The organism is Lentzea sp. NPDC051208, assembly GCF_040682435.1.
GTDB lineage: Bacteria > Actinomycetota > Actinomycetes > Mycobacteriales > Pseudonocardiaceae > Lentzea > Lentzea kristufekii.
Map to the genome: position 1 here is coordinate 257,608 of NZ_JBFBAW010000002.1, position 114,082 is coordinate 371,689.

General features: G+C 69.5%; 108 protein-coding genes and 1 pseudogene (1 of these 109 cut by a window edge). 65 read left to right on the top strand and 44 right to left on the bottom strand.

The window, feature by feature from the left end:
* Positions 1-441: 441 nt before the first annotated feature.
* From AB0M48_RS05580 to AB0M48_RS05600, 5 genes are all read left to right on the top strand, one after another.
* Positions 442-3,261 (top strand): BTAD domain-containing putative transcriptional regulator, encoded by a 2,820-nt coding sequence (locus tag AB0M48_RS05580; protein ID WP_363836160.1) that lies wholly within the window; start codon positions 442-444, stop codon positions 3,259-3,261.
* 197 nt (positions 3,262-3,458) lie between these two features.
* On the top strand, positions 3,459-3,830 hold the full coding sequence (locus tag AB0M48_RS05585) for a hypothetical protein (protein WP_363836161.1): 372 nt from the start codon (positions 3,459-3,461) through the stop codon (positions 3,828-3,830).
* A 352-nt stretch (positions 3,831-4,182) separates the two neighbouring features.
* The gene (locus AB0M48_RS05590) at positions 4,183-4,605 is read left to right on the top strand and encodes a peptidase inhibitor family I36 protein (RefSeq protein WP_363836162.1); all 423 of its coding nucleotides are present in this window, start codon (positions 4,183-4,185) and stop codon (positions 4,603-4,605) included.
* Positions 4,606-5,971: 1,366 nt separating this feature from the next.
* Complete coding sequence (locus tag AB0M48_RS05595) at positions 5,972-7,153, top strand: zinc-dependent alcohol dehydrogenase (protein ID WP_363836163.1); 1,182 nt, start codon at positions 5,972-5,974, stop codon at positions 7,151-7,153.
* Between the two features lie 14 nt (positions 7,154-7,167).
* Entirely contained in the window at positions 7,168-7,737 is a 570-nt protein-coding gene (locus AB0M48_RS05600; RefSeq protein WP_363836164.1) for a hypothetical protein, read from the top strand.
* Positions 7,738-8,600: 863 nt separating this feature from the next.
* Here the strand turns inward: AB0M48_RS05600 and AB0M48_RS05605 are convergent.
* Entirely contained in the window at positions 8,601-8,840 is a 240-nt protein-coding gene (locus AB0M48_RS05605) for a hypothetical protein (protein WP_363836165.1), read from the bottom strand.
* 497 nt (positions 8,841-9,337) lie between these two features.
* On the opposite strand from AB0M48_RS05605, the gene AB0M48_RS05610 reads away from it, so the two are divergent.
* Entirely contained in the window at positions 9,338-9,856 is a 519-nt protein-coding gene (locus AB0M48_RS05610; protein ID WP_363836166.1) for a hypothetical protein, read from the top strand.
* Between the two features lie 42 nt (positions 9,857-9,898).
* On the opposite strand, the pseudogene AB0M48_RS05615 reads toward AB0M48_RS05610, so the two are convergent.
* Positions 9,899-11,048, bottom strand: a pseudogene (locus tag AB0M48_RS05615) (IS3 family transposase).
* An 889-nt stretch (positions 11,049-11,937) separates the two neighbouring features.
* On the opposite strand from AB0M48_RS05615, the gene AB0M48_RS05620 reads away from it, so the two are divergent.
* Genes AB0M48_RS05620 through AB0M48_RS05635 form a run of 4 tightly spaced genes read left to right on the top strand, consistent with a single transcriptional unit; the run spans position 11,938 to position 20,029 of the window.
* The gene (locus AB0M48_RS05620; RefSeq protein WP_363836167.1) at positions 11,938-13,158 is read left to right on the top strand and encodes a TIGR02679 family protein; all 1,221 of its coding nucleotides are present in this window, start codon (positions 11,938-11,940) and stop codon (positions 13,156-13,158) included.
* 36 nt (positions 13,159-13,194) lie between these two features.
* The gene (locus AB0M48_RS05625) at positions 13,195-14,733 is read left to right on the top strand and encodes a TIGR02677 family protein (RefSeq protein ID WP_363836168.1); all 1,539 of its coding nucleotides are present in this window, start codon (positions 13,195-13,197) and stop codon (positions 14,731-14,733) included.
* Positions 14,730-15,962 carry a TIGR02678 family protein gene (locus AB0M48_RS05630; protein WP_363836169.1) on the top strand — a complete coding sequence of 411 codons (1,233 nt, stop codon included), beginning with the start codon at positions 14,730-14,732 and terminating at the stop codon, positions 15,960-15,962. Before AB0M48_RS05625 ends, AB0M48_RS05630 begins: the two co-directional genes overlap by 4 nt.
* Positions 15,959-20,029, top strand: coding sequence for a TIGR02680 family protein (locus AB0M48_RS05635; RefSeq protein WP_363836170.1), 4,071 nt, complete (start codon positions 15,959-15,961; stop codon positions 20,027-20,029). The genes AB0M48_RS05630 and AB0M48_RS05635 overlap by 4 nt, the downstream gene beginning before the upstream one ends.
* A 680-nt stretch (positions 20,030-20,709) precedes the next feature.
* Here AB0M48_RS05635 and AB0M48_RS05640 read toward each other — a convergent pair.
* On the bottom strand, positions 20,710-21,618 hold the full coding sequence (locus tag AB0M48_RS05640) for a helix-turn-helix transcriptional regulator (protein ID WP_363836171.1): 909 nt from the start codon (positions 21,616-21,618) through the stop codon (positions 20,710-20,712).
* A gap of 138 nt (positions 21,619-21,756) precedes the next feature.
* Here AB0M48_RS05640 and AB0M48_RS05645 point away from each other — a divergent pair, with 138 nt between their 5' ends.
* Both AB0M48_RS05645 and AB0M48_RS05650 read left to right on the top strand, forming a co-directional pair.
* Entirely contained in the window at positions 21,757-22,536 is a 780-nt protein-coding gene (locus tag AB0M48_RS05645; RefSeq protein ID WP_363836172.1) for an NAD(P)H-dependent oxidoreductase, read from the top strand.
* Positions 22,537-22,717: 181 nt separating this feature from the next.
* Entirely contained in the window at positions 22,718-23,761 is a 1,044-nt protein-coding gene (locus AB0M48_RS05650; protein ID WP_363836173.1) for a DUF2330 domain-containing protein, read from the top strand.
* A 13-nt stretch (positions 23,762-23,774) separates the two neighbouring features.
* On the opposite strand, the gene AB0M48_RS05655 is transcribed toward AB0M48_RS05650, so the two are convergent.
* Entirely contained in the window at positions 23,775-23,906 is a 132-nt protein-coding gene (locus AB0M48_RS05655) for a hypothetical protein (protein WP_363836175.1), read from the bottom strand.
* 340 nt (positions 23,907-24,246) lie between these two features.
* On the opposite strand from AB0M48_RS05655, the gene AB0M48_RS05660 reads away from it, so the two are divergent.
* The gene (locus AB0M48_RS05660; RefSeq protein WP_363836176.1) at positions 24,247-24,714 is read left to right on the top strand and encodes a hypothetical protein; all 468 of its coding nucleotides are present in this window, start codon (positions 24,247-24,249) and stop codon (positions 24,712-24,714) included.
* 226 nt (positions 24,715-24,940) lie between these two features.
* Here the strand turns inward: AB0M48_RS05660 and AB0M48_RS05665 are convergent, their stop codons facing one another.
* The gene (locus tag AB0M48_RS05665) at positions 24,941-25,711 is read right to left on the bottom strand and encodes a FadR/GntR family transcriptional regulator (RefSeq protein ID WP_363836177.1); all 771 of its coding nucleotides are present in this window, start codon (positions 25,709-25,711) and stop codon (positions 24,941-24,943) included.
* A gap of 146 nt (positions 25,712-25,857) precedes the next feature.
* Here AB0M48_RS05665 and AB0M48_RS05670 point away from each other — a divergent pair, with 146 nt between their 5' ends.
* Genes AB0M48_RS05670 through AB0M48_RS05695 form a run of 6 tightly spaced genes read left to right on the top strand, consistent with a single transcriptional unit; the run spans position 25,858 to position 31,212 of the window.
* Positions 25,858-27,123 (top strand): extracellular solute-binding protein, encoded by a 1,266-nt coding sequence (locus AB0M48_RS05670; protein ID WP_363836178.1) that lies wholly within the window; start codon positions 25,858-25,860, stop codon positions 27,121-27,123.
* Positions 27,124-27,128: 5 nt separating this feature from the next.
* Positions 27,129-28,103 carry a sugar ABC transporter permease gene (locus AB0M48_RS05675; protein WP_363836179.1) on the top strand — a complete coding sequence of 325 codons (975 nt, stop codon included), beginning with the start codon at positions 27,129-27,131 and terminating at the stop codon, positions 28,101-28,103.
* On the top strand, positions 28,103-28,930 hold the full coding sequence (locus AB0M48_RS05680) for a carbohydrate ABC transporter permease (protein WP_363836180.1): 828 nt from the start codon (positions 28,103-28,105) through the stop codon (positions 28,928-28,930). The genes AB0M48_RS05675 and AB0M48_RS05680 overlap by 1 nt, the downstream gene beginning before the upstream one ends.
* A gap of 1 nt (position 28,931) precedes the next feature.
* A complete protein-coding gene (locus tag AB0M48_RS05685; RefSeq protein WP_363836181.1) occupies positions 28,932-30,107 on the top strand; it encodes a mandelate racemase/muconate lactonizing enzyme family protein in 1,176 nt (391 codons plus the stop codon).
* 44 nt (positions 30,108-30,151) lie between these two features.
* The gene (locus AB0M48_RS05690) at positions 30,152-30,424 is read left to right on the top strand and encodes an L-rhamnose mutarotase (protein WP_363836621.1); all 273 of its coding nucleotides are present in this window, start codon (positions 30,152-30,154) and stop codon (positions 30,422-30,424) included.
* Positions 30,425-30,453: 29 nt separating this feature from the next.
* Positions 30,454-31,212, top strand: coding sequence for an FCD domain-containing protein (locus tag AB0M48_RS05695; RefSeq protein WP_363836182.1), 759 nt, complete (start codon positions 30,454-30,456; stop codon positions 31,210-31,212).
* Between the two features lie 398 nt (positions 31,213-31,610).
* On the opposite strand, the gene AB0M48_RS05700 is transcribed toward AB0M48_RS05695, so the two are convergent.
* Positions 31,611-32,015 carry a nuclear transport factor 2 family protein gene (locus AB0M48_RS05700; protein WP_363836183.1) on the bottom strand — a complete coding sequence of 135 codons (405 nt, stop codon included), beginning with the start codon at positions 32,013-32,015 and terminating at the stop codon, positions 31,611-31,613.
* A gap of 100 nt (positions 32,016-32,115) precedes the next feature.
* Complete coding sequence (locus AB0M48_RS05705; protein WP_363836184.1) at positions 32,116-32,487, bottom strand: helix-turn-helix domain-containing protein; 372 nt, start codon at positions 32,485-32,487, stop codon at positions 32,116-32,118.
* Between the two features lie 151 nt (positions 32,488-32,638).
* Between AB0M48_RS05705 and AB0M48_RS05710 the strand changes: the two genes are divergently transcribed.
* From AB0M48_RS05710 to AB0M48_RS05720, 3 genes are all read left to right on the top strand, one after another.
* Entirely contained in the window at positions 32,639-33,007 is a 369-nt protein-coding gene (locus AB0M48_RS05710; RefSeq protein WP_363836186.1) for a helix-turn-helix domain-containing protein, read from the top strand.
* 200 nt (positions 33,008-33,207) lie between these two features.
* A complete protein-coding gene (locus AB0M48_RS05715; protein WP_363836187.1) occupies positions 33,208-33,588 on the top strand; it encodes a hypothetical protein in 381 nt (126 codons plus the stop codon).
* Positions 33,589-34,067: 479 nt separating this feature from the next.
* Positions 34,068-34,640 (top strand): hypothetical protein, encoded by a 573-nt coding sequence (locus tag AB0M48_RS05720; RefSeq protein WP_363836189.1) that lies wholly within the window; start codon positions 34,068-34,070, stop codon positions 34,638-34,640.
* A 133-nt stretch (positions 34,641-34,773) separates the two neighbouring features.
* Here the strand turns inward: AB0M48_RS05720 and AB0M48_RS05725 are convergent, their stop codons facing one another.
* A complete protein-coding gene (locus AB0M48_RS05725; RefSeq protein ID WP_363836190.1) occupies positions 34,774-36,054 on the bottom strand; it encodes an MFS transporter in 1,281 nt (426 codons plus the stop codon).
* A gap of 83 nt (positions 36,055-36,137) precedes the next feature.
* Positions 36,138-38,132: an AAA family ATPase gene (locus tag AB0M48_RS05730; protein WP_363836191.1), complete on the bottom strand. Its 1,995-nt coding sequence runs from the start codon at positions 38,130-38,132 to the stop codon at positions 36,138-36,140.
* 209 nt (positions 38,133-38,341) lie between these two features.
* Here AB0M48_RS05730 and AB0M48_RS05735 point away from each other — a divergent pair, with 209 nt between their 5' ends.
* The 6 genes from AB0M48_RS05735 (at position 38,342) to AB0M48_RS05760 (ending at position 45,314) form a co-directional block, all read left to right on the top strand.
* Complete coding sequence (locus AB0M48_RS05735; RefSeq protein WP_363836192.1) at positions 38,342-38,650, top strand: hypothetical protein; 309 nt, start codon at positions 38,342-38,344, stop codon at positions 38,648-38,650.
* A 50-nt stretch (positions 38,651-38,700) separates the two neighbouring features.
* Positions 38,701-39,399 carry a hypothetical protein gene (locus tag AB0M48_RS05740; protein WP_363836193.1) on the top strand — a complete coding sequence of 233 codons (699 nt, stop codon included), beginning with the start codon at positions 38,701-38,703 and terminating at the stop codon, positions 39,397-39,399.
* A 32-nt stretch (positions 39,400-39,431) separates the two neighbouring features.
* Positions 39,432-39,773 carry a PadR family transcriptional regulator gene (locus AB0M48_RS05745; RefSeq protein WP_363836194.1) on the top strand — a complete coding sequence of 114 codons (342 nt, stop codon included), beginning with the start codon at positions 39,432-39,434 and terminating at the stop codon, positions 39,771-39,773.
* Positions 39,770-40,438: a hypothetical protein gene (locus AB0M48_RS05750; protein WP_363836195.1), complete on the top strand. Its 669-nt coding sequence runs from the start codon at positions 39,770-39,772 to the stop codon at positions 40,436-40,438. Before AB0M48_RS05745 ends, AB0M48_RS05750 begins: the two co-directional genes overlap by 4 nt.
* A gap of 154 nt (positions 40,439-40,592) precedes the next feature.
* The gene (locus tag AB0M48_RS05755; protein ID WP_363836196.1) at positions 40,593-40,889 is read left to right on the top strand and encodes a WXG100 family type VII secretion target; all 297 of its coding nucleotides are present in this window, start codon (positions 40,593-40,595) and stop codon (positions 40,887-40,889) included.
* Between the two features lie 87 nt (positions 40,890-40,976).
* A complete protein-coding gene (locus tag AB0M48_RS05760) occupies positions 40,977-45,314 on the top strand; it encodes an FtsK/SpoIIIE domain-containing protein (RefSeq protein ID WP_363836197.1) in 4,338 nt (1,445 codons plus the stop codon).
* Between the two features lie 59 nt (positions 45,315-45,373).
* Here AB0M48_RS05760 and AB0M48_RS05765 read toward each other — a convergent pair whose 3' ends face one another.
* On the bottom strand, positions 45,374-45,946 hold the full coding sequence (locus AB0M48_RS05765) for a hypothetical protein (protein ID WP_363836198.1): 573 nt from the start codon (positions 45,944-45,946) through the stop codon (positions 45,374-45,376).
* On the bottom strand, positions 45,946-46,245 hold the full coding sequence (locus AB0M48_RS05770) for a hypothetical protein (RefSeq protein ID WP_363836199.1): 300 nt from the start codon (positions 46,243-46,245) through the stop codon (positions 45,946-45,948). The genes AB0M48_RS05765 and AB0M48_RS05770 overlap by 1 nt, the downstream gene beginning before the upstream one ends.
* Before the next feature lie 139 nt (positions 46,246-46,384).
* On the opposite strand from AB0M48_RS05770, the gene AB0M48_RS05775 reads away from it, so the two are divergent.
* Together AB0M48_RS05775 and AB0M48_RS05780 are read left to right on the top strand one after the other, a co-directional pair.
* Entirely contained in the window at positions 46,385-51,463 is a 5,079-nt protein-coding gene (locus AB0M48_RS05775; RefSeq protein ID WP_363836200.1) for an RHS repeat-associated core domain-containing protein, read from the top strand.
* Between the two features lie 75 nt (positions 51,464-51,538).
* Positions 51,539-52,771 (top strand): hypothetical protein, encoded by a 1,233-nt coding sequence (locus AB0M48_RS05780; RefSeq protein ID WP_363836201.1) that lies wholly within the window; start codon positions 51,539-51,541, stop codon positions 52,769-52,771.
* Between the two features lie 68 nt (positions 52,772-52,839).
* On the opposite strand, the gene AB0M48_RS05785 is transcribed toward AB0M48_RS05780, so the two are convergent.
* Complete coding sequence (locus AB0M48_RS05785; RefSeq protein WP_363836202.1) at positions 52,840-53,847, bottom strand: alcohol dehydrogenase catalytic domain-containing protein; 1,008 nt, start codon at positions 53,845-53,847, stop codon at positions 52,840-52,842.
* Positions 53,848-54,019: 172 nt separating this feature from the next.
* On the opposite strand from AB0M48_RS05785, the gene AB0M48_RS05790 reads away from it, so the two are divergent.
* The gene (locus tag AB0M48_RS05790; RefSeq protein WP_363836203.1) at positions 54,020-54,490 is read left to right on the top strand and encodes a cupin domain-containing protein; all 471 of its coding nucleotides are present in this window, start codon (positions 54,020-54,022) and stop codon (positions 54,488-54,490) included.
* Between the two features lie 17 nt (positions 54,491-54,507).
* On the opposite strand, the gene AB0M48_RS05795 is transcribed toward AB0M48_RS05790, so the two are convergent.
* Positions 54,508-55,020 (bottom strand): MarR family transcriptional regulator, encoded by a 513-nt coding sequence (locus AB0M48_RS05795; protein WP_363836205.1) that lies wholly within the window; start codon positions 55,018-55,020, stop codon positions 54,508-54,510.
* A gap of 127 nt (positions 55,021-55,147) precedes the next feature.
* Positions 55,148-55,819 (bottom strand): helix-turn-helix transcriptional regulator, encoded by a 672-nt coding sequence (locus AB0M48_RS05800; protein WP_363836206.1) that lies wholly within the window; start codon positions 55,817-55,819, stop codon positions 55,148-55,150.
* Between the two features lie 34 nt (positions 55,820-55,853).
* On the opposite strand from AB0M48_RS05800, the gene AB0M48_RS05805 reads away from it, so the two are divergent.
* Both AB0M48_RS05805 and AB0M48_RS05810 read left to right on the top strand, forming a co-directional pair.
* Positions 55,854-56,297: a hypothetical protein gene (locus tag AB0M48_RS05805; protein WP_363836207.1), complete on the top strand. Its 444-nt coding sequence runs from the start codon at positions 55,854-55,856 to the stop codon at positions 56,295-56,297.
* A 181-nt stretch (positions 56,298-56,478) separates the two neighbouring features.
* Positions 56,479-56,961 carry a DoxX family protein gene (locus AB0M48_RS05810; protein WP_363836208.1) on the top strand — a complete coding sequence of 161 codons (483 nt, stop codon included), beginning with the start codon at positions 56,479-56,481 and terminating at the stop codon, positions 56,959-56,961.
* Positions 56,962-57,301: 340 nt separating this feature from the next.
* Here AB0M48_RS05810 and AB0M48_RS05815 read toward each other — a convergent pair whose 3' ends face one another.
* From AB0M48_RS05815 to AB0M48_RS05825, 3 genes are all read right to left on the bottom strand, one after another.
* The gene (locus tag AB0M48_RS05815; protein ID WP_363836209.1) at positions 57,302-58,336 is read right to left on the bottom strand and encodes an aldo/keto reductase; all 1,035 of its coding nucleotides are present in this window, start codon (positions 58,334-58,336) and stop codon (positions 57,302-57,304) included.
* A gap of 183 nt (positions 58,337-58,519) precedes the next feature.
* Positions 58,520-58,795, bottom strand: coding sequence for a hypothetical protein (locus tag AB0M48_RS05820; protein WP_363836210.1), 276 nt, complete (start codon positions 58,793-58,795; stop codon positions 58,520-58,522).
* Between the two features lies 1 nt (position 58,796).
* Positions 58,797-59,717 (bottom strand): AraC family transcriptional regulator, encoded by a 921-nt coding sequence (locus AB0M48_RS05825; protein WP_363836211.1) that lies wholly within the window; start codon positions 59,715-59,717, stop codon positions 58,797-58,799.
* Between the two features lie 128 nt (positions 59,718-59,845).
* Here AB0M48_RS05825 and AB0M48_RS05830 point away from each other — a divergent pair, with 128 nt between their 5' ends.
* Positions 59,846-60,133, top strand: a complete 288-nt coding sequence (locus AB0M48_RS05830; RefSeq protein ID WP_363836213.1) for a DUF1330 domain-containing protein — start codon at positions 59,846-59,848, stop codon at positions 60,131-60,133.
* A gap of 22 nt (positions 60,134-60,155) precedes the next feature.
* On the opposite strand, the gene AB0M48_RS05835 is transcribed toward AB0M48_RS05830, so the two are convergent.
* Positions 60,156-60,965 carry a helix-turn-helix transcriptional regulator gene (locus tag AB0M48_RS05835; protein WP_363836214.1) on the bottom strand — a complete coding sequence of 270 codons (810 nt, stop codon included), beginning with the start codon at positions 60,963-60,965 and terminating at the stop codon, positions 60,156-60,158.
* Positions 60,966-61,066: 101 nt separating this feature from the next.
* On the opposite strand from AB0M48_RS05835, the gene AB0M48_RS05840 reads away from it, so the two are divergent.
* The 6 genes from AB0M48_RS05840 to AB0M48_RS05865 all read left to right on the top strand — a co-directional run bounded on the left by AB0M48_RS05840 (position 61,067) and on the right by AB0M48_RS05865 (position 66,506).
* Positions 61,067-61,912 (top strand): helix-turn-helix transcriptional regulator, encoded by an 846-nt coding sequence (locus AB0M48_RS05840; RefSeq protein WP_363836216.1) that lies wholly within the window; start codon positions 61,067-61,069, stop codon positions 61,910-61,912.
* A gap of 139 nt (positions 61,913-62,051) precedes the next feature.
* Positions 62,052-62,897: an SDR family NAD(P)-dependent oxidoreductase gene (locus AB0M48_RS05845; RefSeq protein ID WP_363836217.1), complete on the top strand. Its 846-nt coding sequence runs from the start codon at positions 62,052-62,054 to the stop codon at positions 62,895-62,897.
* Positions 62,898-62,919: 22 nt separating this feature from the next.
* A complete protein-coding gene (locus AB0M48_RS05850) occupies positions 62,920-64,296 on the top strand; it encodes an amidohydrolase family protein (protein WP_363836218.1) in 1,377 nt (458 codons plus the stop codon).
* Positions 64,297-64,327: 31 nt separating this feature from the next.
* Positions 64,328-64,576, top strand: a complete 249-nt coding sequence (locus AB0M48_RS05855) for an Atu4866 domain-containing protein (protein WP_363836219.1) — start codon at positions 64,328-64,330, stop codon at positions 64,574-64,576.
* 35 nt (positions 64,577-64,611) lie between these two features.
* A complete protein-coding gene (locus tag AB0M48_RS05860) occupies positions 64,612-65,400 on the top strand; it encodes a DUF1990 family protein (RefSeq protein WP_363836220.1) in 789 nt (262 codons plus the stop codon).
* A gap of 5 nt (positions 65,401-65,405) precedes the next feature.
* Complete coding sequence (locus AB0M48_RS05865) at positions 65,406-66,506, top strand: NAD-dependent epimerase/dehydratase family protein (protein ID WP_363836221.1); 1,101 nt, start codon at positions 65,406-65,408, stop codon at positions 66,504-66,506.
* A gap of 3 nt (positions 66,507-66,509) precedes the next feature.
* Here the strand turns inward: AB0M48_RS05865 and AB0M48_RS05870 are convergent, their stop codons facing one another.
* Positions 66,510-66,878, bottom strand: coding sequence for a VOC family protein (locus AB0M48_RS05870; RefSeq protein WP_363836222.1), 369 nt, complete (start codon positions 66,876-66,878; stop codon positions 66,510-66,512).
* Between the two features lie 60 nt (positions 66,879-66,938).
* Between AB0M48_RS05870 and AB0M48_RS05875 the strand changes: the two genes are divergently transcribed.
* Entirely contained in the window at positions 66,939-67,397 is a 459-nt protein-coding gene (locus AB0M48_RS05875) for a MarR family transcriptional regulator (RefSeq protein ID WP_363836223.1), read from the top strand.
* A 4-nt stretch (positions 67,398-67,401) separates the two neighbouring features.
* Here AB0M48_RS05875 and AB0M48_RS05880 read toward each other — a convergent pair whose 3' ends face one another.
* The 4 genes from AB0M48_RS05880 to AB0M48_RS05895 are packed head-to-tail and all read right to left on the bottom strand — an operon-like array spanning position 67,402 to position 70,951.
* Positions 67,402-68,583 (bottom strand): glycosyltransferase, encoded by a 1,182-nt coding sequence (locus AB0M48_RS05880; protein ID WP_363836224.1) that lies wholly within the window; start codon positions 68,581-68,583, stop codon positions 67,402-67,404.
* A complete protein-coding gene (locus AB0M48_RS05885; RefSeq protein WP_363836225.1) occupies positions 68,580-69,470 on the bottom strand; it encodes a DUF3152 domain-containing protein in 891 nt (296 codons plus the stop codon). The genes AB0M48_RS05880 and AB0M48_RS05885 overlap by 4 nt, the downstream gene beginning before the upstream one ends.
* A 15-nt stretch (positions 69,471-69,485) precedes the next feature.
* A complete protein-coding gene (locus AB0M48_RS05890) occupies positions 69,486-70,196 on the bottom strand; it encodes a hypothetical protein (RefSeq protein WP_363836226.1) in 711 nt (236 codons plus the stop codon).
* Complete coding sequence (locus AB0M48_RS05895; RefSeq protein ID WP_363836227.1) at positions 70,193-70,951, bottom strand: hypothetical protein; 759 nt, start codon at positions 70,949-70,951, stop codon at positions 70,193-70,195. The genes AB0M48_RS05890 and AB0M48_RS05895 overlap by 4 nt, the downstream gene beginning before the upstream one ends.
* Before the next feature lie 162 nt (positions 70,952-71,113).
* Between AB0M48_RS05895 and AB0M48_RS05900 the strand changes: the two genes are divergently transcribed.
* Positions 71,114-71,482 (top strand): hypothetical protein, encoded by a 369-nt coding sequence (locus tag AB0M48_RS05900; protein ID WP_363836228.1) that lies wholly within the window; start codon positions 71,114-71,116, stop codon positions 71,480-71,482.
* 44 nt (positions 71,483-71,526) lie between these two features.
* Here the strand turns inward: AB0M48_RS05900 and AB0M48_RS05905 are convergent, their stop codons facing one another.
* The 3 genes from AB0M48_RS05905 to AB0M48_RS05915 form a co-directional block, all read right to left on the bottom strand.
* Positions 71,527-72,051, bottom strand: a complete 525-nt coding sequence (locus AB0M48_RS05905) for a hypothetical protein (RefSeq protein ID WP_363836229.1) — start codon at positions 72,049-72,051, stop codon at positions 71,527-71,529.
* A gap of 123 nt (positions 72,052-72,174) precedes the next feature.
* Positions 72,175-72,576 (bottom strand): hypothetical protein, encoded by a 402-nt coding sequence (locus AB0M48_RS05910; RefSeq protein ID WP_363836230.1) that lies wholly within the window; start codon positions 72,574-72,576, stop codon positions 72,175-72,177.
* 3 nt (positions 72,577-72,579) lie between these two features.
* Positions 72,580-73,317, bottom strand: coding sequence for a lysozyme (locus AB0M48_RS05915; RefSeq protein ID WP_363836231.1), 738 nt, complete (start codon positions 73,315-73,317; stop codon positions 72,580-72,582).
* Between the two features lie 296 nt (positions 73,318-73,613).
* Here AB0M48_RS05915 and AB0M48_RS05920 point away from each other — a divergent pair, with 296 nt between their 5' ends.
* A complete protein-coding gene (locus AB0M48_RS05920; protein WP_363836232.1) occupies positions 73,614-75,929 on the top strand; it encodes a transglycosylase domain-containing protein in 2,316 nt (771 codons plus the stop codon).
* 164 nt (positions 75,930-76,093) lie between these two features.
* On the opposite strand, the gene ligD is transcribed toward AB0M48_RS05920, so the two are convergent.
* Positions 76,094-77,041, bottom strand: coding sequence for a non-homologous end-joining DNA ligase (gene ligD / locus AB0M48_RS05925; protein ID WP_363836233.1), 948 nt, complete (start codon positions 77,039-77,041; stop codon positions 76,094-76,096).
* A 235-nt stretch (positions 77,042-77,276) separates the two neighbouring features.
* Here ligD and AB0M48_RS05930 point away from each other — a divergent pair, with 235 nt between their 5' ends.
* Positions 77,277-77,684: an ATP-binding protein gene (locus AB0M48_RS05930; protein ID WP_363836234.1), complete on the top strand. Its 408-nt coding sequence runs from the start codon at positions 77,277-77,279 to the stop codon at positions 77,682-77,684.
* Between the two features lie 5 nt (positions 77,685-77,689).
* Here the strand turns inward: AB0M48_RS05930 and AB0M48_RS05935 are convergent, their stop codons facing one another.
* From AB0M48_RS05935 to AB0M48_RS05945, 3 genes are read right to left on the bottom strand one after another with little or no spacing between them, the layout of a single operon-like run.
* On the bottom strand, positions 77,690-78,043 hold the full coding sequence (locus AB0M48_RS05935; protein ID WP_363836235.1) for an STAS domain-containing protein: 354 nt from the start codon (positions 78,041-78,043) through the stop codon (positions 77,690-77,692).
* Positions 78,040-79,287, bottom strand: a complete 1,248-nt coding sequence (locus AB0M48_RS05940) for a SpoIIE family protein phosphatase (protein ID WP_363836236.1) — start codon at positions 79,285-79,287, stop codon at positions 78,040-78,042. The genes AB0M48_RS05935 and AB0M48_RS05940 overlap by 4 nt, the downstream gene beginning before the upstream one ends.
* Positions 79,287-80,087: an alpha/beta hydrolase gene (locus AB0M48_RS05945; protein ID WP_363836624.1), complete on the bottom strand. Its 801-nt coding sequence runs from the start codon at positions 80,085-80,087 to the stop codon at positions 79,287-79,289. Before AB0M48_RS05945 ends, AB0M48_RS05940 begins: the two co-directional genes overlap by 1 nt.
* Before the next feature lie 143 nt (positions 80,088-80,230).
* Here AB0M48_RS05945 and AB0M48_RS05950 point away from each other — a divergent pair, with 143 nt between their 5' ends.
* Together AB0M48_RS05950 and AB0M48_RS05955 are read left to right on the top strand one after the other, a co-directional pair.
* Positions 80,231-80,977, top strand: coding sequence for a GAF and ANTAR domain-containing protein (locus AB0M48_RS05950; RefSeq protein WP_363836237.1), 747 nt, complete (start codon positions 80,231-80,233; stop codon positions 80,975-80,977).
* A gap of 97 nt (positions 80,978-81,074) precedes the next feature.
* Complete coding sequence (locus tag AB0M48_RS05955; protein ID WP_363836238.1) at positions 81,075-81,479, top strand: ATP-binding protein; 405 nt, start codon at positions 81,075-81,077, stop codon at positions 81,477-81,479.
* 158 nt (positions 81,480-81,637) lie between these two features.
* Here the strand turns inward: AB0M48_RS05955 and AB0M48_RS05960 are convergent, their stop codons facing one another.
* The 4 genes from AB0M48_RS05960 to AB0M48_RS05975 form a co-directional block, all read right to left on the bottom strand.
* A complete protein-coding gene (locus AB0M48_RS05960; RefSeq protein WP_363836239.1) occupies positions 81,638-82,363 on the bottom strand; it encodes a GAF domain-containing protein in 726 nt (241 codons plus the stop codon).
* A 36-nt stretch (positions 82,364-82,399) separates the two neighbouring features.
* Positions 82,400-83,092, bottom strand: a complete 693-nt coding sequence (locus AB0M48_RS05965) for a GAF and ANTAR domain-containing protein (RefSeq protein ID WP_363836240.1) — start codon at positions 83,090-83,092, stop codon at positions 82,400-82,402.
* Positions 83,093-83,290: 198 nt separating this feature from the next.
* Complete coding sequence (locus AB0M48_RS05970) at positions 83,291-83,854, bottom strand: DUF1360 domain-containing protein (protein WP_363836241.1); 564 nt, start codon at positions 83,852-83,854, stop codon at positions 83,291-83,293.
* Positions 83,851-85,464: a RecQ family ATP-dependent DNA helicase gene (locus AB0M48_RS05975; RefSeq protein ID WP_363836242.1), complete on the bottom strand. Its 1,614-nt coding sequence runs from the start codon at positions 85,462-85,464 to the stop codon at positions 83,851-83,853. The genes AB0M48_RS05970 and AB0M48_RS05975 overlap by 4 nt, the downstream gene beginning before the upstream one ends.
* A gap of 152 nt (positions 85,465-85,616) precedes the next feature.
* On the opposite strand from AB0M48_RS05975, the gene AB0M48_RS05980 reads away from it, so the two are divergent.
* From AB0M48_RS05980 to AB0M48_RS06010, 7 genes are all read left to right on the top strand, one after another.
* Positions 85,617-85,871 (top strand): hypothetical protein, encoded by a 255-nt coding sequence (locus AB0M48_RS05980; RefSeq protein WP_363836243.1) that lies wholly within the window; start codon positions 85,617-85,619, stop codon positions 85,869-85,871.
* Between the two features lie 224 nt (positions 85,872-86,095).
* Positions 86,096-87,076, top strand: a complete 981-nt coding sequence (locus AB0M48_RS05985; protein ID WP_363836244.1) for a transcriptional regulator — start codon at positions 86,096-86,098, stop codon at positions 87,074-87,076.
* 278 nt (positions 87,077-87,354) lie between these two features.
* Positions 87,355-88,083 carry a GAF and ANTAR domain-containing protein gene (locus tag AB0M48_RS05990; protein ID WP_363836245.1) on the top strand — a complete coding sequence of 243 codons (729 nt, stop codon included), beginning with the start codon at positions 87,355-87,357 and terminating at the stop codon, positions 88,081-88,083.
* A gap of 33 nt (positions 88,084-88,116) precedes the next feature.
* Complete coding sequence (locus AB0M48_RS05995) at positions 88,117-88,848, top strand: GAF and ANTAR domain-containing protein (protein WP_363836246.1); 732 nt, start codon at positions 88,117-88,119, stop codon at positions 88,846-88,848.
* Between the two features lie 263 nt (positions 88,849-89,111).
* Complete coding sequence (locus tag AB0M48_RS06000) at positions 89,112-89,804, top strand: GAF and ANTAR domain-containing protein (RefSeq protein ID WP_363836247.1); 693 nt, start codon at positions 89,112-89,114, stop codon at positions 89,802-89,804.
* A gap of 178 nt (positions 89,805-89,982) precedes the next feature.
* Complete coding sequence (locus AB0M48_RS06005; RefSeq protein WP_363836248.1) at positions 89,983-90,579, top strand: NAD(P)H-dependent oxidoreductase; 597 nt, start codon at positions 89,983-89,985, stop codon at positions 90,577-90,579.
* A gap of 756 nt (positions 90,580-91,335) precedes the next feature.
* On the top strand, positions 91,336-92,160 hold the full coding sequence (locus tag AB0M48_RS06010; RefSeq protein WP_363836249.1) for an AfsR/SARP family transcriptional regulator: 825 nt from the start codon (positions 91,336-91,338) through the stop codon (positions 92,158-92,160).
* Here AB0M48_RS06010 and AB0M48_RS06015 read toward each other — a convergent pair.
* From AB0M48_RS06015 to AB0M48_RS06025, 3 genes are read right to left on the bottom strand one after another with little or no spacing between them, the layout of a single operon-like run.
* Entirely contained in the window at positions 92,121-92,633 is a 513-nt protein-coding gene (locus tag AB0M48_RS06015; RefSeq protein ID WP_363836250.1) for a YceI family protein, read from the bottom strand. The two genes, AB0M48_RS06010 and AB0M48_RS06015, sit on opposite strands and share 40 nt — an antisense overlap.
* Before the next feature lie 25 nt (positions 92,634-92,658).
* Positions 92,659-94,491 (bottom strand): asparagine synthase (glutamine-hydrolyzing), encoded by a 1,833-nt coding sequence (gene asnB / locus AB0M48_RS06020; protein WP_363836251.1) that lies wholly within the window; start codon positions 94,489-94,491, stop codon positions 92,659-92,661.
* A 10-nt stretch (positions 94,492-94,501) separates the two neighbouring features.
* Entirely contained in the window at positions 94,502-95,635 is a 1,134-nt protein-coding gene (locus AB0M48_RS06025) for a glycosyltransferase (protein ID WP_363836252.1), read from the bottom strand.
* Between the two features lie 191 nt (positions 95,636-95,826).
* Here AB0M48_RS06025 and AB0M48_RS06030 point away from each other — a divergent pair, with 191 nt between their 5' ends.
* Positions 95,827-97,293 carry an MFS transporter gene (locus AB0M48_RS06030; protein ID WP_363836253.1) on the top strand — a complete coding sequence of 489 codons (1,467 nt, stop codon included), beginning with the start codon at positions 95,827-95,829 and terminating at the stop codon, positions 97,291-97,293.
* Positions 97,294-97,339: 46 nt separating this feature from the next.
* On the opposite strand, the gene AB0M48_RS06035 is transcribed toward AB0M48_RS06030, so the two are convergent.
* Positions 97,340-97,729: a VOC family protein gene (locus AB0M48_RS06035; RefSeq protein WP_363836254.1), complete on the bottom strand. Its 390-nt coding sequence runs from the start codon at positions 97,727-97,729 to the stop codon at positions 97,340-97,342.
* Between the two features lie 150 nt (positions 97,730-97,879).
* On the opposite strand from AB0M48_RS06035, the gene AB0M48_RS06040 reads away from it, so the two are divergent.
* Positions 97,880-99,280 (top strand): MFS transporter, encoded by a 1,401-nt coding sequence (locus tag AB0M48_RS06040; RefSeq protein WP_363836255.1) that lies wholly within the window; start codon positions 97,880-97,882, stop codon positions 99,278-99,280.
* Here AB0M48_RS06040 and AB0M48_RS06045 read toward each other — a convergent pair.
* The 5 genes from AB0M48_RS06045 to AB0M48_RS06065 are packed head-to-tail and all read right to left on the bottom strand — an operon-like array spanning position 99,270 to position 103,161.
* Entirely contained in the window at positions 99,270-99,776 is a 507-nt protein-coding gene (locus AB0M48_RS06045; RefSeq protein ID WP_363836256.1) for a GNAT family N-acetyltransferase, read from the bottom strand. The genes AB0M48_RS06040 and AB0M48_RS06045 overlap by 11 nt on opposite strands.
* Before the next feature lie 13 nt (positions 99,777-99,789).
* Positions 99,790-100,278: a DUF3224 domain-containing protein gene (locus AB0M48_RS06050; protein WP_363836257.1), complete on the bottom strand. Its 489-nt coding sequence runs from the start codon at positions 100,276-100,278 to the stop codon at positions 99,790-99,792.
* Entirely contained in the window at positions 100,278-101,189 is a 912-nt protein-coding gene (locus AB0M48_RS06055; RefSeq protein WP_363836258.1) for an LLM class flavin-dependent oxidoreductase, read from the bottom strand. The genes AB0M48_RS06050 and AB0M48_RS06055 overlap by 1 nt, the downstream gene beginning before the upstream one ends.
* Entirely contained in the window at positions 101,186-101,815 is a 630-nt protein-coding gene (locus tag AB0M48_RS06060) for an antibiotic biosynthesis monooxygenase (RefSeq protein WP_363836259.1), read from the bottom strand. Before AB0M48_RS06060 ends, AB0M48_RS06055 begins: the two co-directional genes overlap by 4 nt.
* A 20-nt stretch (positions 101,816-101,835) precedes the next feature.
* Entirely contained in the window at positions 101,836-103,161 is a 1,326-nt protein-coding gene (locus AB0M48_RS06065) for an NDP-hexose 2,3-dehydratase family protein (protein ID WP_363836260.1), read from the bottom strand.
* A 408-nt stretch (positions 103,162-103,569) separates the two neighbouring features.
* On the opposite strand from AB0M48_RS06065, the gene AB0M48_RS06070 reads away from it, so the two are divergent.
* From AB0M48_RS06070 to AB0M48_RS06105, 8 genes are read left to right on the top strand one after another with little or no spacing between them, the layout of a single operon-like run.
* Complete coding sequence (locus AB0M48_RS06070; protein WP_363836261.1) at positions 103,570-104,628, top strand: glucose-1-phosphate thymidylyltransferase; 1,059 nt, start codon at positions 103,570-103,572, stop codon at positions 104,626-104,628.
* The gene (gene rfbB / locus AB0M48_RS06075) at positions 104,628-105,602 is read left to right on the top strand and encodes a dTDP-glucose 4,6-dehydratase (protein WP_363836262.1); all 975 of its coding nucleotides are present in this window, start codon (positions 104,628-104,630) and stop codon (positions 105,600-105,602) included. Before AB0M48_RS06070 ends, rfbB begins: the two co-directional genes overlap by 1 nt.
* Before the next feature lie 4 nt (positions 105,603-105,606).
* Positions 105,607-106,758, top strand: a complete 1,152-nt coding sequence (locus tag AB0M48_RS06080; RefSeq protein ID WP_363836263.1) for a 3-deoxy-7-phosphoheptulonate synthase — start codon at positions 105,607-105,609, stop codon at positions 106,756-106,758.
* A gap of 9 nt (positions 106,759-106,767) precedes the next feature.
* Positions 106,768-107,547, top strand: a complete 780-nt coding sequence (locus AB0M48_RS06085) for a 2,3-dihydro-2,3-dihydroxybenzoate dehydrogenase (RefSeq protein WP_363836264.1) — start codon at positions 106,768-106,770, stop codon at positions 107,545-107,547.
* Positions 107,548-107,567: 20 nt separating this feature from the next.
* Complete coding sequence (locus AB0M48_RS06090; RefSeq protein WP_363836265.1) at positions 107,568-108,221, top strand: isochorismatase family protein; 654 nt, start codon at positions 107,568-107,570, stop codon at positions 108,219-108,221.
* Positions 108,218-110,059 carry an anthranilate synthase family protein gene (locus AB0M48_RS06095; RefSeq protein ID WP_363836266.1) on the top strand — a complete coding sequence of 614 codons (1,842 nt, stop codon included), beginning with the start codon at positions 108,218-108,220 and terminating at the stop codon, positions 110,057-110,059. The genes AB0M48_RS06090 and AB0M48_RS06095 overlap by 4 nt, the downstream gene beginning before the upstream one ends.
* Positions 110,060-110,070: 11 nt before the next feature.
* A complete protein-coding gene (locus AB0M48_RS06100) occupies positions 110,071-111,285 on the top strand; it encodes a 3-hydroxybenzoate 6-monooxygenase (RefSeq protein ID WP_363836267.1) in 1,215 nt (404 codons plus the stop codon).
* Positions 111,282-112,391 carry a DegT/DnrJ/EryC1/StrS family aminotransferase gene (locus tag AB0M48_RS06105; protein ID WP_363836268.1) on the top strand — a complete coding sequence of 370 codons (1,110 nt, stop codon included), beginning with the start codon at positions 111,282-111,284 and terminating at the stop codon, positions 112,389-112,391. The genes AB0M48_RS06100 and AB0M48_RS06105 overlap by 4 nt, the downstream gene beginning before the upstream one ends.
* Here AB0M48_RS06105 and soxR read toward each other — a convergent pair.
* On the bottom strand, positions 112,388-112,828 hold the full coding sequence (gene soxR, locus AB0M48_RS06110; protein ID WP_319986906.1) for a redox-sensitive transcriptional activator SoxR: 441 nt from the start codon (positions 112,826-112,828) through the stop codon (positions 112,388-112,390). The two genes, AB0M48_RS06105 and soxR, sit on opposite strands and share 4 nt — an antisense overlap.
* 124 nt (positions 112,829-112,952) lie before the next feature.
* Between soxR and AB0M48_RS06115 the strand changes: the two genes are divergently transcribed.
* On the top strand, positions 112,953-113,474 hold the full coding sequence (locus AB0M48_RS06115; RefSeq protein ID WP_363836269.1) for a hypothetical protein: 522 nt from the start codon (positions 112,953-112,955) through the stop codon (positions 113,472-113,474).
* A gap of 37 nt (positions 113,475-113,511) precedes the next feature.
* Positions 113,512-114,082, top strand: the start of a protein-coding gene (locus AB0M48_RS06120; RefSeq protein ID WP_363836270.1) for a multicopper oxidase domain-containing protein. It continues 860 nt past the right edge of the window; 571 of the gene's 1,431 nt are visible here — the first part of the coding sequence; the start codon lies at positions 113,512-113,514; the stop codon falls past the right edge of the window.

Here is a 114,082-nt window from a genome sequence, read left to right on the forward strand (position 1 = left end):
TCACAACGATCTCGCGCAGGTTGGTGCCCTGCCCAAAGTCCGGCCCTGCGCGCACAACGATCTCGCGCAGGTTGGTGCCCTGCCCAAAGTCCGGCCCTGCGCGCACAACGATCTCGCGCAGGTTGGTGCCCTGCCCAAAGTCCGGCCAGGGCGGCGGCACGTGTCGGGATCATCAGCCGGCAGAAGGAACGCCGCCGCCACTGGCCTCCAGATGAGGCTGCACTTCCGCACTCTCTCTCAATGGACCTGAACGGACCCGCGCCGACCCCCACAGGAGTCATGTTTCCGCAGTTCAACGCGGTAGTCGTTGGTGACCAGGTTGCCCAGCACCTCGCTCTCCGGTCCTCAGACGGGGGTCGCGGTGGTGATGCACGACCGATCGGGTGAACCGGCTCCAAGGTTTCCTGTATCGCGCTGTTCAAGCTATACCCGTTGTCTCGAATGCGTTCGAAGAGAGCGGTGGGTGTGGCGGTCAAGGTCGTGGTGCGTGTGTTGGGCGAGGTCGGTGCCGAGATCGACGGGCGTTCAGTAGACCTAGGCACCCCCAGGCAGCGATGTGTGCTGGCGGCTTTGGCGGTCGACGCCGGGCAGGTCGTGCCGGTGGACAGGCTGGTCGAGCGGGTCTGGGGCGTGGACGCAGTGCCGCGGGCGCGGGCGACGCTGCACAACTACATCTCTCGTTCGCGGCGGGCCCTGGCCTCCGCGAATGGCGTTGCCATCGTGCACCGTGCAGGCGGTTACGCCTTGGTGGCGGACACCGTTGAGCCGGTGGTGGACCTGCACCGGTTCCGCGACCTGCGAGGCACTGCCGCCGCGGAAGCCGACGACGAGCGGACCGCACGGCTGCTGACCGACGCACTGCTGTTATGGCGCGGACACGCGTTGACCGGCGTGGACTGTGCATGGGCCCAGCTCGAACGAGATCGACTCGCACTGGAACGCCTGGCCGTGCAGCACGACCTGACCGACGTCCGGCTGCGCCTGGGCGGGGGCAGCGAGCTGGTGGCCGAGCTGACCGCACTGGCCGCCGAACACCCGTTGGACGAGCGGATCGCCGGCCAGTGCGCGCTGGCCCTGCACCAAGCCGGGCGCACCGGCGACGCGCTGGAGCACTACCGGCGGTTGCGGGACCGGCTCGTGGAGGAGCTGGGCACCGATCCTGGCGCCGCGCTGCAGGACCTGCACCGGCGGATTCTGACCGCTGATCCCGTCCTTCCCACCGCCACCGCTGGCAGACCATGGGTCGCGCCTGCCCAGCTGCCGACCGCACCGCGGTCGTTCACCGGTCGAGTGGCCCAGCTGGCCGCACTCGACCGCGCTTTGCCGACCCCCGACGGCTCCTCGTCGCGGGAGGACGGGCAGCGGAAGACGACGGTAGTGATCTCCGGTGCCGGTGGCATCGGCAAGACCTGGCTCGCGCTGAGCTGGGCGCACCGCAACCTGCACCACTTTCCCGACGGGCACCTGTCGGTGGATCTGCGCGGCTTCGGTGTGGGCGAACCCCGGCAGGCCCTCGACGTGCTGGCCGACTTCCTGTCCGCCCTCGGCGTCGACCGCGATCACCAACCTCAGAACCTCGATGCCCGCGCCGCGCTCTTCCGCACGCGCACGGCCGGCAAGCGGATGCTGGTGCTGCTGGACAACGCCGTCACCGCTGACCAGGTCGTGCCGCTGCTGCCCGGCGGTACCGGCTGCACCGTCGTGATCACCAGCCGGGACCGGCTCCCCGCGCTGCTCACCCGCTACGGCGCCGAGCCGGTCCAGGTCGACGTGCTGACCGACGCCGAAGCCCGCACCGTGATCGACGCGGCACTCGACGACGTCCACGGCGGCACTGCTGCCGCGCAGGTCACCGAGCTGGTCACCCGGTGCGGCGGATTCCCGCTCGTGGTCGGTTTGGTCGCCGCCCGCATCCGCACGGACGCCCACCTCTTCGATGACATCGTGACCGACCTGCGCGAACTCGGCCTGGACGCCTTGGACTCCGACGACCCCAGCACCAGCCTGCCCACGGTGCTGTCCTGGTCTCTGCGTCACCTCACCGACCGGGAACGCACCGCGTTCGCGTTGCTCGGAATCGCCCCTGGACCGGACATCGATCTTCCCGCTGCGGCCAGCCTCACCGGGCTGCCCGTGTGCGACACCCGCACTCTGCTCCGCCGGCTGGCCGACGCCTCCCTCGTCATCCCCGCACCCGGCAGGCGCTACCTGATGCACGACCTGATCCGCGCCTACGCCGTACTCACGGCGCGCAACGACCTGCCGGAGCCTGCGCGGCGGGCGGCGCTGCAGCGGGCGGTGGACTTCTACCTGCACACTGCCTACACCGCAGATCGCGTCCTGAACCCCCGTCGAGCGCCCATCGCGCTCGACCAACCCAGCTCCGATGCCCACTTCCAGGCGCTACCCGACGCCTCGGCCGCCCTGGCTTGGCTGGATATCCACCACCTGATCGCTGCCCAACACACGGCTACCGCCCAGGACCGCCCGCAAGCCGTGTGGCACCTGGCCTGGACGCTAAGCACCTACCACCCCCGACGCGGGCACCGCCACGCCGAGCTGGCCATGTGGCAAGCCGCCGCACACGTCATTGAGCACCTACCCGACCCCAACACCCGTGAGCGCATCCACCGACGACTCGGTCTCGCCCACGCCGAGCTGGGACAGCACAGGCAGGCCATCGACCACTTGAGCCAGGCTCTCGCTTTGGCCGAAGACGACCCCGACCCCATCCAGCGGGCCTACAGCCACGAGGCGCTGTCCCAGGCCTGGGCACAGTCGGGGGACAACGGACGGGCCATGGAGCACGCCCGCCGCGCCTTGGAGCTCTACCGCGCCCTCGATGAGCCACTGCACGAGGCCGACACGCTCAACAGAGTGGGCTGGTACGCCGCCCTGCTGGGCGATTACGACACCGGCCGCGATCACTGCCGAGCCGCCCTCGTTCTGCACCGCCACCACGCCAATCGCGAAGGCGAGGCCGACGCACTGGACAGCCTCGGATGGATCGACCACCACACCGGCCACCATCAGCAGGCAATCCATCAGTACGAGGGGGCTCTCATCCTGTTCCGCGCGATGGGCAACAGCGTGCAGGTCGCCAGCACGCTCGAGCACCTCGGCCACCCTCACTCCGCCCTCGGCCAGCACGAGCAGGCCGCCACAGCCTGGCAGGAGGCACTCGAACTCTTCTGGGAACAGGGCCGCGACAACGACGCCGAACGCATGCAGCAACAACTCGACCCGCGACTCATCGATTGACTGGTGAGCCAGCACTGACCTGACAGAGCAGAGGCACCGCGACCGACACGCGCCTCGCCTCCGTTTCGAAGCCGCCCTGCCACCGGACACAGCGGCTCAACCAGCGCCGTACAGAACACCTGTGAGAAGTCTTCACGGTCGGGCCTGCACAGTCGAGAACGGCAACGGCCACTCTTCGATGCTCCAGGGGAGAACAAATGAAGGTAATACGGTCACTTGCAGTTGGACTGGCTGTGCTCGGGTGCGCGGTCGTCGCCCCGGGAACCGGCGTTGCCGACCAGTCTGCTGGCGCGTCGTCACCCGTGACCGTCGCCGCGAGCTGCTCCGACTTCCCGCCTCCTATCGGATACTCGTACGAGAAGCGCGAGGAAGAGACGCCGGGCGTGTACGCCTACTACATGTACTACAAGAACTGCGAGCGAATTCCCATGCGATCGCAGAAGATCAAGATCGATTTTAGGAACGCTCCTGATCAGCATCCGTGCGTGGCTCCCGGGCAGACGATCTTCGGAGGGAAGACGACCGGGTTCGTAGCTGTCCGCAGCATGACGTACGAAGGCCGCTGCTGAGCCGACGCGAACGGTCTGCGCCCAGTCGCCTCCGAGCGTGGGCCAACCGTTTCTCCGCAGCCGCACCTGATCAAGTGGGATCTCGGAGAGCCGGTCGACCTCGCCGTGCTCCTGAAAGTCGCGAACCAGCGTTGCGCTGTCAAGAGGGTTGAGCAGGCAGTGGTTGCGCTACCAACACCGCGATGATCGGAACCCCTGCAGGAGATCGAGTTCGGCAGCGGGTTCAGACGTCCAAGCAAGTTGATGTCCGGCGCCCAGCCCTCGGCGTCGGACAACGCCACATCACTACTACACCTGGGAATCGCGGCCAACGAGCCGCAGAACGACACCACGATCAGCACGAGGAGTCACGATGCAGAAATTGAAGTACGGACTGGTAATGGCGGTATGTGTTGCTGGAGCTCTCGGCGTGGCGATGCCCGTCACGGCGGCAGCCGCGCCCACCGCACTGCCAGGTAACTCCGGCTACATCACGTTCTGGGACGACAATGGCTACCGCGACCGGTTCATCGATTTCACCAACGGCGAGGGCAGCGACGACCTCGACGACCTGGGTTTTGAGGACAAGGCGAGCAGCTTTGTGAACAAGACGAGCACGTACTGGGTCATCTACGAGAACAAAAACCGCTTGGGGAGGAAGCTGTGTGTGCGACCCAACTCGCACCTGACCAACATGAACGACGTCTCCTTCGGGGACAAGATGTCGTCGCTGCGCCAGGCTCGCAGCGCAATCTCAAGCTGCGACGGCGCGACAGCAATCGGCCAACCGAACTGAACTGAGTACTTCCAGGTGCTTGGCGCTGTCGCCTCAAGCGAACCCGTGACCGTCGAGCACGTGGAGCACGTGGAGCACGCTTCGGGCTACGTCCTGCCGAGATCGAGCCTGACGCAGGGTGCATCGCGTTCGTGTTCCTTCCTGGAGGCGGGGGCGCGATGGCCTTCGACTTTCGCTACTACCGCGACCGCGCGGTAGAGATATTTGAAAGGGCGTCGGGATTCATCTCGACCGCGCGGGAAGACGTTGGCTGTCGGACGGCTCGGTCCTGGCCCTGCGAGACGCACCGCCAGTCGAGCAGCACGTAGGCGGTGGACGGCTCGTTACGCTCCGCCCACCGCCTAGGTCCACTCACTCCGACGACTGGAGCTCGAACCGGCACTCGACCACCAGGCTGCCGCTATAAATCCGCTGGTCAGCCCTGTTCCCATCCTTTGGCACTCCCGCCGAGGATTCGAACCTGCGCAGTTACTGTCGAACCTTCAAATCCGGCCGACACGGCGATGACCCCACAGCGCTACGCCACTCGCGGGCGAAGCATGCCCGTCCAACCTCGCTGACCCTGTCCCGACGCACACTGGAACACCACCACAGACGACCGCAGCCCGATCAGTGATTGTCACGGCACCAGCACCACCCAGTGCACCAGGTGTCAGCGCGCACGATCTACGAGATCGCCAGGCAGTGCCGCTTGGACAAATCCGCCGCACGCCGATCACGGCCTGGAAGAACACCCGAACGGAGGACACGATTCGCTTTAGGCAACGCGACCCCATTTCGCCCCGCGCGAACCGATTCTCCCAAAATCGTCCCAAACACCGGGTTACCGACCAGTACAGACCACTGTGGACAGTCACTTCAAGATCGAAAAGAGCGCATGAAAAAACCCGCTGACCTGGGCTTTCACCCAGAATCAGCGGGCTGATTCAGACCGTCGGGACGACAGGATTTGAACCTGCGACCCCTTGACCCCCAGGGTGGACCGGATCACAGATTGACCTGCGAATACCTCGAACCGGCAGGTCACGACGGCGCAGTTGGACGCACTTGAGCGCAGCTCGATCCTGTTGTCATGCCTTGACTTCTCCCAATTTCCTCCCAACTTACTCCCACGGCAGATATGCGTCAGCTGCTGCATGCATCGAACGCCTGTGCGTGAACCAAGTGACCAAAATCGTCTCCGCGCAACACGGCCGCAGCACTCGACACGCCGCGTCAGCAGGCCGGGCCGACGCATGTCGGAGCGAACCACTCCGGAAGGTCTCCATCATCGACCGCGGTCGACGTTTGCCTGCGCGCAGCGGGTTATGCACTGAGACAGCGGGTACCTGCCGGTTTGGCGAGTGGCCCGCCGTTGCATCGGTCGGTGCCCACCGAAGTGACGGTCGAAGGAGACGCCGTGCGTGCGATGGTCTACCGAGGTCCCTACAAGGTCCGTGTGGAGGAGAAGGCCCCGCCGGTCGTCGAGCACCCGAACGACGCGATCGTCCGGGTCACGATGGCTGCGATCTGCGGCTCCGACCTGCACCTCTACCACGGCATGATGCCCGACACTCGCGTGGGCATGACGTTCGGGCACGAGTTCATAGGCGTGGTCGAGGAGGTCGGGCCCGCGGTGCGCAACCTCGTTCCCGGCGACCGCGTGATGGTGCCGTTCAACATCTTCTGCGGAACGTGCTGGTTCTGCGCACGTGGCCTGTACGCCAACTGCCACAACGTCAATCCCAACGCCACGGCCGTCGGCGGCATCTACGGCTACTCCCACACCTGCGGCGGCTACGACGGCGGCCAGGCCGAGTACGTCCGGGTGCCGTTCGCCGACGTGGGGCCAACCGTCATTCCGGAGTGGATGGACGACGAGGACGCCGTCCTGCTCACCGACGCGCTGGCCACCGGTTACTTCGGAGCGCAGCTCGGCGACATCGTCGAGGGTGACGTGGTGGTGGTCTTCGGCGCCGGGCCGGTCGGCCTGTTCGCGGCGAAGTCGGCCTGGCTGATGGGCGCCGGCCGCGTCGTCGTCGTCGACCACCTCGAGTACCGCCTGGCCAAGGCCCGCACGTTCGCCCACGCCGAGACCGTGAACTTCACCGAGTGCGACGACATCGTGGTGCACATGAAGAAGATCACCGACCATCTCGGCGCGGACGTCGCGATCGACGCCGTGGGCGCGGAGGCGGACGGCAACTTCACCCAGCACGTCACCGCGGCCAAGCTGAAGCTCCAGGGCGGCTCCCCGGTAGCGCTCAACTGGGCCATCGACTCGGTCCGCAAGGGCGGCACGATCTCGGTGATGGGCGCCTACGGCCCGATGTTCAGCGCGGTGAAGTTCGGCGACGCCATGAACAAGGGCTTGACGCTGCGGATGAACCAGTGCCACGTCAAGCGGCAGTGGCCGCGACTGTTCGAGCACATCCGCAACGGCTACCTCAAGCCCAGCGACATCGTCACCCACCGCATCCCGCTGGAGCACATCGCCGAGGGCTACCACATGTTCTCGGCCAAGTTGGACGGCTGCATCAAGCCGCTGATCGTGCCCAACGCCGCCTGAAGGAGACGACCGCCATGACCTACACGTCGGACAAGCCGCCGCTGCCCGAGTCCACCGACCAGCTGCGGGCCCGGATACCGGGCTGGGGCGCGGACCTGGATCCGAAGGACCGCCCGTCGGTGCCGAAGCTGCAGTGGCAGGAGGACCGGACCGGCGCGCACTGGGACTTCCCGGACCGCCAACCGGAGAAGTGGCCGCGGGAACGCTCGATCGAGCACAAGTTCCTCACCCCCGTCTTCGGCACCTCCTGCCCGCCCAAAGGGGCGTCCGGAATGATCCGCCGACTCGCCTACCGGAAGTTCAGCGAGGGACGGGCCGCGCACTGGCTGCTGCTGCTGGCAGCCGACCGGGTGGACGCGTGGGAGAGCCACCTGAGCTCGTTCCTGACGGCCCGGCCGGACAACCCGGTCACCGAGACGGGGGTGCTGAGCGAGTTCTCCCGACACGGCATCTCCTCCCGCGTCGGCCAGAAGCGGTCCGACGTCAAGCACCAGGTCCTGGACCCGGTCATCGTGGCCGGCCCGTGGGTGCTGGCCGTCGCGGTCGCGGTCACCGTGGTGCGGAAACTGCTCCGCCGCTCGTAGATGAGCACGTCCTCGGTGCCGGCCCGAGCGAAGTGGTTCGGGGCCGCGATGGCGCCTGTCACCGGCGCGGCCTCAGTTTCTTGAACGGCTTCCATCGGGGGACCCTGGGGTAGTGATCACCGCGGTGGAGGGTGCCGAGCGGGCTCGTGTGCGAGCGCACGCGGCGTGCGTCCGTGTACGCGAACTGGCCACCCGTCGTGCAGCTCTGGCCAGGGGGAACTGCAGTGAGCCGGGCCAGGTCGCCGCACGCCGCGCCGTCCGGCAGGTTCAGGTGGCGCAGGAGCGTTGTGCCTGCCGAGAACCTCATCCATACAGTTGGAAGGCCTACATAGCCCAAGTGCCTGAAGCTCTCACGGGCTACGGTTGCCATCCGCGTGATGTCGTCCAGCACGGCATGATGACCGGCTGTGCTGCTCCGACTGGCCTACCTCGGTGTGACCAACGCGTTCGCCTTGCTGCGCCTGCTGCCCATGAGCGACTGGGACAAGGACACGGAAATCCTGGCGTTACGGCACCAGATCACGGTTTGGAACGCCAACTGGGTAACGCCCGTCCACGGTTCTCCCCCGACGACCGAGCGTTCCTCGCGGCACTGCTGCACCGACTTCCGGTCGATGCGCTTCATCGGCTCCGTCTGCTGGTGCGCCCGGAGACAGTGCTTCAATGGCACCAGGACTTCATCACACGCCGCCACGCGATCAGATCCCGCCCCAACCGGCTCGGCCGTCCACGGACCATCCGCTCGATCCGGCTCCTGGTGCTGCGCCTGGCACGGGAGAATCCCGCCTGGGGCTACCGCCGGATCCACGGCGAACTCCTCGTGCTCGGCATCAAGGTCGCAGCCTCCACCGTCTGGCAGATCCTCAAAGACGCCGGAATCGACCCGGCGCCCCAGCGCACCACGACGACCTGGTCGGCTTGTCGGTCTCCTCGCCGCGCAGGACGCGCCTGGCGTGGGCGATCTTGGCGGGGTCGGTGAGCCGGATGACGAACTTGTCCCTGCTGTAGTCGGTGAACTCGAACTCGGCCACCTCCGCCACGGCGGCCCGCGGCGCGGCCGACTGGTCGTCGGCGTGCGCGGGCGCCGCGATCAGGACGGGCAACAGGTATCGCCGCGGTCGCGGCCAGCGCTACCGAGAGAGCTCCCGATCTTCATTGTTGTAGGACCCGCGTTGGTCCGGGCGTCCAAGCGCCAGCAGGGTGACCGGCGATCCGCTCAGCTTCACCGATGCCGACCGCACGTCATCCAGGCGGTGCTGCGCGCTTGACTGCTCTGGCCCCGTACCAGCTCCGGCCAGCTCATCTGGCCAGGGCGCTTCGGCGGTCGAACCGTGCGCCGCGCCGAGAGCCATTCCCACTAAGCCACCCCAGACAACCGCACCGCTGACGACCGGCTCGGTGAGAAGCGCGGTGTCCTCGTGTGGCGCATACACGCCAGTGCCCTCAGCAGCATCACAATCGCAGAATTGACCCGCCGGAAGATCTGGAACAAGGCGTTTCCAAGCGACTTCAGCGGGTACATGACGGCGTGCTGACCACTGTGTTCCGCTGGCTCGCCCGCGCACGCCACGCCCGTGCTGTTCATCCGCGAGGTGTGCATATGACTGGTAAGATCCGCGGTGCCCCGCCATTTCCCGCCTCGGCGACCGTCCTCGCCCGGCTGTCCAAAGGCGTCGGCACCGGCCGAGGCCGACCGGACGTGCTCGGCCTCGCACTACGTATACCGACCGAGTCGGGTGCCTGGGACCTGCTGTTGTCTACAACGGGCACAGGCAAGTGGACACGGTTCATACCGATGATCGCGCGGCGCTGGCGTGACGCCAGGCTCAGTACGCTGACGCCCTACCGCTACGACGGGGAGCTGGTGTGGTTCATGGCACTTCCCGGCGCGGGCGAGCCACCTGCGCAGTTCACCCTCCACGCATCCGGCAGGGACGCCGCGTGGCACGAGGTCGCCGAAGTCGTACTTCACTCCCACGACAGCGACATGACAACGGCCTTTGACCCAGTGCACAACCTGCCGCCTGAGTTGCGACTCGCGCCTGACTGGCTCGCGAAGCTGCGCCAGCAGGCATACGTGGGCAGCCGGCGCGGCCGCGGCGAGTCACGACTCGGCTAAAGCTGATCCTCACCCCGTTTGACGGAGTCGGGTTACTGGAGTTCACGCTACTGGAGCGATCCTGGCGTGTTGCAGTTCGTACTCGATCGGGGTGAGCATCCCGAGTGCGGTATGGCGTCGGCGTCGGTTGTGGAACATCTCGAGGTACTCGAACAGGGCGTTGGCCAACTCGATACGGGTGCGCCAACGCCGGCGGTCGAGCAGTTCGGTCCGCACAAGTCCCCAGAACGATTCGATCATGGCATTGTCATAGCAGTCGCCGATCGATCCCATCGACGGTAGCAGTCCGGATTCCCTGGCACGCTTGGTGAAAGTCCATGACGTGAACTGGACTCCGTGGTCGGAGTGGATCACCGTGTTCGACAGCGGGGACCGGTTCAAGACCGCCATGCCGAGCGCGTTGGTCGCCAGGGCGGCGGTCTGGCTGGAGTCGATCGACCATCCCACGACGCGTCGGGAGTGCACGTCGAGCACGACCGCGCAGTACACCTTGCCTTCGCGAGTGGGGTGTTCGGTGGTGTCGGTGACCCACAGTTGATTCGGTGCGCTGCGGGCGAAGTCGCGGTCGACCAGGTCCACCGCGGTGGGTGTGTCGTGTCGCGGGGGCGGCCTGCGGCGGTTGGGCAGTCCCTTGATTCCGTTGCGGCGCATGAGAAGCCCGACGGTGTTGTGCCGATGACGATCCCTCTGCCGAGGGTGAGTTCGGCGTGCACCCGCGGGGCGCCGTAGACCTGGAACGACTCGACGTGGATCTCGCGGATCAGATCGGTCAACCATGCCTGACGAATCGCCCGCGGTGAGGGCGCGCGGTCTCGCCAGTCGTAGTAGCCGGACGCGGACACCCCGAGGACGCGGCAGGCCACCTGGACCGATCCTCCTTCCGAGGCGATCACCGTGACCGCCTCGTACCGTCTTTTGGGGTGCTGCTCTTCTTGAGGAGCTCGGCAGCTCGGCGGTGGACGGCGACTTCGGCCTCGAGTTCGGCGATCCGTCGACGTGCGGAGAGCAGTTCGGCGTTGTCGGCGCTGGTCGTCCCGGACAGCTGCCCGGTGTCAACGAGCTCCTGGCGGCGCCAGGTGTAAATGGTCTGATCGCTGATATCGAGATCCGCCGCGACCTGGGCGACACGGCGACCGGACGCGACCAGGTCGAGCACCTTGCGCCGAAACTCAGGTGCGTACCTCTTGGGCATCGTGGGCTGTCCTCCGAGCTACTGAGATGAACGATCATCCAGTAACCCGACTCCGAACAACCAGGTGAGGATCAACCAAGGAAATTCCAGGTGAGCCACCCACGGCACAACGTCCGCTCATATCGCTGAGCACGCGGGCCGACCACAGCCAAGACACCACTGGCGCCCCTGGGGAGCACGGAGTGGGAGCAGATTGGGAGCAACTCCGTGCGTTCAACGTGCCGAAACGGTCCTCAATGGACCTGAACGGAACCGCGCCAACCTGCAGGAGTATTGTTTCCGCAGGTCAGCGCGGTCTCAGAGCCATAGTTCACACCGAAGAGGTCACTGGTTCGATCCCAGTATCGCCCACAGTGTGTTTTACCAGGTCAAATAGCCTGCCGACGATCTTCGTTGGCAGGCTATTTGCGTTGCGTGGGAGCAATTGGGGAGCAGGAGTCCTCCCCCAACTCGCGAGATCTATGAAAAGTCTCGTGACCTAGATTCGCGAATCCCCAGGTCAACGAGTCGCGGCCCACTGAGTCGCCGGTGACCTCTTCACCACCACCTAAGCGCTCATTGCAAGCAGCGGTCGCTCGATGTGCGCCTTCGCCTCAATCGTCGAGGTGGACCCTTCCTGCTGAACCGCCTCCGGCTGCCGCCCAGCCCGGATGCCGCCGGTGCGCGCTTCGGGGTGTAGCTGATGCACGTTCATCACCTCGCGTGAGCTGATCGCCCTACCAACAGCTCTCTGACCATCTCCGCCAATGCTGGACTCTTGCCGTTGGTGGAGAGCTTCTGGAGCCGCTTTTGCCGAACCTCGTCGTTGGTTGCTCCGGCGGCTCGTGTCACTCGAGGCGGCGGTCTCGCGCTTGCGTTGACGATGAGCGGTTCTGCCAAGGTTGGCATCATGCGTGCGTTGGACCGGCTGGGGTCGCCTGCCCTGATGCCCTTGTGGAAGGCCGTGCACGACCGGATGTCGTCTGGACGTCAGGTCAGCCGGGTGAAGGCCGGCCCTCTCGACGACGAGCAGCGGTCGGCTGTGGCCGATCTGCTGGGAACTGATCGCCTGCCGGGCGAGTACGCGACGGTGTCGATGGCCGCGCTCGACGAGTTGCTGATGTCCGCAGTGGGTGCCGGCGCGCGCGAGGTTGTCGTGGCCCTGCTGGGACCGCTGGACGACCGGGCCGGCCAGCGGGCGCTGGCCGATGCCTCCCGCTCCGAGCTGTGGGCGTGGCTGGACAGCCATGTCGTGGTCACCAGCCAACCGGCCTTGAAGGGGTGGGTGGACTCCGTTCGGCGGGCAGGGCTCATCGCCGGTTCTGTCGAGCGCACCAGGAGGGAACTCGATCGTGCCTTGAGAATCCTCGCCGCATTGCCCGCGGCGGGCGTGCCTCTGCCAGTGCTTGCGGAGAACCTGCTCGGTGATCCGCACGCCCTGGACGAGGGAACGCGGGGCGCGGGGCTGGTGTTGCGGGCGCTGGCGGAGTTGCACGACGTGGAGCTGCCGAAGAACGCTCAGGAGCGTCGGGCGCTGTGGGAGAGCGCCGGGGTGGTCGAGGACGAACTGTCGTCGGTCGTCTTGGCCGCCGGACTGCGGTTGAGCGGTGTCGGCGGCCAAGTCCTGCGGGTGTGCGCGGACGAGGGGCACGTCGCGGCCCTGACGTTGGCACAGGTGCGGGCCACCTCGTTCGTCGGCTCGCCACAGGAGGTGTGGGTCTTCGAGAACCCGAGCGTGCTCGCGGTGGCGGTCGCCCGGCTCGGGCCCTCGTGCCCGCCGATGGTGTGCACGTCGGGGTGGCCCAACAGCGCGGTGATCGCCCTGCTGCGCGGGCTGGCCACGGAAGGATCCACGCTGCGCTACCACGGTGACTTCGACGGTGAGGGCGTGCGGATCGCCGCGCACGTGATCGCCCGCACGGGCGCCACGCCCTGGCGCATGGCAACTGAGGACTACCTGCGGGCGTTGGGTGACGGCACGCCGGTGGGACGGATCACCGAGGCGCCCTGGGACGACGGGCTGGCCAACGCGATGCGCGAGCACGGGTCGGCGGTTCCGGAGGAACGGGTCACTGGTCGCTTGCTGGACGAGATCCAGGAACGCGGGCGGGTTGTCGGTGGTCTGCCGTAACGTGCTCGACTGAGGGGAGGGAAAGCCTTGGCTGCCATGCGCGTGCCATCGGAGATGTTCCGGTTCACCACGGGCGAGCGGGCGGAGCTGTACGTCGCGATCCTGCACGCGTTCGGCGAGGCCAACGAACGGCTTGAGACCGCTCTCGGGCTGGACGACGTGCGGTCGAGACTTCGCTCTGTCGGTTGGCTCGACCCCCTCGACGATCAGGACCTCGTCGACGCTCTGGGCAGCCTGCGCGGCTGGGGGCTGCTCGACGTCACCCAGAACCACGCCGAGAACTATCGAACCGCCGACGAGTACGAGCGGCGCAACATCCAGTACTCGCTGACCAGACGAGGTGAGGCCGCACTGGCCGGGGTGGTGCACGCGATGGGCGTGCTGGCCTCGACCGGAGCACTCCAGACCGCCGTGCTCGACGCGATCGCGGACCGGCTCGCTGAACTGGCCGCGCACCTCAGTGATCCCGCCTCGCCGGATCGCCGGGTCTTCAGCACGCTGGTCGAACTCGAAGGTCATCTGGAAGCCCTGCGGGGCAATACAAAGCAGTTCAACGGCGAACTCCAGCGCCTGCTGCGCACCGAGGGCGCGGACCAGGACACCTTCCGCGAGGTCAAAGCGGCGACCGTGGCCTACCTCCAGGAGTTCACCACGAACCTGGAGCAGCGCACGCACGCGATCGCCAATCGGATCGCCGTGGTCGAGGGCTACGGCTTGCCTCTGCTGCACCACCGGGCGTTGCTCGGCGCCGAGCTCCCGCCCACCCAGAGCGAAGGCGCGGACGTGGCGTGGCTTGAGCTGCGCCGGGCCAGGTGGGAGGGGTTGCGGGCGTGGTTCCTCCCGGTGGACGACAGCACACCGCGTGCCGAGCAGCTGTTCGCGGTCGCTCGACGCGCGATCATCGCGTTGTTGCAGGTCCTGGATCGGATCACCGAGTCCCGGCGCCGGTCGACCAGTGCGGCGGCAGACTTCCGCGAGCTGGCCCGCTGGTTCGCCGCGGCGCCGTCGGAGGAAGACCTGCACCTGTTGTGGGCCACGGCTTTCGGCCTCGGTTCGGCCCGGCACGCCCACCTCGCGCACGCCGATCCCGAACTGGTCAGCTCGTCCGCCGGCTGGTCCGAGGCACCGCCCGTGGAGGTGTCCGCGCTCCTGCGCAGTGCGGGCCGGACGGAGCGGTTCAGCCGCACAGGGCGAGTGCGCGACGTGGCGGAGGTCAAGGCGGTGCGTGCCGAACGGGCTCGCGCTGAGCGGGCCGCGCTGAAAGCCGCCTGGGACCGGCTGGACACCGGCGGCGGCATCCGGCTCTCCCGTTTCGAGCAACTGGAGCACGAGGTGCTCGAACGACTGCTGGAGTTGCTCGGGCGAGCCTTGGCCACAGCACCGGACCAGCACGGGGTTCACCGTGCCACCACAGGCGACGGACGGGTGGAGATTTTACTGACTCCACCGCGGGAGCACCGGGAGCACGCCGTGATCGAGAGCCCGCGCGGGGTGTTCATCAGCCCGGACTACGACGTCGAGATCCGCACACCGGGTGGCCGCACGACACGGCCCCGGGAAGCTGAGGCCGGATGAGCAACCTGGCGAACCAACTGGTCATCGCCGAGCGCGACGAGGTCGCGCGGGCGATCCGCCTGCTCCTCGCGGCACCGCTGATCAGCGCCAGGACCGCACCGGAGACCTTCGACCTCGTGCGCAGGCGGCGGGACCCGGTCGAGAAGTGGTTCGACTACTACTGCGGGTGGTCGCTCGTGGTCGAGCCACGCCTGGGATACGCGCGGCTGGCCAAGGTCGGGCTCGCCACCGATCCCACCCGTCCGGCACGACGGCACCGTGCTGGACGTGCCCCGTTCGACCGCCGCCGGTACACGCTGATGTGCGTGGTGGCCGCCGAACTGCTGGCGATTCCGGTCACCACCATCGGGCTGTTGGCGGACCGCGTCGCACAGGCCTGTGCTGCGGACCCGGCCGTGCCGCGGTTCGACACGTCCAGTCGTGCCGAGCGGATGGCGTTCGTCGACGCGCTGCGCCTGCTGGAATCGTTCGGCGCGGTCGAGGTGGTGGACGGCGCCACCGACGCGTACGTGGACTCCGCCGCGGCGAAGGTTCTCTACCGGGTGGATGCCACGCTGCTCATGCGCCTGCCGGCGGCCCCGGTCGGCGCCTCGCAGGTGGCGGTGCCCGCCGACGAGATCCCGTTGCGCTTTCCGGAGCTGCTGACCAGGCTGTCCCGCGAACGGCGTTACGGCGACACCGACGACGAGGTGTCCGACGTGCGGCGCAACCTGCGGCTGCGGCACTCGGTGTTCCGCAGGCTGGTCGAGGATCCGGTCGTGCACCGCGACGAGCTGACGCCCGCGGAACTCGCCTACCTGGAATCTCCGACCGGTGGCCAGCTCCTGCGCCGGGCCGCGGACCAGGCGGGCTTCCTGGTGGAGGAACGTGCCGAGGGTTTCATGCTGGTCGATCCGGACGGTCTGGCCACCGACAGCCGGTTCCCGGACGACTCGAGCAACGCCAAGGTCGCCGCCCTGCTGCTCCTGGACGGGATCGCGTCCGCGCCCGGACCGGTCGCCGTTGAACAACTGCGCGGCGAGGCCGACGCGCTGCTGAGCCGATTTTCGAAGTGGGCCAAGGGTTATCGCGGCGAGAACGGTTCCGGCCGACTGGTCACCGACGCACTGGACGTGCTGGTCGCGTTCGGTCTCGTCCGGGTCAGCGGTGGAGTCGTGCGAGCCCGTCCCGCAGCCGCCCGCTACGCGGTGACCCGAACCAGCGCCGACGACGTCGAGGACGAGCCATGACGGTGACCGAACTGCCGAGCGCCATTGCCGTCTCAAGCACGGAGCGCGGGGCGGTGGCCAGGTGGACACCGGAACGCGCCGGGATCCTGAACGTGTGGCGCTACTACGACGAGGTCTTCACGTTCCACAAAGGACGGTTGCTGCTACGCGGTCCCAACGGCACCGGCAAGTCGAAGGCGCTGGAACTGCTCCTGCCATTCTTGTTCGACGCGAACCTGCGCGCCAACCGGCTCTCCACGTTCGGCACGTCCGAGCGCACCATGCACTGGAACCTGATGGGAGACGGCGCCTCCGGTACCACCAGGGTCGGCTACGTGTGGCTCGAGTTCCGCTTCCCCGGTGCGAGTGGCTCGCCGGACAGGTGGTTCTCCTGCGGCGCACGGCTGGCCGCGACCAAGCACACCACCACCGTGCACCCGGACTACTTCACCACCGACCTCCGCATCGGCGTACCGAATGGCCTCTCGCTCACCGACCAGCACGGCGCACCCCTCACCACCAAGGCGCTGGAAACCGCGCTCGGCGAGCAGGGGGTCCTCCACCAGAACGCCGCGGACTATCGCGCCACCGTGCGCTCGACCCTGTTCCCCGGTTTGAGCGAACAGCGCTACGACGCACTCATCACAGCCCTGCTCCAGCTCCGCACGCCCAAGCTCTCGCAGCGGCTCGACCCCGTGCTGCTGTCCACGCTGCTGTCCAAGGCTCTGCCGCCGCTCGGCGAGGCGGAGATCAGCGATCTGGCCGAAGGCTTCGAACGCCTGGACCGGCAACGTGAACAGCTCAACCGCATGGACGCGGAAGTGGAAGCAGCGCAGCGCCTCAGTGCAAGGCAACGCGCGTACGCCCAGCGAGTGCTGCGCGCCGCCGCGGCGAAGCTGATTTCCGCGACGACCGAGCTCGGGAACCTGGCGGAGGCCGCGAAACTCTCGGCCGAGGAGCACGAACGTGCGGCGCGGCGCAAGGAAGAAGCCGAAGAGCTCGAGGATCAGCTGGAACGGCGGATCATCGAAACCGACGGCCGTGTCCAAGGCCTGATCGGCAGTGAGGCGTACCGCAAGGGTGAACAGCTCGACCGGCTGCGAACCCAGGTCCGCCAGGCGCGTGCGGCCGCCACGACGAGGCGCGCCGACGCGACCCGCCATCGCGAGGCCGCCCAGGCCGATGTGGAGGCTGCGGACACCGCCGCCAGACACGCGGAGACACGGGCCGGAACCACAGCGGCGCTGGCCGAAGTCGCCTCGGCCGACGCCGGCCGCGTCGGGCTGGGTTCCGTCCACACGGAGATCACCCGAACCCTCGCCGATCCCTCGCGGTCGCGGGCCTTGCTGCGCGCCGCGGTGCAGGCACGGGGCGAACAGGTGGAAGCCGTGCGGGCCGCGTTGAGCGAGCACGGGGTCGCCGTCGCAGGCAGGGAGGAGGCGGAGCAGGCACTCGACGAGGCCAGGGAAGCACTCGCTGAGGCCGCCGAACGGCGCGCAGAGCTGAGCGACCGCCGGGACGTCGCGCTCACGGCGCTGCAAGCCGCCATCGTGACCTGGGCGGAGGGCTGCCGCGAGCTCACCTTCCCCGAGCCCGGCGCGCTGGCTGGCCACGCCGCGTCGGAGACCGCTTTGCTGACCCAGGTCGACGCCGTCGCGAGCCGCGTGCTGGACGCCGTCACCAGGGAGGAGACCCTGGTCGAAACGGCGCGGGACGACGCCGAACGTGAACGTGGCGCACTGCGCGAGGAGGTCCGCCGGCTACTGGCCGAACAGGACCTGCCTCCCCTGCCGCCACACACCCGCACCACCGACCGCGCGACGATGAACGGCGCGCCGCTGTGGCGGCTGGTCCGCTTCGCCGACGCGGTGCCCGAAGACGTCCGTGCGTCGGTGGAGGCCGCACTCCACGCGTCAGGCCTGTTGGACGCCTGGGTCGGCCACGACGGCGCGATCACCGGGCACGACACGTTCGCCGTGCCCGGCTCCGTACCCGCGGCGGCGGGCCGGTCGCTCGCCGAAGTCCTCGTGCCCGAGTCGGACACGCCCGTGGCCACCGACGTCGTCACCCGCCTGCTGGGCGAGGTGGCCTACGGGGACCACCCACCAGAGGGGCACCCTGCGGCGATCGGCGCCGATGGCGGCTGGCGCCTGGGCACCCTGCGCGGCACGTGGCAGAAGGACGAGGCCGCGCACATCGGCGCGCTCGCCCGGCAGCGTGCCAGGGAGCGCCGGTTGGCCGAACTGCGCGAGCGGATCACCACGTCGGAGGAGCTGATCGAGGCGCACACCGCCGCGCTCCGTTGGCTTGCGTCACGCAGGTCGGCCGTCCAAGCGGACCGTGACGCGCGGCCCAGCCACGCCGACGCGGACGCGGCCCTGGAAGCACTCACCAGGGCGGAGGCGGCGGTCTCCACGGCCGACGGTGTGGTCCGGCGCTCGCTGGAAACGCTGTCGAAGCGCGAGCAGCGCGTGGACCGCGCCCTGCGCGAGCTGACTGCGGCCGCGGCCGAACACGGCCTGCCCACGGAGCGAAAGGCGCTCAACGCCGTTGCGGATGCCGTGAACGCCTTCCGCGCCGCCGCTGACGCGTGGATCGACGAGCACGCCAGCCTGGTCGCGACGCGTCGCGAAGCCGACCGAACCGCCGAGCAGGCACAGCGCTCCCGGCTCGCCGCCGAGCAGCGAGAGGACGAGGCAGATGAAGCCGAAGCCGTCGCCAGCAGACTCGACAGTGAGCTGGACGCCGTCGAGGGCACGATCGGCGTCGACTACCGGAGCGTGCTCGACGAGCTCAGTGCGCTGCGGGTCGAGCTCGACGGCCTCAAGCAGCGAGCGAGCAGGACACGCAAGGAGATCAACGGCCTGGCCGAGCGGCTGGGCGAGCTGACCACCCGGCGCGCCACCGACGCGGAGGTTCGCGACAGCGCCATCGGCGTTCGCGACCAGGCGGCAGCTCGCTTCCGCCACCTGGCGAACGGCAGCTTCCCCGCGGACAGCGGCTTGCCCGACCTTGCCGCGTTCACCGAGGCACTCACGACGTCCACCGGTGTCAGGGCGACTCTCGACGCGGCGAGGACGGTCGCGGCCTCGTGGCCGACGCTCCCCCACTCACCGAAGAACATCGGCGATGCCGCACACCGGCTGGCCGAGGAGGTGCACGCGTCCCGCGAGGTGCTCGGCGGTCGCGCCGACCTCGAACTCGACTCGGACGAGGACGTCCAGGTCTTCTCCGCAATGGTGGACGGGATGCGCATCGGTGCGTCGGCGCTGTTCGACCGGCTCCGATCCGACGCCGAGCGCAGCCGGGAGGACATCACCGCACAAGAACGCGAACTGTTCGACCGAACCCTCACCGGCGACACCCGCCGTCACCTCGCCGCCCGAATTCGGCAGGCGCACGAGCTGGTCGACGGCATGAACGCCCGGTTGGAACGCGTGCGCACGGCGTCCAAGGTGGCGGTGCGGCTGGTGTGGGAAGTCTCGCCGGACCTGCCGGCCGGCACGAAGGCGGCACGCGACCTCCTGCTCAAGGATCCGGTGCGGTTGAGCGAGGCCGATCGCGAGTCGCTGCACCGATTCTTCCGCGAGCGCGTCGAGCAGGCCAAGGCCGATGAGTCCGCCGCAGGCTGGGAACAGCAACTGGGTCAGGTGTTCGACTACACCGCCTGGCACCGGTTCGTGGTGAAACTCGACCGCATGAACGGCACGGGCTGGCAGCCGTTGACCAAGAAACTTCACGGAGCGCTGTCCGGAGGTGAGAAGGCGATCGCGCTGCACCTACCCCTGTTCGCCGCCGTGGCAGCCCACTATCAGGCAGTCGCCCGCGCACCGCGGGTCATCCTGCTGGACGAGGTCTTCGTCGGCGTCGACACGGTCAACCGCGGCCAGGTCTTCGAGTTGCTGTCCGCACTGGACCTGGACCTCGTGCTCACCTCCGACCACGAGTGGTGCACCTACCGTGAACTGGACGGCATCGCGATCCACCAGCTGATCACGGGTGGCGACGGAGAAGAGGCCGTGACCACCGCCCGCTTCGTGTGGAACGGGACCGAGATACTCGACGAGAAGGAAGAGGAAGACGGCTGAAGTCCCCAGGTCGACTCTTCCTCTTGCGTCAGAACGGTCCTCAACGAACCTGAACGGAACCACGCCAGCCCGCAGAAGTCGCGTTTCTGCAGGTCAGCGCGATCTCATCGCCATAGTTCACACCGAAGAGGTCACTGGTTCGATCCCAGTATCGCCCATATAACCGGGGCCTCGGTGCAAAAAGTAGTGCTAAACCGGCGTCGTTCCACGTCAGACCAGCATGTGCGTGCTGAAAACTGCATCCGCGCAGGTTGAGCGGCATGACGGTACTCGTGGATGACTCCGCCGAGACGGTCCTGTCGATCTATGGCGAGGCGTTCGATCTCGTCGGGGTACGAGAGGCTGGCGACGGGCTCTCAAGGGTGCTGCGGCGGCGAGTGATCGGTGGGTCTGGTTCCAGATCAGCGTGCGGTCCAGCAGTTCGGCGCGGAGTGTCTTGACCCAGCGTTCGATGATGGAGTTCATGCGGGGCATCCGAACACCGGTCAGTACCGAGCACGGCCGCGATCATGCCGGACGAAGACCGGCGACACCTCGATGCCTACTTAACTGCACGGACGTACTTCTCGGCACGTACAAAGTCTGGTTCCGTGGCGCAGCTCGTGGTCACTTTGAGGGAACGTCAGCACTCGGAAGCCTGGGCGGTGAGGTCGCTGAGTCGGCTGACGGCCTCGGCGAGTTCATAACCGATCTTCAGTCGGGTCCACAGATGTTGCAGAGCGAGGGACAGGTCCGAGGCCGCGTGATGCCTTCCGATCGTCCATTGTGGAGTGAACGTCGCCGCTGTGCGCGCCCAGGCTCGCGAGCAGGTGCAGCGCGTCCTCGGCGGGGCTGCCGGGGGCCGCGGACAGCACCAGCAGCTCCATGCCTGACTCGTCCGGTAGCGCGAAGTTCTCCTGGTGCAGTTCCAGCAGTCCGGCCAGCGGGTGCCGATACGCCTTGCGTCCATGTGCCCTGGCGCGCACGTCCGCGCGGGCCCAGAGGCGGCGGAAGCGCTCGCTGCCCATCGCCAGCTCGCCGATGAGCGAGGCCAGGCGGGGGTCCTCCGGATACTTGCCCGCGGCCAGGCGCAGGTGTCCGACCACGTCGAGGGTGCAGTTCTCCCAGTCCGCGTAGAGGCCGCGCTCGGCCTCCTCGAGGAAGATGTGCCTGGCGGTGTTCAGGCCAGGTATCGGCCGGCCGTAGAGGAGTCCGGCGAGACGGTTCCCGGCGAGCACGTCCAGGCGGTGATCCATGATCAGCGCGGGTGCGTCGGTGACCAGGTCGAGGACGCGCAGCAGCTCCGGCCGGACCCGCCCGCCCGGCGCCTTCGCTCTGCGGCGCCGCTGCCGGGAGAGCCGGTAGAGGTGCCCGCGTTCGGTCTCGTCGAGGCCGAGGACGCGGGCGAGAGCATCGAGGACCTGTTCGGAGGGCTGGGTCGCGCGGCCCTGCTCCAGGCGTACGTAGTAGTCGACGCTGACTCCGGACAGATGTGCGACCTCTTCGCGGCGTAGCCCTTCGACGCGGCGGTGCCTGTCGGTGGGAATGCCGACGGCCGCCGGGTCGACCCGGGAACGCCTGGTTCGCAGGAAGCCCGCAAGATCGTCCACACCCTCAGTATGGCCTCGGTGGTGCCGGTGAAGGTGGTCCTGCCGGTACCAGGAAGTCCCGTCCGATGGAAGAAGCGCCCCTGAACGCCGGGCGGCGCGGCACCCAGGATCGAGGGCACCCGATCCGAAGGAGTTCCCATGAAGACGCTGATCGTCTACGCCCATCCGGAGCCGAAGTCGCTCAACGGCTCGCTGAAGGATCTCGCGGTGTCCACATTGGAGATCGCCGGGCACGAGGTGCGGGTGAGCGATCTGTACGCGATGAACTGGAAGGCGGTCGTGGACGCCGCGGACTACGGTCCCGATGCCTCAAGTCCGCTGAAGGTCGCCCTGGACTCCGGCCGGGCGTTCGACGCGGGGACGCTCACCCCGGACGTCCTCGCCGAGCAGCAGAAGCTGCTGTGGGCCGACACGATCATCTTCCAGTTCCCGCTGTGGTGGTACACGATGCCCGCGATCCTGAAAGGCTGGGTCGACCGGGTGTTCACCTACCACTTCGCGTACGGCGTCGGCGAGCACAGCGACACCAGCTACGGCGAGCGCTTCGGCGAGGGCACCCTCGCGGGCAGGAAGGCTCTGCTGTCGGTGACCGCCGGTGGTCCGGAGTCGCATTACGCCGCTCGCGGGATCAACGGCCCCATCGACGATCTGCTGTTCCCGATCCACCACGGCATCCTCTACTACCCCGGCATCGAGGCGCTGCCGCCGTTCGTGCTGTACGGAGCCGACCGGATGACCGGCGAGGACTACGCGGACGTCGCCAAGGCCTGGGAGCAGCGCCTGCTCACCCTCGAGTCGACCGAGCCGATCGCATTCCGGCGGCAGAACTTCGGTGACTACGAGATCCCCTCGCTGCAGCTCAAGGAGGGACTGGAGCCCGCGGGTCGCACGGGTTTCGGGCTACACGTGCGCGGCTGACCGCTGGCCACGTAGCGAGAGTTCCGAACCCCGGATCGGCGTCGGGTCACGATGCGCGATGAGGGTCGCCAGGGACAACGTGCGCGCCCACCTCCCCGACGCACTCGACCTCGCCGCCTGACTGTCACAACGGGTTGGTCACGGCGTGAACCGCAAGCGTATTGGTGCACTCTGAGCAACCATGCGACTTTTCGTGCTGGCACGCTGGCTGCTCACCGTGCTCACCCTGCTCGGGGCGGTGTTGGTCGGGCCGGGCGTGGCGAACGCCTGTGCGTGCGGAGCGGCGATCGCCGACGATTTGACGCCGGTGCGGGAGACCGCGCTGGTCGAGCTGGACGGCCCGACCGAGCACGTCACGGTGAACATCACCGCCGACACCACGTCGGACTCGGTGGCGTTCCTCATGCCGGTGCCGAGCCGCGCCGAGTTCGCCATCGCCGACGCTGCGTTGTTCACCGAATTGGACGAAGTGAGCCGGCCCAGGGTCGAGTACCGCGAGAAAAAGATCGACGGCAACGGAGCCGGTGGTGTCGAGGCACCGGGCGGCGAGGTCACGGTCGTCGACCACGTCGAGGTCGGGCCCTACGAACTGGCCCAGCTGACCGGCACCGACGACCGCGCGGTCAGCGACTGGCTCACCGCCAAGGACTTCGTCCTGCCCCCTGACCTCGCCACGCACCTCGGCCCGTACCTGGCCGAGGGCTGGCTGGTCATCGCGGTGCACCTGCGGCCGGAGGCGGCGGAGGAGACCTTCGACGACGGGTTGCCGCCGATGCGGATCAGCTTCGCCACCGACGAGCCGGTCTACCCGATGCGGTTGTCGGCCGCCGCCAAGCGCAGCCAACCGCTGCGGCTGTACGTGCTCGCCGACCACAGGATGGACGTCACCGACCCCACCCCCGGCGACAGCGAGCCCGACCTGACCTTCGCCGGCTGGCTGACGCCCGACGAACTCGACGAGCATCCGGAGCTGGCGAAGCTGGTGACCGAGCGCCGGTTCCTGACCCGCTACGACGCGCGGGTCGACCCGGAGGAGGTCACCGACGACATCCACCTCACCCAGGCGGCCGGGGACGAGACGTACCGGGCGGTGGTGGTCCAGACGCGGTACGTCCGAGGCCCGTCCACCGCCGAGGTGACACTGGTGGTGCTGGGCGGCGTTGTGCTGGCCGGGCTCGCGGCCGGGGCGGTCATCCTGGTTCGGCGGCGTCGACAACGCCGGTGAGGCCCCCGGTAGCTCACAGGTGACCGAGAGGCACGGGCACACTACGCCGGAACTTGGCGTCGTGGCGGCTCTCGGTCTTCTTACCCGCGTCGTAACCGAGGCTCGCGGTGGGAACGGTGTCGGCGCCGCGCACTGTGTGGGCCACGATCGCGGCGGTGGGTAGTGGATCCCGTCCGGCGTGGAGGCGGACCAGGTCACGCAGTACGTCGTGAACCTGTTGCCACACATCAGCTTTCGCCCAGCGGCGAAAGATGCCGCAGGGTCGTCGACCCGTTGGGGGCGAACGGTTCCGGCGAGGGATCGTCCTGACCGGACAGCTGGGGCCGAACCAGCACACCGAGACGCACCGCACTATGGCCGCCCTGACCTTGATCATGGGTCAACATCCTGATGTTCTAATGGCTCTCTTGCCCGCCGGGCAAGCCGCCGCCGATGCCAAGAGGCGCATCCTGGCCCCTGGACCGGGGACCACCAACGAGGCCTGCATGTACATCTACGGCAACAACACCTGGGTCGACAAGGTCGAGGTGTGGCTGTCGGCTACCCATGTCATGCCCCCGATCATCTACCCGGCGGACATCTGCCGGAGCAAGCTGGACGTCTGGGGTCGGTCCAATGCCTCGGGGCACTGGGAGCAGACGTTCACCCACCAGGGCTGCCACACGGGCACGCAGGGGGCGCTGTTCACCGCGGAGAAGAACCAGGCGAGGGGTTCCTTCGTGTGCAGCCGGACAACCTGGGACGGCAAGGCTCCGACGCCAACTGCATCCAGATCTGACTGCAACTACCAAGATGGCGAGCACGTCCGGAAAACTCGTCCGCGCACTCCGGGTTCGGGTCTGAAAGTGGCAGCGCGGCTTCAGTCGCGCCGCCCTCGCCACCGGCATGATTTATTCGCCCATGACCCACACCCACAGCGACTGGGTCCTGATCATCTGATCCCGTTGACCTGAACAGTGCGACGGGTAATTTTTCTATGCGGTCGGACGAGTCGGGAAGTCAATTGTGCTGCCCGGCTCGTCCGGTCTCTTGTGCCAATCAAGTGCACCAGCGGTTGTTCTGGTGTTGCCACACATCGGCGCGGCGCACCGATCCGGGTCAGAGGACGGCGAGCCGCAGGGCTCGATCTCGCAGAGGTGCTTTGTCCGCGTGCAGAAACGCGCTGCCGGCGCGAGCGGACTACCGTTCCAGGCGGTGCGGGTCTCCCGCGTCGCTGCGACGCACCAACCAGGCCTCGGTGATGTGGGCGAACATGGCCTCGGCGGCACCGTCCGGGTCCTGCGCCGCGATCCGCTCGTAGATGCGACGGTGTCCCCGGTTCGAGGCCACGCAGAGCTCGCGATCCGTTCTGCCCATGTAGCTGGCGGTGTTGACGACCTGGCTCTCCAGCGCGCGCACGACTCCCCTGGCGATCCGGTTGCCGGACGTCCGCATGATCGTGTCGTGGAAGATCCTGTCCTGCTCGCGATAGGCGATGGGGTCGTCCACCAGCTGGTCCATCAGCTCCACGAGAGCGTGCAGCTCGTCGATGGTGGTCTGGTCCGCGGTGCGCGCGGTGATCAGGACCATGTCCGACTCGAGCAGCCGGCGGGTCGCCACCAGGTCGTCGAGGACGCCCAGCGTTCCGTCTTCGGCGACGACGGCCCCGAGGACGAGTTCGTCGAGCACGTTCCACGTCGACGACGGCGTCACCAGGGTGCCCGCGCCCTGACGGACCTGCACCAAACCCTTCTCCTGGAGGACTTTCACCGCTTCGCGGATGACGGTCCTGCTCACCGAGAAGATCTCGCACAACACCGGTTCGGGCGGTAGCGACGTGCCGGAAGGATGATCGCCGCGCACGATCCGCCCGACGAGCTCGGCGGTGATCGCCCTGGCCAGGTTCGCCGGTCGGCGCACCCATGCCGGGGCGGCGAGCCCGCTCGCCGGTCGCTGGCCTGATGCCGTCATCGTTCCTCCGGTTGCGCCCCTGCCGACGCGGTGGAGCGTGCGGCGAGTGTACTGAGACATTGACGTTATACGTCATACGACTTATGTTCAGCACACTTCGTCGGGCCGCTCGCCTGCCCGGCCACCGTCTCTAGAAGTGAGCAGCAATGAAGCAGCGCACACTCTGGTCCGCCGCCCTGGTGGTGGGACTGACGCTGACAGCGGGTTGCGGGAGCGCGGCCGGGCCGGGCACCTCGTCCGGCGGTTCCACGGACGAGCTCGTGGTCTGGGACTGGAAGTCCGGTGACGCGAAAGCGGCCGCCTACGTGGAGAAGGCCAGGGCCGACTTCGCCAAGAAGCATCCCGGCGTGAAGGTCGAGTTCGTGGCTCAGCCGTTCGACCAGTACTACACGTTGCTCGGCGCGGCCATCCAGTCCGGCAAAGGGCCTGACGTCATCATGTTCAACGGTGGCGGGCAGATCCGCGACCGGGCCGACGCGCTCGCGCCGCTGGACGACCACGTCGCGGACGACAGGAAGCGGCTGGCCGGCTGGGACGCGTTCACCAAGGGCGGCAAGGTCTACGCGGCGCCGGTGACCCTGCAGGGGCATCCGATCTACTACAACAAGGACCTCTACCAGAAGGCCGGCCTCGACGCTCCCGCCAAGACCTGGGACGGCTTCGTCAAGGACTGCGGCGTCATCTCCCAGAAGACCGGCGCGAAGTGCTTCGCGCTGGGCAACAAGGAGGGCATCGGCATCCAGTTCTTCCTGTCCGCCACGGGATCGGCGGTGCTGACCCCGCAGGAGTACGACGACTGGATCACCGGCAAGCGGAACTGGTCCTCACCGGACGTCAAGCGGATCTTCGAACTGTGGAAGCAGGCCGGGGACTCAGGTCTGAACACCGACGGCGCCAACTCCACCCCGATGTTCAACGACGCGTTCGCGGCCTTCAACTCCGGCAAGGCGGCCAACGTCATCGGCCTGATGTCGGACGTGGGGCACTGGAAGGACTTCGCCGAGTTCCTCACCCCGGAGAAGGTCGGTGTCGTGGTGGCACCCTCGGTCAACTCGGCGGCGAATCCGAGCCTGCCCTTCGACGGCGGCATCGGCTACGCGATCGCCAAGTGGACGAAGGATCCGAAGGTGGCCTCGGACCTGGTGCGTTCCTTGACCTCGACCGACGCGCTCAAGGCGTTCTACGACAACGGCGGCGCGATCGCGTCCGACACCACGATCGACACCGCCGCCGGAGGTCCGGCCGTCAAGACGATCGTGTCCGAGGTCAAGAACGGCAAGCCCGCCCTGCACGTCGCGCTGTCGTCCAAGACGATCGACCTCATGGGACGCCTCTCCCAGCAGTTGCTCAGCGGCTCGATCACGGTGGACGAGGTGCTGCAGCAACTGGCCGCCTCCGACAAGACGGGCTGACACGGGTGTCCGCACACTCTCTGTCCTCGGTGGACCGGGCCGGGTCCACCGAGGGGTCCGTCGGCAGTCCGCCGGCGCCCCGGCCTGCCACCGCTGCGGCGCGGCGCAACCGGAGGGGCTCACGAGCGGAGCGCCTGGCACCACTGGTCTTCCTGGCACCGGCGGTACTGATCCTCGTCGGCCTGCGCCTGTGGCCGCTGGTGCTCGGCATCAACTTCTCCTTCACCGGTGACGGCGACCGCAACGGCCTGGTGGTCGGCTTCGACAACTACCTGACCCTGCTCGGCGATCCGCTCTTCCGCACCGCGTTGCGCAACGTCGGCCTGCTGGTCCTGCTGCTCCCGGTCGCGGTGGCGATCCCCGGCCTGCTCGCGACCTTCATCTACCTGAAGGTGCCGGGACACCGCGTGTACCGCGGCGTCTACTTCTTCCCGGCCGTGCTCTCCCCCGTGATCGTCGGCGCGATCTTCACACTGCTGCTGGCCTTCGACGGTCCGCTCAACGTGCTGCTCGGCGGCTTGGGCATCGGGCCGGTCGACTGGCTCGGCGATCCCGACGTGGCGATCTTCGCGGTCGTCGGGGTGCACGTCTGGGCGACGTTCGGCATGGCGCTGGTCGTTTTCCTGGCCGGGTTCGCCACGCTCGACTCCTCGTTGCTGGACGCGGCCGAAGTGGACGGAGCGTCGCTGCCGCAGACCATCTGGCACGTCATCGTTCCCAGCCTGACGCGCACCATCCAGTTCGTGTTCGTCACCACGATGATCGGCATGCTGACGTCGATGTTCGGCCTCGTGTACGTGATGACCAGCGGCGGGCCGGAGGGGTCGACCTACCTGCCCGAGTACTACGTCTGGATCCAGCAGGGACAGATGAACCGACCGGCGCTCGCCTCCGCGGCGTCCACGATGCTGTTCCTGATCATGCTTGTGGTGGGACTGGCCCAGATCGCCGTCCTGCGACGCACGGGCAAGGAGGACTGATGTCCGGCACCCGGCAGACCAGATGGGTCGTCGCGATCCCCATGGCCGCCCTCGCGCTGGCCACGATCTACCCCCTGGTGTTCACCATCAACGTGGCCATGAAGACCCGGCGCGAGTACGTCCTCGACCGGTTCTCCCTGGCCGATTCCCTGAGCCTCGACAACGTCGTCAAGGCGTGGACGAGTGTCGGGATGTCGCGGTACTTCCTGAACTCGGTGGTCGTCGTGGCGTGCTCGGTCGCGCTGCTGCTGTTCCTCGGGTCGATGGCGGGCTTCGCGCTCGCCCGGCTGCGCTTCCGCGGTTCGTCCACGTTGTTCCTGGCGATCCTCGCCGCGTTGTTCGTCCCGTTCCAGGTGATCATGGTGCCGCTGGCCCGGGTCATGGCCGGCACCGGTCTCGTCGACACCTATCCCGGGCTGGTCCTCGCGTACGTGGCGCAGTTCCTGCCGTTCACGATCTTCCTGCTGACGAGCTACTACTCGACCGTGCCTCCGGAGATCATCGAAGCCGCGCGCATCGACGGGAACTCGGTGTACGGGGTCTACTGGCGGATCATGCTCCCGATCGGCGCGCCCGCGCTGTTGTCGGTCGGCGTGCTCAACGCGTTGTTCTGCTGGAACGACGTGCTCATGTCGTTGCTGATGATGCCGTCCGCGGAGCACCGCACGCTCATGGTGGGCGTCACTTCGTTGCGCGGCCAGTACTCCGACGACATCCCCACGTTCGCCTCGGGTGTGCTGATCGCCGCGGTCCCCGTCCTGGTCGTCTACCTGTTCCTGCAACGCCAGATCGCCGACGGTGTCACCGCCGGGTCCACGAAGGGCTGACATGCGCATCACTGGATACCGGACTCTCACGACGGTCCAGGACTGGGGTCGGCCGGTCGGCGACGCCAACGGCGTCTACGCCGACGGCCTCGTCCGGGTTCCGCTCGTCGTCGTGGAGACCGACGAGGGCATCACCGGCGTCGGGCTCGGCCCTCACATGGAGATCGAGAACATCTTCGCCGCCATCGAGGGCGAGGACCCGCGTTCCATCACCGCCCTCTACGACCGGATGCTGCGCCGCACGTTCAAGCCGGGCCACGCCGGCGCGGTGTTCGGCACCATCGGCGCCCTCGACACCGCGCTGTGGGACATCAAGGCCCAGGCGGCGGGAGAACCCCTGTGGCGGCTGCTCGGCGGACGCGACCGCCTCGTGCCCGCCTACGCCTCAGGACTGGACATCGCCCTGGACGACAGCGAGTTCGTCGCGGTGTACCAGGCCTACGCCGACCTCGGGCTGCGCGCGGCGAAGATCAAGGGCGGCCTCGACGTCGAGCACGACGGCTACCGGCTCGGCCTCGTGCGCGACGTCCTCGGCAAGGCCTGCCGGGGAACGCGGCCGAGCCTGATGCTCGACGTCAACGAGACCTGGACGCGCAAGCAGGCGGTCCGGTACGTGAGCGAGCTCGAACGCACCCTCGACCTGACGTGGATCGAGGAACCGGTCCGGCGCTGGGACGCGGAAGGGCACGCGGCGGTCGGCCGCGGCGTGCGTGCCTCGGTCGCCTCGGGCGAGAACCTCACCGGGCTCGAACAGCACAGGCCGCTCATCACGGCCGGAGCAGTCGACATCGTGCAGACGGCCGCGGTCTGGGGCATCACCCACTTCCTGCGCGTCGCCACCCTCGCGCACGCGCACGACCTGCCCGTCAGCCCCATCGGCACCACACCGGTCGGCCTGCTGCACGCCGCCACGTCGATCCCCAACCACCTGGTCAGCGAACTGCAGGACCTCCGGCCGCCAGTGGGCGTCCGCCCCGATCTGCACGTGGAGAACGGTGCGTTCGTGCTCGGGGACAGCCCCGGCCTGGGCGTGCGCATCGACGAAGAGGCGATCGCCGCCGCGGCGCATCTGCTCCCCCACCCGGCTTCCGGCGGCGCGCACATACGGCCGGAACGGGCAGGGCACCGCCTGCACGTGGCTGAGGTGGGCACGCAAAGCGCCAACGTCACCGCCTAGACATGTCACAGGAAACCACAATGGACAGTCCACAGCGCTACGGCATGGTGATCCGGCTGCGCCCGGAACGACGCGAGGAGTACCTGCGCCCGCACTCAGCCGTGTGGCCCGCCGTCGAACGAACGCTGCTCGACGCCAACATGCGCAACTTCACCGTCTTCCGTGAAGTGCCTGGTGCGGCGCGCGCATCATCAAGACGAGCGCACGCTGTGAGACGACGAAGATCACCGTGTCGGCGGGATCGATGCCGGGCCGTCGCAAGTGCCGGAACCGTAAGTCGTCATACGACTTCATGTCAACAGTCGTATGATGATTAGCAAGTGCTGGTTACCGGTAGTGTGTGCCCATGACCAGGGCACGAGGGAAGAACACCGGCCCACCCGGCCAGCTGCCCTCTCTTCCACGGCGGCCGGCCAGGCTCGCCCTTGCGGTGATCGAAGCCCTCACCGACCAGATCGTCTCCGGACAGTTCCCGGCAGGGTCGCAGCTGCCGCCGGAGCCCACCCTGTGCGAGATCTTCGGCGTCAGCCGGATCACCGTGCGCGAGGCCGTCAAGAGCCTGGAGGAGAAGGGGCTCGTCCTCGCCCGCCAGGGCTCGGGGACCACGGTGACCGAGCAGGACGGGTGGACGCTGCTCGACCCGATCGTGCTCGCGGCGGTCGTGCGGCACGACTCCCAGCTGACGTTGCTCGATCAACTGGTCGATGTGCGTGCCCGCCTCGAGGCACCCATGGCCGCTCAGGCGGCCCGTAACGCGAGCGCCACCGACATCGCCGAGATAGCCGCTCTCCTCGCGTTGCTCGACAGCCAGGTGGAGGAGCAGGGAAGTTTCCTCGAGACCGATGTCGCCTTCCACGACCGCATCATGCGGGCCTCCGCCAACCGGCTGTCGAGGTCGATCGTGCGCACCGTCCACGCCGAGGCGCGCAAGAGCTACCGCTACTCCGGTGCTCCGACGTCGACCGAGTGCAGGGTCACCAACGACGAACACCGCGCCGTCTTCGAGTGCATCAGGAACAGGGACGAGGCCGGCGCAGAACAGTCGATGGCACAACACATCCTGTCGGCCTGGGAGCGTCGCCGGCCGACGCACCGCTCCGACTGACCGGTTCAAGGGTGCTCGACGCGACGACGGGACGCGTCACCGTGCTGCCACGGGTCCTCCCGGCCGAGGCCGCCGACCAGGTCCTCTCGCGACGCGCGACCGGATCGTGCCGATCGGACAACCCCGCCGGGAACGCCTGCCGCGCCTCGCCCGCGGCGCTAGCCGGGTCTTGCCGACTCCGATGTTCGACACCCGACAACGCGTGCGGCCGTCCGGGCGGGGCGAGCACGGAGGTCGGCAGATCACTCATCCCAGCACCTCCCGTGTGCCGAACACCGCGGCACAGCAGCGGCCGCACACGTGGCGGGCGAGGTCTGCCCGGGCAGCGTCCGCCTCCAACGGAGAAGGACTCATGCCGGCCGACAGGCTTCCATCGTCGACCGGCATCTCCGCACAACTCAGGCAGCGCCCCAGAAGGCGTCCTCGGACTCGGGGTCGGTGGAGAACAGCCACACTTCGGCGATCCGGTCGCCCTCGACGCGCAGCAGGTCGACGCCGTCCTGGCCCATCGTCGCGTCCTCACGCTTCCCGCTGAAGTGGATCGGCACCGCGACCACCGCGCCGTTGACCATCAGTGGCCCGATCACCGAGAGCTCGAACGTCCCTTCGCTGGCGGTCATCATGCCGCCGATCAGCTGACCGACCGCGGCGCTGCCGCGGTGCGTGCCGGAGAACCGGTGGGCACCCGGCTGGTGCCACACGACGTCCTCGGCGAACAGGCTGGCAACCGTGGGGAAGTCCTTGGCGGCCAACGCCTCGAAGTACCTGGTCGCAACAGCCAGCGGTCCGGTGGGCTCAGTCATCGAAGTTCCTTTCAGGAGTTCGTTGCTATGGCCCGATAGTCACCATTGGTGTCCAGTTACCTCAACGTAACTGAGGCTCCCTTGTGACGCACGCCACAGGTCAGCGGGTGGCGTCGAACGCCTCGCGTGCCGCGAGCACCTCTTCGGCGTACCGCTCCGCCCAGTCGCCCAGCTCCCGCATCGGCGCGTGCAGCGTGCAGCCGAGCTCGGTCAGTTCGTACACGACCCGGGGCGGCACCTCGGCGTACGCGTGGCGGGCGACGAGTCCGTCGCGTTCCAGGTCGCGCAACGTCTCGGTGAGCACCTTCGCGCTGACGCCCTCGACCAGCGTCCGCAGGTCACCGAACCGCAGGCCGCTGCCGCGGCCGAGCGCGATCACCACCAGCGCCGACCACTTGTTGTCCAAGCGCGCCAACGAGGTGCGCGTCGACCAGATCGCCGCGGACGCGGTCCACTCGGAGTTCTGCGACATGGGCCCCATCCGCTCGTCGGTTGCGTTGCAGCGACCAGCCGCTGCGGTGAGCATGGACGCCCCTACTCCGCACCTTGCTGGAATTCGCTCTACGAACCTATAGTTCATTGCGGTAACTTGCTATCCGAACGCAACCGAGAAGGGGGCGGCCGTGCCACAGCACCCCGCGTTCAACGTGCTCACGGCGACCTGCCCGTCACGGACCTCGCTGGCCCGAATCGCGAACAAGTGGACCGCGATGATCGTCTCCGCGCTGGGCGACGGCAAGCTCAGGTTCTCCGACCTACGCTCCACTGTGGACGGTATCAGCGGCAAGGTGCTCACGGACACGCTGCGGGACCTGGAACGCGACGGACTCGTCAGCCGCCACGTGTACGCCGAGGTACCGCCCAGGGTTGAGTACGAACTGACCCCGTTGGGGCGCACCTTGCGCACTCCGCTGCGAGCGTTGAACCGCTGGGCGGAGGAGCACATCGAGCAGGTGCTCGCGGCACGTGAGGCCTACGACGCCAGGAGCTGACCTGTCGCCAGTCAGGCCGAGGGGCCGCCCGGTGCGGGCAACTGGCAGATCCGAGCTACGCGGGGGAACCAGTGGTCCCTCGATCTAAGAATGGGCAATTTCGTCAGATAAACGTGGCCCTCCCGCGGACAATTTAGATATTTGAGGGACCATTGAGAAGGACGTGGAAACACACCTGCTACAGCTGCTAGCGTGGCGTCGTGTCGAAACACCGATCGCCCGAAACCGTCCTCGCGGTGGAACACCATCGAGCCCTGCAATCCTGGCTGAACGATTCCGGCGAGGACGCGCTCCGTCGTTTCAAGGCAGCGCACGACCCGGATTTCACGCTCGTCGATGTCGAGGGCGCCCGGCGGGACCTCAGCCAGTTGGAAGATCTACTCGACGGTGTCGGCGGATCGATGCCCGGCCTGGTCATCGACATCACCGAGGTGACCCTCCTGGCGGAGTCCGGAGACCTGAAGCTGGTGCGGTGGACGGAAACCCACCAAGGCGTGGGCGAACCGAGAATCCGCATCGCCACTGCGGCATTGCGCAACGATCGGTGGCTTTCGGTTCACGAAACGTTCACTCAGGCCTGAACATGCGCGACGCCGAACTCGTGATCCTCGAGCCAAGTTCTTCCGCGGTCGCGGCCCAGCCCTATCTCCTCTCCACCATCACTCCCCCGGAGGTGTCGGCGGCGGAATTGTACGAGGATCCGGCCGATTTGTTCTGCCATCCGACAGAACTGGCGCAGATCAAGAATGCAGTCCTGAGCGGCAGAAGGAATACATTTCGGTCATGCACTGCGCACGAGTCGCGCTCGCCGTCCTGGGGCACGGAGAAGCGAAGATCCTGAAGGGCGCGCCGACGGGGCACCCGTCTGGCCGCCAACGTGGTGGGATCTCTCACCCACTGCGAGGCCTTCCGCGGAGCTGTCGTCGCACCACTCGAGCGAATGCGCGCGATCGGCATCGACGCGGAACCCACATCGCACACCACGACGAGTACGCGATGGCTTAGCTCAGGTGCGTAAAACCTGATGAGCAGGCGACGGTCGACGGGATAGCTTGTCCCAATGCCCGACGAAGAACTGCTGCGCCGATGGGAGGAACGCTGGCCGAACTGCCCGCCCATCGGCCACGAACTGCGCTGTGAGCGGGATCGGTGGGTGCGTTTCCACAGCCTGCCGGAGTCCAAGCGCTACCCGGACACCGAGGACGAGTGGGCGATCGTGCTGGACCGCTACAACACGGTCCTCGACGAACTGTTCGCGGGCCTTGACGTCTACGTCGCCACATCGGACTGGTCTGACACCGCTGTGCCACCCGAACGCCCGCACGAACGCACGCAGTGGCACCCCGGGGCCCATCACTGGACCTCGATCCTCACAGATCCGGATCCGGACGATCCGATTTACACGCACGTGTACGTCAGCCGGATCCCGTGGGAGCGCGGCCGCATCGACACGCTGCTGCGCGCCGTCGCCGACGACGCCACCGCGGGAGTGCTGATCACCGATGCCGGTCTGCAACGGGTCTACCACCCGTACGACGGTGGCGCCGACGTCATCCTCACCACGAGCGCCGAACGCGATCAAGTGCGCGAGCGGCACGCCGACTGGCTCTCCGCGCACCCGTTGGGGCTGTAGAACCTCAGCGGTTCGATCGCCCCTAATTAGAACCTGTATCGCCCAAGGATGTGGGCGCAGCTCACCGTGAATTCGTCGGCGACCTGAGCGCTGAGTGTCGGCCGCCAGGATCGCGCCGGGGGCCGATCTCGGATCAGAGGTTCCGGTACGGCCGGCTGAAGAACCCGACCGAGAAGGCCGCGGACACGCCCAGTCCGGCGACGGCGATCACGACCTCCGGGTCGACCGTGCTCAGTGCGGTCCCGGCGAGCAACGCGGAGGCCGGGTAGGCGAGACCGGCGCACGTGGCCAGCAGGCTCATGACTCTGCCCAGCGCTCGGGCAGGCACTGTCTGCTGGAGCATCGTCATGTAGAAGACGTTCACCGTGGCCTGCAAGGACGCGGCGGTGAACATCGCCGCGGTCGCCACCACCAGTGAAGAGCCCACCGGGACACCCGTCAGAGCGAGTCCCTCGGCGATGCCGAGGCAGAGCGCGATCAGCCCGCGGCGGCGCAGCCGAAGGAGTGCCGGGCCCAGCAGTGCTCCGATGACCGAGCCGGCACCGAGGCCGGCCATCATGACCCCGAACCCCAGGGCTCCTCGGCCCAGCGAGCCCTGGGCGAAGATCGGCAGTGCGACCTCGATCAAGCCGACAGCGGCGAGGTTGAACACGAGCGTGGTCAGCAGGGTCATCCTCACCAGGGGCGAACTGACGGCGTACCTCAGCACCGATCGCCAGGTCCGCAGCCGGTCGCTGTCCTGGACGTTGTCGTCGGCGTGCCGCGCCGCCGTGTCATCGGCTGGTTCGACCGCCGGCCTGGACGGTCGGATCGCCATCAGGGTCAGGCTGGACACCAGGAAGGTGATCGCGTCGATCAGCAGGCCCACGCCGCTCTTGAGCGACGCGACGAGCATTCCACCCAGCGCGGGCCCGGCGATCCTCGACGTGCTCTGCATGATCCGGATCAGGGAGTTGCCCGCGGCGAGCGACTCGGGACGCACGATCTGCGGTAGTACGGCGAACGACGCCGGCATGAAGATCCCGCCGAGGGCGCCGAACGGAACCGCAACCGTGATCATGGCCCATAGGGGAATCTGAGCGTTGGTGGCGAGCACGACGAAACCGAGCACGACGAGGGCACGGAGCGCGTCCGCCGCGAGCATCACCGGCCGGGCGCCCACGCGGTCGGCGAGCGCTCCGCCGACCGGGAGGAAGGCCAGCCTGGCCGTTCCGTAGCAGGCCAGCACCACGCCTAGGTTCGCGGGACCGCCACCCTGGTGGAGCATGACGAACGGCAGCGTGATGAGGTAGATGCCGTCGCCGATATGGGAGAGCAGCTGGCCGACGAGGTACAGCGCGAAGCGTCGTTCCCGGAGTGGAGCCAGCAGGCGGACGCCAAGCCCTCCGGAGGTCACGGCCGTCGGTTTCGGCATCTTCTCACCTGTGGGGTGCTGAAACGCGGTCAGAGTCGCGGAGGGGGCACGGGCACCGCTGGCTGCCGGAGTGGCCGTCGCTCCTACTGGTCCGGATGGGTCAGGGCGCGCCACGTGATGTCGCCGAAGCGCTCCAGCCCTGTTCTGAGGTGCCTGCGGTAGCTGCTGAGCGGGACGTTCAGCCGCCGGGACGCCGCCTCCTGCGTCATGTTGCCCACCAGGTAGGTGGCGGTCAGGGCCGCGTGTGCCTTGGCGCCCTGTCGTTCGGCGCGCAGGGTTTCCAGGTGGCGGCGCAGCGCGTCGCGCAGGGCGGTGGCGCGGTCGTCGGTGTCGGGTGGCACGAGAGTGCTGTGCGCCAACGGGTTTGCGGCCAGGGCGTCCGCGTCGGACCAGTTGCGCAGCGCGTTGCGCAAGGCCTCGTCGAACGTGCTGCGGGACAGGACGTCGTCCTGCCTGCGCGCGGGGTTGGTGGTCTGCTCCAGCCACGGCTCTACCGGCACTTGGCGCCAGTCGTGGGCGTAGAGGTGGTAGGCGTGGTCTCCCACTGTGGCGGTGCCGATGTCGTGCATGTCCCAGAAGGCCAGGTGCGCGGTCCAGAAGTCGCGGTCGCGCATGACGATGTAGGAGTTCACCAGCGAGGTCGTCCGGAAGATCTCGGCCATGGCCCGTCGCTGGATCAGGTCCAGGACCGGCGAGGTCCGCTGGTAGCAGCGGGGTTCCACGGAGAACCTGGCGATGCCGATGTGCTCGCCGGCGCGTGGTGCGGCCGTGCCGCGGCTGTGTTCCCAGGCCGCGGCCACCACGGGGTCGGCGACGATGTCCTCGACCACCGGTTCGGACAGGGCCAGCCATGCCGAGAAACCGATCACCGGGCCGTCCTCGGTGTCCCGGTAGACGCGGAACGCCTCGGGGTAGCGGCGGATCCAGTGTGCGGCGGCGGCCGCGGACCGGGGGCCTTCGGCCTCCTCGGCCAGGCGCAGCACGTGCGGGACGTCCTCGGGGGTCAGGTCGTCGTCCAGGACGGCCGTGGGGTGCGCCCACACGTAGAACTTGTCCATCCGGCCCTCGGTGCGGTGCACGTAGACCAGGTCGCCTGCGGTCGCCATGAGCGCGGCGTCGGAGGCTGTGCGGACCTTGCGGAGGAGTTCGGTCGCCAAGCTTGCCCGGACGCGGTGGAACGCGGCCTGGTCGCGCCACACGAGGTCCGCGGTCAGCGACCTGCGGACGACGTCGTGCGGGTACAGGCCGCGGGGTCCGGACTCGATGAACGGCAGGCCGCGCAGCCAGGCGAACATCGCGGGCGCGTCCTCGCCGGGCAGCGCCACCGACAGCAGGTCCTCGGTGGTGGCCATGAGCAGCGCGGAGACCTCCAGCGCATGTCGCCGCTCGGGCGTGCGCACCTCCCCCACCAGGCGGCTGAGCAGCGCGTCGACCACGTCCGCGGAGGGCTTCCAGGCCCGCTCGAAGCCGAGGTCCACCGCGGCGGCCAGGGACAGTGCCAACGGGTTGCCTCCCGCGAAGGCCATCACGGCCTCCTGCCGCGCCGGCTCGACACCCTTGGCGGACAACAGTTCGGCGGACGTTGTGGGTGGGAGGGCCCGCAACTCCAGGACGCGCAGGAGCTCGGCCCAGCCGGGATCGGCGCGCCACTCGGCGTCGGGTGCGTGACGGCCGGCGAACACCACGACCGCGTGTTCGGCGATTCGCGGCAGGAAGCGCTCCCGCAGCCACACCTCCAGCCACTGCACGTGCTCGAGGCCGTCCACCAGCAGCACGACGCCGGGGACGTCCAGCACGGGCCTCGCCACGTCCTCGAAGTCGCGCGGGGAACCGTCGAGGAACCGGCAGTCCACCTCGACCACCTCCCGGCCCGAGACCGCGGCCAGCCGGCCGAACTCGCGCAGCAGGGAGGACTTGCCGATGCCGCCGGGGCCGTGGACGTAGAAGACGGGGTGTGCCGCGGCGGTGGTGTCCAGCGCGGCCCGCAGCGCGGCCAGTTCGTCGTGCCGGCCGACGAACGCGTTCGCCCGCACCTCGCGCAGCCGATCCGCCAGCGTGCGCGGCGCCGTGTCCGCCATTCCCTTCCTCCTGCCGTCCGCCTGCGACCACCCGGCCGCACACCACGGGCACCGTACTGGGAGGCGCCCGCGGCCAGGTCCCCCAGGTGATCACAAGTGGACGCAAGTGAGCGCCTGGTGGACTTCAGTACGGACGGGGCCGGCGGACAAGCTGTGGCGTGACCATCGCACCAACCGTCGCAGGGCCGTGCCGTCGCACCGGGACTCGCGTGGCAGCGGCACCCTCTGGCCGGGGCGCGCGGGAGCAGCGCCACCCCCACGACACCGCCGACGAAGCACTGGTTCGCGCGGTGTTCAACGAGCACGGGCGGGCGATGCTGGCCTACGCCACGGTGCTCACCGGTGATCGTCCGGCCGCCGAGGACGTGCTGCACCAGGCCTTGATCCACGCCTGGCGCCACCCCGCCTGCCTCGCCGGTGACCGGACCGCGGTCCGGTGGCGGCTGCTGAGAGTGGTCCGCGACCTCGCGTCGGAACGCTCACCCGCCACGTCCCGCCTGAACCTCGCCGCGCGTTGACCCGCCTCGAACCGATTCCACCGCTCACCGCCAGTTCAAGGAGCTCCACCGTGTCACTGCCCACGCTCCCATCCCCGGTTCCGGGCCACTTCGTGCTCGACGCCCTGTACCTCGGAGCGCACCCGGCGATCATCCGCCACCTGCTGCACAGCGGTCCGCCCGATCACACCGGGTTGCGCAGGTCGATCGCCGAGGCGTTCACCGGGCACCGCGTCGAGCACCTGGAGTCGCGGGTCCGCCAGATCGCCGACGAGCTGCTGGACCACATCGAGCTGAAGTCCGATGTGGACCTGGTGGCCGAGTTCGCGGCACCGCTGTCGATCGCGGTGGTGTGCGAACTGCTCGACGTGCCGCTCGACGACCACGACGAGTTCCGCCGGTGCGCGGAGGCACTGCTCGCCGGTGAGGACGCCGAAGCGGTCCGCAGCTCGGGTGACGTGGTGGTGCGCCACCTGGTCGGCCTGGTGGCGGACCGGCGCGCACACCCCGGGGACGACTTCTTCTCCGCGCTCGTGCACGCCGACGACCAGCTCGACGACCTGGTGTCGTCGGCGTTGCTGCTGCTCGTCGCTTGTCACGAGACCACGGTCGATCTGATCACCGACGGTGTTCGCGCGTTGCTACCTGCCGACAAGCTCGACGAGCACCCGCTGTTCGACCGGGGCGTCCACGACGACGTCGCCGCGCCACTGGCCGGAGTCGCGGCACGGATCGCGATCGGTTCGTTGCTCGAACGCCGAACTAGGTAGTCAGTCTAGCTAGTTAGAGCTACTATCTAGTCATGACCGATAGTTGGCCCTCGCCGTGGACGCGAGGGGTGCTCGAACTGGCCGTGCTGGGCGCCGTGGGCGCGGACCGCGCCTACGGCTACCTGATCGCCCAGCGCATCGCCGAGTCCGGCCTCGGCACCATCAAGGGCGGCACCCTCTACCCCCTGCTGCAACGCCTGGAGCAGGAAGGTGTCGTCACGTCCCAATGGGAAGCCGGTGAGCGCGGACCCGGACGCAAGTACTTCACCCTCACCGCGTCCGGGATCGAACGCCTGCACGACCAGCGCGAGCAGTGGCTGCGGTTCACCGCCTCTGTCGGCAACCTCATCGAGAACAGGACGGCGACGCCATGACCGAGACCACCCACGACTACCTGACCCGCTTCGCCTCGGTGGCCAGGGGCAACGGCGTGCCGGCCGACGTGATCGGGGACAAGGTCGCCGAGATCGAGGCCCACGTGGCCGACTCCGGCGAACACCCGCGCGACGCCTTCGGCGACCCGGTCCAGTACGCGGCCACGCTTCAGGACCAGAAGTGGCTGCCCGCGGTGGAGATCGGCGCGTTCGTGGCGGCCGATCTCGGACTGCTCGGCGTGGCACAGGGCGTGCTCGCGCTGCGCGGCTCACCGTTTCCGCTCGGACCCGCCGTGCTGTCGGCCGTCGCGGGCGGAGCACTGGCGGCCCTGCTGTTCTCGTGGCTCACCCGGGCCGGCAGCGCCCGGCAGCTGTGGCCGGTGATCGGGTTGGTGGCCTCCATGGCGCTGTTCCAGATCGTCGAGCCCTGGCGGCACATCGGCGTCCAACCGCCGGGCTGGGCCTCCCTGGCGGTGGGTGCGGTACTGGCCACGGGCGCCCTGGCCTTCCTCGTGCACCGGCAGACACCGGGCGGGGCCGTCACCGAGCCCACCGGCCGCAACCGCGACGACCTTCTCGCGCACCAGCCCGGCAACCGCGTCCTGCTCGCGGTGATCCTCGTCGTCGCGACGATCGCTTCCGGGCTGGTGCTGATCCTGGCCTGACAACGACTGTCGCGAGCCAGCCAAGTCCTAAAAGGACTTTCGGGGCCGATGGATGTGACTCAGGACACCCTCGATCACCGTGAACCGATCCGGGCGCGGGCTCGTGTGTCCAATGCAAACGGAACGGCCTCGAAAACCTTGAAGGAGAACAACAATGGCTACTTACCACGTCGTCAGCGAGGACATCCAGGAGTCCGCCGGCTGGCTGAAGCAGAACATGCAGACGCTGCTGGACGGGATGACGCAGGCCAAGAGCAAGATCGACGCGCTGATCCAGGGCGGGTACAACACCCCGCAGGCGCAGGCGAAGTTCGGCCCGTACTTCGAGGAGTACAAGACGAGCGTCGACCAGACGCTGCAGGGCATGGAGGGCATCAGCCAGTACCTGGAGCAGGTCGGCACCGCCTTCGAGGACACCGACACCCAGACCGCGAACGCCCTCCAGCGTTGATCTAGGTCGCTCAGGGCCACGTGGCGACCTCCGCCACGTGGCCCTTGTCGTTCCCGCCCACTTCCTCCCGACCGCAGGGACTTCGCCATGCGCTTCGTTCTGACCACAGTGGACACCGCGGCCACCGTCACCGACCACGTGCTCGACGCGGAACCGGACAGCACGGTCGGTGAGCTGGCCCAGGTCCTGGCCCAAGGCGGCAGGCGGCCCGTGCTGTACGTCGCCGGCGCGCCGCTCGACCCGCAGCTCACCCTGCGCGACTCCCCCGTGCGGCAGGGATCCGTGGTCGGGCTCGACCGGCCCGTCACCGCGGTCGGCATGGAGCTCCCCGGCCTGGTGGAGGTGCGCGTGGTGAGCGGGCCCGGCGCGGGGACCGTGCACCGGCTCGACATCGGTGAGCACCTGATCGGACCGGCCGGCAACTGCCGGGTGCGCATCGCCGGGGACCCGGCCGATCCGCCCGCCGGCGCACGGCTGAGGGTGTTCCCCGACGGGCGGTGCGAGCTGCTTCCCGTTGGCGCACAACGGATCATGCTCGAACGCGACGAGGTCACCGATGCGGTGCCGTGGGTGCCGAACGCCCAGCTCGCCATCGGCAGGGTGTTGCTCTCGCTGTCCCGGCCGGTGCCCCCGGACGCCGCGGTGCAGCCGTCCGAGGACGGCACGGGCCTCGACTACAACCGGCCGCCGAGGTTGCTGCCACCACCGCGCGTCACGCAGTTCCTGCTGCCCGGCAAGCCCAGGCCGCCGGAGCGCCGGGCGCTGCCGCTGATCGCCGCGGCGTCGCCGATCGTGATGTCCGGCGCGATGTTCGCGTTCACGGGCAACCCGTTGACGCTGCTGTTCGCGATCCTGTCGCCGTTGATCATCATCGGCAACCAGATCAGCAACAAGCGCCAGGGGCAGATGTCCTACCGCGAGCAGCTCGCCGAGTACGAGACGAAGAAGGAGCGGATCACCGCCGACGCGCAGGAGGCGCTGGTCCTCGAGCGCACCGCGCGCAGGCACAACTTCCCCGACCCCGCCGACGTGGTGCTGACCGCGACCGGACCGCGCAGGCGGCTGTGGGAGCGCCGGCGCTCGGACCCCGACTACCTGGAGCTCCGCGCGGGCACGGCGGACCTGCCGTCCGAGGTCGTGCTGCGCGACCCCGAGCAGGACGAGCACAAGCGGGAGGTCCGCTGGGACGCCCTGGACGTCCCGGTGACGGTTCCCCTGCGGGAGCACGGGGTTCTCGGCGTCGCGGGCGGGCAGGTCGCGTACGCGGTGTCGCGGTGGCTGGTGGCGCAGGCCGCCGCGCTGCACAGCCCGGAGGACCTCCAGATCTACCTGCTGACCGGGCCGCAGGGCGAGGCGCAGTGGGCGTGGACCCGCTGGCTGCCGCACCTGGCACCACGCGTCGGCCAGGACACCATGGCCACCATCGGCACGAACGCGACGACGGTCGCCCGTCGCATCGCCGAGCTGAGCCAGCTCATCTCGTCCCGGGCCGGCTCGAAGACCGTGCCGCGTGACGTGCTCGTGGTGCTCGACGGCGCGCGCAGGTTGCGGTCGTTGCCGGGAATCCCGCAGATCCTGCGGGACGGCCCCGCGGTCGGCGTGTACGCGATCTGCGTCGACAGCGAGGAAAGGCTGCTGCCCGAGGAGTGCCAGGCGGTCGTCGTCGAACAACCGGACGGCCGGATCCGCGTCGGCCGCACCAGGTCGGCGCCGGTGCCGGACGTGCGACCGGATCTCGTTCCCTACGACTGGTGCCGCACGGTCTCGCGGGCTTTGGCGCCGGTGCGGGACGTCGGTGGCAAGGAGGACGCGGGCGCACTGCCCGATTCGAGCCGCCTGCTCGACGTGCTGTCGCTCGAACCCCCGACGGCGGACGGGGTCGCGGCGCGCTGGGCCACCGGCGGCCGCACCACCACCGCCGTGATGGGTGAGTCGCTCGACGGCGCGTTCGCGCTCGACCTCAAGCGGGACGGGCCGCACGCGCTGGTCGCCGGCACCACCGGTTCCGGCAAGTCCGAGCTGCTGCAGACACTCGTGGCCTCGCTCGCGGTCGCGAACCGGCCGGACGCCATGACGTTCGTGCTCGTCGACTACAAGGGCGGCAGCGCGTTCAAGGACTGCGTCTCCCTGCCGCACACCGTCGGCATGGTCACCGACCTCGACACGCACCTGGTGAGCCGGGCCCTGACGTCGCTGTCCGCGGAGTTGAAGCGACGCGAGCACATCCTGGCCGACGCCGGGGCGAAGGACGTCGACGACTACGTGCTCCAGTTGGACCGCGACCCCGCGCTGCCGGCCATGCCGCGGCTGCTGATCGTGATCGACGAGTTCGCCTCGATGGTCCGCGACCTGCCCGACTTCGTGACCGGCCTGGTGAACATCGCGCAGCGGGGCCGATCGCTCGGCATCCACCTGGTGCTCGCCACGCAGCGGCCCGGCGGCGTCGTCTCGCCGGAGATCCGCGCCAACACGAACCTGCGGATCGCCCTGCGCGTCACGGACTCCAGCGAGAGCCAGGACGTGCTGAACGGTCCCGACGCCGCGTCGATCTCCAAGTCGACGCCGGGTCGCGCCTACGTCCGTTTGGGACAGTCGTCGCTGGTTCCCTTCCAGGCTGGCCGGGTGGGAGGCTTCCGGCCCGGTGCCCGTACGACGCAACGCGTGCTGCCGTGGCTGCACCCGCTCGGCTGGCCCGACCTCGCTCTGCCCGTGCCGGCGAGGCCGCGCGCGCAAGTCGCGGAGAACACCGAGGCCACCGACCTCTCGGTGCTGGTGGGGGCGGTGCGCGAGGCGGCGGAGCAGCTGGGGCTGCCACCACAGGCCAGCCCGTGGCTGCCCGCGCTGCCGTCGACGCTCACCGTCGGCGACCTGCCCCCGGTGGCTCCCGGCGACTACCTCGCCCCGGTGCCGTACGGCATCGTCGACCTGCCCGCCGACCAGCGGCAGGAACCGCTGGTGCTGGACTTCGCGACACTGGGCCACCTGCACGTCGCCGGGTCTGCCCGAAGTGGACGGTCGCAGGTGCTGCGGACCATGGCCGGAGCCCTGGCGCGTGAGCACTCTCCGGCGGACGTGCACATCTACGGCATCGACTGCGGCAACGGCGCTTTGCTCGCGTTGACGAACTTCCCCCACTGCGGAGCGGTGGTGCAGCGGGCCGAGGCGGAGAGGCTGAGCCGGTTGCTGGCGCGGCTGTCCGCCGAGTCGGCACGGCGGCAGCAGCTGCTGGCGTCGACCGGGTCCGCGAACCTCGTGGAGTACCGCAACGGCCGGCCGGACGACCGTCCGCCGCACGTCGTGGTGATGGTCGACCGCTGGGAGGTCTTCGACAAGACCTACGCCGACTACGACGGCGGGGCGTTGATGAACTCCGTGCTGGCGTTGCTGCGCGACGGCGCGAGCGTCGGCATCCACCTGGTCCTCGCCGGTGACCGCGCGCTGTTCTCCAGCCGGGTGTCGTCGACGACGGAGGACAAGCTGGTGCTGCGCCTCAACGAACGCGCCGACTACAGCGTGATCGGGCTCAACCACCGCACCCTCCCCGAGGAGATCGCACCCGGCAGGGCGTTCCGGGCGGCCGACAGCGCCGAGGCGCAGATCGCCCTGCTCACCACCGACGCGTCCGGGCAGGCGCAGGCACGGGCGCTGATGGCCATCGCCGCGGAGAACCGGGAGCGGTGGGCCGGCGTGCCCGTGGCCGCGCTGCCGTTCCGCGTCGACGTGCTGCCCGAGCAGCTGACCTACGTGCAGGCACGGGACATCGCGCCCGCCGCGCAGGAGCTGCGGCCGTTCATCGGGGTGGGCGGGGACGAGCTCGCCGGCCTCGTGCCGGACCTCACCGTGACGCCGACGTTCGTGATCGGCGGACCGGCGCGGTCCGGCCGGAGCACCGCTTTGCTGACCGTGGTCGCGGGTTTGCTGCGTGCGGGCACCCCGGTGGTGATCGCGGCACCGCGCCGCTCGCCGTTGCGCGAGCTCGCCGGGGCCGACGGCGTGCTGGACGTCGCGGACGACGGCGAGTTCAGCACGGGACAGCTGGTCAGCGCACTGGACAAGGCAGAGGGCGCCGCCGCCGTGGTGATCGACGACGCGGAGCTGTTGCTCAAGTGCGACGCGGGCAGCGAGCTGGGCGTGATCGCGCGGGCCGGTGCCGAGCAGGGCCGGGCCCTGGTCATGGCCGGGACGACGGAAGGGCTGGTGGCCGGGTTCGGCGGCTGGCACGTCGACGCACGGCGCAACCGGCAGGGGATGCTGATCAGCCCGCAGGGGCTCGGGGACGGCGAGTTGTTCGGCGCCAAGCTCACCCGCGGTCAGCTGGGTGCGGGCAGGCCGGGTCGTGCGCTGGCGCACTTCGGCGACGGCAGGATCCAGGTCGTCCAGGTGCCCGAGACCACGACGGACGACGTGCTCGCCGCACTCCGGTGACGACAACGCGAAAATCCCGGCCGGTCCACTGGGGACCGACCGGGATTGCTGGTTCGCCGCTACCGGAAGGCGACGGTCGCGGTGATCGAGCCGAAGAGCTCGAACAGCGTGTCGGACTCGGCGATGTTGGGGCTGGTGCCGGTGATCACCAGCACCTCGGTGCGTCCCGGGATGCGGATCAGCGTGTGCATGACGGCGCAGCGCAGGGTGGTGTCGTCCATGACGACGTCCTGAACTCCGTGCACGCGGGCGGCGGTGCCCACGCCTTCGAGGCGCACCGTGCTCACCCGCGTCCAGGTGTCCACAGCGGACTTGCTCTCGGTGAGAGCGCTCAGCAGGTCGGCGTTGCCGGGCGGCGTGACGAGGGCCGCGACGACGGTCGCGATCAGCGGACCGTCCTCGTAGATCTCGAACGTGCCCGCGGCGTGCAGCACCCCGTTGCGCCGGGCGTGGCGGATCGAGCGCCGCACCGACTCGGTGAACCGCCCCGCGTGCTCCTCGTCGACACCCGCTTCGACGCAGCCGTCCCACAACCGCCGCGCGATCGTGTTCTCGGCGGACTCGTCCGCGACCGACAGGTCGTACCAGTTCTCCGGGATCGTCAGCCGGAGCGAGCCGGTCGTCGTGGTCATCACTGTCCTCCATTGCCTTCCGTCAAAGCGTTCGCCGTCTGCTCGTCGGTGCCGCGGAACGCGTCCGCCGCCGTCCTGCTGGCGTCGCGCAACGCGACCAGGTCCCTGCCCAGCACGAAACGGCCGTCGCCCCAGGACTTCTCGAAGTCCCTCGCGGCGTCCTGCACCCTCCTGTCCCCCATCGCGTCGACCATGCCGCCCATCGACCTGACCAGGCTGTCGCCCATGAGCTGCTCGGTCCGCGACAGCAGATCCGCCACTCTGGTCAGTTCGTCGACGGGCACCCGGATCTCGCTCATCGCGCTCCCCACTCGTCGGACTTCCTCCTGTGAACGCACGGATTCGCGCGCGTTCCGGTTCAGTTCGAAGTGGACTGAACCGGGGAGCCCGCGCGCACGTGTCGTCATCGGTCGCAGAAAAGACTTGAGGGAGAACGAGATGACCCGCCCCGCTGCCGGCGAATGGTCCGTTTTGGATGAAGACGACGATCCGATCCCCGGTGATCCGGCCGCGCTGGTCGCCCTGCGCGACGCCTACCGCGAGCTCGGATCGGTGACGCAGGAGGCCTTCCAGCTGCTCAACGGCAGCGGGGACATCGACGGTGGCATCGGTAGGGCCATGGACGCCTACCGCGCGCTCTACGGCGAGGTTCCGAAGCGGCTCAACGACATGGCGTACGCCTACGGTCAGGCGGCGGACGCGTACGCCCGGTACATGCCCTCGCTGGAGGAGGCGCAGGCGATGTCGCTGAACGCGCTGAACCAGGCGCGGACGGCGGTCCAGGAGCAGAACTCGGCGAACAGCACGGTCGCCGGCCTGACCGAGGCCATCGAACGGGTCGCGGCCGCCGGACTCGGGGTCGCGCCGCCCGAGGACTCGCAGACGGACCTGAGGACGGCGCAGAACCGCCAGGCCGAGGCCTCGCAGGAGCTCGACCGGGCCAAGTCGTTGCTGGGACAGGCGATCGCGCTGCGCGACCAGGCCGCGGCCACCACGTCACAGGTGCTGCACCAGATGGGCGACCTCGCGCCGCAGCGGTCGATCTGGGAGAAGATCGGCGACGCGTTCAAGGACTTCTTCGACTTCCTGGTCGACGTCGTGGCGGACATCCTCACGATCGTGCTCGACGTGTTGTCCGTCATCGCCGGGTTCATCTTCCCGCCGCTGGGCTGGGCGCTTGGCGTGCTGTCGTCGAGCATCGAGATCTTCGTCGCGGTGCTGAAGGACGACATGGTCGCGCTGGGCATCGCGCTCGGTGGCCTGGCGCTCAGCTTCGTGCCCGGCGGCAAGATCATGAAGAACGTGGTCAAGCTCAGCAACAAGGTGGGCGACACGGTCAAGTCCGGTATCCAGAAGATCAGCACGAGCTTCTCCGGTGGCGCGGGCCGCACCATCGACGTCGCCATCCCGCCGCCCAGGACCATCACGCCGCCGGACGGGACCCGCGGTCTCAACACGCCGCCGCGGCCGAACGCGCAACCCAACCCGGACAAGGTCGTCGCGGGTGACCCCATCGACGTCTCCAGCGGCCGGATGCTGTTGCCGCAGACCGATCTGGTGATCGATGGAGCGCTTCCACTGGTGCTCGCCCGCATCCACGTGTCGACCTACCGGTCCGGGCGCTGGTTCGGGCCGTCCTGGGCGTCCACCGCGGACCAGCGGCTGGAGATCGACGCGCAGGGGATCACGTTCCTCGCCGAGGACGGCACGTTGCTCGCGTACCCGCACCCCGGGGACGGCGAGGTGCTGCCGGAGGAGGGCCCGAGATGGCCGCTGAGCGCGGATGCCGACGGCGGTTACGTCGTACGGCAGCCCAGCCGGCAGTTGCGGTTCCTGCCGGTGGCCGACGACCGGGTGCTGCCCATCGCGGAGGTGGTCGACCAGGAGGGCAACGGGGCCGTGTTCTCCTACGACGACGAGGGCACGCTCACCGAGGTGGCGCACTCCAGCGGGTCGCGCGTGCAGGTGACGACCGAGGACGGCCGGATCACCGCGCTGGACGTGGCGGGAGTGCGGATCTCCTACCGCTACGAGAGCGGCAACCTCGCCGAGGTCGTCGACTCCTCCGGCGGCACCACGAGGTTCCGGTACGGCAGTGACAACCGGATCGTGCGCTGGGACGACAGCAACGGGATGTGGTACGAGTACTTCTACGACGACCGGAACCGCTGCGTGCGCACTCGCGGCGCCGAAGGGTTCCTCAGCTACCGGCTGGAGTACGGCAACGGCCGCACCACGGTCACGGACTCCCTGGGCCGCACCACCGTCTACGACGTCAACGAAGCCTTCCAGGTGGTCCGCGAGACCAACGCCGCCGGTGTCGTGGAGTCGACGTGGGACCGCTACGACCGGCTCCTCACGCGCACCGACCCGCTCGGCAACACCACTCGGTACGACTACGACACCGATGGCAACCTCGTCCGTGTCACGGGTCCCGACGGCGCGCAGACCAGCGCGGAGTACCTCGCGCCCGGCCTGCCCAGCCGGTACGTGCTTCCCGACGGCGCGCAGTGGAACTACGAGTACGACGAGGAAGGCCGCCTGACCGCGGAGGTCGACCCGGCCGGTGCCCGCACGACGTTCTCCCACGACGGCTACGTGACGACGGTCGTGGACCCGCTGAGGCGGCACACCAGCACCGAGTACAACTTCGCCGGACTGCCCGTGCGGGTGACCGACGCGCTCGGCGCGCAGACGCTGGTCGAGTACGACGCGTTCGGCCGGGCCAGCGAGGTGACCGAGGCCACCGGCGAGACGACCCGGATCACCTGGGGATCAAGCGGCAAGCCCGTCGAGGTCGTGCTCCCGAACGGCGCGCGGGAGGAATTCTCCTATGACGGCGAAGGAAACCTCGTCCGTGCGGTCTCGGCCCAGGGCGCGGTGACGAACGCGACCTACGGCCACTTCGACGTGCCGGTGAGCGTCGAGACGCCGGCCGACGGGCGGATCGAGCTCAGCTACGACACGGAGTCGCGGCTGACCGGCGTGACCAACGCGCTGGGGCAGCGGTGGCTCTACGAGTACGGCCCGGCGGGCACGGTGGTGCGCGAGGTCGACTTCGACGGACGGGAGCAGCGGTTCGTCTCCGACGCGATGGGCCGGGTGACGGAGCTGCACAACGCGTCCGGGCAGAGCGCGCACCTCGAGTGGGACGCACACGGCCGGCCCGTGTCGCGGCGCACGGACGAGGGCGTCACGACGTTCGAACACGACAAGGCGGGCCGGGTCGTCAGAGCGGTCTGGCCCGGCGGCGAGCTTTCCCGGACGTACGACGCGCTCGGGCGGCTGCTGACCGAGACGGTCAACGGCCGCACGCTGACCAACTCCTACGACGCGGCGGGCCGCAGGACCGGGCGGATCACACCGTCCGGTGCCACAAGTGCGTGGCGGTACGGCTTCGGCGACCAGCCGGAGGTGGTGGAGATCGCGGGACGGACCACCGAGCTCGTGCACAACGTGCTGGGGCAGGAGACGCGGCGGGCGACCGGCGCCGTCGAGGTGACCCAGCAGTGGGCGTCAGGCCGGTTGCGCGCGCAGCACGTCAACGGGACGAGCCGCGACTACCGCTACCGGCCGGACGGCGCGCTGGTCGGGATCGCGGACTCGGAGCGCGGCGTCCGCGAGTACGAAGTGGACGGTGCGGGACGGGTCGTCGCTGTTCGCGGTGACGTCGACGAGCGCTACTCCTACGACGAGAGCGGGCTGCTGACCGAGTCCGTGCTGGGCGCGCACCACTACGACGGCATGAACGTGCGTCAGGCGGGCGGAATCCGTTACGACCACGACGCGGACGGCCGGATCGTGCGGCGTGAGCAGGACGGCCGCGTCTGGCGGTTCCGCTGGGACGTGCTCGACCAGCTGATCGCGGTCGTCACGCCGGACGGGGAGCACTGGCGCTACCGCTACGACCCGTTCGGCCGGCGGGTCGCCAAGCACCGCGTCACTCCGGACGGTGCCGAGGTGCTCGATCGCGTCGAGTTCACCTGGGACGCCGACGAGCTGGCCGAACAGCGCCACGACGACGCCGTGATGGTGTGGGACGGGTACCACCAGGTCGAACGCTCCGGCGACCAGTCGTGGTCCGAGGCGCGGTTCCGCGTGGTGGTGACCGACTTCGCCGGTACGCCGGCGGAGCTGCTGGAGGAGGACGGCACGGTGTCGTGGCGCGCCGAGCACACCCTGTGGGGTCTGGGCGCTCCCGGTGACACGCCGCTGCGCTTCCCCGGCCAGTACCACGACGCGGAAACCGGTCTGCACCACAACCGCTACCGCTACTACGACCCGGCGTCCGGCCGGTACGCGAGCAAGGACCCGCTGGGCCTCACGCCCGCCGCGGACCCGCGTTCGTACGTGCTGAACCCGACGGGATGGGTGGACCCGCTCGGCCTCGCGCCGTGCCCGATCGCGGAGTTCAACAAGATCCACAACACGCCCGACGGCCCGTCGCTCATCATCCGCGGACCCGACCACCACCGGAAGCTCGACTTCCTCGGCAAGAGCAAGACCTCCGACACGGTGCGCAACAAGATTCCCGTTCTGGGGCCGGGGGTCAACAAGATCACCGATCCGGCGGAGTTCAACAAGATCACCGGACCGCACCTCCCGCCCGCCCGCAACGGCAAGATCGTCTTCAACCAGGACGCCCAGACCTTGACGGATTTCCACAGCAACGAGCTCGGACCGCACGCCCGGAACCTGGCGAAGCGTCAGGACATCTTCTTCTCGAAAGGCTCGGAGGCGCTCGAGCAGCTGGGCCGCAACGACCCGAGGACCAAGAAGTTCTACGAGGCGCAGGACCTGCGCGACAAGCTGGTCGCGAAGCAGTCCGCCGAGCGGAACGCGAAGTTCGACCCCGGCGCACTCGACACCGGCGCCGTGGACGACGTGCTCAAGAACACCGCCGGCCGGATGGGGAACGTCAACGGGCTGCTGGGCAGGTTCGACGGCGTCGCGATCGGTGGCAGCCACGGGACGGAGCACCCGGTGTTCGACGTGCTGAAGAACAACATGGCGGAGCTGAAGGCCAACGGTGTCAACAAGATCTACATGGAAAGCCTGCGCAACGACGCCCACGGCGCGATGGTGAAGGACTTCCTGAGGACCGGCCAGATGGATCCGAGGCTGGACCACTACCTCAAACGGAGCCCCAACCTCGAAGAGGTGCGGCAGGTGCTGGAACAGGCGCGCCGGCACGACGTCGACGTGATCGGCATCGGCGGCAACCCGGCCCGCACTCCGAGCGGCCCGGACGCACTGCACCAGCGGCACGCCATGCTCAACGCGCTCGGCGCCGACTCGGTGGAGTTCCACCAGAAGCAGAACCCCGGCAAGTTCGTCATGGAGCTGGGCGCGAAGCACCTCGAGACGGTGGAGCGGGCGGGTCCGCCGGTCAACGTCGGAGGGGTCGACCTGCCGAACAGGTCTATCGGGATCGGTGACCTCGTCAAGGTGCCGAGCCTGGTCGACGACGGCGCGGGCGGGTTCCGCCGGGTGCCCTCGGCCGACGACGTCCGCTGAGTGCTCCGCGTCCACTCGAAATCCATTGGAAGGCTTCCGTTGCCCACCTCGAACCTGCTCCGCCGAGCACTCGTCGTGCTCGCTCTTCTGTTCCTGATCGCCCCGGCGTCCGCGCTGGCACAGCCCGACGAACCGGTGCTGTACTACGAGGTGCCGACCGACAGGTCCGTGACGCTGCAGGACGTCGCGCGCACGACGCTGGGGAACGCCCAGCGCTGGCAGGAGATCGTCGCCCTCAACCCGGACCTGGTGCGACCGGACGGCAAGGCTCCGGCCGCGAACGACCGGTTGCCCGCGGGCGCCGCCATCCTGCTGCCGGCGGACGCCCGGTCCGGAGCGCCGGGGGTCGGCACGCGACCCGGCCCGCCGGACCGCGCTCCGGCGACGATCGTGCAACCGCAGGCGGAGAACACCTTCCTGGGCCTGCCGGTGCTCGTCGCGATCTCGGCAGGCGGTGGCGTGCTGCTGCTCGCCGCCGGCGGTGTCACCTGGTTCCTGTTGCGCCGCAAGCGCCGCAAGCCGAAGCCCGCCACCGCCCCGGTGTCGGCGTCCGGCCCCAAGCCCCGCCTCGTGCTCGACCGCGCGCTGCGGCACCTGCGCGTCAGCGGCAGCCCGTTGCCGCAGATCTACGCCGCCGTGGTGGGACCGGACCGGGTGTCGCTGCGGCTCACCCCGCCGCAGCAGCAGGCGGCACACCCGTGGCGGACCCGTGAGGACGGCGCGGTGTGGGAGGCCCCGACGTGGCAGCTCGACCCGACCACGCCGAACGTGCCGCACCCGTTCCCGCTGCTGGTGTCCATGGGCACGATCGGCGGCGAGTGGACCGCGGTGAACCTCGGCCGCGCACCCGGTCTCGTGGCGCTCACCGGCGAGCCGGGTGACACGGCGCAGGCCGCGGCCGCCCTGCTGGAACAGGTCGCGGCCGACCCCGGCGTGGCGATCATCGTGATCGGCCGGATGCCGAAGGCGCGGATCGCCCCCGGTCGCGTCCAGGTGCTGTCGTCGACGGCCGGCCTGCTCGACGCGCGGCAGGAGAGGAATGCCGACGTGACGGGCATGCTGGGCCGGGACTGGGTGGCGGCTCCGAGCCGGCTGGCCCGGCATTTCGTGCTGGTCAACGGACCGGTGCCGATCGATCACCTGGAACGCCTCGGTGCCGTGGCGGCGTCACCGGACCCGAGTGGCGCGGTGCTCGTGGTCGGAGACGTGCCCACCGCCGCGTGGCGGTTCGGTGTGGGTGCGGACGGCGTGCTGGACATCGGGGTTCTGGGGCTGGAGCTCGACTCGGCGGCCAAGAGCGAGGCATGAACTGTCCACTGTGGATGACTTCGTGCACTGTGGACGGTGACGGCCGGAGCCGGCCGTCACCGTCCTTCTCACCCGTGCGTCACCAGCGGCTTCTCCGGCAACAGCGCCAGGCTGCTCGGCAGCGAGTCGAACGTGAGGTGGTCGCTGAAGACCGGCATCGGATCCACCAGCCCGCGCGCCACCAGGTCGAGCACCGCGGGCAGGTGCGGCGTGATGTCGGGACGGCCCGTCGTGAAGGTGACGGCGTTCATGTACATGACTCCCGTGGGCACCTTCACCCCGGCGAAGTAGATGCCCGCGCTGTGGCAGTGGCCGCCGGGCGCGGTCGCGGCGAGCGCCGCCGTCAGCCCGTCCGGGTGGCCGGCGGCGTCGAAGGTGAGCGGGAACTCCGGACGGTCGAGCTCGGAGATCGAGGCCGCCACGTCCGCCCCGTACCCGGCCGCGATGCCGCGGCGGCGTTCGTCCGCGTCGAGGTAGACCACTTGTGGCACACCCATCGCCCGTGCGAACGCGCAGGCGTACAGCCCGATGCTGGTCCCGCCGAAGATCAGCAACGGCGCCCCCGGCACGTGCGACTGCCCCGCCAGCACACTGCGGTAGGCGTCCGTCAGGTTGTCCGAGGCGGACGCCAGCGCGGCCGGGTCGACCCCCGCGGGAACCCGGACGAGGTTCGCCGCCGCCCAGGGCACCCGGACCAACTCGGAGAACAACCCGCCCCACACGCCACCGGTCGGCAGGCCGAACATGGCGTAACGCGGCACCTCCTCGCACCTGCTGGGAGCTTCGGCCGCGCAGGAACGGCAAGTGCCACAAGAGATGTGCCACGGCACCACGACGACGTCGCCCACCGTCAGACCGGTGACGTCGGCTCCGATCTCGACCACCTCCGCCACACACTCGTGCCCGAGCGCGACAGGGCCCTGGAACGGCGTTCTGCCGGCGATCACGGCCCGGTCGAGATCACAGGTCGTCGCCGCCACCGGCCGCACCACGGCATCGGTCGGCTGATCGACCCGCGCGTGCGGCGCATCGCGCCAGATGAGCTCCCGTACCCCGTTGAACTCCAGTACGCGCACTGCGCCTCCTTCTCACGGCTCAGATAACTGTTCGAGCAACTTATCGTGGAAAAGATGCTAACGCGAGGGTGCTGAACAGCGGTGACACCTGTCACCCCCGTCGCGATGAAGGAACAGGAGGACCTATTTACCTGTTCGAACAGGTGTCGCGTCGGATGAGGAGAGCAGATCGATGAGCATCACGTACCTGGCACAGCCCGAGCAGCAGCAGAAGCTGGAGTGGATCGACGGCAGCACGTTCTCCGTCCTCCTCGACAGCGCGGCCACCGAGGGACAGCTCACCGTCGGCCGTTTCGCGGTGGAGAAAGGGGAAGCGCCGCCGTTCCACCTGCACACCAGGGAGGACGAGGTCTTCCTGTTGATCTCCGGCACCGCCCTGGTCTGGTCGGGTGACGAGGAGGCGGTGGAACTGGAGGAGGGCGGCATCATCTACCTGCCGCGCAACGTGCCCCACGGCTACCGCATCACCTCGGAGCGCGCCGACCTGCTGATGATCGCCACTCCCGGCGGCATCGAGGGCATGTTCCGGAAGGCCGGACGGGACAGGTCCACCCCGAGGCCGGACGGTTTCGAGCTGTCACGGGAGTTGATGGCCGCGGCGGCCGACGAGTTCGGCCAGGTCGTCCTCGGCCCGCCGCGCTGAGCGGGACGACTTCGCGTTCACCGCGGACCGACGTCCTCGGCCCGGATCCGGCCGAGGTTCTTCTCCAGCCGCTCGAGCACCTGGCGCGCCTCGGCCCGTTCGTCGTCGTCCAGCCCGCGCAGCGTCATCTCCTCGAGCCTGCGCCAGGTCAGCTCGACCTCCTGGCGCAGGGCCTGGCTCGCCGCCGTCGGCTCGACGACCACGACCCGCCGGTCGGACTCGCTGCGGCCGCGCCGGACGAACCCGGCCCGCTCCAGCCGCTGGATCATCCTGGTCATCGTCGCCGAGTCCGAGTCGAGGGCGACGACCAGATCGGACTGGCTCTGCGGTCCCATGTCCCAGAGCTGCATCATCAGCAGCTCCTGGTTCGGGTGCAGCCCGATGCGCCGCAACAGCTGACCGGCCACCATGCGGTGGATGCGGGCGAGCCGGAAGATGGCATGGCTGACGGGGCCGCCTCGTGCGGCGGCCGGCGTCGGCACGGTCGCGGCGACGGCGTCCGCCGCCGCCTCGCTTCCCGGCTCAGGCACGCACGAACCCCCTCGCTCCGCGCCGACCCGCTGCCGAGCGCCGACAGCATCGTATTCGGAGTGAGTGCGACGTGCGTCCGGACGTGACCTGCGCCGGGTCACGCGGTGGAAGGTGGGGTCCGCCGCGCTACCAGGGGGTCTGACCGGCACCGAGCCGGGCCAGCAGGTCGGTGGGGTCCGGGCCGCTGTGGGTGTCGGGCCAGCACCGGACCTGCTGTTCGGCCCAGTCCGCCCACTGCCGGGTCATCTGCGCCAGCCCGACCCGGTATGCCTGGGTCAGGCCGACGATGTGCGCCCGGCCGGGGTAGGGCTCGTCGCCGGTCGCGTGGTCGTGCGTGATCGTGGCCGCGCCCGCCTGGGTTCGATCGGCCCAGGCACGCATCGCCTCGATGGCGCCGAGCAGGTCGTCCTTGTCGCCGAGGTCGGAGAACAGGATCTTCATCATCGCGTCGAACTGGAACTGCGGTTCGGCGGCGGGGTCGGCCAGCCAGCGACGCAGCTCCGCACGCCCGGCCGGGGTGATGGAATAACGGGTGCGGCGGCGCCCGCCGCTGGTCTCGGCGGCCGCTGAGGCCAGGCCGTGGGCCACCAGCGCCTTGGGCTCGTTGTAGACCACGCTCTCGGCCGTCGCCCAGAACGTGCCGCTGCGCCTGAACTGCTGCGCCAGCTCGTAGGGGGTGTGCGGACGCAGCCCGAGCAGACCCAGGATGCCGTAGGACACCGAGGTGAGTTTCTTGGTCCTGCCAGGCAAATACGCCTCCGCCGCCTTGTCGCGTACTCCGTTTCGGAGTATAGACATACTCTGAAACGGAGCATCCACTGCGAGGTGTCCCATGGCTCAGACACCACCTGCCCGCGCCACCGAATGGCCTTCCTCGGGCCGGCCCGCCCTGATCCTGTCGATGATCGCCGCCGCGGTGTTCGGCCTCCTGGCCGGCTGCGGTGCGAGGCTGGACGGGTCCTGGCTCTCCGAACACCTCGAGTTCGGTTGGGCGTACACCGCTCTGGCCTGGGCATCGGTCACGCTCGCTCCCGCACTGGCCTGGACCTTCGTCGGCCTTGCCGTGCTCGTGGGCGGTATCGCCTTGCGGACCAAGGGGTTCCGGTCGGGCCCTTGGCCCCCGGAGACCGTCCTCACGGCCGTTGTGATGATCCCGATCTACGCGCTGATCCTCGTCGCACTGCTGTTCCTCGGGCCGTTCGCGTGGGAGCTGCTGACCTTGGTCGCGTCGGTGTTGGACAACTGTCCCCCTGGCGAGTACTGCCCCACCTTCTGAGACGGCCGGAACCACGGCATGCCCTGGCCCGCGAATCGCCCCTCTGTCCGGAGAGTGCGGCGACCTGCTCCATGCCGACGAACGAGGCGCCGCTGCTCGGCCGTCGCAATCCGACATCGGGACGCGATACCGTCGTCCGGCATCGACGGGCGTGATCGGCGTGTTCAAGGGGTGACTCCCGATGAACCAGACAGTCGGGCTGCTGAAGGCCGACGGACCTCCGGCGGCGATCCTGGTGCGGCTTGCAGTGGGGGCCGTGTTCCTGTCCGAAGGCATCGGCAAGTTCCTGTATCCGGACGAGCAGGCCGCCGGGCGGTTCGCCAGGATCGGGATCCCGGCGCCGGAGTTCTTCGGCGGGCTGTCGGCCGTGGCCGAGACGGTCTGCGGAGCTTTGTTGCTGGTAGGCCTGCTCACTCGTCTGGCCGCGCTGCCGATGCTGGTCAACATGGTGCTGGCACTGGCGTTGACGAAGGTCCCGATTCTGTGGGGTGGCTCGGCCGACAAGCCGAAGGCGGATGGCCTGTGGGACATGGCACACGAGTCGCGCACGGACTGGGCGATGCTTCTGGGCTTGCTGTTCCTGCTGGTCGTCGGGCCTGGCCGTTGGTCGCTGGACGCCCTGCTGGCGCGGCGGCGGGCTGCGGCGGCTCACGCGAGCACCTGACCCAGGCGGCTGGGTCAGCCCTGTTCCACCTGGGTTCTCCTGGTGGGATCACCTCTGCCGCGCCACGCGTGTTGGACGACCGCCAACCCAAAGAGTCAGTCGGCATCGGCGCTGGTCCGGCTCGGTGATCAAGTGGGGGTGCCGCTCCGAGCCAAGACCTCAGGCTGGGCAACCCACAACGGTGTTGCGGACCGGTTCGAACCCGACTGCGACGGCGAGACCGCCTCGATGCTCGGCGTTGACGCGGTGCGGGCGCAGCTGCGGCTTAGTGCGTCGACGTGAACCAATTGAGGACAAGCCCAGGTCTGCGCCTCAGGCTCAGAACGGCAGGACACGGCGATCACACGGCGGCGCGCTCGTCGGACGGGCGGCGCCGCAACGCCGGGTTCGCCACGGCCGGTGGGACGTAGGCGATGTCGAGTGCGCCGACGTCGGTGCCGGGCGGCACGATCTCGTCGATCCGGTCGAGCACGTCGTCGTCCAGCACGATGCCCGCCCCGGCGATCAGGTCGTCGAGGTGTGCCTCGGTGCGCGGTCCGATGATCGCCGAGGTGACAGCGGGATGCGCGACCGTGAACGCCATTGCCATGTGCGTCAACGACATTCCGGCCTGCTCGGCTACCGCGATCAGCTGTTCCACGGCGTCGAGCTTGTGGTCGTCGGTCATGTGCTCTGGCAGCCAGCGCATGCGGGCGGGGTGACCGTCCGACGGGCGGCCCTTGCGGTAGCGGCCGGTGAGCAGTCCTCCCGCCAGCGGGCTCCAGACCAGCGTGCCCATGCCGTACCGCTCGCACACGGGCAGCACGTCGCGCTCGACGCCCCGGTTCAGGATCGAGTAGTGCGGCTGCTCGGTGCGGAACCGCTCCAGCCCACGGCGTTCCGATGCCCAGTGCGCCTCGACGATCTCCGCCGCGGGCAGGTTGGAACAGCCGATGGCGCGGACCTTGCCCGCCCTGACCAGATCGGTCAGCGCCGACAGCGTCTCCTCGACGTCCGTGCGCGGATCCGGGTGGTGCACCTGGTAGAGGTCAATGTGGTCGGTGCGCAGGCGGCGCAGCGAGTGCTCCACCTCGGCGAGGATCCAGCGCCGTGAGCTGCCGGACCTGTTGTGGCCCTTGCCCATCACGCCGTTGACCTTCGTCGCGAGCACCACGTCGTCGCGCCTGCCGCGCAGCGCCTTGCCGACGATTTCCTCGGTCTCGCCGTAGGAGTAGACGTCGGCGGTGTCGACGAAGTTGATCCCGGCGTCCAGTGCGCGGTGGATGATCCGCACGCAGTCGTCGTGATCGGGGTTTCCCACCTGACCGAACATCATCGTGCCCAGGCAGTACGCGCTCACCTCGATGCCGGTGCGTCCGAGCATGCGCGTCCTCATCAGAACGCCACCGCGTCGGCGACGGCCGGCAAGACGATCCAGTTGATCGAATTCAACGTGCTGAGTGCAGACATGTCCACTTTCCTTGGATGGCAACGGCCTGGTGCCGTGAGCAGGCGTTACCTTCACCGGTGAAGAGGACACGGTTCGTCCGCTACCGCGCAGCGGCTCCAGTGGCCTCGGTCACAAGCGGTCGGCTGTCGAGGGCGGGACCGAGAACAGCTGGACTATCCGCTGCGGCACGTCGGCTGCGGCCACGTCGTCGTCGAAATACCCCATCTCGTCCGGGAACGCGAACGTTCCCAAGTCACCCGAGATGGCCTCGCGGTACTCCTCCCCCAGCTCGAACGAGACGTGCCAGAAGTCGCCGTGGTCGGCGACGATCACCAGCTTCCGCAGTCGCGGATCGAGCCGGGTGATCTCGTCCCGCCACGACCGCACCAGGTGGTCTGCCACCACTTCACCCACCTTCCCCGTGCTGCTGGCGGCGGAACTTGCCGGGCGCCGTGCCGAACTCCCGCTTGAAGGCGTTGGAGAAGGCGAACTCCGAGGTGTAGCCGACGGTGCGGGCGATCGCGGCCAGCGGGGCCTGGCCGTCGCGCAGCATTCGCGCGCCGGTGCTCAGGCGCCACCAGGTCAGGTAGGCCATCGGGGACTGCCCGACGAGCGAGGTGAACCTGCGGGCGAAGGCCGTCTTCGACATCCCCACCCCGGCGGCCAGTTCCTGGACCGTCCACGGGTGTTCCGGTGCGCGGTGCATGTGCTGCAACGCGGTGGCGATCGCGGGCTCGGTGAGCGCCACGCACCAGCCTCCGCGGGGGCCGTGGCGCGTCGCCTCCTCTTCCAGCCAGGCTCGCAGCAGGTAGACCAGCAGCAGGTCCATCAGGGCGGGTACCGCGGCGGCGGCGCCGGGGCGGGCTTCGATCAGGTCCGCGCCGAGGAGGTCCACCGCGCTGCGCAGGGCCGAGTGGTCACCGAGCCGGGCGGGGAGGTGGACGACTTCGGGCAGGGTCCGCAGGAACGGGTGGGCCTGCCCGCGATCGAGCCGGTAGGCCCCGCACAGCAACTGCGCCTGACCCGGCGCGGGCTCGTGGTCCGGCGGGCCCGCCTCCGGTGCCAGGGGCAGCTCGGTGATCGTCCTGTCCGGACTGTCGCTCATGCCGTGCACCGCGCCGTGCGGCAGGAACACCACGTCGCCCGCGCCCAGAGCGATGGGAGAACCGGTCGGCGGGATCAGCCAGCAGTTGCCCTCGAGGACGACGTGGAAGCCGGCTCCCGGGTAAGGCCCGAACGCGTACCCCCACCGGCCGCTCAGGCGGGACCTCGTGAACTTGGCACGGCCCGCGCGAACGGTGGAGATCACGTCGCTGAAGACGTCCATCACCCCATAGTACGACGTGCACGGCGGTCTGATCGAGTATGAAACTGGTCGTCTCTCGCATTGGAAAGACCACCCTGCGTCCTTAGCGTTGAACGCGAGCAATCAACGCAGTCGAAGGAGACGCCGACATGGCCGCATATGTCGTGATCGACCTGAACGTCGCTGATCCGGCCGGTTTCCAGCAGTACGTCGACGGTGTGACGCCGTTGATCGAGAAGGCGGGCGCGCGCAACGTCCTGATCGACGGCGGCGCCCTGGTGCTCGAAGGTGACTGGGCTCCGCCGACGCTCGTGATCCACGAGTTCGAGAGCAAGGCCGCGGTCCAGGAGTTCTGGGACTCGCCGGAGTACCAGCCGTTCAAGGAACTCCGGCGCAAGTACTCCACGGTGAAGGTCGTCGTCGGCGAGACCACCTGACCGGAAGTGCTGAGCGCGCTGGTCAGGCGGCCAGCGTGCTCAGCAACACCAGGGCGTCGGCGGAGCGGGAGCGCGGTTCGGCCGGCTGGGCGACCAGCCGCCGGCCGGGCGCGCTGGTGATCGGGAAGATCTCCGTGCGCAGCTCCAGCTCGCCGACGTCGGGGTGGAAGAAGTGCGTGCCGTGCGTGATCCGGCCGCGTGGCTCGGGCTCGGCCCAGAGCCGGCGGAACCGCGGGCTGGCGAGGGAGAGTTCGCCGACCAGCTCTCGCAGTCCGCGCTCGTCGGCGGCGTGATCGGCGTCGCGGCGCAGGTCGAGGACGGCCGCACGGGCCGTGGCGGTCCAGTCGAGGAAGAACTCGGGTGCCGCGGGGTCGAGGAAGATCATGCGGTGCAGGTTGTCGCCGTGGACGAAGCGGCTATGCAGTGCGGTGGCGAGGGCGTTGCGCGCCAGGACGTCGTTGAAACGGCCGAGGACGTAGGCGGGCGCCGTGGTCCAGTCGTTCAGCAGCTGCAACAGGTGCGGGCTGACGCGGTCGCGGGTCCGCCGGCGTGGGGCCGGGCGGGCCAGGCGGTGCAGCTCGGCGGCGGCGGTCTCGTCCAGGCACAGGGCTCGCTTCAGGCTTTCCACGGTCTGGTGGGTCGGTCGCTCGTGCCCCTGTTCCAGCCTGGCGTAGTAGCCCGCGCTCAGTCCTGTCAGCAACGCGACCTCGTCGCGGCGCAGTCCGGGAACCCTGCGGCGGCCCGCGGTCCTGAGCCCCGCCTGCTCGGGCTGGACCAAAGCACGGCGGGTGCGCAGGAAGGCGCCCAGCGCCGTGTTCCGCTCACCGTTCATGAGGTCGAGGCTAGGGAACGGACGAGGGTTCAGCCTGGGTGCGTCTCACCCAGGATGGCCGCGGTTGACGGGAGACCGCCGCACAGGTTGAGTCTGCCGTCATGACCGGCACACCTCTCGGCGACTTCCTCCGTGCCCGGCGTGCGGCGCTCACACCGCAGGACGTCGGGTTGCCCGAGCACGGCCGTCGTCGCGTGCAAGGCCTGCGCCGCGAGGAGGTCGCCATCCTCGCCGGGGTGAGCAGCGACTACTACATGCGCCTGGAGCAGGGCCGCGAGTCCAGTCCGTCGGCACAGGTGGTGGAGGCGGTGGCGCGGGCGTTGCAGCTCGACGCCGCGGCCACCGAGTACCTGTGGCTCCTGGTCCAGCCGGCGGAGGCGAGGACGTGGCGCCGCACCGGGAGCATCCCGGTCAGCGCCCAGCTGCGGCGGCTCATGGACAGCTGGTCCGACTCCCCCGCGTTCGTCGTCGGTCCCGCGCTGGACGTCATGGCGTCCAACACGATGGCCGACGCGCTGCACGACGCCTTCACCCCCGCCGACAACCTGGCCCGCATGGTGTTCCTGGATCCCGCCGGGCGTGCGTTCTACCGGGAGTGGGACCGCGCGGCGCACTCCTGCGTCGCCGAGATCCGTGCCGCGTACGGCCACGATCCCGAGAACGCGCGCATCGCCGAGGTCGTCGCCGACCTGTCCGCCCGCAGCCAGGAGTTCGCCGGGCTGTGGGCCCGGCACGACGTGAAGCCCAAGACCCAGGAGACCAAGCAGCTGCACCACGCGCTGGTGGGTGACCTGGAGATCCAGTTCTCCGCGTTCACCGTCAGCGGCGCTCCGCACCAGCAGTTGATCGTCTACCAGGCCGAGCCGGCTTCCCCTGCGGTGGAGGCGTTCAGGCGTCTGCGCGCCCACGCCGACGCCTTGCGTTCCGCGGAGGCTCGGCGCGTCTAGGCCCGAAGCCTGGGTGGGTGCGTTTCTCCCAGGAAACCCGCGGCCTTCTTCCGGCTGTCCCAGGTGGACAAACTCGTATCTGTCAGCGGCGGGAAACGCCCGCCGCACAGGCAGAACAGCCGGAAGGAACGAGATCGTCATGTCCACCTGGTTCATCACCGGAGCCTCCCGCGGCCTGGGCGCCGAGATCGCCCGAGCCGCTCTGCGCGGCGGCGACGAAGTCGTGGTCGGCGCGCGCAACCCGGACCGCGTGCCGGACGACCTGAAGACTGCGGCGAACACGTTGGTCGTCGCGCTGGACGTCACCGACGCGCAGACCGTCTCCGGCGCCGTGCAGGCCGCCACCGACCGCTTCGGCGGGATCGACGTGCTGGTCAACAACGCGGGCCGCGGTCTGCTCGGCGCGCTGGAGGAGATCACCGACGCCGAGGCGCGGTCCCTGTTCGACCTCAACGTCTTCGGCCTGATCGCCATGACCCGCGCGGTGCTGCCCGTGATGCGCCGCCAGGGATCCGGCAAGCTCGTCCACATCGGATCCCGGTCGGGTTTCGAGGGCGAACCGGGCGTGAGCCTGTACAGCGCCTCGAAGTTCGCCGTGGCCGGGATCAGCGAGGCATTGTCCGCCGAGATGGCGCCGTTCGGGATCCAGTCCATGGTCGTCGAGCCCGGTGTGCTGCGCACGGACTTCCTCGACGCCAGCTCCCTGTCGCTCGCGGCGCAGCGGATTCCGGACTACGACGGCACTCCCGCGCACGTGACCCTCGAGTGGGCCGGCACGGCCAACCACACCCAGCTCGGCGACCCGGTCAAGGGTGCCGCACTGATCCACGAGGTCACGAGCGGCGCCAGCCTGCCGACGCACCTCTACCTGGGCCCCGACACCCTCGACCGGCTGCAGGTCAAGCTCGCCCGGATCGAGCAGGACCTGGCGCCGTGGCGGGACAAGTCCGCCGCCACCGCCCACGAGGACGTCGTCCCGGCCTGACCACCAGAAAGCAGGAACGACCATGACCACCACGCTCGAACTGCTGCGCCGGCACGGCTCAGACCCGCGACGCCGCGTCCTGCTCAGCGGCGCCACCGTCGTCACCATGGACCCCGCACTCGGCACCCTGCCGCAAGGCGACGTGCTCATCGAGGGCGACACGATCGCCGCCGTCGCCGCCGAACTGCCCGTCGGCGACGCCATCGTCATCGACGCCACGGGCTACATCGTTGCTCCCGGCTTCGTCGACACCCACCGGCACGCCTGGGAGGCGCAACTGCGCCGGATCATGCCCGACGTCAACGACCTCGGCGAGTACGTGATGTCCACGCTGGCCGGCATCGCCCCGGCCTACCAGCCCGACGACATGTACGTCGGGACGAAACTGGCCGCGCTGACCGCGATCGACAGCGGCATCACCACGATGCTCGACTTCTCCCACAACTCCCGCACGCCCGCCCACTCCGACGCCGCCGTCCAGGCGTTGATCGACACCGGCATCCGCGGCGTGCACGCCTCGATGCGACCGCACTTCGGCGAGTGGGAAGGCCAGTGGCCGGCCGACCTCACGCGGTTGAAGGACACCTACTTCTCCTCGCGCGACAGCCTCGTCACCCTGCGCCTCGCCACGCTGGCCACCGACGAGATCGCCGGGCCCGACCTCGCCTACGGCCCGCGTCTCGCCCGGCTCGCGCGCGACCTCGACATCGGCGTCAGCGTCGACGCCGTGTTCGGCACCTCGTCCTCCGCGGCCGTGCTGCGCTGGGCGGAGGAGGGAATCCTCGGTCCGGACGTCTCGCTGATCCACTGCACCGGCCTCACGGCCGCGGCCTGGCAGGCCATGGCCGACACCGGCGCCGCGGTCTCCCTGGCGCCCACCTCCGAAGCGCAGATCGGGCTGGAAACGGCCGTGCCCGCCATCGACGAGGCGCTCGCCGCCGGCATCCGCCCCGGTCTGAGCATCGACGTCGAAGTCGCTCTGGCCAGCGACATGTTCACGCAGATGCGCGCCCTGCACGCCATCCAGCGGATGCGGGCCGTGAACGCCGCCTACGGCACCACCGCCACGCCCGCCCGGATCGGCGTCCACGACGTGCTCGACTTCGCCACCCTGCAGGGCGCCAGGAGCATCGGCCTCGGCGGCGTCACCGGCTCCGTCACCCCCGGCAAGCAGGCGGACCTGCTGCTCGTGCACGCCGAAGACCTCAACAACATGCCGCTCAACGACCCGATCGGCACGCTCGTCCTCGGCTCCGACCCCCGCAACATCCGCGCGGTGTTCATCGCGGGCCAGGTCCGCAAGTGGGACGGCGCCGTCCTGGACGTCGACGTGCCCGCGCTCGGACAGGACGTCCGGGCCTCACGCGACCGGATCCTCAAAGCCGCGCACTCGTCCTGAGCACTCCGCAGATGCACGAAAGGGGAAGACCATGTCCGGCACCGCACCACACCCCCACATCGGCATGTGGGTCACCGCGGACGGCCGCATCCGCCAGGAGCTCCTGCCCCACGGTCGCTACGAGGAAGAACGCGACGGCCGCAAACGCGCCTACAACGGCCGGTACACCGTCGACGGCGACCACATCGACTACTTCGACGACCTCGGGTTCACCGCGACGGGTGACGTCCGCGACGGAATCCTCTACCACGAGCACCTGGTGCTGCACCGGGAGCGATGAGGGCATCGATCGGGCAGCGGCGGGTATCCGCGCCAATGCGCATCATCCGGGCGAAGAACCTGGCGGTTCCCGAAGCCGTGTCGCGGCTGCGGGACAGGGTGGTCAACTACGACGTGGACGAGATCCGCGCGTCCACCTGGCACTTCGATCACCACCGGTTCTTCCTGGGCACCGACCCGCCGGGACGTCCCGAGAAGGACTCCGTCTGGTGGCGCGCGCATCGGGAGGTGGCCGCCTACGCGTTCACGCCCGGTCGCCTGCTGCGCGCCCACTACGCGCGGGAGGACGAGCTCGTCGGGAGGGATCTGCTGCTGGTGGGCAGGTTCGCCTTCGCGAGGTTCGCCATGGGTGTGCGGATCACCGAGGCCGGGTTCGACGAGGACGGCGTGCGCTACTCCTGGGGATGGAGCTACGAGACGCTGCAGGGCCACCTGGAACGGGGCCGGGTCGACTACCGCGTCGTCAAGGACCTCCGTTCCGGAGCGGTCACGCTGGAGGTCAACAGCTACAACCAGGTCAACCCCCGCACGCACCCGCTCATCCGCATGGGCTGGTCCTTCTTCGGCAGGCGCGCCCAGCACAGGTTCTACAGCGCGGTCGGCGCGAACCTCCGCCGCCTGGCACAAGGACCTTCCGACGGCGAACCGGACGACAGCGGCGAGCGCTTCGTCGCGGTGCCCCGTGACGTCGGTTCGTGGAAAGAGCCGTTCTGGGCGATAGCCGTTCTCGACGGCGCGAACGACCCGGAACCGCACGGGGCGCTCGCGCATACAGGCTCTGCACGCGGGTACACGCAACAGAATCAGTGCCCCAGTGCGGAATGAGGTCGATGGTGAAGATCGTGATCACCGGAGCGTCGGGAAACGTCGGCACCGGCCTGCTCCGTGCCCTGGCCGCCGACAGCTCCGAGCACGAGGTGGTCGGCGTCTGCCGTCGCCCTCCGGAGGCGGTCCCGCCCTACGACTCGGTGAGGTGGCAGTCGTGCGACCTGGCGGCCGACGACGCGCCGGACGTCCTCGACGAGGTCCTGCGCGACGTCGACGCCGTGGTCCACCTCGCCTGGATGTTCCAGCCCGTCCGCGACGGGGCGCGGATGCAGCGCACGAACTTCAAGGGCACCTCCGCGGTGCTGAGCGCGGCCCGGCGCGCCGGCGTCCCACAGATCGTCCACTGCTCGTCGATCTCGGCCTACGCGCCCACGTCGGCGGCACCCGTGACCGAACAGGCCGCCACCTCGGGCGTTCCCGGCTCCGCCTACGGTGAGGGCAAGGCCGAGGCCGAGGCGCTGGTCGCCCGCTTCGCCGAGGACAACCCGGACATCGCGGTCGCCACGATCCGCCCGACGCTGGTGGCACAGGCCGCCGCCTCGGCGAGTTTCCTGGCGTTGTTCTTCGACCCGCTGGTCCCGCGGCAGCTCTTCTCGTTGCTGCGCCGCGGCAAGATCCCGCTGGTCCCGCTGCCTTCCCAGCTGAAGGTGCAGCTCGTGCACTCCGACGACGTCGGGGACGCCATCGTCCGGATCCTGCGCACCCGCGCACGCGGGCCGTTCAACATCGCGGCGGACACGCTGACCACGCACGACCTCGCCGCCGCGGCGGGCGGGCGACCGCTGCCCGTGCCCACCGGTGTCATGCGCGCGATGGTCCGCCTTCTGTGGCGGGCGCGCGTGCTGCACATGTCACCGGGGTGGTTCGACGTCGGCACCAGGTCACCGCTGATCGACACCAGCCGGGCCCGCGAGGAGCTCGGGTGGACACCCCGCACGAGCAGCACGGCCTGTGCGCGCGAGCAGCTCTCCGGCATCGCCGACGCCACCCATCTCCCCAGCCCGGTGCTGCGCCGTGATCGGTTCAAGACGGAGAGGCGGAACTCCCGATCTGCTGCTGACCGACGACAACTTCGCGCGAAGGCGGCGACCACGCCGCTCTAGCCGTCAGGCGCGGTCGTGGAGGGTGACCTGGTAGCCGTCGGGGTCGGCGAAGGTGAACGTCCGGCCGAAGGGGCCGTCGACCGGCGCGGAGACGATGGTGTGGCCGTCGGCGGCGAGGGCGTCGTGAACGGCCTGGACGCCGGTGGCGTGGAACCAGATCGCGGCGCCGATGCCGGGCTGGGCGACGGAGGCTAGGTCGGTGCCGGGAACGACCTCGCGGAGCGCGAACGCGATGGGCTTCGTCTCGAAGACGACGGCGTGCGGAGGCCCGGCCGGCGAGCGGACGAGACCGAGGTACTGCTCGTAGAACGCCTGTGAGGCGTCGAGGTCGCGCGCTTGGAACGAGAGGAAGTCGGGGCCGGTGGCAGGCATGATGCTCCTTCTTTACGTGTCAGTATCCTGACACGCATCACGCTATGTCAGAATACTGACATGAGTCAAGACGGCACCGGCGTCGACCTGGAGACGTCGCTCGGCTACCTGCTGAAAGAGGCGTCGAGCGTGCTCCGCACGGCCATGGAGGAGGTGCTGCGGCCGCTCGGGATGAGCGTGACGCACTACGCCTGCCTCGAACTGCTGGCCCAGCGGCCGGGCTTGTCGAACTCCGAGCTCGCGCGGGGCACGTTCGTGACACGGCAGTCGATGAACGTGCTGCTGCAGAACCTGGAACGCGAGGGCCACGTGAGCAGGCCCGCGGAGGCGCCCGTCGGGAAGGTCCTTCCCACGCGGCTCACCCCTCGCGGACGACGCAGCCTCGAGAAGGCGACCGCGGCGGTCCGGGCCGTCGAGGTCAGGATGCTGGCCGGCCTCACCGAGGCCGACCAGGCAGCCGCGCTCCGGATCCTGCGGAGCATGGTCCGTTCCCTGCGTGACGGCGACGGCGGTGCCTAGCCCGTCACCGCGCTGCGACGATCGCTTCCTCTCCGGCGGCGACCGGCGCGGCCACGCGCTGGTAGATCCGGCCCATCTCGAGCGCAATCCGTTGCCAGGCGTACCGGACGCGCGCACGGTCCTCCGCCGCGAAGCTCATCTCCTGGCGCCGGACGTCGTTCGCCAGAAGTGAGCGCAACGCCCGCGCCAGCGTGGCGGGCTCCCGAGGCGGGACGTGCAGACCGGTCACGCCGTGCACCACGGTCTCGACCAGGCCGCCCACCGCCGTCGCCACCACCGGAACCCCGCACGCCATGGCCTCGATCGGCGCGATTCCGAACGGCTCCTGCCACTGCGGGCACACCACCACGTCCGCGGAACGCAGGAGAGGGGCCATTTCCGCGTGCGGCACACGTCCGAGGAACGTGACGCGGTGCGCTACGCCCAGCCGGTCCGCCAACTCCCGCAGCCGCCGGAGGTTCGCGTCCGGTGCCGGCCGTGAGCGGCTCGGACCACCGGCGACCACCAGCTCGGTCCAGCCCACCGCGGCGAGGGCGCTGATCAGGTCGTCGACACCGTCGTGCGGGGCGAGGCCTCCGACCGTGAGGATGCGCGACATCCCGCGGCGCGACGCGGTGGGGCCGTTCGGCGTGAACTTGTGCAGGTCCACGCCCCAGGGAACGGTCGAGATCTTGGACCGGCGCACCCCCAGCCCGGCCAGCTCGTTCGCTTCGTGGCCCGACGTGGCGATCACGCACGCCGCCTCGCGGCCGACCACCCGCTCGCGCGCCGCGGAGTCGCCTCCCCGGAGCGCGTGGTAGCTCTGCACGACGGGAATCCCGTTGTGGCGCGTGCTGACCACCGCCGCGAAGCCGGAGGTCCAGTGGTGCGCGTGGACGAGGTCCGGAACGTCGGCGGCCCAGTGCTCCTGGAGCGACCGCGCGAACTCGCCGATGTGCGGGACGACGTCGTCCTGGCCGAGCTGCCGGGCGGGCCCGGCGGGCACGTGCACCACCTCGAACCCGCTGCCGATCCGCGTCCGCTCCGGCAGACGCGCGTCCGCCCGGCGGGTGTAGATCGTCAGGTCGTGTCCCTGCTGGTGCAACGCCTCGGAGAGCTCGGCGACGTACAGGCGCTGTCCGGTCGCGTCCCGGTCGCGCAGCGCGGTCAGCGGGTTGGCGTGCAACGAGACCATCGCGATCTTCACCTGGTCACCCCCGGGTTGGGCCACGGGTTCGCCACGCAGGTCTTGCCGTCCCGGACCACCGCCAGCCCCTGGGGCGCGGTGGCGGTGATCTCGGCGAGCGCGTCGTTCGACACCGAGAAGGTCTGCTGCATCATCACGGGTGCGGGGGCGCCGTCCACGGGGCACGGCTCGTGCCGGTGGCCGAGGAAGTGCCCGATCTCGTGGTTGACGAGGTACTTCCGGTACCCCTCCAGGTCACCCGCGAACGACTGGGCTCCCCGGAACCACCGCGGCGCACTCACGTACACCACACCGTTGATGTAGCAGGAAGTGTCGTAGGGGATGTCGAACCCGCAGATGGCGCGGGCGGTCTCCTTCGCGGTGAGCCGGATTCGCACGTCCGGCTCCTCGACGTCGACGCGGCGGAAGGCGACGTCGCCCGACGCGGTCCAGCCCCGCGGGTCGGCGAGGGCCGCGTCCACGGCCTTGGCGAACGGGAGCTGGGCCTGCGGCACCACGACGCCCTGTTCGACCTCGACGGAGTAGGTGCGCACCCGTCCGGTGCCGACCTGCGCGGTCGTGCCCGGGACGGTGCGCCACCACCCTTCGCCCTGGTCGCGCACCGCGACTCCCGGAGGGAGTTCGGGGCCGGGGCGAACCACGTCCCTGCCGGTCAGCGCCAGTGGCGTCGTGGTGGACGACGACGGCTGCGAAGGCGGCGCCGAAGAGGAAGGCGCGGACGACGAGGGTCCCGGCCGCACCGAGATGCTCGTGGCGATGACCGGAACCTGCGGCTGCGCCACTTCCTGGTGTGCGGGCGTGTCCGGCGGCAGGCTCTCCAGCATTCCGATCGTCACCCCGGCCAGCATCGCGGCGAAGACGTACATGACGATTCTTCCGACGGTCACGAGGTCACTCCCCCATCACGAGCAGCTGAACAGCACAGGACACGGCGCGTGGTGCAACGCCGCCCTCGCGGCGGGCTGCAGGCCCTCCGCGGCACCGCGCTCGCGACCGGACACCACGAGCAGGTCGCTCGGGAACAGTCGCGTCTCCTCCTGGACCGACCTGATCTCGCGCACCAGTTCGACGATGACGTCGGGACAGGCGGCGTGGACGAGGTCGGCGGCGGCGTCGAGCGCGTCGGCGGCGTCGAGGTACGGACGCGTCAGCACGCGAAGACGGGTGGCTCCCCGTGCACGGCAGAAGGCCGTCGCCCGTTGCAGGACGCCCTCGCCCCCCACCGCGTCGAGGACGGCCGTGACCACGCCGAAGCGGCAGGCGACCGCGGCGGGAGAGCCGCCCACGACGACGACATCACGAAGATCGCGGCCCGCGAGCGGCGGCACGGCCAGGGCACGGGCCCGGGAGATGACCACCAGGCCGCCTTCCCAGCGGCCGGGGGTGCACTCGGAGTGTTCGATGTGGATGGTGAGATCGGGGTGCTCGGCGAGCAGTGCCGCGACGGCGGCGTGCGTGGGGTCGTTCCTGGGGCCCGCGTGCACGACCAGGCCGACACCGAGCGCCTCGGCACACGCGGCGGCCCATCGAACGCCCGTGGCGCCCGAGTCGCGCACGTCCACCAGCACGCAGGTCGCCGTGATGCGCACGGACTCGTTGGCGAGCGCGGTCATCGCGTCACGCTCGGTGTGTCGGCGGTGGAGGGCGTCGTCTCGGCCAGTGCGTGCTCGCCGGTGGAGAGCGACTCGGCCAGCGCGGGCTCGGCGGCGGCGAGCGTGGTCTCGGTCAGCGCGTGCTCGCCGGTGGAGAGCGCCGGCTCGGTCAGCGCCGTCTCGGCCAGCGCGGGCTGGGTCAGTGCTGGCTCGGGGCTCCTCGGCGACGGCATGTCCGGCACGGCGGCGGAGACCTCGGCGTACCACTGGTCCAGCAGCCGCTGCCGCTCGGCCAGCTCGGCGAGCATGACGCGGGACCGCTCCAACGCCTCACCGACGATCTCCTGGGCACGCCTGCTCGCCTCGGCCAGCCTGCGCTGGCTCTCCTGCTCGGCCTCGTCCAGCAGGGTCGCCTGGCGGCTCGCGGCCTCCTCCGCGCGCTGCACGGCGTCCTCGGCGCGAACGCGGGCCTCGGCTTCGATCTCGTCCGCCTTGCGCCTGGCCACGTGCAGCAGGTAGCGGATGCACCCGGAGACGGCGTTGTCCTTGCTGTGCCCGGCGTGCAACGTGTGGTACTCGGCGAGCTCCGACCGCGCCTCCTCCAGATGACGGGCGAGGTCCTCGGCCGTTTCGAGGGCGGCGTCGCGGTCGGTGCAGGCCAGTTCGAGTTGCGCCTCCAGCCGGGCGTACTCCTCGTCGACCTGGGTCCGGTCGTAGCCGAGCCACCGGGTGCGGAAGTTCCTGGCACCCTCGTTCAGGAGATCGTCCATAGCCATGCCCGTGTCCTTTCCTGAACGTGGGCGGTTTTCGTGGTACCTGGCTGGTACCCGTGTACCGGCCTGCCAGACATCGCTGACCAGTAAGCACCCTGTCTAGTGAATTCCTCACGGACCGTCATCGGCATGGGTACTCGGTGTAGACCTGACCGGAGGTGTCCCGTGAACGAACACGAATCCGTCATCGAGCCGGACGTGGCCTGGCAACCGTTCGTCGACGCGCTCTGCTCGGCGTCCTCGACCTGGGACACCGGCCCCGGACGATTTCCTGACGTCGAGCAGCAGGACCCGGTCAGCCCCGGCCAGGCCGAGAACGTGATGCTCGCGATCGCCGCCCTCACGCAGCGGATGGCCACGGCGACGGTCTCGATCGTGCGCGCGCTCGCGGACACGAAGCTGGACTCCGTCACCGATGCGGACGACCTGTCGGACGAGGTGGAGTCGTTGGGGCGCATGGCGTTGTGCGCCGATGCCCTGCACCGCGCGGCTGAGCTCGCGCGGGCGGTCGCCGATCAGCGGAGCGACGTGTAGGCGCGCCGGGTGCTCCGGCGCGCCTACACGTCGTTTGTTCAGTTCTACCGGCTCCGCAGGAAACCGATGTAGGACTCGGCCGCGGCGCGGGCCCTCTCGCGCAGCGCCTGCGGGTCGGTCGCCGCCGCGGCCTTCAGCCCCTCACAGCTCGCCGCCAGCGACTCGGGCCCCAGCGCGTTCATGGCGGCGTCCGGCAGTTCGTCCTTCATGCACCGGGTGGCGCGCCCGACGGCGTCGGGGTTGCAGTAGTCGCCCGGTGAGTAGCACTTCTCGACGACGGCGTCGAGTGCGGGCTTGCCCTGGCGGTAGATCATCTCCATGCTGCCCAGACCGGAGACCGCCTTCGGGAGCACGACGTCCTTGAGCTCCTGGACGTCCCGCCGGTCTGTTCCAGGTTCGAGTTGCGCCTGGCAGACACGGGACAGGAACTCCTCGCGTGTGATCTTGGTCAGCGTGCCGACCGTGTCGCTGAAGTCGCCGTAGCACGCGATCGCGTTCGCGGCCGCGGGAGCGAGCACCAGCGGGATCGCGGCGAACAGCGCGGCCAGTGCGGTCGTCCTGGTCTTCATGTCGTCCTCCTGGGCATCAGCCGATCGGTCAGTCGACTGGTACCCGCACGGCCGCGCGACTCATCGTCGTCCGCCGGAGTCGACCGCATCGAGTGACACCCAGGAGTCCACAACGGACGGCCCTCATGGAGGCGTCGACGCGGTGTTGTCCACCGTGAACTCGTGGTCCACGACTGCATCCATGATCAACGGTGTGGTGCTGCGGACACGCGCTGTCAGCGCATGGTCTCCCTCGGTCGGGGTGAAGCCCTCCAGGGTCAGCCGGTCTCCGTCACGGCCTGTCGCGATCATGGTGTCGTCCACGAGAACCTCCACCCGCTTCAGGGTGTCCGGGTGACCCGTGCTGATGCGGACGTGGTGCAAGGCGGACGCGCTCAGCACCGCGCCGTCCTCCAGACCGTCGATGGTCAGGCCGATCTTCTCGATGTGCGTCACGGAGGCCACGACCACGGTCGACGACACCGCGAACACCACGCCGAGGAAGACGAGCAGGAGGAGTTCAGACCTGCGGACCGGGGCGGGCATCGGTCATCCCGACGCCAGGGCGGCGAGCCGGTCCGCGCCCCCGTTGAAGACGTTCTGGTCGATCGGCGACGAGGTGTACTGCCAGATCGTGTGGAACGGCCACTTGTAGGGCATGGGGCCGACCGACGCCGCGTACCTGGCGAGCCACAACGGGTTGGTGGAACTGAAGTCGCCGCTGCGTCCTGTGCACTTGTCCCACCACTGCGTGGACGTGTAGATCACCGGCCAGCGCTTGGTCAGTGCGTGGTAGGTGTCGCTGAAGCTGCGGATCCAGTTCACCATCGCGGCAGGGCTCAGGCCGTAGCAGGTGTCGCCGCCGTACGGGTTGTACTCGATGTCGAGGGTGCCCGGAAGGGTTCGCCCGTCCCGCGACCAGCCGCCGCCGTTCTGCACGAAGAACCGCGCCTGCGTCGCGCCGTCGGAACGGTTCGGCAGCGCGAAGTGGTACGAGCCCCGGATCATGCCGACGGCCGCGGAACCGTTGTACTGCTGAGTGAACTTGGGATTGCGGTAGTTGGTTCCCTCGGTCGCCTTGATGTAGACGAACCGCTTGCCCGCGCGCCACCAGTGTCCCCAGTCGACGTCGCCCTGGTGGCTGCTGACGTCGATGCCGTCCACCCGCCCCACGTTGTCGACGCCTAGGTCTGGTGGTGTCATGGGCATTTCGCCGGTGCCTTCGTGCTTCGCGATCTGCGAGCCGGCCGAGTGGTCGTCCGAGCCTTCGGACGCGTGGACGTGCACGGGACTCAGCAGGCTCGCGACCAACGCGATCGCAGCGGTGCGAACAGCACGAGAGCGTGCACTTGGTTGCGACTGCATTGGTTTCCTCCCCTTGCGTGAATGTTCCTGAAGGCCAGCTACCCGTGGCCAGAACGGAAAAACCGGACACGCATTTGTTGGCACGAGAGGGTGACCGCATTCGTGATCCAGCACGCTGGGTGACGAATTCCCCGACTGGGGTTCATTCGATGTGGGCGCCTGACCAGCGATGTACCGGGTAACCGCCGGAAGCCGCATTCAATGAGGGGAGTCTGGCCGTGGATCGCAAGGGAATCGCGCGCTGTACCGCCAAGCTCGCCGGGCTCTGCCTGCTCGCCGGCGCACTGGTCGCCGGCCTCCTCTTCCCCGCCACCGCGACGCTGGGAGCGTTGTCCAACAAGCTCAGCGACCAGGTGCAGTCCACATTGGCCGAGATGCTGAACTCCGACCCACCACTGATGACGACGGTGACGGACAAGGACGGGACGGCGATCGCGCATCTGTACGACCAGTACCGGGTGCGCACGCCGCCGGACAAGATCTCCCCGCACATGAAGGACGCGTTGTTCGCGATCGAGGACCGCCGCTTCTACGACCACCACGGCGTCGACTGGCTGGCCAGCCTGCGTGCCGCGGCCCGCAACAACGCGAGCGGGTCGGTCGAGCAGGGAGCGTCCACGCTGACCCAGCAGTACGTGAAGAACTATCTGGTGCACGTGCTGGGCCGCACGGACAAGAACGCGCAGCGCGCGGCCCAGGAACAGAGCATCACCCGCAAGCTGCGGGAGGCGCGCATCGCGGTGGGCATCGAAACGGCGCTGAGCAAGGACGAGATCCTCGCGCGGTACCTCGACCTCGTGCCGTTCGGTTCGACGATCTTCGGTGTCGCCGCCGCCGCGCAGGCCTACTTCGACACCACACCGGACAAGCTGACCATCCCCCAGGCCGCGACGCTCGCGGGCATGGTGAACAGCCCGACCGCGCTGGACCCGGAAGCACGGCCGGACAAGGCGGTGGAACGCAGGAACCTCGTGATCGACGCGATGCTGACCGACGGCAAGGTGTCCAAGGAGGAGGCGGACCGGCACAAGAACGCCCCGCTCGGCCTGCAGGAGCCCGTCCGTCCCTTGCAGACCGGATGCGTCGGCGCAGGACCGTCGTACGGGTTCTTCTGCTCGTTCCTGGTGGAGTACCTGACCGAGTCCGGCTTCAACCTGGAGGAGCTGAAGATCGGCGGCTACCGGGTGGAGACGACCCTGGACCCGAAGATCACCGAGCACGCGAAGCAGGCGGTCGAGGCGCAGGCGCCGAAGAACACCCCCGGCGTGGCGAACACCATGGCCGTCGTGCGACCGGGAAAGGACGCGCACGAGGTCGTGGCGCTGGTGGCCAACCGCGACTACGGCCTGAAGAAGGAGGAGTTCCAGACGCAGTTCGACCTGCCGAGCGGTGTGGAGAACAAGTTCGGCACGGGCTCGGTGTACAAGGTCTTCACCGCGGCCGCCGCCCTGGAGAAGGGATTCGGCATCGACACGGTGGTTGCCTCCCCCAACACCTACACCTCGAAGGTGTTCAAGGGTGGAGCCGCCTCCTGTCCCGCCACGGGTGAACCGAACACCTACTGGTACTGCCTGTCCAACCACAACGACCGCTACCCGCCGCAGATGCCGCTGCGGCAAGCGCTTGCGACGTCCCCCAACACGGCGTTCGTGATCCTGGAGGAGAAGACGGGCCTGCAAGCGGTGGTGGACATGGCGTCCCGGCTCGGCATGCGCAAGACGATGTCCACGAACATCGCCGGAGTGCAGCCGGATCCGAACGGCCCCAAGGACCTGCGGGTGAGCCAGGCTCAGTTCTACGCGGGCAACGGCAACGCCTCCTTCACCCTGGGTCCCGCACCGTCGAGCACCCTCGAACTCGCGAACGTGGCCGCGACGATCATGAGCGGGGGCACGTGGTGCAAGCCCACTCCGATCCGGCGGGTCCTCGACCGGGACGGCAAACCCGTTGAACTGAAACGACCTCCGTGCGAGCAGGCGGTGCCCGAACCTCTCGCGAACGCGCTCGCCGTCGGTCTCAGCGAGGACAGCAAAGGCATGGGCACCGCGGCGGCGGCAGCGCGCAAGGTGGACTGGAAGCGTCCGATGATGGGCAAGACCGGGACGACCGAGGAGTACAAGTCCGCGGCGTACATGGGAGCCACGCCCGACTACGCCGCCGCCGTCCAGGTGTTCAACGACAGCACCTCGCCGAAGGGCATCTGCATCAGCGCCGGACCGCCGCAGCTGTGCCCCGAGGGCAACATCTACGGCGGCACCGTGCCCGCGGCGACCTGGTTCGACACGATGACGAAGGTGCACGCCGACCTGCCGGAGAAGCCCCTGCCGCAGGTCGAGGAACGCTTCCTGCGCGGTGACGGGAGCATCGCGCCTCCTGCCCCTGTCACGACGGCACCGCGGCCGGAGGCAGCGGTGCCTCCCCCGGCCGCGGTGCCGCCGTCGCCCGCGGTGCCGCCGTCGCCCGCGACGCCTCCCCCGGCCGCGGTGCCGCCGTCGCCCGCTCCCGGATCCTCGTCCCCGCCGCCTCCTCGGTGACGACCGGCCAGCCGGGGAAGGGCGCCCACGGGCTGCTGCACCTGCGCGGTGACCGGGTCGACGCCGGCGTGCTGGCCATGCGAGCGGACCCGCTCGGCACGACGAGCCCCTCGTGCCGAGCGGGTCCGCGTATGTCTGGACGGTCGGCGCAGGCGCCGCCAGCGTCACTCCTGCGGAGGAAGTCTCACGCTGGACGGATCCCGGTCAGGACGCATTCCGCGCCAGGCCGGATGCCGCAGCCGACCGTCCGATGTCCACTGTCGATACTCGACCTCACCCACCAGCTCCGGCTCGACCCAGCGGGCGTCGCGGGCGTGCTCGCGCGGCACCTCGACGGCGAACGGGCTGGTGCGCCGCTCCCGCTTCTCCAGCTCTCGCTGCAGATCGGCGAGCACGGTCTGGCTGAAGCCGGTGCCGACGTGGCCGACGTACACCAGGCCGCCCTGGCCGTCGTGGGCGCCGAGGAGGAGCGATCCGAGCCTGCCCGCGCGGTTGCCCTGCCCGACGCGCCACCCTCCGATCACGACCTCCTGGGTGTACCGGAACGGCGTTTTCACCCACGCGGGTGACCGGCGGCCCGGTTCGTACCGGGACTTGACGCGCTTCGAGACGATCCCCTCGAACCCGTACTGACTCGCCACGTGCAGGACGTCCGCCGGATCGGTGCTCATGAACGTCGGGGGCACCTGCACCGCGTGGTCACCGGGCAGGCCCAGGTCGGCGAGCATCGCGCGCCGCACGTCGTACGGCGTCGACACCAGCGACCGCCCGTCCAGGTGCAGCAGGTCGAAGACGAAGTAGGCGATGCGCGGCCGCCTCGGGCGCAGCTCCCGCACGCCGGGGGCGGGCTTGTTGCGCTGCTGGAGCAGGCCGAAGTTCGGCCGTCCTTCCTGGTCCAGGGCCACGATCTCACCGTCGAGCACGGCGGTCCGGTGGTGCAGCAGATCGGGCAGGACCTCCAGCTCCGGGAAGCGCTGCATGAAGTCGAGGTCGTTGCGGCTGATCAGCTGGACGGTGCCGCCCTGGCAGTGCGCGACGCCCCGGTAGCCGTCCCATTTGAACTCGACGGCCCAGCCCTCGTCCTGCGGCACGCTGCCCGGTGTGGCGAGCATGGGCCTGACGAGATCGAGCGGCCGGCTCGCTGGTGCCGCGCTCTCCACCCTGGCAGCCCTCCTCCGTCCGGCCCCCTCGTAGTCATGGTCAGCGAGAATCGCCGAGGTCGCTACACGAAGTCCGATCGGCTCGCTCGCAGCACCGGTGTTGTGACGCACCGTTGCCCAACGGGCGTTTTGATCGGTGCGGGCGAGGTACCCCGTCCAGGTGATGCCGGCAGAACGGAGCCATGTCTTGGCCAACGGAGGTCCTGCTGCTGATGCGTGGCTCACGCTGGAGCTCACCGATACTGGCCCTGACACCGGAAAGGTCCGGCGCTGGGCCGAGTCGGTCCTGGAGAACCTGCACGAGGACGATCTGCTCGACGTCCTCCTGGTGATCACGGAGCTGGTGTCCAACGTGTACGACCACGCCCGGTTCCCGGCGCGCCTCAAGCTGCGCAGGTCGACCAAGCCCTGCACCGTCAGCATCGTCACCGAGGACGCTTCGCCCACGCTGCCCCAGTTGCAGCCGTCCTCGCCCGGTTCGGTGCGCGGCCGCGGCCTGATCATGGTGGACAAGCTGTCCAAGCAGTGGGGCGTGGCCCGGCGTGCGATGGGCAAGTGCGTGTGGGCCGTCGTGCCCTGCCCTGCCACGCCCTGACGGGGTCAGTGCTCGGTCGCGGGTTCCTGGGCGTGCTCCGCGGTCGGGAGGGTGGCGAACAGGTCGGCGAGGCCGAGCAGCCCGAGCACCTTGCCCAGGTGGCGGGGCACGGCCGCCAGCGCGATCGTCGCACCGGCCCTGCCGGCCAGCGACCGTGCCGCGATGAGGGCGGCGATTCCGCTGGAGTCGCAGAACTCCAGTCCGGACAGGTCGACGATCAGCTGATCACCGGTGCGCAAGGTGAGCTGCCGGATGGCTTCCTGTGCCTTGGGGGCGGTGGACGAGTCGAGTTCACCTACGAGAGCGAGAACCAGCCCGGTCGGGGTGGCTCTGGTCGTGGTGCTGAACCTGGTGCTCACGAGTCCCCGTTCCGGGGTAGGGGGATGCTCAGGGCGAGCAGAGCCGTGTCGTCCTCCACGCCGTCGCCGAAACCGGTGAGCAGCTCGGTCAGCGCACCGATGACCTCGGACGCGCCGGTCGCCGCCGACGCCGCGAGGTGGTCGAGCAGTTCCTCTTCGCTGTACCGCTCCCTGCTGGCGTGGACCGGGCGGGCCTCGGTGAGACCGTCGCTGTAGAGCAGCAGGGTGTCGCCCGGGCCGAGGTGTGCGGTGACCTCGGTGAACTTCGCTTCGGGGATGGCGCCGACGAGCATGCCGCCGTCGGTGTGCAGGAACTCCGTCGTGCCGTCGGCTCGGACCACGATCGCCGGCGGGTGTCCGCCGCTGACCAGGGTGATGGCGCAGCCCGTGTCGTCGGGCACGAGACAACCGTAGATGACCGTGCAGAACCGGATTTCCCCGCCGCGGTACTGCTGTTGCAGGACGGTGTTCAAGTTGTCCAGCACCTTGACCGGTTCGGGGTTGGACACCGCGGCGGAGCGCAGGGTGTAGCGGGCCAGCGAGGTCACCACGGCCGCCTCGGCGCCCTTCCCGGACACGTCGCCGAGGAAGAACCCCCAGCTGTCGCCGGTGAGCGGGAAGAGGTCGTAGAAGTCGCCGCCGACCTCGTCGATCGAGGCCGGGTGGTAGTAGGCGGCCACCTCCATGCCCGGCACCGTCATGAGCGAGGGCGGCAGGAGGGTCCGCTGCAGGGTCGAGGCGAGCTGCCGCGCCCGGTCGCGTTCGGCCTCGGACTCCTGGCGTGCCCGCAACAGCTCGCGTTCGTACGCGCGGCGGTCGCGCGCGTCGAAGAGGGTGATGCGGATCAGCTGCGCGGAGCCGTCGGCGCCCGTCTTCACCCTCGACGTCGCCATCACCGGCAGCCGCGTCCCGTTCGCGGCCTTCAGCTCCAGCGCGAGACCACCGGCCTCGCCGTGCATCGCCAGCATCGGCCCGATGTGCGTCTCGTAGTACATCCGGCCGCCCACGGTCAGCAGGTCGCTGAACCGCCGCCGGCCGACCAGCTCGCCGCGCTCGATCCCCAGCCAGCCGAGCAGGGTGCCGTTGATCTTGGCGATCGTGCCGTCCATCAACGTGGAGAGGTAGCCGCACGGAGCGTTCTCGTACAGGTCCTCGGCGCTGTCCTCCAGCAGCGCCGAGAACATCGCGCCGACGCCGTCCTCGTCGTGGCCTCCGCCACCACCGGCGTCGTCCGCCTGGCACATCACCGCGCACCCGCGAACCCGAGGATCGCCGCGGCGGTGGCCTCCGGAGCACTCAGCTGCGGACAGTGCCCGGTGGCGTCCAGCGTCACCAGCTCGCTGCCGGCGATCTGCTCGTGCACGAACCGGCCGACCTCCTGCGACGCGATGGCGTCCTGCGCGGTCTGGATCACCAGCGTCGGCACCGCGACCTTCGGCAGGTCGGCGCGGTTGTCGGAGAGGAACGTCGCCCTGGCGAACACCCTGGCGATCATCGGGTCGGTGCGGCAGAAGCTGTCGGTCAGCTCGCCGCCGAGCTCGGGTCGGTCCGGGTTGCCCACGATCACCGGCGCCATCGTCGCCGACCAGCCGAGGTAGTTCGAGTCGAGCGACTCCAGCAGCTCGTCGATGTCCTCCCGGCTGAACCCGCCCCGGTAGTCCCCGTCGTCGACGTAGCACGGGGACGGCGTCAGCAGCACCAGCTTCGCGAACCGGTCCGGCTCGCGGTTCGCCGCCAGCACCGCGATCATCGCCGACACCGAGTGACCGACCAGGACGACGTCGCGCAGGTCCAGCGCGGAGCAGATCTCCAGCACGTCCTCGGCGTAGCCGTCCAGCGCCGAGTACCTCTCGGCCGACCACGCCGAGGCGTCCGACCTGCCCGAACCGATGTGGTCGAACAGCACCACCCGGAACCGCTCGGCCAGCGCCGGCACGATCAGCCGCCACAGGTTCTGGTCGCACCCGAAACCATGCGCGAGCAGCACCGCCGGACCGTCATCACGCCCTAGAACGGTCACGTTGTTCCTGGTCGTCACGTCCACGGCACTCATCTTGCCAGTGGTTCGCCTCAGGCAAGCGTTGGAACCGAACGCGTCGGAGCACCGGGCGGCGCGGCAGTATGATCACCGGACTTCGCGTCAAGCAGCTGGCGTCCTGATCTCCGCTCGGAACGAGGGTACGGGGTATGACCGCCAGTGACCGTCCTGATCCACTCGCACGCCTGGACGAGACGACCGAAGCGCTGGGCTTGCTGCGCGACGCGTTCACCGGCGAGGAAACGCTCGGCGGCTCGCTGCGACGGCTGGCCGAGACCGCGGTCAGGGCGATACCCGATGCCGACGCCGTGACCATCACGGCGGTGACCACCGAGCAGCCGCGCACGGCGGCCGCCACGGACGACCGGCTCGTCGAACTCGACGAGCAGCAGTACGGCGCCGACCGCGGACCGTGCCTGGAGGCCGCCCGCTCGTTGCGGGCCGTGCGCGCGGTGGTCGGAGAACACCTCGACGAGTGGCCGGAGTTCGAAGCCGCGGCGGCCGCGCACGGTGTCCGCGCCTACCTGTCCGTGCCGGTCGTGCTGGCGGCCGCGGGCGACGGGCTGGAACGGCACATCGGCTCGGTCAACGTCTACAGCCGCGCCGCGACGGCCTTCGACCCGTTCGACGAGGGGCTCCTGCGCCTGTTCACGGTCGCGGCGACGGCCATGATCGGCAACGCCGAGCGGTGGCAGCGCTCCCGTGACCGCATCGAGCACCTGGAACTCGCGCTCGGCTCGCGCGCCGTGATCGACCAGGCCAAGGGGGTGCTGATGGCCGTGCACACCTGCTCCGCCGACGAGGCCTTCGCGCTGCTCGTGGAACGTTCCCAGCACCAGAACATCAAGCTGCGCGACGTCGCCAGGAACGTCCTCGACGAGGTCACCCGCGGCTGACGCGCCGGCGACCTGATCGGGTTTCGCGGTTTGCGGTGCCCCGCGGCCGGGTATCGGAGCACTTCGAACGTCTTCACAGAAGTGGACCGGTTCGGCCATGGCCGCGAGCGACGAACCTCCCTCCGCACCGACGACCCTCTCCCTGGAGCTGCACGAACACACACCCTCGCTGTCCGCGATGCGCCGCTGGATCTCCGGCGCGTTCAGCCACCTGTCCCAGGACCTGCTCGAGGACGTGCAGCTGGCCGTGACCGAGCTGGTCAGCAACGCCTACGACCACGGGCGCCATCCCCGTGAGCTCCGCCTCCGGCGCCTCGAGGCCGCCGGTCGTCTCCGCATCGAGGTGGACGACGCCTCACCGGACCTGCCCACCCTGGGCCGTTCCCGGCTCAACACCACACGGGGACGCGGCCTGATCATCGTGAACAAGCTCGCCGAGGAGTGGGGCGTCGTGTCGCACCCGGTCGGGAAGACCGTCTGGGCCGATCTCCCCTGCGGCTAGGGCGTGTCCCGTAAGTCTCGTCCGCGATAGTCGCGGCCGAGGGCCCGGAGACGGCACCGCCGCAAAGCCCGAATACGCCCGGTATGAGGGCATTGCGGCGGCATCGCCTCCGGGACTCTCGACCGTGACCCTCATCGAACGGACTCACGGGACACGCCCTAGTGGTGTGCGGTCACCGCGGCGGGAGCGACCTCGCCGTTGGTGAGGGCCCTGGCGACGTCGCGCACCGAGCTGCCCTGCTCGCGGGCGTGGTCGAAGATCAGGGTCCGCGCGACGTCGACACCGACGTCGAGGGTGCCCGCGACCAGGCCGACGGCGTGCGCGAGTTGCACGCGGTCGTTCATCGTGGTCAGCGTGCGCTCGGTCAGCCGGTGGACGCGCGCCGGGCCGGTTTCCTGGGACAGCCCCAGCACCGCCAGGTCGGCGAGCACCTGGCCCAGGCACTGCTGCCAGGGCTCCAGGGTGGCGGGCTCGAGGTAGAGCAGGTTCAGCCCCCCGGCCACCTGCCGGTCCAGTCGCATGGGCACGGCGTGCACCGCGCGGTACCCGGCGTCGAGCGCGGACGGCCGGAACGCGGGCCACCGGTCGTCCGTCGTGAGGTCGGTGGCGGTCACGGCCACCTCGTCCTTGATGCAGTCGACGCAGGGACCTTCGTCGACCTGGGCCTGCAGGAGTTCCACGAACCGCGACCGCTCGTCGGAGGCGGACACGACGCTGATGCCGCCCCGCGGGTCGCTCAGCATCACGCCGGTGGCGGAGGCACCGAGCAACCTCGTGCACGCGGCGGTCACCAGGCGCAACACCGTGTCCGGGTCGTGATGGTCGATCAGGCTCGCGGTGAGCTCGCTCAGCGCGGGAACAACCTCATCTCGGACATCGGACACGGTCACAGCATACGACCCGTCGTCGTGCGACACCGTTCAGTCCGCCAGTCGATCGAGGGAAATCCGCTGGTCGAGGACGTCGCGCGAGACCTCCAGCACCGACCGCCGCTCGGCGAACGCGTGCGCCCGCAACCGGGCGAAGGCGTCCTCGAGGCTGATGCGCAGCTTCGCCGCCAGCACACCGGTCGCCATGTGCACGTCCTGATAGGACACTTCCATCCGCAGCTTGTCCTCGTCGTTCGCCAGCTCGTTCTCCAGCAACGCGAGCGTCGCGAGATCGGCCAGCAGGGCCGCGTCCGTCACCGCCTCCGCGGACAACCCGCCGGGACGGCGCCGGTACAGGTCCAGGGTGCCGAGCCGGATGCCGCCGACCTGGAGGGGGAACGCGAACATCGCGGCGAGGCCCTGCTCCGCGGCCGCGTCGGCGAATCCCGGCCACCGGCCCTCCTCGGTGCTCACGTCCCGCACCAGCACCGGGCCGCCGCCGCGGAAGGCCTCCACCGCGGGCCCTTCGCCGAGGGTGTACTGGAGTTCCTCTATCGACGCCGCCCACCCGTCGCTGGCGCTGACCATCTCCTGCGCCCGCGCGTCGCCCCGCAGGACCAGCGCCGCGGCGTCCACCCCGGGCAGGACGTGCACGCACACCGCGCACAGCGCCAGCGGCCACTCGGAACCCGTGGTGCGTTCCGCGATCATCCGCTCGAGCCGGTCTCGACGCTGCCCGTCCACTCTCGGCCCCTCGCACCGACGCTGTTGTGAAGCACCAGGATACGAACCGCTGCCACCTCCGCGCACTTCGCGGGCGGGAAACCGGGCAGGCAGCGGCCGCCGCGGGGCGCGGACCGGTCCATCCACTGTGGACACGAACCGGGCCCGGCGCGGCGGCGGCGCGGGATTCCGGTCCTCCTGCGGGCAGGCCGATCGCGGCTATTTGGCGGCGTCGTAGGCGAGGTGCAGCCAGTCCGACGCCGCGACGGCCGACAGGGTGGTCGCGACCAGCCGGGTGGCCCGCGGCGCGAGCACCAGGCCCGCGGTGAGGGCGCTCGCGATCCACACGCCCGAGCAGAACGGGCAGGTCATGAGCTCACCGGCGGCGTGGCGCACGCCGTGACCGCGCACGCTCTCGTTGACCTCGGCGGCACCGGCAGGCTGCTCGTACCGGGTGAACGGTGCCCGCAGCACGCTGGTGATGGAGGACTTGGTGAGCAGCCTGCTCGCCTTGTGGGTGGCCACGGCGAGCAGCACGGTGTCACCTGCCGTGAACCGCTCCGGGAGTCGTGTCCCCTTGTACCGGCCAACGGCCGTGGCGATGCCCGCCAGCGCGCCGAACGCGCCCAGCGAGGCCAGGTATCCGAGCAGCGGGCGACGTTCGTCAGCGGCGTAGGCGCCCTGGACGCTCTTGAAGGATTCGGCGATCGGCATGGCGGAGGTGTTGCCACCACCGGTGCCGTCAAACCCCCGGCTGCTCCGCACCGGCGCGTCGATCGTCACAACGCCACGAGCGCGCCGTTGTCCCGCACCGCGGCGAGCGACAGCGTCTTGTAGCCGACGTCGTCGAACAACACGACGAGCCGGTCCGTTTCGGCGTGCACGACCGTGCCGCGGCCCCACTCCTCATGGCGCACAACGGTGTTCGGCGGGTACCCGGCGGGTTCCGCGGCTTCGGCCGGCAGGCCCTCGTCGCAGGCGTCGCAGTTGCCGCACGGCTCGTCGAGCCGCTCTCCGAAGTACCCGAGCAGGAACCGCCGGCGGCACGAGCGCGCCTCCGCGTAGCCGTGTGCCACCTCGATCCTGGAGCGGTCCCGTCTCCGCCGCCGCTCGACGTCCTGCTCCACCGCCTTGACGGCCTGAGCGGGCGAGGGCGCGTCCGGGACGTACCGGACCCTGTCCCCGGTGGTGCGCACGACCGCGGCGCCCTCCAGGAGGTTCACCAGGTTCGTGGCCTTGCGGCGGGTCAGCCCGAGTCCCTCGGCCAGCTCACCGATCCCGGCTCCCGGACGGCGGCGGCGCACCGCCGCGGCGACCTGCCGCACCCCGGCGCGGTCCAGCTTGCCGCCGGTGAGGAACCGGTGCAGGCCGCGGTCCTCCGCCCGGTGGAACACCATCACCTCGGCCGGGGCGCCGTCGCGGCCCGCGCGGCCGATCTCCTGGTAGTAGGCGTCCAGCGAACCGGGCATCGCGGCGTGCGCCACGAACCGCACGTCCGGCTTGTCGATGCCCATCCCGAACGCCGACGTGGCCGCCACGACGTCGATGCCGCCGGACATGAACTCGTCCTGCACGCGGCGCCGGTCGGCCGCCTTCATCCCGGCGTGGAAGGCCGCCGCGGACACACCCCGGCCGGCCAGAGCGTCCGCGTACCGCTCGGCATCCTTGCGCGTGGGCACGTACACGAGGCCGGCCCCCTCCCGCTGTGCCACCCAGTCGATCACCGCGTCCGTCCGCGTGGCCTCGTCGGCGCAGAACCGCGCGGCCAGGTGCAGGTTCGGCCGGTCGAAACCGGCGACGATCACCGCCGGATCCCGCATCCCCAGGTGCTCGGCGATGTCGGCCCTGACCGGTCCGCTCGCCGTGGCGGTCAGGGCCAGCACCGGCGGGTGACCGAGCCGTTCGACCACGTGGCGCAGCCTGAGGTAGTCGGGCCTGAAGTCGTGGCCCCACGCGGACACGCAGTGGGCCTCGTCCACGACGAACAACGAGGGCTTGGCCCGCTCCAGCCGGTCGAGCGCCTCCTCCTTGGCCAGCTGCTCGGGCGAGAGGAAGAGGTACTCCGCGTCCGCGTCGGTGAAGGACCGCCACGAGGCCTCGTTGTCCTGCGCCGGTTGTGCCGAGTTCACCGCGGCCGCCGCGGGCGCGTCGTTGGCGCGCAGGCCGGCCACCTGGTCGCGTTGCAGCGCGATCAGGGGCGACACCACCACCGTCGGTCCGTCCAGCAGCATCGCCGTGACCTGGTAGATGGCGGACTTCCCGGCGCCGGTGGGCATGACGACCACCGTGTCCCGCCCCTCCAGCAGGTGCTGCATGCCGGCCAGCTGCTCGGCGCGCAGCTCGGTCCAGCCGAACGCCTCCGCGGCCGTGCGCCGCAGTTCCGATTCGCTCACGCGGGCTCCCTCGTCAGCGGGTCTGCTCCTCGCCCGCGTCACAAGGACCTACCCGCACACTCGCAATTCAGTCCCGCGCACCGTCCCTTCTTGACTCACTCTTTTCTTGTCTCACCTCGCTTTTCCCACCGACCTGGAGGATGGTGGAAGTCATGAGCCCCTCCGCACGCGGCCCCGCCCAGCGCGCCGCCGCCGCGCGCCGGATCACCGACTGGGTACACCTGCGCGCCGGTCTCCACGAGGCCGTCGGCGTTGCCCGGGCGCAGGGTGCCGGGGGCCTGGGTGACGGGCTGGAGACCTACTCCGCCGGGCACAGCGCGATGGAGTGCACGCGGGAGGCGGCGCGGGTGAGGGGAAGCGTCGACGCGGCGGCCGACGATCGCGCCGACCCGGACTGGCGCGACTAGGGCGTGTCCCGTAAGTCCGTTCGATGAGAGTCACGGTCGAGAGTCCCGGAGACGGGACACGCCCTAGGGCCGTTCGGCAGCGAAGCGGCCGGAGAAGTCGACCCGTATGGCCACCTGAAGCCGTCTATCATCGGCTTGGCACCTGGTTCAGCCCAGGTGACTCGTCCACCGCTCCGGACCTCGGCGGCGCCCGCTTCTCCCGTCCTGGTGTCAGGAGTGCCGCCATGGCCATGCCCGATCGTCTTCCGGTCGATCAGCAGTCCCCTCGATCGATCGGGGTCTCCGAGGTCACAGGGCTGGAGGCGGGCACACAGGCGTTGCGTGCGACGGACTACCGGCACGGCGGCGAGTCCTGTCTGACCGACCTCGACGCTCTGCTCCGTGCGGGCGACCGGATGCTCACCGCGTCCGCGTCCGCGAAGGTGCGGCGGCAGCTGTACGTGGCTCTGGCCGACCTGCACAACGTCGCCGGCTGGGCGTACTTCGACGCCGGATTCGCGAGCAGGGCCCAGACGCGTTTCTGCCACGCCCTGGTGCTGGCGGGGCTCGGCCGGCACTCCGGGCTGACGGCGAACGTGTGCTACCGGCTGGGCCGCGTGTGCCTGCACCAGGACAGGCTCGACGAGGCGTCGGCGTACTTCCAGCTCGGACAGCTCGCGGCGAAGCGGTCAGGAGACGGGATCGGCGGGAGCATCATGTCGATGAACTCGGCGTGGGCCTGTGCCAAGAAGGGCTCGTGGGACGGCGCCCGGACACTGCTCGACCGCGGCCGGGGCCAGTTCGCCGACGCCGACCACACGCGGGTGCCCGACTGGGCGAGGTTCTTCACCGCGACGGACCTGTCGGCGCTCACCGGCGCGGTCCACACCGACCTGGCCCGGACCGTGGACCGGCAGCACGCCAGGACCGCCGTTCCGCTGCTCGTCGAAGCGATCGACGGCTACGGCGACGACATGGCCCGCAGCCGTGCGTTCAGCCTCATCCTGCTGTCGACCAACCACCTGGTCGAGGGCGATGTCGACCAGGGCGTGGCCATCGGGTTCCAGGCACTCGTGTCGGCCGGCACCCTCGGCTCGGCTCGCGTGCGGGACCGCATCCGCCCGCTCGCCGGGCACGCCCGCCGGCACGGCTCCCACGGCGGAGCCCGGGAGTTGGCGGCGCGCGTCAGCGCCATGCCCGCCGCACCGGCCGGAGGGCTGCCGTGAACGGCAGGCAGGCCGCCCAGCTGCTGGGGCTGCTGCCCGGCCCGCGACAGCAGGTGCTGAGGCTGCGACTGGTGTACGGGCTCCGCCGAACAGACCACGACCGTGCTGGGCTCCACGCCCGCTGTCGTGCGCCTGGCCCAGCACGAGACCCTCGAAGTGCTGCGCAGGGAACTCGCCGGGCGAAGTGGCCCCCCTCGAAACGCGGTCCCGGCGGATTAGGGTGCGTTCTCCCGTGGAAGCCACGACACGGGATGCTCCGGATCACGGGAGGCTGAGCGGTGAGCGGTGACCGGCTGGCCAAGGTGCTGGGGTACCTCGCCGCCGACGCGGCGGCCCGCGGCGCCAAGGTGTCCAGCGAGTCGGCCTGCGACGCCGGTGTCCGCCTGGCCGAGGTGAGCGGCGTGCAGCTCACGTTGATGAGCGGCCCGGATCGCGGTGAGTCCCGGTACGCCACGGACGAGGTGGGCGCCCGGCTCGAGGAACTGCGGTTCACGCTGGGCGAGGGGCCTTGCGCGGACGCGTTCCGCACAGGTCTGCCGGTGCTGGCCGGCGACCTGGACACCGGGCACAACCACCGGCGGTGGCCGCTGTTCGTGCCCGCGGCACTCGAGATCGGCGCGCGAGCGGTGTTCGCGTTCCCGCTGCGCAGCGGAGCCATCCGCATCGGGCTTCTCGTCCTGCACCGCACGCGTCCGGGGCCGATGACCCACGACCAGACGTCGGACACCCAGGTCCTCGCCGACGTCATCCTGTCGTTGCTGCTGGACGAGCTCACCCGCGTCCAGGTCGAGAACAACGCGCTGCTGGCCGACATGCCGCTGCGCCGCGCCGAGGTCCACCAGGCCACCGGAATGCTGTCCGTGCAACTGGGTGTCAGCGTGGAGGAGGCTCTGGTGCGGCTGAGGGCGCACGCGTTCGCTGAGGAAAGGCCGGTGATCGACGTCGCGCGCGACGTGGTGGCCCGGCGTCTGCGACTGACCCCGGAAGCACGGCCTGATCCCGCGTGATCGACCGGCGACCGACCAACAGAGGTGGCCCCAATGTCAGTGGAGAACATGGCCGAGACGTTCGTGCAGCTTGCCGACACCCTGGTCGCCGACTTCGACTCGGTCGAGTTCATGCACCTCCTGGCGGACCGGTGCGTCGACACCCTGGAGGTCGACGCCGCGGGCATCCTTCTCGCCGACCACCACAGCGAGCTGTACGTGGTCGGAGCTTCCAGCGAGCGCACCAGACTGGTGGAGCTGTTCGAGCTCCAGCACCGTCAAGGTCCGTGCATGGAGTGCTACCTGACGTGCGCGCCCGTGACCGTGGCCGACTTCACGGAGCCTCCGCAGCGCTGGCCGGAGTTCTCCGCGATCGCCGCGGAGGCCGGGTTCCGCGCGGTGCACGCCCTGCCGATGCGGCTGCGGGAGCAGACCATCGGCGCGCTGAACCTGTTCACCGCCGCGCCGGGCGCGCTGAGCAGTGCGACCATCAGGGTGGCGCAGGCGATGGCGGACGTGGCCACGATCGGTCTGCTGCAGGCGAAGCTCCTGAACCAGCAGGAGCTGCTCGCCGAGCAGTTGCAGGGCGCGTTGCAGAGCAGAGTGCTCGTCGAACAGGCCAAGGGTGTGCTCGCCGAGCGCCTGCAGATCGGGATGGGCCGGGCGTTCGAGACACTCCGGCGTTACTCCCGCAGCCACAACCAGAACCTCAGCAAGGTCGCCGAGTCGGTCATCGCCGGCACGGTCGACGTAACGGCGTGGGGCGATCCGGGCACGCGCGGCTGACGCGCTACGACCTCCGCTGGGCACGCGTCCTCCGAACGGGTTCAGGTGTGCGGCGCGACGCGCCCGCTAGGGCGTGTCCCGTAAGTCCGTTCGATGAGAGTCACGGTCGAGAGTCCCGGAGGCGGGACACGCCCTAGTACTCGATTGGACCAATCGTGCTCGGACGGGACGTGGAAGCATGGATCGGGAGTGCGCTCGCCCCAGTCCCCGGCGATGACGCCGACGCGAGAACCTGCGAATTGGGGCGTGTTGTGGACCACCGGGTGGCGCAGACCTTCGTCGAGCTGGCGGACACGCTCGTGCTCGGGTTCGACACCATCGACTTCCTGCACACCCTGACCGAACGGTGTGTCGAACTGCTGCCCGTGGACGCGGCCGGCCTCCTGCTGGCCGATCAGCAGGGCGTGCTGAACCTGGTGGCGGCCTCCACCGAGAAGGCGCGGCTGCTGGAGTTGTTCCAGTTGCAGGAGGACGAAGGTCCGTGCCTGGACTGCTTCGACACCGGCACACCGGTGGGGTGCGACGACCTCGGTGCGGCGCCGCAACGCTGGCCCCGGTTCGCGATGGCGGCTCGCGCGCAGGGGTTCGCCGCGGTCGACGCCGTGCCGATGCGGTTGCGCGACCAGGTGATCGGCGCGCTCAACCTGTTCCGGACGTCACCGGGGCCCACGCCGGCGGACGTCACCGTGCTGGCGCAGTCGTTCGCGAACGTCGCGGCGATCGGCATCCTCCACGTCCGCGCGCTGTGGCAGAGCGAGATGATCGCCGAACAGGTGCAGAACGCGCTCGACAGCGGCGTCACGATCCAGCAGGCGACGGGCATCCTGACCGTGCGCCTGCAGGTCGACCTCGCGGACGCGCTCTCGTTGTTGCGGACGCATGCCCGCAACTCCCACCAGTTGCTGTCCGACGTCGCCCAGCAGGTGATCGACGGACGCCGCAGGTCGACGATCTGACGAGACCGACCTGAGCGTGACTGCGCGGATCTGCGCAGGTGGGAACCCCCTTGGCAGCCGCGTGAGCGGTGATCGTTGAAGCCTGCCGCAAAGGCTTGACCTGAACCAATGTTCACGTATTAGCGTGGTCGCAGCGGGTAGCCGAGTGGCTACAGCGATATCGCCCAAGGGGAGACCGGTGACCGCAGAACGACCACTGCACCTGGCTTTGATCATCGGCAGCACCAGAGAGGGCAGGTTCGGCACGACCGTGGCCGAATGGGTCCTCGGACACGTCCGGCACCGCGGGGACGTCTCGGTCGACGTGATCGACCTGGCGGAGGTGCCGTTGCCCACCGTGCAGCAGGCCGTCCCGGTGGTGACCGGGGTGTACCCGTCACCGGACGTCCAGGCGTTCGCACGGCGGATCGGCGCGGCGGACGGGTTCGTCGTGGTGACCCCGGAGTACAACCACGGCTATCCGGCCTCGCTCAAGCTCGCGATCGACTCGGTCTACGTCGAGTGGAATGCCAAGCCGGTCGCATTCGTGTCCTACGGCGGACTGGCCGGCGGCTCCCGGGCCGTCGAGCAGTTGCGCCAGGTGTTCGCCGAGCTGCACGCGACCACCATTCGGGAAACCATCTGCCTGGCCATGGCGCACTCGCTGTTCGGCGAGGACGGCAAGTTGCTCGACCCCGACGGCCCGGACCTGGCCGCGAAATCACTGCTCGACCAGCTCACCTGGTGGGCCGGCGCGCTTCGCGACAAGCGGGAGAAGCACGCGTACAACACCTGAACGCCGCGCGAATGAACGTTTGACAGTTCCGAACGCGACCGGAATGGACGAACCCTCGTCCATTCCGGTCCGCGCCGTAGGCGCAGAACATCTGCCCTTCATTCACGTCCCACGGCGTGGATCCGCTTGCGCTACCGCAGGAGTTTGTTGACCGCTTGAATTCGCAACAACACAGTCGGCACCACGACCGGCTCTAACGCACGCATGAGTCCACGACCTGCGGCGACATGTCTTGAATAGCCCTGGACGGGCTTCTTCGGCGACGGCACGGGCGGTTGATAAAGTCACCCGGATGGCCGAATCGCCCGTTTTTTCTTGCCGTTGTCAATGCGGTTCCTGGTAGGCTCTAACCAAGTGAGCATCTTATTGGTTAGCCCCAGGGTGGAATACGCTACCAGCAACAGGGGGCGCATCGCATGAGGCAACGGGGGATCCATGGGGTAGGCACTTCCTCATCGACGAGCAACCGCCCGAACGGCGTAACCGAAGGCGCCGACGGGTCGCGGTAATCGGAATCTGGGGTGGGGCTTCGGAATTCTGCAGTGCCTGGGGGGTCTGGGGAATTAATTGGGGCATCTGACCCCGACCAAGTGAATGTCGCCGGTCGTGCCGGTGCGCGCCACGCTGATCCCGTTCCAACGGCGGAACTGGTTGATCCCGTGCGCGCCGGCGCGTGCACCGACGCTTCGCTGTGCTCTGCCTTTCACACACCTCAGTTCAGCCATGACAACACATGACTATCAGAAGAGGCTTGTCGTGAAATTCGGCATCTTGGGTCCACTGACCATGCACGACAACGGGGTTTCCTACCTGCCGACCGCCCCGAAGCAACGGCAGCTGCTGGCGCTGTTCCTGCTCAACGCCAACAGGTTCGTCGCCATCGACGCCGCCGTCGAAGAACTGTGGGAGGGCAACCCTCCCCGCACGGTCATCCCGACGCTGCAGACATACGTGCTCCAGATCCGCCGCGCTTTAGCCGCGTCCCCCACTCTCGGTTCGCTCACCGAGGCGCACAAGAGCCTGATCACAGGAAACCGCGGCTACTTCCTGATGGTGCCGCCCCACTCGCTCGACCTGATGGAGTGGGACCAGCTCGTCGCCGAGGGCAGGGAGGCCCAGCGACGGGACGACGACGCCGAGATGGCCAGGAAGTTCCGCCGGGCGCTGAGCCTGTGGCGCGGCCCCGCGCTGGGCGACGTCCAGGCGGGGCCGTTGCTGCGGGCGCACGTCAACCGGTTCGAGGAGGCCCGGTTGTCGGTGACGGAGCAGTGCTTCGAGGCCGAACTGCGGCTCGGGTACCACCACGACATCCTCAGCGAGATCGGTGACGTGGCCGCGCAGCACCCGTTGAACGAGAACCTCCAGGCGATGTACATGCTCGCGCTGTACCGCGCCGGCCGTCAGGTCCGCGCCCTGGAGGTGTTCCGGCACCTGCGCCGCAGCGTCTCCGACGAGCTGGGCGTCGAGCCCTCGGCGCAGCTGCGCCGGTTGCACGAGGCCATCCTGTCCGCCGACGACCGGTTGGAGATGACCACGCACGATCAGCGGTTCGCCACGACGTCCAGGGTCAGCGTGAGATAACGCGCGGTCATGCCCTTGGCCTTGGTGATGCCGAAGGCGTAGCGGTCGATCCGGGTCGTCGCGCGGGCGAGGAGCTCCTGGTCGTCGCCGCCGACCCGGTGCAGCGCCAGGGAGATCGGCTGGGTCACGCCGCGGACGGTCAGCGTGCCGTGCAGGGTGCGCTTCCCGTTCGCGGCCTGGCCGACCCGCTCGCCGCGGAAGACGATCTCGGGATGCGCGTCCACGTCGAGGAAGTCGGCCGAACGCACGTGCGCGTCACGCTCGGCGTTGGCGCTGTCGAAGCTGCCCGCCGCCACCACCGCGTCCACTGTGGACTCGGTGGTGGGCTCGGCGACCGAGATCTTGCCGTGGCCGACCCGGAACGTGCCGCGGACCCGCAGCAGCCCGTAGATCGCCCTGGTGGTGAACGAGATCACCGACCGGTCGGGGTCGATCAGGTACTCGCCCTTGGCCGGTTCGCCAGTGACTGACATCGGAACACCGTCCTCACCTCGGTCGTCAGTCCTCATCGGACAGGACGAGCCGCACGTCGTACTCGGTCATCCACGTGTTGAACTCGATCAGTCGTTCCAGCACCGCCCTGGCCGCCCAGGGCCCGCCCATGACGTAGGCGCCGTCCGGCCGTGCGAGCAGCCGGCGGATGCCCTCCTCGGGCACGAGCTGGAGCACCGGCGAATCGGGCGTGCAGAGCTTCTCCACCTGTTCGCGCAGCGCCGCCTCGTACTTGTCGTCCTGTGTGGACGGATACGGGTTCTTCTTGCGGTCGAGCACGCTGTCCGGCAGCACACCGCGCATGGCCGCCCGCAGCAGGCTCTTCTCCCGGCCGTCGAAGTTCTTCATCGCCCACGGCGTGTTGAAGACGTACTCCACGAGCCGGTGGTCGCAGAAAGGGACTCGCACCTCGAGGCCGACGGCCATGCTGATCCGGTCCTTGCGGTCGAGCAGGAAGTTCTCCCACCGCGTGAGGTTCAGGTAGCCGACCTCGCGCATCCGGGCCTCGGTCCCGGTCTCCCCCGCCAGCCTCGGCACCTCGGCCATCGCCTCGTCGTACCGGTGCCGGATGTACTCGCCCAGCCCGAGCCGGTCCCACAGGCCGACCTCCTTGAGCGCGCCGATGCCGCCGGCCTTCTCGAACGGGTGGTGCCAGGGGAAGGAGCCGTTGTTCACCGCGTCCTGGTCGTGGAACCAGGTGTAGCCGCCGAACAGCTCGTCGGCCGCCTCACCGGACAGCGCGACGGTCACCCGTTCGCGGACCGCGCGGCACAGCAGGTAGAGCGAGTACTCCATGTCGCCGGTGGAGATCGGCAGGTCCTGCGCGACGAGCGTCGCCCGGCGCACCGACGGGTCGAGGACGTCGTCGTTGTCGAGCATGATCGTGATGTGCTCGGCGCCGACGTGCTTCGCCACCTCGATGGCGAACGGCGTGTCCGGGTCCTCCCACTGCACGTTGGCCTCGAACCGGTCGTCGTGCCCGGCGAAGTCGACCGAGAACGCGGGCAGCTCCCCCGTCCTGCGGGCGGCCAGCGCGGTGACGGCACTGGAGTCGAGCCCACCGGACAGCAGGGTTCCCACGGGAACGTCCGCGAACAGCTGGCGTTCCACGACGTCCTCGAGCAACGCGCGGACGTTCGCGATCGTGGTGTCCAGGTCGTCGGTGTGCTCGCGGCTCTCCAGCCGCCAGTACCGGCGTGTCGTCAGCCCGTCGCGGTTGACGCGGACGACCGAACCGGGGCGGACCTCGTACATGCCGCGGAAGATCGCGTGCCCCGGCGTCTTGACGATGGTGAACATCTCGCACAGGCCGTCGCGGTCGACCACGGCCTCGGCGTCGGGGTGCCGGAGGATCGCCTTGGGCTCCGAGCCGAACAGCACGCCGCCGGCGGTCGGGTAGTAGTAGAGCGGTTTGATGCCGATCCGGTCGCGGACCAGCAGCAGCTCCTCGGTCCTGGTGTCCCAGATGGCGAACGCGTACATGCCGTTGAGCCGGTCGACGAAGTCCTCGCCCCACTCCAGGTACGCGCGCAGCACCACCTCGGTGTCGCTCGTCGTGCCGAAGGAGTGCCCGAGTCCGCGCAGTTCGTCGCGCAGCTCGCGGAAGTTGTAGACCTCGCCGCTGTAGGTGATCACGGCCTCGTCGGCGGCCATCGGCTGCTGACCGGTCTCCAGGTCGATGATGGACAGCCGGCGGTGGCCGAGCACGGCGTGCTCGGCGATCCACTCGCCCGACGCGTCCGGGCCGCGGCAGGCCATCGTCTGCGTCAGGGCGTCCGCCAGCTCGCCCTGACCCGTCAGGTCCTGGCGGTAGTCGACCCATCCGGTGATTCCGCACATGTTCGAACTCCTAGACGAGTTCTTCGACGATGGCGAGCACGTCGACGGGCAGGGGCTGGGAGCGGATCTCGTCGGCGACGACCCGCGCCCGTTCGGTGTACGACGGGTTCTCCAGCAGTTCCTGGCAACCGGAGACGACCGCGTCGAGCGTGTCCTCGCCGGGCATCAGCATGAGAGACGCGCCGAAGTCGGTGAGCCGCTGCGACGGCGCGACGGACGAGGGCATGTTCGGGATGAGCAGCTGCGGCAGCCCGGCCGCCATGACGAGCAGCGACGTGCCGCCACCCGCGTGGTGCACGAACAGGTCGCACGTGCGCGCCACGACGTCGAGCGGCAGCCAGCCGGCGTGCACGTTGTCGAGCCCGGCGGTCAGGTCCCTGGCGACGTCCTCCGGCGCGGCGACGACGATCTCGGCGCCGAGCGGGGCGACCTTGCCGGCCAGGTCGCGCAGGAAGTCGAAGTACTGGTCCTTGGTGACGCGGCAGCCCGCGGTCACGCAGATCCGGCGGCGCTCCGGCCGGGTGTACATCCACGGTTCGAGCGTCCTCTGTGGACTCGAAGCCACGTACCGCATGTGCTGGAGGTTGGCCGGTGCCGGGCCGGGCGGCAGCAGGCTCGGCGGGCAGAGCTCGACGTGCAGGTCCGCGACCGGGAACCCGTCCAGGCCGAGCTCGCGGAACTCCGGCTCCAGTTCCTCGGCGGCGCCCAGGTCGGCCTCCGGCGGCTCGCCGCTGTCCCAGGTGTGCCGCACGTACGGCACGCCGAGCCGCTTGGCGAGCAACGGGGCGACGAACGCGAGCTGGCCGCCCACCACGACGTCCGGCCGCCACGACCGGGCCAGGTCGAGCAGCGGTTCCATGCTCGCGCGGGCCAGCCGGCCGAAGCCGCGGCCGATGAAGAGCTTCCAGTCCTCGGGGTCCGGCGGCCATTCCAGAGAATTGCCGTGCTTGTCGTTGGTGAAGAAGTCGAGCATCGTCAGCGGACTCACCGACAACGCGGGCAGCCCGGCTCCGGATATCGACGAAGTGATTCCTTCGGTCCCCGCCATCAACACCTCGTGGCCCGCGTTGCGCGCGGCGGTCGCCAGCGGCACCAGCGGGAAAACCGTTGCCGGACTTCCGCCGGCGAGGAACAGAATTCGCATGAGACCCACGCTAACGGGCTGACTTCGGGGCGAGATCGAGGCCAACAAAAGCCCGCACAGTGGTTGCATAAAGGCGCTTGAACGTCGTGTCGGGTCGCGTTAGCGTGAGAACACCGGCCAGAATTCCGGCCCCAATCCACCGTCTTCGCCGAATTCACGGCGGGCGTTTTCCTCCTGCCTAGGAGAGCCGTATGAGTGCTGTTCCCGACACGTTGACCAGGCGGTCGAGCCCCGCTCTCACCCTGGCGGTCGTGCTCGTGGGTGTGTTCGCCGTGGCGATGTCGATCTCGGGCGCCGGTGTCGCGGTGCCCCGGATCGGCGCCGAGCTCGACGCGAGCGGTGCCGCGCTGCAGTGGGTGATCTCCGCGTACAACTTGGCGCTGTCCGCGTTCACCCTGGTGTGCGGGTCGTTGTCGGACCTGTTCGGCCGCAAGCGGGTGTTCGTGCTCACGACGACGTTGTTCGCCGCCGGGTCGCTGGTGTGCGCACTGGCGCAGGACATCGTGGTGCTGGACCTCGCGCGGGCGGTGGCCGGCATCGGCGCGGGCGGTGTGATGGCCAGCGGCGGCGCGATCCTCGCCGTCACGTTCGACGGCGCCGCCAGGACGAAAGCGTTCGCCGCCATGGGAACGACGGGCGGCGCGGGCGTGGTCATGGGCCCGTTCCTGTCCGGGTGGCTCGTCACCGGGCTGGGCTGGCGCGCCAGCTTCGTGTCGTACGTGGTCATCGGCGTGGTGATCCTGCTGGGCACGTTGTTCGTGGCCGAGTCGCGGTCGGCGGAACGGCCGAAGGTGGACCGGGCGGGCGTGGTCACGTTCGTGCTCGGTCTCGGCCTGCTGATGTTCGGCCTGATCCAGAGTCCGCAGGGCGGCTGGGGCGGCACGTTCGGGCTCGTCGCGGGCGTGGTGCTGCTGGTGGTGTTCGTGGTGGTCGAGCGCAGGCAGGCGTTCCCGGTGCTCGACCTCTCCCTGGTGCGCAACGCGAAGTTCATCGGCTGGTGCCTGGGAACGGTGTCCACGTCGGTCGGGTTCGTGGGCATCCTGGTGTTCCTGCCCACCTACTTCCAGGGCGTGGACGGTGCCACCGCGCAGGAAGCGGGCCTGACCATGCTGATGCTCACGCTGCCGATCCTGGTGATCCCGATGGCCGGCGGCTGGCTCGTGAACCACGGCGTGTCCGCGCGCTGGCTGATGACCTCCGCGCTGCTGCTGGTGGCGGGTGGCAACGCCTGGCTGACCGTGCTGCACCCCGGCATCGGCGTGAGCGAGCTGATCGGGCCGCTGCTGTCGGTGGGCATCGGGCTGGGCATCTCCTTCGGCATCACCGACGCGCAGGCGATGAACCAGGTCGACCCGGCGCGGCTGGGCATGGCGGCGGGCTTCCTCAACACGATCCGCAACGCCGGTGAGGCACTGGTGATCGCCGTGTTCGGCACCGCGCTGATCGCGTTGATCCAGACCAGGGTCGGGTCCGCGGAGCTGGCGAACGAGATCGCCGCGGGCGAGCTCTCCGGCGGGGACCCCGCGGTGCTGGCCGAGCAGTTCACCGACGCCTGGCGGGTGGCGCTGTGGATCGTCGCCGGCATCTGCCTGGTCGCGGCGGTGGTGGTGCACACGCTGCTCGGCACGCGCAGGACCGTTGTGCACGAAAGGGTCTGACATGTGGAAGGGACGAGGCCGGCTGCCGGCCTCGTCCCTTCCGTGCTTACTGGGGCAGGGTGGCGTAGAGGTCGACCTCGTTGCCGTCCGGGTCGCTCACCGAGGCGTACCGCTGGCCCCAGAAGGTGTCCCACGGCGGCCTCGTGACCACGGCGCCGCCTGCGGTGAGCTCCGCCACGACCTCGTCGACAGCCTCCGGGGAGTCCACTTGGAACGCCAGGCTGACGCGGGGGCTGCCGGTCGCGCGGGTCCAGTCCGGTGTGAAGGACCTGATCGCCTCTTCGGTGTCGAGGGTCAGCTTCACCGCCCCGGCCAGCTCGCACTCCCGGTGGTTGTCGTCATCGTCGCCGAACTTCAGGCCCAGTCGCTCGTAGAACGCCGCGGCCGCTGCCATGTCGGCGACGACCAGGCCGATGGTGGTGAACGTCGGTGTCATGGTCACGACGCTAGGGCGGGCACACAGTGGCTTGATCGAGGCTCGACAGGGACTTGACCTGAACAAAGGTTGAGGTTGCACGCTGGAGACGCAACGGGCTTCATCCGCGTCCCGCATGCCCAGGCACTACCGCGTTGAACAAGGGGAAACGTGCGAAACAACCCGGCAGTCGTCCTCGTGGCCGTCCTGCTCTCCAGCCTCTCGCTACCGATCACGCTGACCGGCGCGTCGGTGGCGCTGCCCGACATCGCCACCGACCTGAACGCCGACCTGCCCGCCGTGCAGTGGGTGGTGAACGGCTACATCGCCTGCTTCGCGAGCTTCATGCTGGCCGGCGGGTCGATGGCCGACATGTTCGGCCGGCGGCGGGTGTTCGCCACCGGTGTCTCCATCTTCGCCGCCGGTGGCGTGCTGAGCGCGCTGTCGTGGAACGTCGTGATGCTCGACGTCCTGCGCGTGCTCGCCGGTATCGGCGCGGCCGCCGCGGCCGCCAGTTCGGCCGCCATCCTCGCGTCCGCCTTCACCGGCAAGGCCCGGATCCGGGCGTTCAGCTACTTCGGCACGGCGCTGGGCGTGGGCCTCGCGTTCGGGCCGACCGTCGCCGGTGTGCTCGTCGAGGGCTTCGGGTGGCGGGCCGTGTTCGCCGGGCCCGCGCTCGCGTGCGTGATCGTGCTCTGCCTCGTCCCGATGCTGCCGGAGTCGAAGGAACCGGGCTCCCGCAAGGTCGACTGGGCCGGCACGGCGACGTTCACGCTCGCGTTGCTGCTGCTGATCGCCGCGTTCGTGCAGGGGCCGGCGTGGGGCTTCTCGTCGCCCGCGGTGCTCGCCGCGTTCGCCGGGTCGGTCGTGCTGCTGGCCGCGTTCGTCGTCGTGGAACGGCGCCAGGCCCAGCCGATGTTCGACCTCGCCCTGCTGCGCAACGGCAAGTTCATCGGCATCTCGCTGGCCGGCGCGATGATCGTGTCGGTGCCGTTGCCGCTGATCGTGTACCTGCCGTCCTACTTCACCAAGGTGCTGGGCATGTCCACCGGTGAGGCGGGCGTCGTGCTGGTGCTGCTGACCGGGCTGACGCTGCTGCTGCCTCCGGTGGCGCCACTGGTCACCAAGGTCATTTCCCCGCAGGGGGTCGTCGTGCTGGCGGTCGCCCTGGTCGGCATCGGCGCGGCCTGGCTGACGGTGATCGGGCCGGGATCGTCGGTGCTGTCGATCGCGGGACCGCTGCTCACCATCGGCGCCGGGTTCGGCATCTCGACCGGCTTGATCGACGGGGTCGCGATCGGCAGCGTGGATCCCGCGCGTGCCGGGACCGGCGCCGGGATGTTCAACACCGTGCGCCTCGCGCTCGAGACCATCGCCATCGCCGTCGCGGGCGCCGTGCTGGCCACGATGACCGGCGGCAGGCTCGCGGAACCCGGTTACACCAGCGGCCTGCACGTCGTGCTGTGGTGGATGGCCGGTCTCGCCGGGGTTCTGGCGCTGGTACTGGTGAAGGTGCTGCTGCGCCGCACTGACGACACGGCACAGCAGCACCCGGAACGCTCTACGGTGTGACGAGCTCCCGCTCGCGGGTTTCGGTCTTGAACAACCGGAACCCGCGAGCCTCATAACTGGCTCTCGCGTGCGGGTGGTCGTACGAGGACGTCCGCAGCCACACCCTCGTCGCGCCCGCCTCCCACGCCGTCCGCGTGACGACGGTAAGGAAGTGGCCGCCGAGCCCGCGGCCGGTGAACTCCGGTGCCAGGCCGAAGAAGTCGATCTCGACGTCGCCGCCGGGGTCGAAGCACAGCAACGCGAACCCGGCGTCGGCGCCGTCGATCCGCGGCACCCACGTCCGCACGCCCGGCCGGTCCAGGGACTCCCGCCACTTCTCGGCCGTCCAGGCGAGCGACATCCAGCCGTACGGGCCGGCCACGCGGTCGTGGACGGCCCTGATCGTGTCCACATCGGACACCTCGCGCAGCTCGACCTCGGTGCCGCGGTCCCGCGCCGGGCGCAGTTCCTGCGGCGACTTCATCTCCAGGTAGCTGACGACGTCCTCGACGAGCACGTGTCCTCCGCTCTCACTCGAAGTAGTAGCCGAGGCGGTACTTGGCGACGAACTCCTCGCCGATCTTCTCCGCCGTCTCGGTGCCCTTGCCGCGCAAGCCTTTCAGCTCACCGCTGCCGGACCCGGGCACGATCGTCCAGACGCTCGACACGTTCTTGCCGTCGAACGAACCGGCCGTCTCGATGACGAACCCGCCCGATCTGCCGGCCAGCGTGCCCTGCACGTGGATGAACCCGGTGTCCCGGGTGGACCCGTCGGCGCGGCTGAACAGCTCCGCCTCCGCGGTGGCGTGACCCTGGATGTCACCGTGGAAGCGGTCCACGATGCTGAGATGGCTCAGGCTCGCGCCGTCCGGCAGCTGCTTGTACGGGGTGCTCGTGTAGCTGGTGACGTCGAAGCCGCCCTCCGCGTACCGGACGGCCGGGCCGCCTGCCGCGGCGGAACCGGACAGGGTGAGCATGATCGCCACCGGCACCAGCGCCAGGGACCTCATCGCGCGCATCAGGACTCCTCGCCTTCCTGCAGCAGGGACTTGGCCTCGGCGAGCAGTTCGCACTGCCGCCGCCACGAACCGCCGAACGGCACCAGGATCGCGTGCTCGGTGCCGAGCTCGGCGTGTTCGGCCAGCCGTTCGGCGACCTCGGCGGGCTTGCCGCCGAGCACGACCGCGTCCGCGTGGTCACGGGGGAAGCCGAACCCGCCGGCGCACAGGTCGACCAGCGCCTCCCGGCTCATGCCGCCGACGTGGGCGTCGAGCGTGGCGAAGATGGACACGCCGGTGCGGACGGCGGGGCGCTCCGCCTGGTCGGTCAGCTCGCGCAGGGTGGCCTGCCCGGCCCTGATCTGGTCCGGGGTGACCGCGGCGGGCAGCCAGCCGTCACCGAAGGCGGCAGCGCGCTTCAACGCGGCAGGCGAGTCACCGCCCACCCACACCGGGGGCATCGGCGCAGGTGGTGTGAGCGTGACCGGGGCGCCGTCCACGTCGGGCAGCGCGACCGTCTCCCCCGCCAGCAGGGCGGGCAGGACGCGCAGCGCCTCGTCGGTCCGCCTGCCCCGGTCGGCCAGGGACATCCCGGCGGACGCCCACTCCTCGTGCGGGTGACCACCGACGCCGACACCGAGGTTGACGCGGTGGTGCGAGATGGTCTGCAAAGTCCCCACCTGCTTGGCGATCCACGCCAGGCGGCGCAGGGCCAGCTGCAGGACGGCGAACCCGACCTCGATCCGCTCGGTGACGGCGGCGGCCGCGGTGAGCGTCAGCACGCTGTCCAGGATCGGGGTGTCCCAGGCGAGGTGGTCGCTGACCCAGAACGAGTCCAGCCCGAGGTCCTCGACGAACCGCGCCACCGCGACGGGATCGGCGACCGTGCCGTCGTCCTCGGTGAACGTGGTGTGGCTGACGCCGACCTTCACTTGTCCCCCCGCACGACGCACTCGTGGTTCTCGATCTCGATCTTGTCGTTGACCTGCGCGAAGATCGCGGTCAGCTCGTCCAGCTCGTCCAGGGCGCGGTAGGCCTCGACGTCCTTCCACTCCGCGATGCTGAAGTACACGTCCGGCTCGGTCGTCGAGCGGACCAGCTTGTGCCGGATGTGCCCCGGCCGGCGGGCCATGTAGTCGCTGCCCTCCCGGTACACCCGCTCGTACTCCTCGGGCGAGATGCCGGTGACGGTGATCCGGTTGACGCACACCATCGCGCCGGTCGGGTGACCGGGCAGCGTGTTCTCCGCGTACACCACCTCGGGCTTGTGGTGCTCGACCGTGATCTTGTCCCCGTCCGCCGCGTCCGGGTCGTTCAGCGAGATCACCTGGTCGAAGATCGCCACGAGCTCGTCGATGCCCGCCAGCGCGGTGTAGTGCTCGACGCTCTCCCACAACGCGACCGCGAAGTACGTGCCGGGGTGGTTCTCCGAGCGCAGGAACAGCTGGCTGATGTGGCCGGGCTGGGTGGCCATGTAGTCGCTGGCCTGCTTGTAGACCCGCTCGTACTCGTCGGCCGGGCAACCGGTCACGTTCACTTTGTTCAGGCTGATCATCATGGTGTTTCCTCGAGTGGGTTTCAGGTGAACAACAGGCAGGCCAGCAGGTTGCGCGCCTCGACGTTGACGTAGTTGCCGTACCGGGCCAGCTCGGCGAGCTGCGACAGGGTCATCCAGGCGAAGTCCGGCCCCGTCTCCCGCGGGAAGTCCGGACCCGCCTCGACGAGGAGGTAGCGGTTCTCCGCCTGGTAGAACCGGCCGCCCTCCTCGGAGTGCAGCGCGTCGAACAGGACCCGCTCGCGACCGGCCGACAGCACGTAGTCCAGAAAGGACGGACGGCGGTCCGGCGGGGTGTCCTCGTAGTTGCCCGGCGCGCACTGCACGGTCGGCGCCATCTCGACCACGTCGTGCGTGCCGGCCTGGGTGTGGGCGTGCACGAGGACGCGGGGCTCGTCGCCGTCGTGCCGCGTCACGAACGCGACCACGCCGGGGTGACGCGGTTCGATCATCGGCTGCGACCAGCCGGCGACCTCCCGGCCGGCGCCCTTCACGTCCACGCCCACGATCGCGAAGTAGGCGTCGTTCTCGTGGACGATCCGCTCCGGCGAGATGATCCAGTTCTTCACGTTCGTCAGCGGGATGCGCTGGCGGGTGAGCTGGTAGCGCGACTTCGCCTCGGTGAACCAGCTCAGCAGTTCCGACAGCTGGTCCCGGTCGAGGGCGGCGTCGCGGCCCCAGTGGGTCTCGGCGAGCGGCCACCCGGCGAGGACGGTGCGCGAGTCCATGTTGACGACGTGGTCCCAGCGCAACAGCTCACCGAGCTGCGCCGCCGTGAGCCAGCAGAAGTCCTCCAGGACCTCGACGTCGTCGGTGATCTCGATGATCATGTTGCGGTTGCGCTTGTGCAGGAACCACGAACCCTGCTCGGACTGCAGCACGTCGGAGAGGATCCGGCCGCGCCGGGGTGCCTGGAAGTACTCCAGGTACGGAACCGCTTTTCCCTTGTGCACCCGCGTGTAGTTGCTGCGGGTCGCCTGCACGGTCGGGGAAAGCTGCAACAGCCCGATGTTCCCCGGTTCGACCTTCGCCTGCATCAGGAAGTGCGGGACGCCGTGGAACCGCTTCACCAGAATGCCGAGGATTCCGGACTCCGGCTGGATGATGATGGGTTGCGTCCACGAGCTGACGGACGCGTGGTCGGTGCTGATCTCCAGCCCGTCCACCGCGAAGAACTTCCCGCTGTGGTGCTGGATCGTGCCCGTGCCCTGCTGGACGTGCCAGCCGTCGAGCTGGTCCAGACGGGCGCGGGTCACCGAACAGGCGCTCGCGGCCCTGCGCTCGGCGAACCATTCGTGGAAATCCGCTATTCGCTGGAACACAAGGGTTTCCTCCGTCAGATCGTCCACTCGACGGCACGCCGGGGGCGGCCGCGACCACGTGTCTCCCAGCATCGGCCACGGAGTTAGTGGGACGAGAACGAGTTGCTAGAGGCGAGCTAGTGACGCGACTCGGAACGTTGGCGAGGTAATCCGCGCTCAGCAGGGCGCCTCGCGGCGCCGCCCCCACGCCCCCGTACATCCAGCACGAGGACGTGGGGGCGACACCACGATGCACCCGTCTGACCGCGAATTCCCCCGGCAACCTTCCAAGCCACACCACTAGTGGCGCGACTCGGAAGGTTCCGGGCCACGCCACTGGATTTCGATTGCCCGGCTGTTTTCCTGGCGAGCCTTTAAGTCGCCTCGAACTGCCCGCGTTGCGCCTCGTGCATCGTGAGATCCGGTAACCACATGCGAAGAGCGAAAGGGTCACCGATGAAAGCGCTGGTGCTGTCCGGAGGGTTGGGCACGCGACTGCGACCGTTCACCCACTCCATGGCCAAGCAGCTGGTCCCGGTCGCCAACAAACCGGTTCTCCAGCACTGTCTAGAGAACATCCGGCAGATCGGCGTCGAGGAGGTCGGCGTGGTCGTCGGCGACCGGGCGGCCGACATCCGGGCCGCCATCGGCGACGGTTCGGACCTGGGTCTGCGCGTGACGTACATCCACCAGGAACAACCGCTCGGCCTCGCGCACTGCGTCCAGGTCGCCCAGGACTTCCTCGGCGACGACGACTTCGTGATGTACCTGGGCGACAACGTGCTCGCCGACGGGATCACCGCGGCGGCGGCCGCGTTCGAGCAGCGCCGGCCCGACGCGCAACTGCTCGTGGTGAAGGTCCCGGACCCGCGCCAGTACGGCGTCGCCGTGATCGACCGCGACCACGTGGTCCGCGCGCTGGCCGAGAAACCGGCCGTGCCCCGCAGCGACCTGGCGATCGTCGGCGTGTACTTCTTCACCGCGGCCATCCACGACGCCGTGCGCGACCTGAGCCCGAGCGGGCGTGGCGAGCTGGAGATCACCGACGCTCTCCAAGTCATGGTGGACAACGGAAAGCTCGTGACCGCCGAAGAGTACACCGGCTACTGGAAGGACACCGGCAGCGTCGACGAACTGCTGGAGTGCAACCGCGCGCTGCTGGAGCGGATCACGCCCGCCGTGCACGGCGACGTCGACGCCGAGTCCACGACGTTCGGCACCGTGGTGGTCGAAGCCGGCGCCGTGGTCACCCGGTCCCGGCTGGTGGGGCCGCTGGTGGTGGGCGCGGGCAGCGTCATCACCGGCAGCTACCTCGGCCCGTCGACCTCCGTGGGCAACGGGTGCGTGGTGACCGACTCGCACGTCGAGGACTCGATCCTGCTGGAGGGCTCGGACGTCAACGGCGTGCGGGAGCTGCGCGGCTCGATCATCGGCAGGTGGGCGCGGGTGTCGGCCACCGGCGAGCAGCACAGCCTCGTCATCGGGGACCACGCCTCAGCCGAGGTGGCGGCCTGATGCGGATCCTGGTCACGGGTGCGGCCGGGTTCATCGGCTCGCACTACGTGCGCACCCTGCTCGACGACGGTTACCCCGGCTGCGAGGGCGCCGAGGTCACCGTCGTGGACAAGCTGACGTACGCCGGCTCGACCGCCAACCTGCCGATGGACCACCCGCGGCTCACGTTCGTGTGCGGTGACATCTGCGACGGCCCGATGCTGGCCCGCGTGATGGCCGGTCACGAAGCCGTCGTCCACTTCGCCGCCGAGTCGCATGTGGACCGTTCGATCGACGGACCACTGGCGTTCATGCGGACCAACGTGGAAGGCACGCAAAGCGTTCTGACGGCGGCAAAAACGGCAGGTGTCCGGACCGTCGTGCACGTGTCCACGGACGAGGTGTACGGCTCGATCGGCACCGGCCGGTGGACCGAGGCCGAGCCGGTGGCGCCCAACTCGCCCTATGCCGCCTCGAAGGCGGCCTCCGACCTGGTGGCGCTGGCGTACTGGCGGACCCACGGGCTCGACGTCCGGATCACCCGCTGCTCCAACAACTACGGGCCGTACCAGCACGTCGAGAAGCTCATCCCCCGGTTCGTCACCAACCTGCTCTCCGGTGAGCCCGTGCCGCTCTACGGCGAGGGCGTGAACGTCCGCGAGTGGCTGCACGTCGACGACCACTGCCGGGCCGTCCACCTGGTGCTGACGAACGGCCGTGCGGGCGAGGTCTACAACGTGGGCGGCGGCACGGAGTTGTCGAACAAGGAGATGACCGCGCGGCTGCTCGACCTGTGCGGCGCGGACTGGGGCATGGTGCGGCACGTCGAGGACCGCCTGGGCCACGACCTGCGCTACGCCATCGACGACTCGAAGATCCGGTCGGAGCTGGGATACGCGCCCCGATGGTCATTCGACGACGGACTGAGCGGTGTCGTCCGGTGGTACCGGGACAACCCGGGCTGGTGGAAGCCGCTCCTGCGGACAACAAGGTGATCAAGTGGAACGTCTGACGGCCACCCTGCCGACCGCCCACCAGCAGCCCGCCTGGGAGGACACCGCGCTGCTCGCCCAGGTGAGGGAGGAGCTCACCGATCTGCCAGGCCTGGTCACGAGTGCCGAGGTGCGCAGGTTGCGCACGCTGCTCGCCGGCGTCGTCGCGGGCGAGTACCAGGTGCTCCAGGCGGGCGACTGCGCGGAGGACCCCACCGAGTGCACTTCCAGACACGTCGAACGCAAGACCGCGTTGCTCGACATCCTCGCCGACGTGCTGATGCTCAAGTCCGGACGGCCGGTGCTGCGGGTCGGCCGGATCGCCGGCCAGTTCGGCAAACCCCGCTCGCAGCCGGTCGAGATCGTCGGCGGCCGGCAGATCCCGGTCTACCGCGGGCACATGGTCAACAGCCCCGATCCCGACCCGGAGCTGCGCCGGCCCGACCCGAAACGACTGCTGTCCGGGTACTGGGCGGCGAGCACGGCGATGGACGCGATCCGGGCCCGCAACGACACCGAACCGACGGTCTGGACCAGCCACGAGGCGCTACTGCTCGACTACGAGGTGCCGATGCTGCGCGAGGACGCCGACGGCGTGCTGTTGTCGTCGACGCACTGGCCGTGGATCGGCGAACGGACCCGGCAGCTCGACGGCGCCCACGTGACCGTGCTGTCCACAGTGGTCAATCCGGTGGCGTGCAAGGTCGGCCCCGGCATGACCACCGACGACCTGCTCGGCCTGTGCGCGCGGCTGGACCCGAACCGGGAACCCGGCAGGCTCACGCTCATCGCCAGGATGGGGTCGGACTCGGTCGCCACCCGGCTGCCCGGGCTCGCCGGCGCGGTCCGCGAGGCCGGGCACCCGGTGATCTGGATGTGCGACCCGATGCACGGCAACACCGTCCAGCTCGCCGGCGGCCCCAAGACCCGGTACGTGGCCACGGTCATCGCCGAGGTGGAGCGGTTCACCGAGGTCATGGCACGGGAGGGCGCGGTCGCCGGCGGCCTGCACCTGGAGGCCACCCCCGACCACGTGACCGAGTGCGTCGCCGGCCCGGACCACGTGCACGAGGCGATCACCGGTCCCTACACGAGTTTGTGCGATCCACGTCTGAACGTGGCCCAGGCGGTCGAAGTCGTGTCCGCCTGGCCCGAATAGGAGCGGAACATGACCGAACTGGGTGGACGGACGGCCGTGGTCACCGGGGCCGCGGGCGGCATGGGCGTGGAGATCGCACGCGCGCTCGCCCTGCAGGGCCTCGCGGTCGCGGCCGTCGACAACGACGCCGACCAGCTGCACGACTCCGTGGAGAAGCTACGCGGTGAGGACCTGCGGGTGCACGGCTTCGCCGCCGACGTGACCTCCAGCGCCGAGGTGGAGGCCGTCGTCGACCGGATCGAGCGCGAGCTCGGGCCGATCGACTACCTGGTCAACGCGGCCGGCGTGCTGCGCGTCGGCCAGGTGACCGAACTGTCCGAAGAGGACTGGACGCGGACGTTCCAGGTCAACACCACCGGCGTCTTCCTCACCTCCCGCGCGGTGGCCAGGCGGATGGTGCCGCGCCGCACCGGCGCGATCGTCACGGTCGCGTCGAACTCGGCGTCGACCGCACGGGTCGGGATGGGCGCGTACGCCGCGTCCAAGGCGGCGTCGACGATGTTCACCAAATGCCTCGGCCTGGAGGTCGCCCGGTACGGCATCCGCTGCAACCTGGTGGCGCCCGGCTCCACCGACACCCCGATGCTGCGCGCCCTGTGGAACGGCGACGACGCGACCGCGACGTCCATCGAGGGCAAGCTCGACGCGTACCGCGTCGGGATCCCGCTGCGCAAACTGGCCCGGCCGGCCGACGTGGCCAACGCCGTCCTGTTCCTGCTGTCCGACCAGGCCGCGCACGTGACCATGCACGATCTCACCGTCGACGGCGGCGCCACGCTCGGCGTCTGACCCCTGCGAGGTTCTTCCCCATGCCCATTCCCGCCATCGTCCCCTACCCCATGCCCGCCGCCGACGCGCTCCCGGCCAACACCGTGGACTGGCGGATCGACCCGGCCAGGGCGGTGCTGCTGATCCACGACATGCAGCACTACTTCCTGCGGTTCTTCCCCCAGGGCGAGACGCCGCTGACCGACCTGGTCGCCAACACCGCCCGGATCCGGGAGAGCTGCGCCGCACTCGGCATCCCGGTGGCGTACACCGCCCAGCCCGGTGACATGACCGCGGAACAACGCGGTCTGCTGCGGGACTTCTGGGGCTCCGGGATGTCCAGGGACCCGGTGCACCGGGACGTGGTGGCCGAGGTCGCGCCGCGGCCGCAGGACTGGGTCCTGACCAAGTGGCGCTACAGCGCGTTCTGCCGCACGGACCTGTTGGCGCGCATGCGGGCCGCAGGCCGTGACCAGCTCATCTGCTGCGGGGTGTACGCGCACGTCGGCCTGCTGATGACCACTGTGGACGCGATGTCCGAGGATGTCCAGGCGTTCCTGGTGGCCGACGCGATCGCGGACTTCTCCGAGGAGTACCACCGGATGGCGCTGTCGTACGCCGCCGAGCGCAGTGCCATGGTGACCACGACCACGAACGTGCTCAGCACGTTGGAAGCCGTGGAGGCGGTGGCATGACCGGGTTGCTCGGCTTGGTCACCGCCGCCGATCCGCCACCGTTCGCCCTGCTGCACCGCCGCGGCACCGACCCGGACAGCCTGGACGTCATCGTCGGCGAGGTGTCCTCAGTGGACACACTGGCGGAGGTGCCGCTGACCGCCACCGGGCCGGGCCACGAGGTGCTCGTGCTCATGCCGTACCGGCAGATCGCGGAACGCGGCTACAGCTGCGTGGACGACGGCACCTCGTTGCTGGTGCTGCAGGTGACCGGGCAGGAGGTGCTGCCGCTGGCCGAGGCGCTGCCCCGGCTGCCGGAGGTGCCGATCGCGATGACCGGCGGGGAGTTCGACGTCGACGACGACGGGTACGCCGAGATCGTCCGGCAGGTCGTCGGGCAGGAGATCGGCCACGGCGAGGGCTCGAACTTCGTCATCAAGCGCTCGTTCGTCGCGGACATCACCGGCTACTCGACGCACAGCGCGCTCACCCTGTTCCGCCGGCTGGCCCGGCTGGAGTCGGGCACCTACTGGACGTTCGTCGTGCACACCGGACAGCGCACGCTGGTCGGCGCCAGCCCGGAACGGCACGTCAGCATCGCGGACGGCACGGCGGTGATGAACCCGATCAGCGGGACGTACCGCTACCCGCCGACCGGGCCGACCCTGCCGGACGTGCTCGACTTCCTCGGCGACGCCAAGGAGACCGACGAGCTGTTCATGGTCGTCGACGAGGAGCTCAAGATGATGGGACGGGTGTGCGCGACCGGCGGGCGGGTCCACGGGCCGTACCTCAAGGAGATGACCCGGCTCGCGCACACCGAGTACCTCATCGAGGGCCACACCTCCCTCGACGTGCGCCACGTCCTGCGCGAGACCATGTTCGCGCCGACGGTCACCGGCAGCCCGCTGGAGAACGCGTGCCGGATCATCAGCCGCTACGAACCCGACGGTCGCGGCTACTACAGCGGGGTGGCCGCGCTGATCGGCCGGGACGCCGCCGGTGAACGGACGATGGACTCGGCGATCCTGATCAGGACCGCCGACATCGACCCGGCCGGCCGGATGCGGATCGGTGTCGGCTCGACCCTGGTCCGGCACTCCCGGCCGGAGTCGGAGGCGGCCGAGACCAGGGCGAAGGCCGCCGGGCTGCTCGCCGCGTTCAGCTCACCGGGCGTGGGGACGTTCGGCCGCGACCCGTCGGTGCTGCGGGCGTTGGGGCAGCGCAACGAACGGGTGGCCGGCCACTGGCTGCGGCCGCAGACCCACGACGTACCGGAACTGGCCGGCCGCACGGTGCTGGTCGTCGACGCCGAGGACACGTTCACGTCGATGCTCGGCCATCTGCTGCGCTCGCTCGGGCTGACGGTCACCATCGCGCGGTTCGACGAGCCGTACGCGGTGGAGGAGCACGACCTGGTGGTGATGGGCCCGGGGCCGGGCGACCCGTACGACGACCACGACCCCCGCATCCAGGCGCTGACCGCGACCATCCAACACCTGCTCGACGAGGACCGGCCGTTCCTCTCGGTGTGCCTGAGCCACCAGGTGCTCAGCCGGCTGCTCGGGTTCCCGCTGCACCGCAGGCCCGTGCCCAACCAGGGCGCCGGGCGGGAGATCGACCTGTTCGGCCGGCGCGTGCGGGTCGGGTTCTACAACAGCTTCGCCGCGCTGTGCGACCAGGACAAGGTGGACTGCGACGGGCGCGTCGTCGAGGTCAGCAGGGACGAGCACACCGGCGAGGTGCACGCGTTGCGCGGCAACGGTTTCCGGTCGCTGCAGTTCCACGCCGAGTCCGTGCTGAGCAAGGACGGCCTGTCCATCATCCGTGAACTTCTGGTCGAACTCGTCGGCCGCTGAGAGGAGAGCAGATGGCGAACATCCTCGTCGCCGGCGGTGGGATCGGCGGGCTGGCGGCCGCGTTGAGCATCGCGCGGCACGGCCACCGCGTGCTCGTCGCCGAACGCAACCGGGACTTCACCGAGCTGGGCGCGGGCATCCAGCTGGCTCCCAACGCGTTCCACGCGCTGGACCTGCTCGGTGTGGGCGCGGACGTGCGGGCCACGGCCGTGTTCATCGACGAGCTGCGGCTCATGGACGGCACCACCGGCGACCGCATCACGAGCATGCCGTTGACCGGTGAGTACCGGCAGCGGTTCGGCAACCCGTACGCGGTCGTGCAACGCGGTGATCTGTACCAGCCGCTGCTCTCGGCGTGCCGGGAGCACGAGAACATCGAGCTGCGCACCGACAGCCAGGTCACCGCCTACGAACAGGACTCCGCCGGCGTCACGGCCGTCCTCGCCTCCGGTGCGCGGCTCAGCGCGGACCTGCTGGTCGGCGCGGACGGCATCCGGTCCGCGGTCCGGCGGCAACTCATCGGCGACGGCGCGCCCCGCGTCTCCGGCCACACCATCTACCGATGCGTCATCCCGATGTCCGAGGTACCTCCGGAGCTGCGGTCGAACTCGGTCACGCTGTGGGCGGGACCGAAGTGGCACCTGGTGCACTACCCGATCGGCAACGGCCGGTTCTTCAACATGGCGATCACCCGCGACGACGCCGCCACCGAGGTCGTCGTCGGCGAACCCGTGGAGACCGCGCACGTGCACGCCCGGTTCCCGGTGCTGAGCGAGCCCGCGCGGCGCCTGCTCGAACTGGGAAAGGGCTGGCGCACCTGGGTTCTCTGCGACCGGGACCCCGTGCCCGGCTGGACCGACGGCCGGGTCGTGCTGCTCGGCGACGCGGCCCACCCGATGCTCCAGTACGCGGCGCAGGGCGCGTGCCAGGCGCTGGAGGACGCGGTCGTGCTCGGCGACCTGCTCGACTGCGGCGCGGACGAGTTCGCCGCGTGCGCGCTGAAGTACAACGCGGTGCGCCGGGACCGGACCGCCCGTGCGCAGCACGTGTCCCGCGAGATCGGCACGCGGCTGTTCCACCCCTCTGGCGTGGAGGCCAGGGCACGTAGCGAGATGTTGTCGTCGATGTCGGCCACCGACCTGCACGACGAGGTGTCGTGGCTGCACGGCGCCAGGGACTTCACCGACTTCGATCAGCTCACTGGGAAAGGTGCGGCACTGCAATGACTACGCGCGTTTGGGACTACCTGGCCGAATACGAGCAGGAGCGCGACGACATCCTCGACGCCGTCGACACGGTGTTCCGGTCCGGCCTGCTCGTGCTCGGTGAGAGCGTGCGCGGGTTCGAGCGCGAGTACGCGGACTACCACGGTGTGCGGCACTGCGTCAGTTGCGACAACGGCACCAACGCCATCGTGCTCGCCCTGCGCGCGCTGGGCGTCGGCCCCGGCGACGAGGTGATCACCGTGTCGAACACGGCGGCGCCGACCGTGATCGCGATCGACCAGGTCGGGGCCACGCCGGTGTTCGTGGACATCAGGCCGGACGACTACCTGATGGACACCAGCCAGGTCGAGGCCGCCATCACCCCGCGCACGAAGTGCCTGCTGCCCGTGCACCTCTACGGCCAGTGCGTGAACATGGCGCCGCTGGAAGCGTTGGCGGCCAAGCACGACCTCGCCCTGCTGGAGGACTGCGCGCAGTCGCACGGCGCCCGCCACCACGGCCGGCTGGCCGGCACGATGGGCGACGCGGCGGCGTTCTCGTTCTACCCGACGAAGGTGCTGGGCGCGTACGGCGACGGCGGCGCGACCATCACCAACGACGACCAGGTCGAAGCGAACCTGCGCCGGTTGCGCTACTACGGCATGGAGAAGCAGTACTACGTCACGTCGACGCCGGGCCACAACTCGCGGCTGGACGAGGTGCACGCGGAGATCCTGCGGCGCAAGCTGACCCGGTTCGACTCGTACCTCGCGGCCCGCCGCCGGGTGGCGGACCGCTACGCGGAAGGCCTGGCCGACACGTCGCTGGTGCTGCCGTCGATCACGCCCGGCAACGACCACGTGTACTACCTCTACGTGGTCCGCCACCCGAAGCGGGACGAGATCATCGAGCGGCTGGAGGCGTACGACATCATGTTGAACGTCAGCTACCGCTGGCCGGTGCACACCATGAGCGGCTTCGCGCACCTCGGGTACGAGACCGGCTCACTGCCGGTGACCGAGCGGCTGGCCGACGAGATCTTCTCGCTGCCGATGTACGCGTCGCTGTCGGAGGACGTGCAGGACAAGGTGATCAGCGCGATCCGCGAGGTGCTGGCGACGATCTAGCCCAGTCTTCTGGGGCCGGGGCCCTGCTCGCCCAGCACGTCGTCCGGGTTGGCGAGCAGGCACCGGTCGATCGACAGGCAGCCGCAGCCGACGCATTCGGTGAACTCGTCGAGCAACTGCCGCAGCCGGTGGATCCGCTCCTCCAGCTCCGACCGCCACTGCTCCGACATCCGCTGCCAGTCCACGCGGGACGGCACCCGGTCGTCGGGCAGCGTCGACAGCATCTCGCGGACGTCGGCGAGCGAGATCCCGACGCGCTGGGCGATGCGGATCAGCGCGACCCGGCGGAGCGTGTCGCGGGAGTAGCGGCGCTGGTTGCCGGCGGTCCGGCGGCTGGAGATCAGGTTCTGCCGCTCGTAGAAGCGCAATGCGGAAATGGGTACACCACTGCGATCGGACAGTTGCCCGACCGTGAGTTCCGCCGCGGGCCGTTCCATACCGCCATTGTCGCAAATCCGAATGACACCGGCACCACCGCCGTCCTCCCGATGTCACCGCTAGAGAGCCTCTAGGTCCGGTGCATATGTTCGTCCGCAGGGACACTTCGTCTTGGGGGGAAAGATGTCGGCCGAGGTCCTGACGCCTGGTGCTGCCACGCGCCCGGCGATCCGGTTGCGCGTGCCACTGGTTCTCGTGTTCGCGTTGGGCAGTGCCGCGCTCATGGCGTGGGTGTTGCGCGGGAAGGCTTTGTTCCTGCCGTCGGACTCCATTCCGACCGCCACCCAGCTCGGGCTCAGCGGGCACTCGCACAGCGGCACGTCCCGGCAGGTCGCGCCCATCACCGGCGACGCGATCGCGAACTATCCGGGCCTGGCCGTGCTGGGCATGCACCTGATGCTCGTCGCGGTCGCCCTGGTGGCGTACGCCGTGCGGCGGTTCCGCTGGCAGACCGACGGGATCGCGGCCCGGCTGGGGTTCTCGTTCCTGGTGGCGGTCGCCACCGCGCCGGCGACCCTGCTGGTGGCGACACTGGCACTCGGTCCGGCGATCTCCTTCGCCAACACGCTCGCCGCCGCCGTGGTCGTACTCCAGTACACCTTCGTCTTCGCGATCGTCGGCGTTCTGTTTTTCGGTGTTCCGTAAGAGGGTTTCCCGAGTTTCCGGAAAGGTGCCCGAAAGAATGTTCAGCCGAAGAGACGCCCTGAAACTCAGTGCGGTCGCGGGGGTCGGCATGGTTCTGCCAGCGCAACAGCTCGCGTCGGCGTTGTCGGACGACCCGCCCGTGGTCACGCCGTTCTCGGTGCCGTTGCCGATTCCGCCCGTGCTCAGGCCCGTGACGTCCTCACGCAGCGCCGACCACTACGAAATGGTGGTCACCCCGGCGACGGCCCGGATCTTCCCCGGCCTCGACACGAGGGTGCTCACCTTCAACGGCAGCTTCCCCGGCCCGACCATCCGGTCGCGCCGCGGCCGCGCGGCCATCGTCAAGGTCACCAACAAGATGTCCACGCCCGCGGCGGTGCACCTGCACGGCGCGAACGTGGCCCCCGAGAGCGACGGTCACCCGCTCGACACGATCGACCCCGGCGCGTCCCGCCTGTACCACTACCCGAACTCCCAGCCCGCGGCCACGCTCTGGTACCACGACCACGCCCACCACGTGGAGGCCGAGCAGGTCTACAGAGGACTGACGGGCGCGTACCTCATCAGCGACTCGGAGACCGACGCGCTGAGGCTGCCCAGCGGCGAGT

Coding starts and splice junctions, on each gene's coding strand:
- AB0M48_RS05580 (WP_363836160.1), top strand. CDS start 442: ATGCGTTCGAAGAGAGCGGTGGGTGTGGCGGTCAAGGTCGTGGTGCGT.
- AB0M48_RS05585 (WP_363836161.1), top strand. CDS start 3,459: ATGAAGGTAATACGGTCACTTGCAGTTGGACTGGCTGTGCTCGGGTGC.
- AB0M48_RS05590 (WP_363836162.1), top strand. CDS start 4,183: ATGCAGAAATTGAAGTACGGACTGGTAATGGCGGTATGTGTTGCTGGA.
- AB0M48_RS05600 (WP_363836164.1), top strand. CDS start 7,168: ATGACCTACACGTCGGACAAGCCGCCGCTGCCCGAGTCCACCGACCAG.
- AB0M48_RS05610 (WP_363836166.1), top strand. CDS start 9,338: ATGACTGGTAAGATCCGCGGTGCCCCGCCATTTCCCGCCTCGGCGACC.
- AB0M48_RS05620 (WP_363836167.1), top strand. CDS start 11,938: ATGCGTGCGTTGGACCGGCTGGGGTCGCCTGCCCTGATGCCCTTGTGG.
- AB0M48_RS05625 (WP_363836168.1), top strand. CDS start 13,195: ATGCGCGTGCCATCGGAGATGTTCCGGTTCACCACGGGCGAGCGGGCG.
- AB0M48_RS05630 (WP_363836169.1), top strand. CDS start 14,730: ATGAGCAACCTGGCGAACCAACTGGTCATCGCCGAGCGCGACGAGGTC.
- AB0M48_RS05635 (WP_363836170.1), top strand. CDS start 15,959: ATGACGGTGACCGAACTGCCGAGCGCCATTGCCGTCTCAAGCACGGAG.
- AB0M48_RS05645 (WP_363836172.1), top strand. CDS start 21,757: ATGAAGACGCTGATCGTCTACGCCCATCCGGAGCCGAAGTCGCTCAAC.
- AB0M48_RS05650 (WP_363836173.1), top strand. CDS start 22,718: ATGCGACTTTTCGTGCTGGCACGCTGGCTGCTCACCGTGCTCACCCTG.
- AB0M48_RS05660 (WP_363836176.1), top strand. CDS start 24,247: ATGTACATCTACGGCAACAACACCTGGGTCGACAAGGTCGAGGTGTGG.
- AB0M48_RS05665 (WP_363836177.1), bottom strand. CDS start 25,711: ATGACGGCATCAGGCCAGCGACCGGCGAGCGGGCTCGCCGCCCCGGCA.
- AB0M48_RS05670 (WP_363836178.1), top strand. CDS start 25,858: ATGAAGCAGCGCACACTCTGGTCCGCCGCCCTGGTGGTGGGACTGACG.
- AB0M48_RS05680 (WP_363836180.1), top strand. CDS start 28,103: ATGTCCGGCACCCGGCAGACCAGATGGGTCGTCGCGATCCCCATGGCC.
- AB0M48_RS05685 (WP_363836181.1), top strand. CDS start 28,932: ATGCGCATCACTGGATACCGGACTCTCACGACGGTCCAGGACTGGGGT.
- AB0M48_RS05690 (WP_363836621.1), top strand. CDS start 30,152: ATGGTGATCCGGCTGCGCCCGGAACGACGCGAGGAGTACCTGCGCCCG.
- AB0M48_RS05695 (WP_363836182.1), top strand. CDS start 30,454: ATGACCAGGGCACGAGGGAAGAACACCGGCCCACCCGGCCAGCTGCCC.
- AB0M48_RS05700 (WP_363836183.1), bottom strand. CDS start 32,015: ATGACTGAGCCCACCGGACCGCTGGCTGTTGCGACCAGGTACTTCGAG.
- AB0M48_RS05705 (WP_363836184.1), bottom strand. CDS start 32,487: ATGTCGCAGAACTCCGAGTGGACCGCGTCCGCGGCGATCTGGTCGACG.
- AB0M48_RS05720 (WP_363836189.1), top strand. CDS start 34,068: ATGCCCGACGAAGAACTGCTGCGCCGATGGGAGGAACGCTGGCCGAAC.
- AB0M48_RS05725 (WP_363836190.1), bottom strand. CDS start 36,054: ATGCCGAAACCGACGGCCGTGACCTCCGGAGGGCTTGGCGTCCGCCTG.
- AB0M48_RS05730 (WP_363836191.1), bottom strand. CDS start 38,132: ATGGCGGACACGGCGCCGCGCACGCTGGCGGATCGGCTGCGCGAGGTG.
- AB0M48_RS05745 (WP_363836194.1), top strand. CDS start 39,432: ATGACCGATAGTTGGCCCTCGCCGTGGACGCGAGGGGTGCTCGAACTG.
- AB0M48_RS05750 (WP_363836195.1), top strand. CDS start 39,770: ATGACCGAGACCACCCACGACTACCTGACCCGCTTCGCCTCGGTGGCC.
- AB0M48_RS05755 (WP_363836196.1), top strand. CDS start 40,593: ATGGCTACTTACCACGTCGTCAGCGAGGACATCCAGGAGTCCGCCGGC.
- AB0M48_RS05760 (WP_363836197.1), top strand. CDS start 40,977: ATGCGCTTCGTTCTGACCACAGTGGACACCGCGGCCACCGTCACCGAC.
- AB0M48_RS05765 (WP_363836198.1), bottom strand. CDS start 45,946: ATGACCACGACGACCGGCTCGCTCCGGCTGACGATCCCGGAGAACTGG.
- AB0M48_RS05770 (WP_363836199.1), bottom strand. CDS start 46,245: ATGAGCGAGATCCGGGTGCCCGTCGACGAACTGACCAGAGTGGCGGAT.
- AB0M48_RS05775 (WP_363836200.1), top strand. CDS start 46,385: ATGACCCGCCCCGCTGCCGGCGAATGGTCCGTTTTGGATGAAGACGAC.
- AB0M48_RS05790 (WP_363836203.1), top strand. CDS start 54,020: ATGAGCATCACGTACCTGGCACAGCCCGAGCAGCAGCAGAAGCTGGAG.
- AB0M48_RS05800 (WP_363836206.1), bottom strand. CDS start 55,819: ATGTCTATACTCCGAAACGGAGTACGCGACAAGGCGGCGGAGGCGTAT.
- AB0M48_RS05805 (WP_363836207.1), top strand. CDS start 55,854: ATGGCTCAGACACCACCTGCCCGCGCCACCGAATGGCCTTCCTCGGGC.
- AB0M48_RS05810 (WP_363836208.1), top strand. CDS start 56,479: ATGAACCAGACAGTCGGGCTGCTGAAGGCCGACGGACCTCCGGCGGCG.
- AB0M48_RS05815 (WP_363836209.1), bottom strand. CDS start 58,336: ATGAGGACGCGCATGCTCGGACGCACCGGCATCGAGGTGAGCGCGTAC.
- AB0M48_RS05825 (WP_363836211.1), bottom strand. CDS start 59,717: ATGGACGTCTTCAGCGACGTGATCTCCACCGTTCGCGCGGGCCGTGCC.
- AB0M48_RS05830 (WP_363836213.1), top strand. CDS start 59,846: ATGGCCGCATATGTCGTGATCGACCTGAACGTCGCTGATCCGGCCGGT.
- AB0M48_RS05835 (WP_363836214.1), bottom strand. CDS start 60,965: ATGAACGGTGAGCGGAACACGGCGCTGGGCGCCTTCCTGCGCACCCGC.
- AB0M48_RS05840 (WP_363836216.1), top strand. CDS start 61,067: ATGACCGGCACACCTCTCGGCGACTTCCTCCGTGCCCGGCGTGCGGCG.
- AB0M48_RS05845 (WP_363836217.1), top strand. CDS start 62,052: ATGTCCACCTGGTTCATCACCGGAGCCTCCCGCGGCCTGGGCGCCGAG.
- AB0M48_RS05850 (WP_363836218.1), top strand. CDS start 62,920: ATGACCACCACGCTCGAACTGCTGCGCCGGCACGGCTCAGACCCGCGA.
- AB0M48_RS05855 (WP_363836219.1), top strand. CDS start 64,328: ATGTCCGGCACCGCACCACACCCCCACATCGGCATGTGGGTCACCGCG.
- AB0M48_RS05860 (WP_363836220.1), top strand. CDS start 64,612: ATGCGCATCATCCGGGCGAAGAACCTGGCGGTTCCCGAAGCCGTGTCG.
- AB0M48_RS05865 (WP_363836221.1), top strand. CDS start 65,406: ATGGTGAAGATCGTGATCACCGGAGCGTCGGGAAACGTCGGCACCGGC.
- AB0M48_RS05870 (WP_363836222.1), bottom strand. CDS start 66,878: ATGCCTGCCACCGGCCCCGACTTCCTCTCGTTCCAAGCGCGCGACCTC.
- AB0M48_RS05875 (WP_363836223.1), top strand. CDS start 66,939: ATGAGTCAAGACGGCACCGGCGTCGACCTGGAGACGTCGCTCGGCTAC.
- AB0M48_RS05890 (WP_363836226.1), bottom strand. CDS start 70,196: ATGACCGCGCTCGCCAACGAGTCCGTGCGCATCACGGCGACCTGCGTG.
- AB0M48_RS05895 (WP_363836227.1), bottom strand. CDS start 70,951: ATGGCTATGGACGATCTCCTGAACGAGGGTGCCAGGAACTTCCGCACC.
- AB0M48_RS05905 (WP_363836229.1), bottom strand. CDS start 72,051: ATGAAGACCAGGACGACCGCACTGGCCGCGCTGTTCGCCGCGATCCCG.
- AB0M48_RS05910 (WP_363836230.1), bottom strand. CDS start 72,576: ATGCCCGCCCCGGTCCGCAGGTCTGAACTCCTCCTGCTCGTCTTCCTC.
- ligD (WP_363836233.1), bottom strand. CDS start 77,041: ATGCTCGCCACACCGGGCAGCGTGCCGCAGGACGAGGGCTGGGCCGTC.
- AB0M48_RS05940 (WP_363836236.1), bottom strand. CDS start 79,287: ATGTGCCAGGCGGACGACGCCGGTGGTGGCGGAGGCCACGACGAGGAC.
- AB0M48_RS05950 (WP_363836237.1), top strand. CDS start 80,231: ATGACCGCCAGTGACCGTCCTGATCCACTCGCACGCCTGGACGAGACG.
- AB0M48_RS05955 (WP_363836238.1), top strand. CDS start 81,075: ATGGCCGCGAGCGACGAACCTCCCTCCGCACCGACGACCCTCTCCCTG.
- AB0M48_RS05980 (WP_363836243.1), top strand. CDS start 85,617: ATGAGCCCCTCCGCACGCGGCCCCGCCCAGCGCGCCGCCGCCGCGCGC.
- AB0M48_RS05985 (WP_363836244.1), top strand. CDS start 86,096: ATGGCCATGCCCGATCGTCTTCCGGTCGATCAGCAGTCCCCTCGATCG.
- AB0M48_RS05995 (WP_363836246.1), top strand. CDS start 88,117: ATGTCAGTGGAGAACATGGCCGAGACGTTCGTGCAGCTTGCCGACACC.
- AB0M48_RS06015 (WP_363836250.1), bottom strand. CDS start 92,633: ATGTCAGTCACTGGCGAACCGGCCAAGGGCGAGTACCTGATCGACCCC.
- asnB (WP_363836251.1), bottom strand. CDS start 94,491: ATGTGCGGAATCACCGGATGGGTCGACTACCGCCAGGACCTGACGGGT.
- AB0M48_RS06025 (WP_363836252.1), bottom strand. CDS start 95,635: ATGCGAATTCTGTTCCTCGCCGGCGGAAGTCCGGCAACGGTTTTCCCG.
- AB0M48_RS06030 (WP_363836253.1), top strand. CDS start 95,827: ATGAGTGCTGTTCCCGACACGTTGACCAGGCGGTCGAGCCCCGCTCTC.
- AB0M48_RS06035 (WP_363836254.1), bottom strand. CDS start 97,729: ATGACACCGACGTTCACCACCATCGGCCTGGTCGTCGCCGACATGGCA.
- AB0M48_RS06050 (WP_363836257.1), bottom strand. CDS start 100,278: ATGCGCGCGATGAGGTCCCTGGCGCTGGTGCCGGTGGCGATCATGCTC.
- AB0M48_RS06060 (WP_363836259.1), bottom strand. CDS start 101,815: ATGATGATCAGCCTGAACAAAGTGAACGTGACCGGTTGCCCGGCCGAC.
- AB0M48_RS06070 (WP_363836261.1), top strand. CDS start 103,570: ATGAAAGCGCTGGTGCTGTCCGGAGGGTTGGGCACGCGACTGCGACCG.
- rfbB (WP_363836262.1), top strand. CDS start 104,628: ATGCGGATCCTGGTCACGGGTGCGGCCGGGTTCATCGGCTCGCACTAC.
- AB0M48_RS06085 (WP_363836264.1), top strand. CDS start 106,768: ATGACCGAACTGGGTGGACGGACGGCCGTGGTCACCGGGGCCGCGGGC.
- AB0M48_RS06090 (WP_363836265.1), top strand. CDS start 107,568: ATGCCCATTCCCGCCATCGTCCCCTACCCCATGCCCGCCGCCGACGCG.
- AB0M48_RS06095 (WP_363836266.1), top strand. CDS start 108,218: ATGACCGGGTTGCTCGGCTTGGTCACCGCCGCCGATCCGCCACCGTTC.
- AB0M48_RS06100 (WP_363836267.1), top strand. CDS start 110,071: ATGGCGAACATCCTCGTCGCCGGCGGTGGGATCGGCGGGCTGGCGGCC.
- AB0M48_RS06105 (WP_363836268.1), top strand. CDS start 111,282: ATGACTACGCGCGTTTGGGACTACCTGGCCGAATACGAGCAGGAGCGC.
- soxR (WP_319986906.1), bottom strand. CDS start 112,828: ATGGAACGGCCCGCGGCGGAACTCACGGTCGGGCAACTGTCCGATCGC.
- AB0M48_RS06115 (WP_363836269.1), top strand. CDS start 112,953: ATGTCGGCCGAGGTCCTGACGCCTGGTGCTGCCACGCGCCCGGCGATC.